The sequence below is a fragment of the Hyphomonas sp. TMED31 genome (assembly GCF_002172815.1).
In the GTDB taxonomy this organism is placed as follows: Bacteria; Pseudomonadota; Alphaproteobacteria; order Caulobacterales; family Hyphomonadaceae; genus Hyphomonas; species Hyphomonas atlantica.
Genome location: NZ_NHCK01000019.1, coordinates 1 through 98,893, shown reverse-complemented (window position 1 = coordinate 98,893; position 98,893 = coordinate 1). Strand labels below are relative to the sequence as shown.

The following is a 98,893-nucleotide window of genomic DNA, read 5'->3' as shown; positions in this document are numbered from 1 at the left end:
TTGCACAGCATGGCACGTCCAGCTCGAATTGGCTCCAGTACACCATTGGCGAGAGGGCCAGCCCCACATCCAGGACTTCACATCCGCCCTGCACCAGGCCGAGGATCAGCGCGTTCTTGATCGGTTGGCTGATAGAGCGGAAATCGTGGCCGGTTACCACTTTCGGTTCCACGCCCAGTTCATGGAAGAGCGTCGCCATGCCAAGGCCCAGCGCCTGCACGCCGGTCAGGTTCAGCTCAGGCGCTTTTTCCTTGCCAATGCCGTTGAACCACCACCGAGCATCATATTCACGAAAGCCGGTCGGCTTCACGAGCGGAAGAATTTCAAATTCCAGCGTGTTCGGCTGAATATCAGCCAATGGTTTGGGCATCATGAGTCTTGTGTCTCCAGGCTTAATGCGTCCCTACACGTCGAGTGTATCATTTCGATTAGGATATGCATGAGGTGCGCCATAGGCGTCAAAACATGACTCTTTATTAATCATCCGATCTTTCACTCGGTTCGTACTCCCTGATGACACCAACCCTGTCATTGAGGAACCCCCCATGAAACTCTCACACATATCGGTTACCATCTCCGTGGCGGCTTTGCTCGCCGTTCCCGCCATGGCCCAGGACTGGTACGCTGCCGGATCAGTCAGCTACCTGAATCAGTCAGACAGCGACAATTCTGGCACGACCGGCGCGTTCACCACCGGTGATCTTGGTGACGGAACGACACTCGATGTCGCCGCTGGCACGCCATATGGCTGGAACACGGAATTCGATAATGGCACAGGTTTCAGCGCTGAAGTCGGCGCACGCTATGGCAATGGTTTCCGCGGCGCAGTTGAACTCGCCTACTCCAGCGCCGATGTCGACACTCATACCGGCGTTACACTCGGCGGCGGCAGCATTGATGCCCTCGACGCCGCGTCCATCGCGGGCAGCCCGACGCCCCTCGGCGCAACCGTCGCGGATGTCGTCGCAGACGGTCGGGGTGACATTTCAAGCACCTCTGTCTTTGCGAACCTGTACTATGACTTCAACAGCGCCGGCACGGTCCAGCCCTATGCGGGCGCCGGCATCGGCTTTTCCGATGTGGACGTACAACACAACCCATCAGGCGTTGGCGTAATTGATGATGGCGAGACCAAATTTGCCTACCAGCTCAAGGCCGGTTTGACTTGGCTGGCGTCAGAAACCTGGGAAGTCTATGGCGAATATGCCTACCGGGCGACCGAAGACATTGAGGTCAACAATGACCTCTTCCCCGGCAATCTCGAAATCGAGAACCAACAGAACCTGTTCACGGTCGGCGTACGCTATCGTTTCGGCTAACGCACGGATGACAGAAAGTTTGCGATCCAGACGCCCAGCCGCTGATTGTCCAGAGGCGCGTTGAGGCTCTCGATTGCCCCATGAACGGCGGCCTCTGTCAGGGGCCGCCCTTTTCGACTGCGGTAGAGCGCGGCGGAATACTCGGCATTGAATTCAGGATGGCACTGAAACGAGACCGCTGGCGTCTTGCCGTAATCTATGGCTGCCATTGGGGTGAAGTCTGATCTCGCCAATACGCTTGCGCCCGGCGGCAACTCCACCACCTGGTCCTGATGGCTCACCGGCACCGATATAGTCGCCGGGCAATTGCCCTCCATCCAGTCCGGACAGGCTTTCATCTCGTAGGTGTGCAGGCCAATCCCCCACCCTTTTGGCGACTTGATCACCTTGCCGCCCAATGCCTCGGCCATGATCTGGTGGCCGAAACAGATGCCCACTTGCGGAACGCCAGCCTTCGCCGCCCCTCGGATGAAGTCCTCAAGCGGCGCGATCCATGGAAAGTCATCATAAACGCCCGCCGGCGAGCCTGTGATCAGGATACCTTCCAACGTCGACGGATCGGGCAGGGCCTCGCCCTTGATCACCGAAACTGTCTCGAACTCCATGTCAGGACTGGCCACCGAGATCAGGTCCCGGAACATCTCGGGATAGTCGACAAAGTCCGCCCGAATGGCCTCGGGCACGAGTCCGGTCTCGATAATGGTCAATTTCATTGGGGATCAGTCTGCAAGCGTATCGGTGTTTGAAGCGGTGGAATGTTGCGCGGCGATCCAGTCATCAATGCGCGCCTCCATTACATCGAGCGGCACAGCGCCTTCTGCAAGAAGCGCATCATGAAATTCCCGCACATCAAACGAGTCGCCCAATGAGGCGTCGGCGCGCGCGCGCAATTCGCGGATCTTGAGTTCCCCGACCTTGTAGGCCACGGCCTGCCCCGGCCAGCCTATATAGCGCGTCACTTCGGTCTGAATGTTGAGCGGCGCCAAGGCGGAATTCTCGATGAAACAGGCTTCAGCTGCGCTTCGGGTCCAGCCATACCAGTGCAGTCCCGTATCGGCCACGAGACGGCACGCGCGCCACATTTCATAGGACAGCGCCCCGAACCGCTCATAGGGCGTGCGATAGATGCCCGCTTCACCCGCAATCCGTTCTGCATACAGACCCCACCCTTCGCCAAAGGCGGTCGCGTAATAGTCCTGCCGGAATTTCGGCTGATCACTCATTTCCTGGGCAAGGGCGATCTGAAGGTGATGCCCTGGCACGGCCTCATGCGCTGACAAGGCGGGCAGCTCATAGAGCGGTCGCTGGTCGAGGGCGTAGGTATTCACAAGGTAAATGCCCAGCCGACCCTCCTCCGGATCGCCGGATACATAGCGGCCTGTTGTATAGCCCGGCGCAATCGCGTCCGGCACAGGCTGCACCTCAAACTCCAGCTCTGGCAGATTCCCGAAATAGTCTGGCAGACTGGCCCGCAGACGCGATGAAATCTCTTCTGCTGCCGCCATCAACTCGTCAGCGGATTGCGCATAGAATTTCGGATCTGTCCTCAGATGGGTCAGAAATTCCTCGAAACTCCCCTCAAAGCCGATTTCAGCAATGATCGCCTCCATTTCAGAACGGATCCGCGCAACTTCGCTGAGGCCAAGCTGGTGGATCTCAACCGGCGAATCCCCCGCGCCCGCCGTATGGTATTCAACCATCGCCGCATAAACGGATTGACCGTTNTCGAGGCCCGCAATGCCTGCGCCCTGTCTCAGATAGGGTTTGTACTCGATTTCGAGGAACCGCCAGGCNTCCAGATAGGCATCCATTGCGCGCCGCGTCGCAGTCAGGCCTTCAGCCTTCAGTCGCTCGGCAACCGCCGGGTCCATATTTTCAGGCAGGGACAGGAACGGCGCATAAAGGTCGCTTTCCGCCGGATCATCCACAACCTGCTCTCGAATTTGCGCGATCACCGTGTCCAGCGGATCCTTGTGCGCGGTCCAGCCTGTCTCGATCCCCCGGCGCATGTTTGCGATATTCTCATCAAAGTATCGCGGCACGTCATTCAGGCGCGCGATCCAGGCTTCAGCGGCCGCCTCGCTGTCGAGATTTACCCGCAGGGCTGCAAAAACCGGCTCTGCCTGAAACCCCCAATCCCCGACAAACGGTATGCGCGCCGAATCGGTCTCTGCCCATACGATATCCGAGTCGAGCAGCCGGATCAGGATGGCCTGATCTATCTCNCGCTCAGTTTCAGCTTTTTGCACTTCTTCCAACAAGGCTCTCGCCGCATCGGCCTGCTCAGCAATCGCTTCAGGCGTCACATCAGACCAGCGATCNGGNGCCAGACCTGCCGTGCGCGCAGCGCCTTCGGGGCTGTTGGCATCTACATAGGCCTCATATTCAGGCACGAGCGTGTCCAGTGGGTCCGCGACGGCAACGCTGGCCAGCCCACCGAAAGCCACTGCAAAAAGAAAAGGTTTCATATTGTCGCTCCCACGCCCTGTGCCGTTGACAGAAGCATAGAGAAACCTAGAACCCAAGCCAAAGCATTCATTGCAGGCAAGCAAGGTCATTCCCTCATGACAAGCACTACACGGGCAGATACGCGCCCATTGTCGCCTCATCTTCAGATTTGGCGGTTCCACATCACGATGGCTGCGTCCATCACACACCGGTTTACGGGCATGGCCCTGTATTTCGGAACATTCCTCATCACAGCATGGATCATTGCCCTCGCAACCAGCGCAGGCTGGTACAGCGTGATCGAAGACATCGTGTCCGCCTGGTATGGTCAGGTCATCCTGTTCCTCTGGGCTGTGGCGGTCATGTACCACTTCCTGAACGGCATTCGTCACCTGCTCTGGGACGGACCACATGTCGGATTTGACCCGAAGACCGCCAGCACGGTTTCGGTGTTCATCTACCTCTTCTCCATCATTGGTGCCGCGGCAATTTTTGCTGCTGCCACCTGGCTTTAAGGGGCGACTGACATGGCATCGAACAATTTCATCACGCCCGCCAAGGCGGCCCGCGGTCTCGGCTCTGCCAAGTCGGGCACCGAAACCCATATCCGCCAGCGCGTCTCCGCGATTGCGCTGATCTTCCTCGTCCCGTGGTTCGTCTTCTCCATCATCAATGCGATGGGCGGTGACCTCGCCTCTGCTCAGGCCTGGGCCGCAAAGCCGTGGAACGCCATCCTGCTGATACTGACCGCCGGCGCGGCGTTCTACCACATGCGTATCGGTATGCAGGTGGTCGTCGAGGACTATATCGCAAAAACGGGAACCAAGTCGGCCCTGCTGATCCTGAACAGCTTCGTGTGCATCGCGCTGTTCGTGACTGTGGCTCTTTCGGTTCTCAAACTCTGGATTGGCGCGGGCGCCTAGAGCCCGCGGGAGAAGCAACAAGATGAGCAATTACACCTGGATCGACCATACATATGATGTCGTGGTTGTGGGCGCTGGCGGCTCTGGCCTCCGTGCTGCCCTGGGCGCCGCACAGGCCGGCCTGAAAACCGCCTGTATCTCCAAAGTTTTCCCAACGCGCTCCCACACGGTTGCCGCACAGGGCGGCATCGCTGCCTCGCTNGGCAATATGGGTGAGGATGACTGGCGCTGGCACATGTACGACACCGTCAAAGGGTCTGACTGGCTGGGCGACCAGGACGCGATTGAATATCTCTGCCGTGAAGCGCCCGCCGCTGTTTACGAGCTGGAGCATTGGGGCATGCCCTTCTCCCGNACCGATGAAGGCAAGATCTACCAGCGTGCATTCGGCGGCATGACCCGCGAATTCGGCAAGGGCCCGGTACAACGTACCTGCGCTGCGGCTGACCGGACCGGCCACGCCATGCTGCACACGCTGTATGGCCAGTGCGTCAAGGAAGAGACCGAATTCTTCATCGANTATTTCGCGCTCGACCTGATCATGGATGAGGAAGGCGCCTGCCGCGGTGTNACGGCNTGGAAACTGGATGACGGCACGCTTCACCGGTTCCGCGCGCAAAANGTTGTCCTGGCAACTGGCGGATACGGACGTGCCTTCTTCTCGTGTACCTCTGCCCACACATGTACGGGCGACGGCAACGCCATGGTGCTGCGCGCCGGCCTGCCGCTGCAGGACATGGAATTCGTNCAGTTCCACCCAACCGGCATCTACGGGTCCGGCTGCCTGATCACCGAAGGCTCCCGCGGCGAAGGCGGATACCTGACCAATTCCGAAGGTGAGCGCTTCATGGAGCGTTATGCCCCATCCGCAAAAGACCTCGCCTCCCGCGATGTTGTCTCCCGCGCGATGACGATGGAAATCCGCGAAGGTCGCGGCGTTGGCGCAGAGAAAGACCACATCCACCTGCACCTTGAGCATCTCGGCGCAGATGTGCTGGCAGCGCGCCTGCCCGGCATCTCCGAGACCGCGAAAATCTTCGCAGGCGTCGACGTCACGAAAGAGCCGATCCCGGTNCTGCCAACCGTTCACTACAANATGGGCGGCATCCCGACCAATTATCACGGTGAAGTGCTGACCAAGAAGAATGGCGATCCGGACTCCGTGGTGCCAGGCCTGATGGCTGTTGGCGAAGCGGCCTGTGTGTCCGTGCATGGCGCCAACCGTCTCGGTTCCAACTCCCTGATCGACCTNGTTGTGTTCGGCCGCGCAGCCGGCCAGCGCTGCGGCGCGACCACCGAAGCCGGGGCNACCCAGCCGGAACTGCCAAAAGGCGCAACCGACAAGCATCTTGAGCGCCTGGACCGCCTGCGCAACGCAACCGGCGACCAGCCGGTCGCCAAGCTGCGCCTGGAAATGCAGAAGGGTATGCAGAACAATTGCGCGGTGTTCCGCACAGGCGACGTTCTGAAGGACGGTGTCGACGCCATTGAGGAAGTCTACAAGAAGGCTCCGGGCATCGANGTGAAAGACCGCGGCATGGTCTGGAATACCGATCTTCTCGAAGCCCTCGAATTCGACAACCTNATCGCTCAGGCCGCCGTCACCGTGAATTCGGCNGCCAANCGGGAAGAAAGCCGCGGTGCCCATGCCCGCGAAGACTATTCCGAGCGCGATGACGAGAAGTGGATGAAGCACACGCTCGCTTGGTGTGACGAGGCCGGCAAGGTCACGATCGACTATCGCGAAGTGCACAATTACACGCTCTCGAACGAAATCAGCTACATCGAGCCGAAGGCCCGGGTGTACTAAGGACAGCAAGGCACGCAAGACATGGTACAGCTTACCCTCCCCAAAGGCTCCGCGCCTAAAAAAGGCAAGACNTGGCCAAAGCCGCAAGGCGCGACCAATCTTCGCCAGTTCAAGATCTATCGCTACAGCCCCGAAGAGNGCGGCAATCCGCGCTGGGATGTCTACTGGGTAGACATGGACAAGGCCGGCACGATGATCCTGGACGTGCTGTTCTACATCAAGAACACCATTGACCCGACTTTGGCCTTCCGNCGCTCCTGCCGCGAAGGCGTGTGTGGGTCCTGCGCAATGAACATTGCCGGGCAGAACACGATTGCCTGCACCAANGGCTTTGACGAATTGCCGGGCGGCGTAATCTCGATCGCGCCCCTNCCCCACCAGCCGGTGGTGAAAGACCTGATCCCGGACCTGACCAATTTCTACGCGCAGCACGCCTATGTGCAGCCCTACCTGAAAACGGTGACGCCAGAGCCTGAAAAGGAATGGAAGCAATCCGAGGAAGACCGTGAAGAGCTGAACGGCCTTTACGAATGCATCCTCTGCGCATCCTGCACGACTTCCTGCCCGTCCTATTGGTGGAATGGCGACAAGTATCTCGGCCCGGCGGCCCTGCTTCAGGCCTATCGCTGGCTGATCGATAGCCGCGATGAAGCCACCGGCGAGCGTCTGGACGATCTGGAAGATCCGTTNAAACTGTATCGCTGCCACACAATCATGAACTGNGCGCAGGTCTGCCCGAAAGGCCTGAACCCGGCCAAGGCCATCGCCAAGATCAAGCACATGATGGTGGAGCGGGTATCCTAAGCGGTCCCGCCAGCATTCACGGCAAAGACTTTTCGCAAACCCTCCGGACGTTCCATCGTTCGGAGGGTTTCGATCAATTGGGCGACATCAAACTCCCAGAGTGTCGTTGGCGGCATGGGCCGGATCACTTTCCCGCCCAGCGCCTTGAACAGGCTATTTGCCTTGCGGTTTTCCGGCAGCGTTTCCGCCTCTAGCGTGATGATGCCGCGCGCCCGGCAGGACAGGGCAACAGACGCGATCAAAAGCCGTGAGAGGCCATGCGCCTGATACTGGTCCAGCACACCCAGCGCCAGTTCCGCCCGGTCGCTCCCCTCTTCACTGCGTATCGCATGGGCCGCAGCCATCAACGGCGNNCCATCCTCGCCCTCATCCAGAATGCCCCAGGCGATATGCTTGTGCCCGTCTGCATCAGCAAGGGACCGGACCACCGCATCCGGCACAGGGTTCGCCCCGCTGAAAAATCGCAGGTAGCGGGATTCCGGAGACATTGCCCGGAAGATTTGCTGGAACTTCGACTCATCCTCGATCCCGACGGGCCGCAGCAACACATCATGGCCAGTATCCAGAGAGACCTGAAGCGGAGCGTTACACATAAGGCCTGCCAGCCTCCGTCTAGAGTTCCCACCAGTCGGCTCACCTGTGCCGATGGCTCCAACGCATAAATCCCGAGCGGAATGTTCGTTCCGGATTCGCCTCACAACGGTAGTGCCCCTATCCTCAAAGGCAAGCACTTCCAGAAACGCAAAAAGCGCGACCGACCTGGCCGCGCTTTTCGAGTTTTGTCACTTGAGCTTAACCTGTCAGACCGGGTTCGGCTCCGGGTCTCCAAGACCGCCATCACCTTTCGGCTTGCGCCGCTTGCCGATCACGGGAACGGCAGAGCCCGGCGAGGAATCATCATCGCCAAGATCCGGCCGCGAAGGCGGATTGCCTTTCAACAGTTCGGCAATTTCTTCGCCCGTCAGCGTCTCATATTCAAGCAGGCCGGTCGCNATCGCTTCCCACTCGCCACGATAATCCGTCATGATGCGACGCGCATCNTCCATGCCNGTCTGGATCAGCGTACGAACTTCTTCCTCGATCTTGCGAGATGTTTCTTCGGACACGTGAGATGACTGCATGAGTTGCTGGCCAAGGAACACATCGCCCTGATCATCGCCATAGTCGACCGGGCCGACGGCATCTGCAAAGCCCCAGCGCGTAACCATGGCGCGAGCCAGACGTGTCGCCTGCTGGATATCCGATGCCGCACCGGCGGTGACATTGTCGTCACCGAATTTCAGTTCCTCCGCCACGCGGCCACCCATCATGATGGCCAGACGAGAGGTCATCTCGATCTTGGACATGGACAGCTTNTCGTCTTCCGGCAGCTGCATNACCATGCCGAGTGCGCGTCCGCGCGGGATGATCGTCGCCTTGTGNACCGGATCTGCCGCAGGCACTTTCAGCGCCACAATGGCGTGGCCCGCCTCGTGCCAGGCGGTGAGTTCCTTTTCCTTTTCGGACATGACCATGGAGCGGCGTTCCGGCCCCATCAGCACCTTGTCCTTGGCGTCTTCGAATTCCTGCATGGCGACCACGCGCTTGCCGCGACGGGCCGCAAGCAGGGCAGCCTCGTTCACGAGGTTCGCNAGGTCNGCNCCCGAGAAGCCNGGCGTNCCGCGCGNAATNGTCTTCGCGTCGACNTCTTTNGCCAGCGGNACATTNCGCATGTGAACGCGCAGGATNTTNTCGCGGCCCATNATGTCCGGATTGCCGACGGTCACCTGNCGGTCNAAACGNCCAGGACGNAACAGGGCCGGGTCCAGAACGTCCGGGCGGTTCGTCGCTGCGATCAGGATGATGCCTTCATTGGCTTCNAANCCGTCCATCTCGACCAGCAACTGGTTGAGCGTCTGTTCGCGTTCGTCATTNCCGCCGCCAAGACCGGCACCGCGCGAGCGGCCNACTGCGTCGATCTCATCGATGAAGATGATGCANGGCGCAGAGCGTTTTGCCTGCTCGAACATGTCGCGGACCCGGCTTGCGCCAACACCCACAAACATTTCGACAAAGTCCGAACCGGAGATTGTGAAGAAGGGCACGCCGGCTTCACCCGCAACAGCGCGAGCCAGCAGCGTCTTACCAGTTCCCGGAGGCCCCACCAGAAGCGCGCCTTTTGGAATCTTGCCGCCAAGACGCTGGAATTTCGACGGATCCTGAAGGAATTCGACAATCTCCTGCAATTCTTCCTTCGCTTCATCCACGCCGGCAACGTCATCAAATGTGACGCGGCCATGCTTTTCGGTCAGCAGGCGCGCGCGGCTCTTGCCAAAGCTCATTGCACCGCGACCGCCGCCAGACTGCATCTGGCGCATCATGAAGAAGACAAAGCCGACAATCAGCAGGATGGGAAGAATGGAGAAAATCAGCGATGCGAACGTGTTCTGGCCGCTGTCAGCATCCACCGTAAACGGCACCTGGTTTTCTTCCAGGAATTGCTGGGTCGTCATGTCGAGAGAGCGCAGCTCGCTGACCATGGTCCGGCCATCGGTCGTCGTAACAATTATGCGCTGATCTCCGAGCGTCGCATCGGCAATTTTGCCGTCCTCGACCAGCTCATAGATTACGGACAGTTTGGCCTTCTCGGCCCGGGCCGCCTGCGGGTTACCACCCATGGCCACGGCCATGCCGATGACCAGGAGGGCAATGGCGCCCCAGATAGCCAAATTCCTGACGTTCATATCGCGTCTCGCTCCAGATTCCGGTGTTCGTTCCGTAAGATAGGAAGCTTATGGCACGAAAACGACTCAAAAGCTCTTAAAATGGCTGTTTTGTCACGTACCGGCGCCATACAGGCTGCGAATTGCTGCGAACCGGGCACGAGCCAGCTTTTCCTCTGCAGCATCGCCTGAAACCTCTGGCTCGGGCGCAAGACTTACATCATCGCGATTGCGATAGATCATGACGCCGCCAAGCGTCGCGCCCGAGAAGGGCTCATCACTGGTCAGCCGCATGGCAAGCGGCTCCACCGCATCCTTTCGCGGCGGCGTCTCACGCCCTCCAACAATCTGTAGCATCACGCCCAAGGCGCGGATCAGGCGCTCCTCCGGCAGTCCCGACAAATCAAGCCGGAACACACCTTCGCCATCGATCGAAACCTGTTCGCGCATCCAGTGTGCAATCAGTCGTTCTTCGAGCCGCCGCAGATCCTGAAGCCGGGCCTGACAGGCAAGGATTCGGGTTTTCAGCCGGTCTTGCCCTGCCAGCAAGGTGCGAACCCGCACGCGTTCATAGGCCGGATTTCGATTGGAAGGGTCGTCGATCCAGTCGACGCCGCGCCGTTCCAGTTCCTCCCGCAAATCCGCGCGCGAGCGCTTCAGAACCGGACGGGCAATCCGCACGCCCTGCCCTTCCGGCCAGACGGGCGACAGCGCGATGGGCTGCATACCCGCCAATCCATACCAGGTGGACCCTTGCCGGGCGCGCATCAGGAAAGTCTCAACCTGATCATCGGCCGTGTGCCCCAGAAGAAGGTGCGTGCCGCCCTCGGCCCGCAGCGCCTCAGCCATCAGCGCGTGACGGGCCCGCCGGGCCGGTGCCTGCTTCCCTTTCGGGGTACGCCAGACCAGTGTCTGATGGGGCACATTGAGGCCTGCACAAATCTCTGCCACCGCGCGGGCTTCGTCAGCGGCTTCCGGGCGCAATCTGTGATCGACCGTGAACGCGACAAGCGCCCGACCGGACTGCTCCGCCCATTCATGCGCGAGGACAAGCAGTGCGAGGGAATCGCTGCCACCTGAGACCGCAACGCCAACCGGCCCTGTGGCCTTGCCGCAGAGCCGGTCAAACAGGTCCATCAGACGTCAGACGTGCAAATCAGTTGTCGCAACCGGACTTGGTGCGCTCCACCGCGGCCAGGTCACGTGTCACGCCGGAGGCATTGGGATACCGGCTCGGCAAGGTGCCGAGCGCCAGGCAGGCCTTTTCCTTGTCACCGATCAGGCGCATTGCGCGGGCGAGCTTCACAAGCGCATCAGGGGCACGCGGATCATCCGGATAAGAGCGGATCATGGTCGTATAGGCCGCGCCGCTATCAGCATAGGCCTTCTGCTGGTAAAGCGACTCTCCCAACCAGTAATGCGCTTCTCCCGCCTGCGGATCATCTCCGAACCGGTCAAGGAAAGCCCGGAACGCTTCTTCTGCGCCCGCATAGTCGAACTGGATCAGGCGAGACTTGGCGAGTGCGAACAATGGCCCCGCCTCCCCCGGCAACGCGCTGGCAGGAATGGTGCCGAGTGAGCCTTCCGGAAGCGCGTCATTNTCTGCAAGGGTGCTGGCAGGTGTCAGGCGCGTAGGTCCGGATTGGGATTCAGGTTCAGGCTCCGGCATTTCGCTCAGCCCGTTGAGGCGGCGCGGGCCGGATGCCGCAGAATCGCCGAGACCCGTCATCGCATCATCCGGGAACGCGCCCGTCATACCGTCCGGTGTCGGCTCGGTTTCCGGCATCAGGCCAGCTGACGCCATGAAGGATTTCAATGCGGCCATGTCCTCAGACTGCGCGTCCAGCTGGGTGCGCAGATCATCAATCTCGTCAATCAGGGCTTCATTGTCGCGTTGGAGGTTTTCGGTCTGCTCGCGCGATTGCTGAAGCTGGAACTCCAGGGTTTCAACGCGGCCCGTCAGCTGCATCACATCGCCGGTCAGGCCGTTTACCTCAACCTGCACCTGAGCGCTCTGTTGACGCGCCTGCGCCACCTGCTGGGAAAGATCTGAACTCGTCACGCCCTGAGTGATCGGCGCACTCCGCTGAGCGATGGCAGGGCTGGCCACGAGGCACAGGCTGGCGAGGACAAGAGCGGGCGCTTTGAACATGGATGAGCCTCCGGAGGATTTCTTGGATTCATACGAAAACAGCCGGGGCCAAATTAAGGCACCCGGCTGCATCTTGTGAAGCTATTCGCGACAGAAAGCTTAGCTTGTGGTCGCGCCGGAAACGATTTGCGTGAAGCCGTTCCGGTTCAGTGCCCATGCTTGCTCGTCAGAACCAGCAGCGATCGGGCGCTCTTTACCGTAGGAGATCGTGTCGATGCGGGACGGGTCGACGCCGAGGCTGACCAGATAGTCCTTCACGATGGATGCACGACGCTCGCCGAGGGCAAGGTTGTACTCACGCGTGCCGCGCTCGTCGCAGTTGCCTGCCACGATGATGCGAACAGCTGGGTAAGAAGACAGCCAGGCCGCCTGACGCTTCAGGACTTCCTGATCGTCGACGTCGAGGCGGTAGCCGTTGAGGTCAAAGTAAACGCGCTCGCCAACATTGACGCGGAAGTCTTCGAGAGACCCTGCGAGCGGGCCAGCCGGTGCGGCAGGCTCTTCAACGACGGGTGCCGGAGCAGGTGCCGGTTCGGCAACTTCTACCGGTGCCGGTTCTTCAACCTGTTCGACAGGCTCCGGCTGGGATGCACATGCGCTGATGGAAAGAACAACTGCTGCAGCAGCTGCAAGTTTGAAAGTGGTATTCATTGCTATTCAGACTCCCCTGGATGTCCTGAGTGCTAATTGACGCCGTACGGCTGGCGTTTGTCAACGTTGTGCCGGATGTAGCGGGTATCTGTCTCCATATTCTGACAGAATTCGGGCGACAATCGGGCGGAAGCAGAGCAGCAACCCCGATTTCGCGATATTTTGACGGTTTATCTCCAAAAAGCAACGCCCCCGGATAAAAACCNGGGACGAAGTGTATGAAATTATTGCAACAACGGCGACCAGGCCGGGTCAGACGCATCTGTTTGCGTCGGCAGACGGCGCTCATTCCGGCCAGACAGGTCCACCGACCAGAGCTGCGGTCCTGCGCCGGGGCGGCTCTCGCGGAAATACACGATCACGCGGCCATTCGGAGACCAGTCCGGACCTTCATCCAGATACGATTCGGTCAGAAGNCGCTCGCCTTTGCCGTCCGTGCCGATGACACCGATATAAAAGCGGCCACCAAGCTGCTTCGTGAAGGCGACCAGATCGCCNCGCGGGCTCCAGACCGGCGTGGAATACTGGCCTTTATTGAAGGTGATCCGGCATGCCACGTCACGACCACCTGACGGGCAGGTGCGCGGGCTGCCATCGGTATTCATGATGTAGAGCTGTGGGCTGCCACCCCGGTCGGACGTGAAGACAATGCCCCGCCCATCCGGCGACATGGACGGCGAGGTATCAATCGCCGGATGATCCGTCAGGCGGCGCGACTGGCGCGTCTGGAGGTTCATCAGATAGATGTCGGAATTACCGCCCTGCGCCTGGGTGAGCAGAACGCTTTCCCCATCCCGGGAGAAGCGCGGCGCGAACGTCATGCCGGGGAAGTTGCCGAGCAATTCCTGACGGCCTGTCTCGATATTGAAGAGATAGACGCGCGGGCGCCCGCCTTCATAGGACATGTAGGTGATTTCCTGCGCCGACGGGCTGAAGCGCGGCGTCAGCACGGTGTTCGTGCCACCGGTCAGATATTGCTGGTTCGCACCATCGGCATCCATGATCGCCAGGCGCTTCACGCGCTCGGTCTTCGGGCCGGTCTCCGCAATGTAAACGATGCGCGTATCGAAATACGGATCTTCGCCGGTCAGGCGCGTATAGATCGAGTCGGCAATCTTGTGCGCAATGCGGCGCCAATTGTCCGGCGTGGTCGTCAGGCGGCGGCCCGGCTGGCCATTGATGCGCATGACTTCACCGCCATAAACGTCCCAAAGGCGGAACGAGACCGCGATCTTGCCGTCCGGCAATTCCTCATACGCGCCCACCACAAGACCTTCGGTCTGGATGATGCGCCAGTCCGGGAAGCGTGGCTGAACATCAATCGACAGATCCTTCTGGATGAAGGAGGCCGGGTTCTGAATGTCGAACAGGCCGGTCGATTCCAGATCGGCGCGGACAACATCGGCGATGTCCTCTGCCATTTCAGCGTTCGTGCCGCGAACTTCAAAGTCCGGGATAGCCAGGGGTGTGGGCTGGAAATTGCCCTCATCGACGCGGACCTGCAGCTGCGCAGCGGCAGGCATGGCGAGGCCAAATGGCGTCAGGAGGACCAGCATTAGCGCTGTCAGGATGCGGGTCATTTGAAAGTCTCCTCAGAATCTCGGTTCAGGTCACTTGAGCGGGCCAATCGTGACCTCAATGTCTTTCCACTCGTCGTAATCGTCTTCAGGCAATTGATAGTTCGCACACTGGCGCACCGCTGTCAGGGCCCGTTGGACCACAACACCCCGGCGGCCAATCGGCATGGAGCGCGGGGTCACCAGATTCACATTGCCGTCCAGAGAGCCATCCACATTGAGTCTCACTCGGATCACAACGTCGAACTGGTCTTCCTTGGGCAGATCATCCACACCATTCCAGCAATAGCCGATCTGGCGGCGCATGGCGGCCTGAAGCGAAGCAGTATTGCCGCGGCGGTCCCCTGCCCCCTTGCGGGGTTGCTGTACGTCTTTCAGCACCGGCTTGTTGATCGGCGGTGGCGCCTGCTCCTGCGCGACCTTGCGCTGGGTTTGCGCCTTGTCCTTCAGGATGTCTTCAAAGTCGTTCAGGAAGTCGAGATCGTCAGACTCCGATTTCGGCTTCTGCTTCTCGATCAGCTTTGGCTCCTTTTTCGGAGGCTCTTCCTTCTTCGGCTCAGGTTCCTTTGGCTGTTCCTCGGGCTCGGCCTTCGTGTCTTCCACGACCGGTTCTTCCTCGGCCGTTTCGGTCTCGCGGGTCTCGTTCACCTCTTCCTGTTCTTCAGGCGGGTCCTCGACGATCTCGGCATCTTCTTCCACCGGATCGGGCTGTTCTTCCGGCTCGGGCTCTTCGACCTCTTCCTCTGGCGGCTCTTCCGCCTTCTGGATCGGCGCCACATCGGTCACGAGCCCAATGTCGACAATATCAATCGGCACGTCGATCGTGCTGGCACATTGCGGCAGGCGCATGAGGATATCGACCGGCGACAGGCCGGGCTCCTCGCGCTCCAGGCGCTCGATCTCTCGGTCGCATTTGCTTTTCTGCATCGGCCACGTCATCACCGCCGCGGCGAGCACGGTGGCGTGAAGCACAGTCGAGATGGTAAAGCCGCGAAGCATGTGGGGCGATGCGCTCCTACTTCTTCTGTTCAGTCACAAAGGATACGCGCGTATAGCCGGCAGCCCGGATTTCGGCGGTCACTTCCATGATCCGGCCATAGGGCGTGTTCTCGTCACCGCGCAGGTAAATTGGCTGCTCATAGCCCTCGCCGATGATGGCCTGAAGCTGCGGGCCCAGCGTCGAAACATCCTCCACCAGGGTCGTCTGGATAAACACATCCCCGTTCTCCCGGATGGAAATCGCCAGCGGATCGTCATTCGGTTCGGTCTTGATTGGCCCCGAACTCGTCTTGGGCAGGTTCACTTCCTCCCCGCGCACCAGCAGGGGCGCCGTGATCATGAACACGATGAGCAGAACCAGCATGACGTCCACAAAGGGTGTCACGTTGATTTCGGCGTTCAACGCGCGCCGTCCGCGCCGTCCGCCCTTCCCGCCTGAACCGAGGATCAATCCCATCGCCTAGTCCCTCGCGGATTCGGAGGCGCGGCGCGACAGGCGCACAAGCACGTCCTGAGAAAATGTGTCGAGCTGGTCGCCCAGCTTGGTCAGGTCGCCAGTGAACTTGTTGTAGAAAATAACCGCCGGGATAGCGGCCACGAGGCCGAGGCCGGTGGCGAACAGGGCTTCTGCAATCGGGCCGGCCACGGTGCCAAGGCTCGTATCCTGTTGTTCGGCAATGTTGAGGAAGGCATTCATGATGCCCCAGACGGTTCCGAACAGGCCGATGAAGGGAGAGGCTGAACCGATCGTCGCGAGCACGCCCAGACCACTGCCGGCCCGGCCAAGTTCACGATCGACAGCGGCGCGCATGGAGCGCTCCGCCCGGCTCACGATTGCGGCGGCTTCGGCAGGATTGTGGGACTGGCGGCGCGCATCGGACCATTCGCGCGCAGCCGCGGCAAACACGCGGCTGGCCGCATCATTGGTGGCCTGACCGGGGCGCATGTCGAAATCTTCGGTGCGGCCACTCCAGAAGGCCTCTTCAAACTGGCGCGATTTCTTGCGCAGNCCGCCAAGGGAGAACAGCTTCTCGCCAATCACCATCCACGACCAGATCGAGGCCAGCAGCAGGAACAGGAGGACCAGTTTGACAACCGGGTCAGCCGCCATGATGAGGCTGAACAGCGAGAAGTCGGCATGACTTGCGGCGGTGCCTATCGCTTCTGATTCCATGGGGGCTAATGCTCCTGTCTACGTATCATGGGTGATCAGCCGCATCCCACCCGGGACCGGCACACCCCTTCATCCACACCAAATCCGGCAGAAACACGGCAGAATTGCCAGTTTCCGCAGTGGGGTTAACGGCTAAGCGGGTTTTATTAACGAAACGTGGGCAAGCGGCCAGTAATCCAGAGGTCGCGCCACTCAATCAAACAGGTCGGGCAGGAACCAGCGTGTCCCGATGTAGAAATTGTAGGCGCGGTTGATGCCGTCGATCCCACCGAGATTCGAGGCAACGGCCTGATCTGAATAGGACACATATTCCGTGCCAAGCGACAGCCGGAACCGATCGCTCACATGATAGGTCGCCCCGGCAAAGAGGTTCCAGTACGCGCTGGAGTTTGTGTCTTCGCCGACCACAATGAAATCCGGGTTGATNTCGGCGGGGCCGGANAACGTGAAATCCAGCACACCTGCACCGCCCCCGGCACCCAGGAATGGCCGGATACGTTTGCCGTTCCGAAAGTCGTAGAAGGCGTGCATGCCCATGGACCGGCTCGTGAAGTCGCCGCTCGCCGTGCTTGCCCCGTTCAGGCCGGCAATATTGGCCCAGCGGAATCCATACTCGGCCTCCATCCGGATGGAATGATTGANCCGGTAGCCCACAGCGCCAGCGATCTCGCGGCTGTCTTCGAAAATCAGATTGTTCTGGTCTCCGATAGAGCCGTAACCGCGCGCGGCGACATAGAAGCCCCGTTCGGCATCGAACACATCATCGGCATTCGCGGAAAGCAAAAGGCTCGCGCTCGCAGCGGCGAATACGAGTATAGCAAGTTTCACCCCTCACCCTCCCAGCGATACGCTTCCAGATGCTTGACCAGTTCGCGGATCGGGCGGCGCGGGCGGCCATCGGCGTGGATCATCACAGCCGTGATTTCGCCATCGGCAATGATCTCCTCGCCCCGGAAACAGGTCTGCGAAAAGCGGATACGCGGCCCCTCAGTGCCGATATAGCGCGTGCGTATGTGCAGCAAATCGTCGACCTTGGCGGCTTTGCGATAGTCCACCTCAACGCGCGTCAGGGTGAAGGCAGCCGGGTCTTCCCGCTCCAGCAGGGACTGATGGGAAATACCCGCATCGCGCAGATGATCAGACCGGCCCCGCTCGAAAAAACGAAGATAATTGGCGTGATACACCATGCCGGTGAAGTCGGTATCCTCGTAATAGACACGCACACTGATCCAGTGCTGGCGGTCCGCATCGAAATTCTGGGCGTCAAGGTCTGGCAGGCTCATGATTTCCGCGTAGCAAAGCCCGCCCCCAGCGTCACCCCTGTTCCGCCTGAACCGTCATCTCCAAGGGCTCGGTTGCATATCCAAGCGCCTCGGCGCGCTGCTTCAGCCCATCCAGCACCACCGGGTCCAGCTGCGCGGTGCGGGACAGGATCCAGAGATACTTGCCATCCGGGCTGCCAACCAGCACGGCGGAATAGTCCGGCTCCAGCGCCAGCACCCAGTAATCGCCCGATGCAAACGGCACCCAGGCCGGCGCAAATTTCACTTTCAGCTTTGTGTTGTTGCTGCCTTCGACAATCCGGGCCGTGCCCTCTGCAACATCCTTCTCGCCATCGAGCGAACCCTTGTAACAGGTATTGGTCACGCTCACCGTGCCGTCGTCGTTCAGACCGTATTCGGCGGTCACGCCCGTGCAGTTTTTCTCAAAGGAATTGGGGTAGCGCGCAATCTCGTACCAAAGGCCCGAATAGCGCTCCAGATCCACCGAATCGACGGTCGGCGGCGGCGCTGTCTCCGCACGGTAATCAGGCTGGCTGGTACAGGCAGCAACCAGGGCGGCGGCAAGTGTCGACAGGGCAATGCGCATGAGAAATCTCCTTCTCCCCTCTTACGCATGACCCGCCTGTTCGGTTTCGCAAATACGTATCACCCCCCATTCTGAGGCGCGATGTCCAGCGGATCGACAATGTCTGACGGCGTCTCCTCAGCATGGAGGCCCGCAAGGAAGGCGCGCAGATCGGCGACAGACTCCGCCGCCTTCTCCTCCTGCGGGATGTGCCCCGTTTGCGGATAGATAATCAATTCAGCGCCCGGAATGGCGTCCGCGAATTTCTGCCCATGCGCAACCGGGATCAGATTGTCGCTGTCCCCATGCATGACCAGGGTCGGTGCGGTGATGTTTCCGAGCAGCTCCTCCGACGCCAAAATCCGCAGCGTCGCGCCGCTCATCAGGTTCAGCAATGCATCCCGGTGACACGGCGCGCGCGACATGGCCGAGTAGCGGTCCACCATTTCGTCAGTCACAAATGCCGGATCATAAAAACTGTCTTCGAGGCCGGATCGGATCAGCGCCGACATATCGAGATCCTTCATCACACTGCGCGCCACGCCATTGCGCAGCAGCTTGAATATGAAGGGGTCGGACTCCCCTTCCCCCGGCGCATCCAGCCAACCGGCAGCATCGACCAGGACGAGGCCGTCGAGTTTCTCGGGATGTTCCAGCGCATAGGCCCAGGCAGTGTGACCGCCCATGGAATTGCCGACCAGGGTAAACCGCTCAACGTCCAGCGTGCGCGCAACACGGTCCACGGTCTCGACGAATTGCTCGATACCGATGGAGTCATTATCAGGGCAGCGAGACAAGCCATGCCCCGGAAGGTCCAGACGGATGACCCGGTAATCCTTGCGAAGTTTCCGCGCCCAGGCATCCCAAGTCTGAAGCGAGGCGGAATAGCCGTGCACCAGAACAACAACCGGCGCATCGCGCGGGCCAGAATCCGTGAAATGAATCTCCACGTCCTTGCCGGATTTCAGGAAGCGACTGTTGGATTTCGAATAGACCGATTCGAGCGTCGTGTAGGATATGTCATCCCGGCGAAGCATCCACCATCCCGCCGTCAATATGATCGCAAGCGTCACCAGCACGACAAACAGTCGTTTCAACACAATCCCGAACTCCCTACATGCACACCAAAGGGTGACGCACTAAAGCCCTGCGTCTCGTGACAAGTCAAATTCTGCGATCAGTCCCACAGATCGGGCATGCAGCATCCCGCCGCAAAACAACCGACCGCTGACGGGTGGAAAGCCCGTCAACCAAAGCGAGCCGCCCGATCAATGGCTCCCCCGCACCGGTGATCAGCTTGATCACCTCCAGTGCCATCAGTGTAGAAATCATTCCTGTAACTGGCCCTACGACACCAACCTCATCACAGGCCTCGGCATCCGGTGGCGTCTCCGGCACCCAGCATTGATAACAGGGCGCGTCCGCAACGTATCCAGACGCGAACACGCTGGCCTGTCCGCTCCACCCCGCCGCGGCGCCATGCACCAGCGGACGCTCGCTCTGATGCGCGACCCTGTTCAACGCATAGCGCGCAGGGAAATTGTCCGTTGCATCGACCAGTATGTCGCCTGACAACGCATCGTCCTTCGACCAGCGCTTTCGTCGGCCCAGAACATGTGTGGACGGATGATCTGCTGTCAGGCGCGCGGCCATCACCTCCACTTTCGACTTTCCGAGACTGTTCTCTCCGAACTGGATCTGTCTTTGCAGGTTTGANCGCTCGACATGATCATCGTCCCAGAGCTCCAGCTGGCCGACACCCGCAGCCGCCAGATACATCGCGCACGGCCCGCCCAACGCCCCTGCCCCAACGATCGATACGCGCGCCGCGCGCAGCTTCTGCACGCCGGGCCCGCCAATCTCCCTCAGCATGATATGCCGCTTGTGGCGGGCAAGTTCTTCCGGGCTGAGGCTCATGACGCAGCCTTCATCTGACGAATGGCGGTAGAGGAAATCGGATCCAGCGGCGCGGTGAGATAGACCCAGGCGGGCGGCGCGAGACCTGGCAAGATCGTCGCCTCCGCTTCAGGAATACGACTATGAGCGAACCGCCGCGCAAAGGGCGAGTTTCGCGCGCCCGGCCCCACGCCGGGGCGTGCAACAATCGCAATCGGCATCATGCGCGCAATTTCCTGCCACTCACTCCACATATGGAAGTTCACCATNTTGTCCGCGCCCATCAGCCAGACAAAGTCCGCATCCGGCGCAATATGCGTGATCGCGGAAAGGGTTCGATAGGTATANGTCAGGCCAAGACGCGATTCGATATCNGTCACGCGCATGCGGGGATGATCGGCAACAGCCATCGCAGACCAGAAACGTTCCCCGAAGTCTCCGTGCCCGGTCTTGAGTGGATTTCCCCGCGCCACAATCCACCAGACCCAGTCCAGCTGCAGACGCTTCATTGCGGTCGTGGCCACATGGAGNTGCCCTGAATGGGCCGGATTGAAACTGCCCCCGAACAATCCGATGCGCAGGCCACGCGCTGGCCCTGGTAGAAGTGCTCTGCTCAAGGACGAACCTGCCCATTTCCGCGCACGACGTACTTGTAGGTCGTCAATTGGTCTGCGCCTACCGGGCCGCGTGCATGAATGCGGCCTGTGGCAATACCGATCTCCGCGCCCATGCCGAACTCGCCCCCATCAGCGAACTGGGTTGACGCATTGTGCAACAGGATCGCGCTATCGACCGTAGCAAAGAANCGCTCAGCAGCCGCCTCGTCCTCAGTGATGATGCATTCTGTATGCCCGGACGACCAGGTGCCGATATGGTCCAGCGCGGCAGTGAGATCATCCACGACAGCCACTGCCAGGATCGGCGCGAGATATTCCGTTGACCAGTCCGCCTCTGTCGCCTCGACCATATCCGGTACAATCGCCCGCGCGCGCGCATCGCCGCGCAGCTCACACCCCGCATCCGTCAGGGCCGCCGCCATCTTCGGCAGCAGGTCATCCGCCACTGCCGCATCCACCAGCAACGTCTCGGCAGACCCGCAAATTCCNGTGCGGCGCATCTTNGCATTGAGCACAATCGACACCGCCTTTTCCGGATCTGCTGCCTTGTCCACNATCACATGGCAAAGNCCTTCAAGNTGTCCGATCACCGGAACGCGGGCGTCTTTCTGGACCCGCTCAACCAGGCTGCGGCCCCCNCGNGGCACGATGACATCCACATTGCCCTCCAGCCCGGCCAGCATATGCCCGACGGCGGCGCGATCCNTGGTCATCACCAATTGCACNGCATCTTCCGGCAGGCCTTCCTGTTTGAGGGCGCTGCGCATGGCCGCAACAATCGCGCGGGACGACTGGGTACTTTCCGATCCGCAGCGCAGGATGGCCGCATTGCCAGAACGCAAACAGAGCGCGCCCGCATCCGCCGTCACGTTCGGGCGGCTCTCGTAAATAATGCCGATCACGCCCAGCGGCACGGCCACGCGCGCAATATCCAGCCCGTTCGGACGCTCCCACCGCGCAAGCTCGCGTCCGATGGGATCGCCCAGTTCAGCCACCGCCTCAACACTGGATGCAATGCCTTCCAGCCGCGCCGCATCCAGCGCCAGCCGGTCGAGCATGGCGGCGTCCAGCCCCTTCTCTCGCGCAGCGGTCATATCGGCTTCGTTCGCGCTGAGGATCTTGTCAGACGCCGCCCGGATCGCGCCGGCCACCGCCTTCAGGCCCCGCGTCCGGTCTGCCGGGCTCATCCGGCCCAGCTTGCGCGAAGCCTCACGGGCATTGCGCCCCATCCGAAGCATGGTTTCGCCGAGATCTGCGGTCTGGTCTGTCATCGTATCCATCATGNCGNTGGATGTGCCGGAAACCCGGCCTGTCTGCAAGATGCGCCAATGATGCATTCGGCTATGGCTGCAATGATTACAAGGCGCGGCGACGGGCTGACTCTTCGAAAATTTGCCCTAGTATGAAAGTCGAGGAAACAAAACACCATCCGGAGGAAGTACATGATCGACGTTAAGGCGATGCCGCATCTGGCGGATATTCCGCGTGTCCAGGCCGGCATCCGTCCGGACGCAACCGCGTTCTGGTTCGAAGGCGAAACCACCAGCTTTGCCCAGCTTGAGACCCGGTCTACTCAGGTTGCAAACGGCCTGATCGCGCTCGGCGTCCAGACAGATGACCGCGTCGGCTATCTCGCGAAGAACACATCTGTCTATTACGAGATGATGTTCGGCGCGGCCAAGGCGCGCGCGGCGATGACGGCGGTGAATACGCGCCTNGCCCCGCCTGAGGTCCAGTTCATCCTGTCGGACGCCCGTGTGAAGATCCTGTTCGTCGGCAAGGATTTCTACAGCATGATCGACCAGATCCGCGCTGACCTGCCCGATCTGGAACAGGTCATCGCGATTGATGGCGANCGCGATGACTGGCCATCCTACACAATCTGGCGCGACGGCCAGTCGACCGACGCCCCCGGCATCGAAACGCATGATACGGATGATGTGATCCAGCTCTATACGTCCGGCACGACCGGCATGCCGAAGGGCGTGCAGCTGACCAATGGCAACTACCGCGCCATCTTCGAACAGGCNGGCCAGCTCGACTGGGCCAGCTATGATGTGGGCGATGCCGTCATGAACGCGATGCCGCTATTCCATGTGGCGGGCGTGAACATTGGCATCCTGACCGCAGCGCAGGGNGCAAACGCNGTTGTCCTGCGGGAAATCGACCCGACNCTCATCCTGAAACTGATCCCGGAGCACAAGATCGCACATGCCTTCTGGGTGCCGGCGGTGATCCTGATGCTGACGCAGATGCCGAATGTACGCGACATTGACTGGACCCCGCTGAAACAGGTCTTCTATGGCGCCTCGCCGATCGCAGAAAGCCTGCTCCTCGACGCCAAGGAGATCATGGGCGCAAAATTCACGCANCTTTANGGCCTGACAGAAACGGGCGGNTGCGGAACATANCTTCCACCAGAGGCGCATGATCCGTCCTGGGGCAAGCTGCGNTCCTGCGGTGTCCCCTACCCGGCAACCATNGTCCGCTGCCTGGACGCGGAGGGCAATTCCGTGCCAACCGGCGAAGTTGGCGAGATCGCCATCAAATCGGCTTTTGTGATGAAAGGCTACTGGAACCGTCCCGACGCCACCGCCGAAGCGATTGACGAATACGGCTTCTTCCGCACNGGNGATGCAGGNTATTTCGACGAGGACGGATTTCTCTATATCCATGACCGCGTGAAAGACATGATCGTCTCTGGCGGAGAGAACATCTATCCGGCTGAAGTCGAGAATGCGATCTTTGGCCACCCCGGTGTGGCCGATGTCGCCGTGATCGGCGTGCCGGACGAGAAATGGGGCGAAGCCGTAAAGGCCATCATCGTGGTCAAGCCCGGCGAATCTCCGACACAGGAAGACATTATCGCCTATGCGCGCGAGCGTATCGCCGGATACAAATGTCCGAAGACGGTCGAATTTATCGAGGCCCTGCCCCGCAATCCATCCGGTAAGATCCTGCGCAAGGATCTGCGCGAGGTTTACTGGAAAGACCAGGAACGCCGCGTCAGCTGATCATAGGGCGGATGGCGCAGCGTCCCCTGCGCTGTCCGCCATGATCACNTCGCCTTAGTTGGCGAGGCTCAGCCAGTCGCGCGCTGCCGACAGCGCCACCTTGACTTCATCCGTGCTCAGCATGTCAGCCATTTCCTGACGCTGCAGCTTGGCCTCGTCATGGCCCTTGGAGGCTGCGAGGTTGAACCATTTGTGCGCGGAGATCAGGTCGATGTCAGATCCGACACCGGCTGCACAGGCGAGACCCGCCTGATAGAATTCATCCGCATTTGCCTCGGCACCCAGCAGGCCGCCTGGCTGTATTTCCATCTCTGAAAAGGGCATCTTGTTTCTCCTGTCACCCTGCCCGTGCCGCCACCCTTTTTGGGCATGTCAGCCTGAGCATCCATCCGCCACCGGATCGTTCCGGCGACAGGCAAAGAGTGCCTGCTCTCCTTTGCCGTATGGTTAACAGCGATCTGACGAAACCGCGGCTTTTTTAATGGAATTACGCCCAATCTTCACGAATGACGGGTTTTTCGGACCCAAACACGAAAANCCCCCGCCCGGTGTTCACCGGACGGGGGCCTTGCATGATCGAAAAGGAAAGAGGCCTTAGGCGGCGACTTTCTTCTTTGCGAGGGATTGAGCAAGTTTTTCCATGGCGTCGTCCTTGTCGATGTTTTCGACAGCGGCGAGTTCGCGGGCCATACGGTCCAGCGCATTNTCATAAAGCTGACGCTCGGAATAGGATTGTTCCGGCTGGTCTTCGCCGCGGTGCAGGTCGCGCACGACTTCCGCGATGGAGATCAGGTCNCCGGAATTGATCTTCGCTTCGTATTCCTGCGCACGGCGCGACCACATGGTGCGCTTGATGCGGGCGCGGCCGCCCAGCGTCTTCAGAGCGTCATCAACCAGCTTGGAGCCGGCCAGAGCGCGCATGCCGGAAGCTTCGGCGCGGTTGGTTGGAACGCGAAGGATCATCTTGTCCTGGTCAAAGGAGACCACGTAGACCTCCAGATCCATGCCGGCCACAGTCTGCTTCTCGACGCTCGTGATCTTGCCCACCCCGTGTGCGGGGTAAACGACGCTTTGACCCACTTCAAACGCCAGTTCCGCAGATGCTTTTTTAGCCATGTTGGATATCGCCCTTTTTTACGCAAATAGAGCCGATAAAGTCCTTCCCAGTCCGACGCAGTTGACGGTCTGAGTTGAAGATTCCGGCTCTTGTCAGTTATTACTCAAGTCTGAACACTAGCATAAATGTGCAGGTTTTTCAACAGACACGCCCAGATGCTAACCAAGAGTAAAGTTCTCAAGGCCTCTGATTTTGTTAACCTTTATTGAGAAACCCTGCAAAATCAGGGTTCGGACGGGCTGACTCAGACGTCGCCTTCACCCGGCTTGGGGCTGAAATATTTTTCCAATTTGCCGGTCTCTTGCGCAAATTGTTCGCGATCTGCAGGCGGTTCCTTCATCCGGGTGATGTTCGGCCAGACCTTCGCATATTCGCTGTTGAGTTTCAGCCATTTCCCGTCCGGGTCGTCCTCGGTNTCNGGNACGATCGCCTCTGCCGGGCATTCCGGCTCGCACACGCCGCAATCAATGCACTCATCCGGATGGATGACCAGCATGTTCTCGCCTTCATAGAAGCAATCAACCGGGCAAACCTCGACGCAATCCATGTATTTGCAACGGATACAGGCGTCGACGACGATATAGGTCATGGGCGGGAGGGCCTTCTGCAATTTGTGCACGGGCGAAATGGCGCGCGCAGGCGCTTATGTCAATGAGGCGAGCTGACAGGTCTCTTCAGGAAGCGTCAGTGATCCGCTGTTCCGCCGCCTGCCGGGCCTGGGCCCGNGAAATATCGTCGATATACAGCAGTGACGCCACATGGCGGATATAGGCGTCCTCGATATCGCTCTTTTCCCCATCCGCCAGCGCCACCCGGTACAGCCCCTCAATGATGGAGACCCGCTCTGCCACTGGCAGCTTCTTCACATGCTTGGTGAATTGGTGAGAGCCNACAGCCTCTTCGGCCAGCGCCTCCCCTTCCGCCAGCACGGCATCGGCCTTGTCGGCGTCAAACCCGAACGCCTCCAGAAGGATTTCGGCGATCATGTCGCTTTCGATGTTCACATAGACACCATCNGACAAGGCCGCNTCGACCAGCAGGGCCGCTGCCGCCACNTGCGGATCCATCGACCGNTCCGCAGGTGTTTTCTGCCGGAACAGGTTTTTCAGCGCGCTCATCATTCGTCCATCTCCAACGTTTGGTACAGCGCCGCTGCCTCGTCAGCGGGTCCACGCCGTGTGCCGAGGTCCAGCACTTCAACAGCCTTGATATGCCCCCCGAGGGCCATTGTGACAATATCCGCTACCGCAATGGTTGCGCCGGGCTTGTTAACGCGCCGCGTCTGGCCATTCCGGGTGAGACGGATACCGCGCTTGCGGATATGCGCGCCNGAGAGTGCGCGCGTCTTGAAAAACCGTGCCCGCCACAACCATACATCCAGGCGCAGCGTCGGCGTTTCCGTCATTGGAAGGGCGTATAGGTGAAGTCGCTGCCGGTTTCAGGCGCGCCGCTTTCNGCCTTGGGCTTTGGCTTGCGCTTCTTTTTCTTGGGCTTCGGCTTTTCCTCTGGCAACAGGGCCGCCAGCGCTGCGAACGGGCTGTCCGGGTCAGGCTTGCGAGACGCCGGCGCATTGCGCGAGGGGCCACGTCCGCCCCCCTGAGGCTTGCCGCCCCGCGGGCCCTTGCCGCCCTTGCCACCCGCATTCTGGTGCGNGGCNCCGCCCTGATTGCGGCCACGCTCCGGGCGACCTTCCGGCCGCGCCCGCGCCGCATAGCGCCATAGCAANACGGCGTCGGTTTCCTTGTCNTTCTCNGCCGGGGCNAGNCCAAAGCCTTTCAGCACGGCAGGCCAGTCATCGGCTGGACAGGACACAACCGAAGCCAGGTCAATCTCGATGGGGAAGGCATTCTTCCCGGCTTCCTTGCGGCGCTTGGCAATTTCCCAGCCCAGGCGCTCTGCCAGGTCCGCCCGCACGGCTCTCTTGCCGAAGCGCAAATAGCCATTCGCGGCCAGCGCCTCTTCCGGCCATGTGCCGTCAAGCGCGAAAGACCCCGCCCCTTCCGGCGCAAGCGGGAAAGGCTGGCCTTCAAACACTGCGCGCAGAATGGCGATCATGCGCTGGCCTGCGGGCTTTTGCGCATCCGGCACATGGGCCGCCACACGCCCGGCGCGAATGCCGATCCCCTTCAGGGCTTCGCGCTGTTCAGCGGTGAGCCGCAGGCCGGGATCATCCTGGCGCAGATCGACCGCCGCGCCGCTTTCCAGCACACGGAAGGCAATGCCGCGCGCCAATCCGTCCAGCGCGTCTCCCGCCTTTTCGACGGCCAGTTTTGTATGTGTGGGCAGGATGCGGGCGATTTCCTTTGTCGCCCATTGTTCCAGCCGTTGCCGCGCGGCTTCTCGCTCTGCCGGGTCAACTTCCGCCGCGCCGATGATTTCCACGCGCGGAGCCATCCAGCCAGAGCCCTTCACCAATTGGCCCACAGGCGAATTGATGTGCTCCACCTGGCCTTCATCATTCAGCTTGAACGCGTCATCCGGCGCCGCCACGATCAGGCTGAGCCGCTCCACGATCAGCGGGCGAACGGCGGCCTGCGCTGCGCCGCGCACGGCCTTGCCTTCCAGTGTCCGCGCATCCAGCACAGGCTCGAATGTCAGGCCTTTGAGGCGTCCAACAACATGGCCTTCCACACGGACATCTCCTTCCGGGGTCAATTCGGTCACGAGGGCGTCTTCCTTCTTCAGGCTGGCAAGCAAAGCGGTTGTGCGCCGGTCCACAAACCGGGCTGTAAGGGCTTCGTGTAGCGCGTCTGACAGGGAGTCTTCAATCTCCCTCGTACGATCTTGCCATTTTTCGGGGTTTTCCAGCCAGTCAGGCCGGTGGGCGGCATAGGTCCATGTCCGGATATTGGCAAGCCGTTGCTGCAGCTTTGCGATGTCTCCCTGCGTTGAGGAAAGATCATCCAGCCGCCGCTCAAGCCCCGTGTCAGACAGGCGCGCATCCGGGTCTGCCAGCGTTTCGGCAAGGCCGAGCACAAGCCGCGCATGCCCTTCCGGCCCGGCTTTGCGAAAGTCCGGCAANCGGGCCAGATCCCACAAACGCTTCACCCGGCGCGCCCCGGCCACATTCGGCCCGATGGCGCCATCCTCACTCATCCGGCGCAGCACCCATTCATCCAGCGCATGCGGATTGTGGATCAGGGCCGGATGACCGGANGGCTTTTCAAGGCTCAGGATCAGGCGACGCAGGCTNGAAAAGTCCAGCGCCGAATTGCGCCATTGCAGATGGTCCACCGGATCGAACCGGTGCGCCTCGATCGCTTTCCAGGTTTCTTCGTCAAAGTGCGGACAGGTCGCCGTCTCGCCAAACTCGCCATCGGTGCGAAAGCGCCCGGCCCGGCCCGCAATCTGCGCGCACTCGGCAGGTGTCAGCAGGCGATGNCGCCGCCCGTCGAATTTNGAGCGCGAGGCAAACACCACCCGGTCGACATCCAGGTTGAGCCCCATGCCAATGGCGTCCGTCGCAACAATGTAATCCACCTCGCCTGACTGATACATGGCGACCTGCGCATTGCGGGTACGCGGGCTCAGCGCGCCCATCACGATGGCNGCCCCGCCCTTCTGACGGCGGAGCAATTCACCAATCGCGTAGACTTCGTCGGTGCTGAAGGCGACAATGGCCGTCCGCTTCGGCAGNTTGGTGATCTTGCAATGNCCCGCATAGCGCAGCTCTGAAAANCGCTCGCGCGGCTCGGTCTCTGCGCCCAAATCCAGCGTGCGCAACACGCCGCGCATCGTATCNCTGCCCAGCAACAGGGTCTCGTGAGATCCACGCAAATTCAGGATGCGGTCTGNGAAGACATGGCCGCGATCCTGGTCTTCGGCCAGCTGGATCTCGTCAATCGCCACAAAGTCCACCCGCACATCGACCGGCATGGACTCCACGGTACAGACCCAATAGCGCGCCGTNGACGGAACAATCCGCTCCTCGCCGGTGACCAGCGCCACATGCGCCGCGCCCTTGCGCTCGACCACCCGGTCATACACCTCCCGCGCGAGCAGGCGCAGCGGCAAACCGATCATGCCGGTGCCATAGCCCGTCATCCGCTCAATGGCGTAATGCGTCTTGCCAGTATTGGTGGGGCCGAGAATGGCCTTCAGCGTGGAACTCATCGTCGCTGCGTGGCGGGCCGGTTCGCGGAAGTCAAGCGGGCGACGCCGGGCCCGACCGCAAAACGCCCGGAAATCATGCAGTTTCACGTCAACCTGATCGCGAGCTGTCACTTCCAAAAATTGTTTTTATTCCGGGATTTAAACCTTGCCGTTCATTTTCTGTTAACCTAAACATCCTCGCTCAGAAGTGGGGACAATATCGTGTCAGGAACCGCCGCAAACCCGGCTCTCTCATCCGTGCAGCGGTTTCATGCCCTGGACGGTATGCGCGGCATCGCAGCAATCGTTGTGATGCTGTATCACTATGTTGGCGCGTCCCAGTCCCGGCTGTTCATGAACAGCTATATCGCTGTGGACCTTTTCTTCATCCTGAGCGGCTTTGTCATCTATCACGCCTATGCCACGGCCATACTCGGCGGCATGCCGGCGGGCGTNTTTGCCAACAAGCGCATATCGCGCCTCGCTCCCACCGTGGCGGGGGGCGTGGTGCTGGGTGCCATTGCCGCGCTGATCGTGATGCTGGAAACAGGACGGGATTTCAGTCCGTTGGACTTTGCCCTTACGCATATGGGCCATTTCGCTTTCGTGCCGGCCCTGTCCGACTATCAGATACCCGCCAGCGATTCCCTGATCCTGTTTCCATCCAATCCGCCGCTCTGGTCCATTTTCTACGAACTTGTCGCCAGCCTGGCCTTCATCTGGATTGCGCGCATTCCACGCTGGCGGCTGGTCGGTGCGGCCCTTGCCGCCTTCTCCCTCTACCTGTTCTGCTGTCTCGCCTTGTCCCGCATGACCGGAACCGCGTTGACGGCCAATGTCGGCTGGAATCATGCGACGTTTTTCTTCGGCTTCCCCCGGGTGTTTTCCGGCTTCCTGATGGGCATCATCATCTATCGCCTGCTCAGGCGTCTGGATGACTGGATCGAGACGCACCTGCCGCGCCTNGCCGGACCACTGCCAACGCTTGGCCTGTTCGCGGCGACGCTCTGTGTCCTGATGTGCCCCTTNTANGCCAAGGGCGTCTATCAATTCGTGGCCATCGGAATGCTCTGCCCTCTGCTGATCCTGGTGGGAGCGCGNGTCACGCCGGGGCGCAGCTGGCTGACNGCAGTTTGTGACGGCCTCGGCACACTGTCNTTCCCACTCTACTGCGTGCACGAACCCGTGCGACACATGACGAATATCCTGCTGAAACGGATCGGCCTGCCGGACAGCGCATTGGGCCTGCGCGTCACCATTACAGTAATCCTNGCCTTCCTCGCCTCGGGCATGCTGCTCTGGCTACTCGGCCAGCTACGCGCCCGCCATCGCCTCAGCTCCGGACTGAAGCCGTTTCTGGGCTGAAACACAGACTGNCGGNTTNTCGGTCTGGTGATATGGACATNCTCATATCCTCCCCTGCTACACAGGGCAGGAAAGCCACCTATGCCACAACTGCGATACGGGCCTCGTTCACGCTCGGCACGTCATCCTTCACGGCGTGCGGCTGGAAGTGCAGCAATTCCCAGCGGCCGTCATGATGCTCGACAAGGGCGGTGCAGCTTTCCACCCAGTCGCCATCATTCATGTAGGTAATGCCGTCAATCTCGCGCATTTCNGCGACATGGATATGGCCACAGATCGCACCATCGAATTCCTTGCGGCGGCAATAGTCCGCCACATGCCCCTCGAAATTGTGGATATGGTTCAGCGCGCGCTTGGTCCGCTTCTTCAGCGCTTGCGAGAGAGACCAGTACGGCATGCCGAGCCGGCGGCGGATCGCGTTCAGCTTCGTGTTCGCCCAGAGCAGGAAATTGTAGGCATGATCGCCCAGATGCATGATCCATTTGCGGTCGGCCCGCATCATGCCGTCAAACATGTCGCCATGTACAACGAGGTAGCGCTTGCCATCCTCGCCCTCATGCACCGCGCGGTTCTTCACCTTGATCTCGCCAAAGGCCAGNCGAAACTGCAGGAAAGCCCGCAGGAACTCGTCATGATTGCCGATGATATAGGTCACATCCGTGCCNCGCTTGGCGGCCGTCAGGATACGGCGGATGACATTGGTATGCGATTGCGGCCAGTACCATTTCTTCCGCATGCGCCAGCCATCAATGATGTCGCCCACCAGATAGAGCTGCTCTGACGTATGCGTCTTCATGAAGGCGCACAGCGCATCGGCCTGACACCCGGCGCTGCCGAGGTGCACATCCGAAATGAAGATCGAGCGATAATCCGGGCGTTTGTCTGGACGGGTCATGGGAACGGCCCATAAGCCAGTTCGGTATGAGTTTTATGACAGCAATCCCCCTAATTTCGTCACAAAACCGCAATGAAAACAGCGATNAGNGATTAGTNTGTCCTCCCCCTCCGGGAACGGAGCTATACTGCGNGCATGGATCACCTGTTCGCCCCGCCCCAGAATCTGCCGCCGGAAATGGAACCCCGCCGGTTCTGGATCTGGCTGCAACTGATCCTCCTGCGCCTCCATGTGCGCATGGTGAAGGGCGCGGACGCGAATTTTCTCTATGGATTGACCCGCACCGGACAGGTCTTCCTCGTCGAGATCGGCGACACGAAGGCCGAGCATCAGGCGGCGCTTGCCCGCAAGAAACAGCAGGACATGCTGAACTGGACGCCGTCAAAGGCTTTCACAGCAGCGCTGGACGGCGCATCCCTCCTGTCCGCTCACCCCGTCGAAGGCGGGGCCCCGGAAGCGAACGCCTTCCTTGCGCCTGTCGCGCCCGCGGCCTGCGCCCCTATTGCGGGCTGCACTCTGCCACCCCCAGACACCTGACCGGTCTCCTTACAGAAGAAAACTCGATTTCCAGAAACGAAGCGCCTTCACGGGCGTCGCATGTGCAGCTGCCTATCCGGTTTTCACGCCGCCGCCACGCCGGGCGAGCCAGACCCCGCCAAGGATCAATGCGAAAGCGATCAGCGCATGCCAACTCTGGGTCTCCCGGAAAAAGATCCATCCGAGCACGGCGCTGACCACCGGAATGGCATAGCCGGTCAATGAGAGGAACGTCGCGCTGGTCCGCGCAATCAGGAACATATAGAGCGCCTGCGCAATCGCGGTCGGGATGACGCCAAGACCCACAACGCCCGCCCAATGGGTCCAGTCCGCATTCACGTCGGACGGGTCCACCGTGAAGACCAGAGGCCATGACACGATCGCCGCCAGCGTGACAAAGCCGGTGGCAAAGGGAATGGCCTCAATCTTCGGCGCGCCCCGCGCCATCAGGCTGGCCGCAGCATAATTCATCGTTGCCAGGATCAACAGAAGCTGCGCCACCACGCTCGCATTGCCCAGCCCCTTCATCGCGTCCGGCCCGAACAGCACTGCCACGCCCGCAAACCCGGCCAGCACGCCCACCGCCGTGCCACGCGTCATGCGTTCATCCGCAAACAGAAAGGTTGCGCCACTGACCACAAAGATCGGCACCGCCGCGGTATAGAGCGCCGCAAGGCTGGAATTCACCGTCTCTTGCGCCGTGGTGATCAGGAAGAAGGGAAAGACAGACCCGGCCAGCCCCATGCCAATGATGGCGATCCAGCGTGGCTTGTCCCGGAAGGATGGCAGTTTCTGCCCGCGCGCCAGCATGACGATCCACAGCAATGCCGCGCCGATGGTCAGGCGGCCCGGCAACACCCAGCCAACCGGCAGGCCTGCGTCCGGATTGCCCTTGTCGACCGCCACGCGCGTCAGGGCATAGGCCCCGGCCCAGAACAGGGTCAGCAGCGCAAACAGCGCCCAGTCGGATGCCGACCGGCCAGTGGGCAATTGCTGGCTCATGGCATGGGTTCGCCGCGAGAGGTTTCGAGGATGGAATACCATTGCTGGCGCGTCAGCGGGATGGCCAGCGCATTGCGCGCCGCCCGCAATCGCTCCGGGCGCTGCGTGCCCAACAGGACAATCGGCCTGGCAGGATGCTTCAGCAGGAAGGCCAGCGCGACGTCGCTGCGCTGCGCATCATACAGGGCGGCCAGCCGGTCCAGCGTCTCGTGCAATTCGGCCAGGCGGCCGGGGTCATCCGCCTGCGGCGTGTATCCCTCTCCCAGCCTGCCCCCGGCCAGCGGCGACCAGACAATCGGCGTTGCCCCGGTTTCCTGGCACCAGTCCAGCGTGCCATCTTCCAGCGGCTGCAGATGCAGGGCCGAGAATTCCGGCTGGGTGCTGACAATGCGCGCGCCCAGATGCGCCTGCAGCGCGCGGGTCTGCGCCACCGTGAAATTGGACACGCCGGCATAGCCGATCTTTCCGTCCGCAATCAGAGTGTCCAGCGCCCCGGCCACTTCCTCCCACGGGGTCAGCAGGTCCGGGCGGTGGATCTGGTACAGATCAATCTGCTCAACGCCCAACCGCATCAGCGAGGCTTCGCAGGCTTCGATCAGATAGGCCCGGCTGGAATTGTAGGGCACAGGCGGAATGATCCCGCCCTTGCTGGCCAGCACCATTCGGCCGCGCCGCGCAGGGTCTGCTGCCAGCACCTCGCCCAGCAGCGCCTCTGCCGCGCCGAACCCGGCATCGCCGAAACCGTAAATGTCCGCCGTATCAATCAGCGTCATGCCCAGATCGAGCGCGGTCTCGATCAGCGTCTCGGCATGGGACAGGTCATGTCCCAGAAAACGCCAGCACCCAAAGCCCAGACTGCCGGCCTCAAATCCGCTCGATCCGATCTGCGTTTGCCGCATGCGCTCACTCCCTGAAGCCTTCCGCAATACGGGCCCGGCGAGGGCAAGTCCACGCCCGATAACTGTTAGCGCAATCAGGGGTGAGCGGCGCGAGGCCGCATGGCGAGCGGGTGGACGAAATTGCGTAGTCGTCGTAAAGGGCCAGCAGATTTAAAGCCTGCCGCTCCAAAGGAGATTTTTCATGGCCATTCGTGTTGCAATCAATGGTTTTGGCCGCATTGGCCGTCTCGTCCTGCGTTCGATCATCGAGCATGATCGCAAGGATATCGAAGTCGTCGCGATCAACGATCTCGGCCCAGTGGCCACCAATGCCCACCTGCTTCAGTACGATTCCATTCATGGCCGGTTGAACCAGACGGTCGAAGTGGACGGTGACACGATCATCGTTGGCGACCGCAAATTCCTCTGCACCGCCGTGCGCGACCCCGCTGACCTGCCGCACGCCGAACTGGACATCGACATCGCGATGGAATGTACCGGCATCTTCGCAGACAAGGAAAAAGCCTCCGCCCACCTGAAGGCTGGCGCCAAGCGCGTGCTGGTTTCCGCCCCGGCCACCAATGCCGACAAGACCATCGTCTACGGCGTGAACCATTCCACGCTGACCAAGGATGACCTCGTTGTCTCCAACGCGTCCTGCACCACGAACTGCCTTTCACCTGTCGCCAAGGTCCTGAACGATACGGTCGGCATCAAGCGCGGCTACATGACCACGGTCCACTCCTACACAGGCGACCAGCCCACGCTGGACCGCATGCACAAGGATCTCTACCGCGGCCGCGCGGCTGCCATGTCCATGATCCCGACCTCGACCGGCGCTGCCAAGGCTGTCGGCCTCGTCCTGCCGGAACTGAAGGGCAAGCTCGACGGTTCCGCCGTTCGCGTCCCGACACCGAACGTTTCCATGATCGACCTCGTCTTTGACGCCGGCAAGCCAACCACGGTTGAAGAGATCAACACCGCAATCAAGGCCGCCGCCGATGGCGAGATGAAAGGCGTGCTCGGCTATACCGACAAGCCGCTGGTCTCTGCAGACTTCAACCACGATCCGCACTCCTCCACCTTCGCGCTCGACCAGACACAGGTGATCGAAGGCACGATGGTTCGCGTCCTGTCCTGGTATGACAATGAGTGGGGCTTTGCGACCCGGATGAGCGATACGGCGCTCGCCATGTCAAAGCTGATCTAGCACCCCTCTTCCAAGAGCGCTTCCTGGCCGGGAGGCGCTCTTTTTCCATCCCCACCGCATTGCGCCCGCATGGCCGGGCCTATTGGAGATATCCTCATGTCCAGCTTCAAACGCCTTGCCGATGCCGGTGACCTGACCGGCAAGACTGCCCTCGTCCGGGTCGACTTCAACGTGCCGATGGAAAACGGCCTCGTAACGGATGACACCCGCCTGCGCGCCGCGGTGGATACAGTCCAGACCCTGCGGACCCAGGGCGCGAAAGTGGCCCTGCTGGCGCATTTCGGGCGCCCGAAGGGTGAGCGCGTGGCAGAGATGAGCCTTGCCCCCGTGGCAGGCGCGTTCGGCAAGGTGCTCGGCTCCAATGTCAGCTTCATCGCCGACTGCAAGGGCGATCATGTAAAGGCCGCCATCGAGAAGCTCGAACCGGCTGGCGTGATCCTGCTGGAAAACACCCGCTATTATGCCGGTGAGGAAAAAGGCGATCCCGAACTGGCAAAAGAGATCGCTGAGCTGGGCGATATCTACGTCAACGACGCCTTTTCCGCCGCTCACCGCAAGCACGTCTCGACGGCCGTTCTGGCCTCGCTCCTGCCGGCCTATGCCGGCGTGAACATGGAAGCCGAGCTGGACGCGCTGGACAAGGCCCTCGGCACGCCGGAGCGCCCGGTCCTCGCCGTGGTTGGCGGCGCAAAGGTCTCCTCCAAGATCGACTTGCTGAAGAACCTCGTCACCAAGGTGGACTCGCTCGCCATCGGCGGCGGCATGGCCAACACCTTCCTGGCCGCGCAAGGCATCAGCGTCGGCAAGTCCCTGTGCGAGCATGACCTCGCCGACACCGCACGAGAGATCATGCAGGTGGCCGAGCAAAACAAATGCGAGATCCTCCTGCCGGTCGATGTCGTCGTGGCGAAGGACTTCAAGGCCCATGCCGAGAACCGCACCTGCGCCGTCGATGACGTTGCCGAGGACGAGATGATCCTCGACGCGGGCGTGAAAACCGTCGCCAAGCTGGTCGCCGCAATGGGCGCCTCGAAGACTCTGGTCTGGAACGGCCCGCTCGGCGCGTTCGAACTGACCCCGTTCGACAAGGCCACGGTAGCCGCCGCCCAGGCTGCAGGCATTCGCGCCAAGGACGGCAAGCTGGTTGCTGTTGCCGGGGGCGGAGACACCGTCGCCGCGCTCAACCATGCAGACGCCGCAAGCGACTTCACCTTCGTCTCCACAGCCGGTGGCGCCTTCCTCGAATGGATGGAAGGCAAGGCCCTGCCCGGCGTCGAAGCGCTCAAGGCCTGATCCTTTTTGAGACAGCCCTGCGGCATATCGCGCGGGGCCTTTCAAATGACAACGTTCCCAGAAAGTGCTGCAGGGCATCAGAAAAATTTTTATGCAGCCTGATTGCNCGGNCGAGCCCGTTAATCCTGCACGGATTTCGCCCTGATACTTCCCCAGATCGCCTGTAGTGATTACGATTCAGGCGATCTGCCGTGCGGGATTTTCCAGATAGGTAGCCCTGTTGACCCGTCTGACAGGCACGGTACTTGAATGCAAAGTTTGCAAACTTCACGCATGCAAGGGACGCCCCGTTATTCCTATGACCAATCCACAAATGGCCCGGCAGATTGCCGAGAAAAATGGCTTCATCGCAGCACTCGACCAATCCGGCGGTTCCACGCCNAAGGCGCTGCGNCTGTATGGTGTCAACGAAGACGCCTATTCCAATGATGAAGAGATGTTCTCGCTGATCCATGACATGCGCGCCCGCATCATCAAGGCGCCTGCTTTCAATGGAGAGAAAGTCATCGGCGCGATCCTCTTCGAACGCACGATGGATGGTGAAGTCGACGGAACGCCGACCGCTGAATATCTCTGGAACGANCANCAGGTNGTCCCCTTCCTGAAGGTCGACAAGGGCCTCGCCGACGAGGCNAATGGCGTTCAACTGATGAAGCCGATGCCAGACCTCGACAGCCTGCTGGAGCGCGCTGTCTCAAAGGGCATCTTCGGCACCAAGATGCGCTCCGTCATCCATGCAGCCAACCCGGAAGGCATTGCCGCCATCGTTGCGCAGCAATTTGACGTGGGCCGCCAGATCCTGGGCCACGGCCTGATGCCGATCATCGAGCCGGAAGTCACGATCACCATCTCTGACAAGGCTGAAGCCGAAGACATCCTTCTGGCAGAGATCACCAAACAGCTCGACGCGCTCGGTGAAGACAAGCAGGTGATGCTGAAACTGTCCCTGCCGACCAAGGCGAACCANTACAAATCACTGGTCGAGCATCCGCGNGTGATGCGCGTTGTTGCCCTGTCCGGTGGGTATTCCCGCACCGACGCATGTGACAAGCTTTCCCAGAACACCGGCATGATCGCCAGCTTCTCCCGCGCCCTGACCGAAGGCCTCTCGGCCCAGCAGAGCGACGAGGATTTCAACACGACGCTGGCCGCCACAATCGACAATATCTGCGCAGCCTCCGCAGCGGGCTGATCGCTGCAGACAGCTTGATGAGAAGGCGGCTCTGCGGGGCCGCCTTTTTCATTTGGCCGCCACATCACCGAGTCTGAGGACTTTCAGCAGATTGTCCGCTGCGCTATAGCGCGCGCCATGAGCACACCTGAAGACTATGTCCGCCCGCGTACGCGGCTTTACCTGATCACCCCTCCCCGCATTGAGGATGTGGATGGCTTTGCCGCCCTGCTGGAAACTGCCCTCTCGGCGGGCGATGTGGCCTGTCTTCAGCTTCGCCTGAAGACCGAGGCCGGAGAAATCGACGAAGCCGCGACCCGCGAGGTCAGCGCTGCCGTGACGGCTATGGCACAGGCCTATGGCGCTGCCGTACTGATCAATGACAGCCCTCAGCTCGCCGTGGAACTAGGCGCGGACGGCGTGCATGTCGGCCTGGACGATGTGCCGGTGCAAACGGCGCGGGAGATCGTCGGCAAGGATATGATCGTCGGCGCCACCGCCAAGAATTCCCGCCACGCGGCCATGCAGGCCAGCGAAGCCGGCGCGGACTATGTCGCGTTTGGCGCGTTCTTCGCCACCGGCACGAAAGATGACACGGTGGAGGCGTCGCCAGACCTGCTGGAGATCTGGCAGGAAAGCATGGAAGTGCCCTGCGTCGCGATTGGCGGAATTACCGTCGAGAACGCCGAGCCGCTTGTCATGGCCGGCGCAGACTTCCTCGCCGTGTCCTCCGGCGTGTGGAACCACCCGGCCGGTGCTCCGGCCGCGGTGGCAGAGTTCAATGCATTGCTGGATCGACTGGATCCATCCGCAAACTAGAAGTCTGACGAAGCCGGGCTTGCCGCAGGCGGCGTCGGGCCGGACTTCATTTCCTTGAGTTCGCGGACATCGTCGCTGATGCGGAAGAACAGCATGTAGAGCTCGCACATGAAGCGCCAGAACAGCAGGCTGATCGCGCCACCGATGATCGCCGCGATGACGATACCTATGCCGCCGAGGAAGCTCTGGCTGACCATGACACCGAGCCCCGTCAAAAGCATGATGATGGCGTAAAGCCCAATCCCCACGAGGCCGATATAGTAGAGTATCTTGATCAGCGTCGTGCCGATCAGCTTGTCAAAAGTAAGCAGGCGTTGAATCATTTTGTGTCCCCCATATTCCAGTGGAAATGGCATTCTGCTCACGATTGCAGCCATCTGTGAATAGAGGTCGGGGCAAGGAGGGCCGGATTTGTTGCCCAGCCNGCTTGGCAGGCGCATTAACACACCCCGGCTTGACCGTTTCCAGCCTAGGGCTTACGCCCCCGCCAAACCTTCAAAAGGACACGCCTCCCATGGTCAAGATCAATGGCAACGAAATCAAGCCGGGCAACGTCATCGAGCATGACGGCAGCGTCTGGCGCGCCCTGAAGACGGCTTCAGTCAAGCCAGGCAAGGGCGGCGCATTCAATCAGGTCGAGCTGCGCAACCTGTTGAACGGCTCCAAATCCAATGTTCGCTTCCGCTCATCCGAGACCGTCGAGAAGGTCCGCCTGGAGCAGAAAGACCACCAATTCCTGTTCGCAGACGATGACTCCTTCACCTTCATGGATCAGGAGAATTTCGAGCAGATCATGATCCCGCGGGATTTCATCGGTGATCAGGGCGCTTTCCTGCAGGACGGCATGGTTGTCGAGATCGAGTTCTATGGCGAGAAGCCGATTGGCGTGTCCCTGCCCGAGCAGGTCATCCTCGAAGTCGAGGAAACCGAGCCGGTCGTGAANGGCCAGACTGCTGCAAACAGCTTCAAGCCAGCCAGCTGCACCGGCGGTGTCCGCATCATGGTTCCGCCCTTTGTCGGCACCGGCGAGAAAATCGTCGTCCAGACCGCCGATTCCACTTATCTCCGCCGCGCAGACTAAGGTCAGACATGTCCAAGCCCTCCCCCGTCGGCACCGTAATGATCGCAGCCGCTCGCGCAGCGGGTCGCTCCCTCGCGCGTGATTTCGGCGAAGTCGAAAACCTGCAGGTCTCAAAGAAGGGCCCGGCTGATTTCGTCTCGAACGCAGATCATCGCGCCGAAGAGATCATCTACAATTCCCTCACCAAGGCGCGGCCAGGCTATGGCTTCGTCATGGAAGAACGGGGCATTGTCGAGGGCACGGACAAGTCCAACAAATTCATCGTTGACCCGCTCGACGGCACGCTGAACTTCCTGCACGGGCAACCGCACTATGCCGTTTCCATCGCGCTGGAACGTGAGGGCAAGCTGCTGACAGGCGTCGTCTATGATGTCGCCAAGAATGAGATCTTCTGGGCCGAAACCGGTCGCGGTGCCTGGCTGGAGAACCGCAAGCTGCGCGTTGCCGCTCGGACCAAGCTGCATGAAGCGGTCGTTGCCACCGGCACGCCCTGGCATGGCAAGGCCGAAGAGAAACACACGCATTTCGCCCGCGAGATGCTGGCCATGACCCCAGCCTGCGCCGGTATTCGTCGCTATGGGTCGGCGGCGCTGGACCTGGCCTATGTTGCCGCTGGCCGGTTCGATGGTTTCTGGGAACGCGGCCTGCAGCCCTGGGACATTGCAGCCGGAATCGTGCTGGTTCGGGAAGCTGGCGGCACGATCACAGAGATTGATGGCGGTGATGTGATGCAGACCGGATCCCTGCTCGCAGCGAATGAAGACCTGCACCCGCTGATCGAAAAGCAATTGCGCCACGCCGCTGCATTTGCCCGCAAGGCAGACTAGGCCCCTTCCGTAGGGTCGCCCCCCGCAAGGGTCAGAAACTCCGTGACACCTGCGTCATTTTTTGGCCTTATGGGCTGAAAAACGGGCAGGAAACAGTCATGACACACTCCGATACGGACGTTCTGATCATCGGGGCCGGTCTCTCCGGCATTGGCGCAGCGGTTCATCTGGGAAAGAAATGCCCCGGCCTGGGCTATCAGATCTTCGAGCAGCGCAACGCAATTGGCGGAACCTGGGACCTGTTCCGTTATCCGGGCATCCGTTCGGACAGTGACATGCACACGCTGGGGTACAATTTCAAACCCTGGACCGAAGCCAAGGCGATCGCAGACGGCCCGTCCATCCGGAAATATGTTGAAGACACGGCCGATGAATACGGCATCACACCCCACATTCGTTTCAATACGAAGATCGTGGCCGCGAACTGGTCGAGCGAAGAGCAACTCTGGCATGTGACGCATGAGGATGACCTTGGCGCGCGGGACGTCACGACCTGCCGGTTCCTGTTCATGTGCGGCGGCTATTATCGCTATGATGAGGGATATCGTCCGGACTTCCCGGGGGAAGCCACCTATGAAGGCCAGTTCATCCATCCCCAGCACTGGCCGGAGGATCTGGACTATTCCGGCAAGAAAGTCGTGATCATCGGCTCCGGCGCAACGGCGATGACGCTGGTGCCCGCGATGACCGACAAGGCAGCGCACGTCACCATGCTGCAGCGCTCGCCCACCTACGTCGTGTCGCGCCCGGCCGTGGACAAGTTCGCAAACTTCCTGCGCAAGATTCTGCCCGATAGCTGGGCTTATTCCTTCATCCGCTGGCGGAATGTCCTGTTGCAGCAATTCTTTTTCAGGCAGACNCGCGCAAATCCGGACAAGGCNCGGGACCGCCTGGTCGGCATGGTGAAGGAAGAACTTGGCCCCGATTATCCGGTCGAGACGCATTTCAATCCCGCCTACAATCCGTGGGAGCAGCGGCTTTGCCTTGTGCCGGATTCAGACCTGTTCAATGCGCTGAAATCCGGCAAGGCCAGCGTCGAAACTGACCATATCGAGACGTTCACCAAGACGGGAATCAAACTGAAATCCGGCAAGGAACTGGACGCGGACATCGTGGTGACCGCAACAGGGCTTCAGCTGCAATTCCTGAACGGGGTCGAAGTCTCCATCGATGGCGAAAAGCGCGATCCCGGTCGCATGCTGAACTATAAGGGCGTCATGCTGTCCAACATGCCGAACCTGGCGTGTACGTTCGGCTACACGAACGCCTCATGGACGCTGAAAGCCGATCTGACGTCTGAATATGTCTGTCGCCTGCTGAATTACATGGACCAGCACGGGTATGGCTCGGCGATGCCGAAGCTGGATCATTATCCAAACCAGACAGAGCCGTTCGTGGATTTCTCGTCAGGCTATTTCCAGCGCGTCATGGACCAGTTCCCTCGCCAGCATACGGAGAAGCCCTGGAAGTTGAATCAGAGCTACAGCGCTGACCTGATGAATCTGCGATTCGGGAAACTTGATGATGGCGTGCTGAGCTTTACCCCCGCAGAAGAAGCGGACGTTCCGCCAGCCTTGCAGGCCGCCGAATGAGGCAGGCCAATCAAACAGGCTTGAACAGGCTCAAGGCCACGATGATGGCGATGAATACCCATATCATGACGATCAGGAAGCTTGCCTGATTTTCCAGAGCGCGGACGCGCGCATTGCGCGCGTCGGTCACGCCATCCGTTTTCATTTCGCCCCAGACCCGGAAGAAACGGATAAGCTGTAGCCGCACCAGAACGCCAGTCGCGATCACACCGGCGAACGCCGCGAACTTGAATCGAAGCCAAAGTGGAATTGGCCAATCCCCTCCGATCACACCGATCGACATCAGCAGCAGAACGCCCATCAGCACATAGCGCGATCCACGGTCGAGTGCAGCGAGCCGGGCCCCTACTGCCGAGTGCCGCACGCGGTGAATGTATTCGACGAAGCCAAGCCAGAACACGCCAAGCACAGCGGCGACGATCATCAATGTCTGGCCGCCGGGGACCCAGCCATACGCGGCCAGAAGAATGGTTCCGAGGGAGGCCTGAAGCACCAGCGCAAACCGGACGTGCTGATCCGTATTCATCACATGCTGCAGCATCCGGTCTCGCGCCTCGAGCGGAGAAGCAACGTCTCGGGTGGCGAACCGGAAAGAGGAATTGATGACCAATTCTGAGCCCAGCCAATATCCCACCACGATAATGTGAGCCACGAGCAGCCAATGTATCATGCGGTTTCACCCCAAATCCCGTCCAGAGAAGCAGCAGCCAATGAGAGGCGCCCTCATTGATATACCTTTCGAGGGTGGCGCAGATTGCTCCATCTTTCAATGGACACGTCATGGCCAGCCGATATCATCCGCCGCGTAGGGGCTTGATGAAGGAACTGGAACTATGTGGCTTTGGCTATTGTGGTGGTGTGTAGACGATCATCTGGCAGAGGCATTGGAAACGCCGGGCCTCGGGGAGCTGCCGATCTGGGTGCCCCTTGTCCTGTCGCTTGCCTTTGCGTTCACGATTGACGGCAAGGTCAAGAAACTCCGCAAGAAATAAGCGGATCAGCCTTCTGCAAATTGCAACTCGGCGAGGCGGGCATAGAGCCCCCCTTTGGCGACGAGTTGGTCATGATTGCCCTCTTCCACGATGCGGCCATGCTCCATCACGATGATCCGGTCCGCCCGGCGCACGGTCGACAGGCGGTGCGCAATGACGAGCGTCGTCCGGCCCTCAGCGGCATTGGAGATCGCGCGGCGCACCGCTGCCTCACTTTCGGAATCGAGCGCGGAGGTCGCCTCGTCCAGCAACAGGACCGGCGCGTCACGCACGAGCGCGCGCGCGAGGGCAACCCGCTGGCGCTGACCACCAGACAGGCTCCGCCCCTTCTGGCCGAGATCTGTCGCGAGGCCATCCTTCTCGGCGAGGAACTCGAACGCTTCCGCCATGCGCGCGGCATTTTCCAGCAGCGCCTCGTCGGGATTATCGGTCCCGAAGCCGATATTCTGCGCCGCCGTACCTGTGAACAAGGCAGACTCCTGCGGGGCATAGGCAAATTGCTGTCGCCAGTCGCGCGGATCCGCCTGCATCGCGGACACGCCGTCCAGAACAATTCGGCCTGACTGAACATCGAACAGGCGAAGCGCGAGACGGAAGACGGTTGTCTTGCCCGCACCACTGGGGCCGACCAGGGCAACAAACTCGCCGGGTTTCACAGACAGCGAGAAATGCTCCAGCGCCGATACGGTCTCATCCCCATAGCGGAAGGTGACGTCATCAAACTCCAACGCGCCAGTCACCGTCGCAGGCAGGGCCACCGGATGCTCTGGCGCAGTGATCTCAGGCTCGGCGTTCAGAACCTCTGCCGCGCGGTCCGCCGCACCCGCAGCGCGCATCACCTCGCCATAGACTTCCGCCAGCATTCCGAAGCCTGAACCGGCATAAAGCGCGTACAACACCATGGAGGCGAGATCGCCAAAGCTCATCTCCCCCGTCGCAACGGCGCGCGCACCAAGCCACAACACACCTACAAAGCCGCCAAACAACAGCACCGACACCAGCACGATCATGATGGAGCGCGCCCCGATCCGCCGCATCGCGGCCTCGAACGTTGCTTCGACCGCTTCGGTGAAAGCGCCAAGGCGGCTCTCTTCCCGGTTATAGGCCTGCACCAATTCGATGGCATCAAGCGCTTCGGCGGCCTCTGCCCCTGCATCTGCCAGCCGCGACTGTGCCCGGTTGGACATGGTTCGAATGACGCGGCCAATCGCCATCACGGGCAGCACCGCAATCGGCAGCATGGCCAGAAGGGTCAGCCCCAGTTTCCAGTTCACGACCAGCATCATGGTCAGTGCGCCGATTGTCGTCAGCAGGGTGCGTGTCGCCAGAGAGGCCGATGACCCGAGAAATGTCTCTATCAGGGTAATGTCTGCCGTCAGGCGTGAGACCGCCTCCCCCGACCGCATCTGGGAATGATAGCGCGGGGACAGCTTCAGAAGGTGGGCGTAGAGATCCTTGCGCAGGTCAGCGGCGATCCGCTCGCCGAAACGCGAGACGAAATAAAACCGGACAGCGCCAAGCACGCCAGACAGGATTGCCGCCAGCGCCACCCAGAGAAATGCGCGGTCGACCAGCGACAGCAATTCNTCGGCATTTCCNTGCGCCGCACTACCGGCATCAGCAGCGCTGCCCAGAAGCAAGGGAATGGCAAGGCTGACAGCCGCAGCCGCGACCAGGAAGATCAGCGCAACCGTGACCGTCACCCAGTGACGCGCCACNTAGGGCAGCAGCAANGCGAGCGGCTTCAGGGACTTCGCCTTGGGACGATNGANGGCCTCGCCACCCTCCGGCTGCGTTGCACGACGATCGTCTACAAGAGAGCTGTCAGTATCGGCCATGGGGTGTCTATAGTTCCTTTCAGATTCCCTGCCAGCAACCACTTGCAGAGGCGTCCTGTTTCAGTTACACGCGCCACTTCGAAAACAGGCTGAGACAAGCCCGCGCACCCGAACACGGCAGAGCGCGGTTGTCATTAGAGTTCAAGAGAGGCGAAGGCCATGAAAAAAGAAGGTCATCCCGACTATCACTTCATCACCGTGGTGATGACCGATGGCACCGAATACCAGACACGCTCCACCTATGGCAGCGAAGGCGACCGCCTTGTTCTGGATATCGACTCCAAATCGCACCCGGCATGGACCGGCGGCGACGGCAAGATGCTGGACCGCGGTGGCCGCGTGTCGCGCTTCAAAGACAAGTTCAAAGGCTTCATGTAAGCGTCCTTCGCTTCGCATGATGCGTACAGTGGAAAGCCCCGGCCTTTTGGCCGGGGTTTTTCTGTTGATCCCACCATATCTGAATGTCGCGGCAGGACCGACGGATTAACCACCACTTAACCCGTCCAAGCGAGCGTGCCCTCCAATTCCAAGGAGGCACAAAGCATGCTGCGCGGCGGTCAGGTCAAATCCCTCTTGTATTCCGTGACGATTCTCGCCGGACTGGCCGGAGCGGTTGCCCTGGCAGCACAGGCCACGATTGATCAGGACGGCCTGGTCTATTGGTCAGATGGTGATTCCGGGCGCCTTCCGGACGGCACCAAATTCCGCCTGCATGGCGTGGACGCACCAGAAACCCGAAGCCTGAAACAGATTGGCGGCGCAGAGTGCGAGTCCGAGCGTGAACTTGGCTATATCGCCAAGGAGAAAGTGCTCGAACTGACGCGCGACGCGGATATCAAGGTGACGCGTGACTACGGGCCGGACCGGTACAAGCGGCAGGTGGTCGATCTCAGCATCAATGGCGAAGACCTCGCTGCACGCTTGGTGGCCGAAGGCACGCACCAGGTTTGGGATTATGATGGCGGTGCCCCAAAGCCGGACTGGTGTGCGCCCCGGCGTCCCGCATCCAATACCGCCCCGNTGAGCCCGTAAGNCTTCGCTCAGCTTGCCCCTNGAGTGAACACTGCCTAGGCTTGCCCAGGAAGCCATGAGGAATTGATGCCGATGTTCAATTTGCGCCTGGCGATTGCGCCGCTGATCCTGTCCGGACTTGCGGCGTGCGACGCGCTGGATCCCCCNCCCCCGCAGACCCAGAAAATGCCGAGTGCAGAGACGAAGGCGCCCGTCGTCACGGATCGCCCGCTTGGTCTGGATGAAATCAGGACGCCTGCCGGCATTCGTGTGTTGCCGGCGGAAAAGCGTGTTCTCGTCTTGTCAGGTCACGTTGCAGCCGGGGCCGCGCTATATCGTGCTGGCGACCGCGAAGCTGCCACATCGCATTTCGGCCGCCTGACGACTGATGGCTCGGCGACAGAACGCGCCGGTTTTGAAGCATTTGGGTTTGAACCCGCAGCGTTTGACGATTTTCCGACAGACCCCACAGGCGNAACTGAAACAAGCGCTGATCCGTCAGAAGCGGAAGCCCACATTCTGGACGTGATCGCTGAAACCGGCACAAGGCCGCTGGATCAGATCCTGTTCCTGCTGGAACAGTGCTCTGACTCCTACGCCGCTGGCGTGTTGGACGCCGCCATTGAGCGCCCCCTCGCCTATCAGGCGTCATATGGCTACGCGGTCATCGCCCGTGACATCGCCCGCCAGATCGAAGACGGAGATGATCTCCTGCTGGAACTGGAGATATTGGTGCGGATGTGGCCTGATGAAGGCCCGGTAGACGCCGACGCCGTTGCGCCGGAGCCTGCCATCGGCACGCAGGTCGCNCGCGCGCGCCTTGCGGCCTCAATCCTTTAGAAGGGCATCAATAAACCCGACCGCNTCTATCGAACTCCAGTCGGCATCGCCAGCCAGCCGGGCAATCTCGAGACCAGCTTCATCGTACAGGATCGTCGTNGGGAATCCCTGAGCGCCGCTATCATAGACNATTTCATACTGNTCCGGCGTCGCAATGTGGAAGGTGATGTTGCTCGCGCCCAGTTCCCCGAGCCTCTGCGCGGCATAGTCCCGGTCCTCCTCGGAATCGACACTGATCGCCACGACTTCAAACCGGTCGCCGCCACGCGCTGTCTGCAATGCGCCCAACGAGGGCATCTCCTTTTCGCAGGGTGCGCACCAGGTGGCCCAGAAATTCACCAGCACGACCTTGCCCTGATAGGCCTGCAGGGTTACCGGAGTGCCGTCTTGCCGGTAGAAGGGCGACGAGGCGGCGGGCGTTCCGGCCTTTGAGAAGTCCAGCTTCTCGATTTCCCCTCGCGCGAAGGCTTCCAGCCGGTTATCTGGAGCTTTTCCGCTCCCTGCGCTCATCAGCGCATAGACAATTGCGATCAGGCCCACCAAGAAGAGGGCGATATAGGCCAGACGGGTCATGGGGCACGGGTCTCCAATTCAAGTTCGAAGGATATGGCAGTGACGACAGGCAAAGGCCAGACAATGTGGGGCGGACGCTTTGCCGCGACCCCATCCGACATCATGGAAGACATCAACGCCTCCCTGGATATTGATCGGCGGATGGCATCCGAAGATATTGCAGGCAGCCGGGCACACGCTGACATGCTGGCCGAAATGGGCATTATTTCGGCTGAGGACAATGAAGCCATTCAGGGCGGGCTCGATGCGATCACTGAAGAGCTGAAAGCCGGAACCTTCCCCTTCCGCCGAGAGCTCGAAGANATCCACATGAACGTGGAAGCGCGCCTCAAGGAACTGATCGGGGAGCCAGCCGGTCGACTTCACACNGCGCGCTCGCGCAATGATCAGGTCGTCACGGACTTTCGCCTGTGGACACGCGGCGCGCTGGACGAAGCGAGTCTGCTCGTGGCTGGCCTGCAGGNTGCACTGGTGAAGCGTGCGGGTGAGCACACTGAAACGATCATGCCGGGCTTCACCCACCTTCAGACCGCGCAGCCTGTCACGCTGGGCCATCATTTGCTGGCCTATGTCGAAATGCTGGAACGTGACCGCTCCCGCCTGCTGGATTGTGCGGAGCGCCTGAATGAGTGCCCGCTTGGATCCGCNGCGCTCGCGGGTACAGGCTTCCCGATTGATCGTGACATGACCGCCGATGCGCTCGGCTTTGCACGCCCAATGGCAAATTCGCTGGACGCGGTTTCGGCCCGTGATTTCGCGCTGGANGCGCTCGCAGCCCTCTCCATCGCGGCGACCCACCTTTCGCGCCTGGCAGAAGAGATCGTGCTCTGGACGAGTGCGCAATTCGGCTTTGCCCAGCTGACGGACGCGTGGTCGACCGGCTCCTCCATCATGCCGCAGAAGCGCAACCCGGATGCCGCCGAACTGATCCGCGCGAAGGCCAGCCTGATCACCGGGCTCTACGCGGCGCTGCANGGCGCAGTGAAAGCGCTGCCGCTGGCCTATGCAAANGACCTTCAGGACGACAAGCGTCTGACCTTCGAAGCCTTTGACACCTACAATCTCTGCATTCAGGCGATGACCGGCATGATCGATACGATCGGCTTCAAGCCCGAGAATATGCGCGCCGCTGCCGCCAAGGGATTCTCCACAGCCACCGATCTGGCAGACTGGCTGGTGCGGGAGCTTGGCCTNCCCTTCCGGGATGCCCATCACGTCACCGGAACGCTCGTNGCGAAAGCAGAGGAAAAGGGCTGCGATCTGGCCGATTTGTCTCTGGCAGAGATGCAGGCCGTGCATGGTGGAATTACTGATGCCGTCTTCGGCGTGCTGACCGTTGAGGCGTCTGCCTCATCTCGGACATCTTATGGCGCTACAAGCCCTGTTCGCGTCGCCGAACAAGTGGCACAGTGGAAACAGAGACTTCGACTGGAGTAGTCATTGATGAAACGCCCTCTTCTATTTGNCGCCGCCGTTCTGGCGTCTGCCAATCTGGCCGCCTGTGGGCTGACCGGAGACCTGAAGCGTCCCGATCCGCTCTGGGGCGAGCCGAGCGGAGACCTGGAGCCTGCAGAATTGCCAAACCAGAACCANACCAATCTTCCTGACCTGCCAGACCGGGAAGACGAAGACGCAGCCCCGGACGCTGACGATGAATTGCTCGGCGGCGCGTAAGGAGTTTTCCATGACGTTTTCCAAACCTGTAAAGACCGCGCGCTGGGGCGCCGGTCTGGTNGCCATGTGCCTCGCCGCTGCCTGCCAGAGCCAACCGGAAACCCTGGTCGTGGAAGCTGTTGCCCCGGCTGAGCCTGTTGAACCNGTAACNGTGGCAACGGCCCTCGACACAGCAGAACCGGAAGGACCGGTCGTCAACCAATGGGGCGGTATCGTCCCGGATGCCAAACCCACAACGCCTATCGACAATGGCGCNCTCGGTGAGATCGAATAATTTATGCATCACTTTACCTATCAGGATGGCTGCCTTCACTGCGAAGGTGTGAACCTTGAGCAGATCGCCGANGAAGTCGGTACGCCCTGTTATGTCTATTCATCTGCAACCCTGGTCCGCCACGCACGCGTGATTGCCTCCGCCTTTGAAGGACAGGACTGCCTGATCGCCTATTCGGTAAAGTCGAACGGCAATCTGGGCGTCCTCTCGACTCTGGCGCAGGAAGGGTGCGGCGCGGATGTCGTCAGCGGCGGCGAGCTGCAGCGCGCGATGCGTGCTGGCATTCCGGCGGATCGGATCGTGTTTTCAGGTGTTGGCAAGACCGCCGAAGAGATGCGTCTGGCGCTACAAGCCGGGATTCACCAGTTCAATGTCGAAAGCGCCGCAGAACTGCGCCGCCTGTCNGAAGTTGCCACNATGNTGGGCACAGACGCGCCTGTTGCCATCCGGGTCAATCCAGACGTTGCCGCGGGAGGCCACCCTAATATTTCGACCGGCAAGAAGGGCGACAAGTTCGGTGTGCCNTGGAGCGACGCCGAAGACCTCTACGCCGAGGCGGCAACCTTGCCCGGTATCAAGGTAGTCGGTGTGGACGTGCATATCGGCAGCCAGATTGGTGANCTCGTCCCGATGCGCGCCGCATTCGAGAAAGTTGTCGGCCTGACCAAGCGTCTGCGAGACGCGGGGCACGAAATCAGCCGTATCGATCTGGGGGGTGGCCTTGGGATTCCTTACAAGGAAGACGACGCCCCGGCGCCCCCATCCGACTATGCCGCCATGATCGCGGACGTGACGCAGGACCTTGGCGTTCAGGTCATNCTGGAGCCGGGCCGTGTGATCACGGGCAATGCCGGGGTGATGCTGAGCACGGTTCTCTATGAGAANGCNGCACCTGAGACGGATTTCCTGATCATCGATGCCGGCATGAACGATCTGATGCGCCCGGCGCTGTACGATGCGCATCACGACATCCTGCCCATCAAGCAAGCTGGCGCGGGTGCAGAGCGCAAGACCTATGATGTGGTCGGGCCGATNTGCGAGTCGACGGACAAGTTTGCCAAGGCGCGTGAACTGACAGCGCTCCGCCCCGGCCAGCGGATCGCGTTCATGTCTGCAGGTGCCTATGGCGCTGTGCTGTCTTCGACCTACAATGCAAGGCCGCTGGTTCCGGAAGTTCTGGTGAACGGGTCATCCTTTGATGTGGTTCGCCGCCGTCCGGAATTTGAAGAAATGATCGCCCTTGAAAAGGTTCCCGATTGGCTGACGCAAAAGGCATGAAGGCACTCAATGCCAAGGTTTCCGCGACACGGCGGAAGCTGACGGTCTATGCCTTTTTCAAGGCCTTCTGGCCTTTCCTGACTTTTGCCGCGATTTTTCTGGCGATCGCGCTGGCGGGCCTCATCGACCGGATGACGGCCTCGCTTGCGGCGATCGCTACACTTATCTTCCTCGTCGGATCGGTATTCTTCATCCTGCAGGGCGGGCGCCGTTTCACACCGGTCAGCCGGGAAGATGCCGCGCGTGTTCTGGACCGGCAATCCGACCTGCGACCTGTCTCTTCGCTGACGGATCGACCCGCAGCGACGCATCGTGACTCCCAGGGGCTTTGGCAGAAACATCGCGCGAGACTGCTGGAAGAAGTATCCCGCCTGCGCTTGCCGTCACTGGCGCGTGAGTGGGGACGGCTCGATCCTTACTGGATGCGCGCCGCCCTGCCCGCAGCTCTGATCCTTCTGACAGTTCTGGCAGGCAATGATGCAGCATCCCGCCTGCAAAGGGCTCTCTTTCCGGACTATGGCGCCCTTGTTGGCGCGGACAATATGGTGGTCGAAGCGTGGATTACTCCGCCCGACCATACCGGGCGGGCCCCGATCTTCCTGACACCCGGCCTGCAGAATGTGCGTGTACCGGAGGGGTCTGAAGTCACCCTCCGCACGGATGCACACAGCGCGCCGAAACTCATCCTGAAGGGCGAGAAGACGCTCAAGCAGACATTCGCGCCCACACCGGATGGGGCGTTCGAAGCGCGTGCACGAATCATGGAAGATACCCGCCTGTCGGTCCGCTGGTGGGGGGAACGCGCGGCCTGGCGCCTGCTGACGTCACCAGATGACGCCCCGATTGCAACCTTTGTGAAGGCGCCCGAACGGGGACGGCTGGATCGAACGGAGATCGCCTGGTCGGTCACGGATGACTATGGCGTGGATTCCCTCGAACTCAAGATCAGCTTGCAAACACCGAATCCCGCTGCGCCTGACGAAGCAGATTACATGCCCGTTCCGCTGCCCGGAGTGGCACCGACTTCGGCAGAAGACATCACCCAACTGGACCTGACGCGGCATCGCTGGGCGGGGCTGCCTGTAGAGATGCAATTGGTCGCGACAGACGGCGCGGGCCAGACCGGGCTCAGCGAGCCGCTGGATTTCACGTTGCCTGAAAAACTGTTCCTCGATCCTATCGCCCGCGTGGCTCAGGAAGTCCGTGTCACGGTTCTGAGAGAACCGAGAGACTATGAAGAATTGTCACGAAACGAGACCGCGCTGCAGCAGGATGCGCTCAATGTGACCGCTGCAAACCGTCTGGACACGGCCCCGCCAGATATCCAGAAGGCTGCGCTGATGCTGGATGCGATGACCTACAAAGGCGAACGCTACATTCCAGACCAGGGTGTCTACCTCACATTCCGCACTGCGAAGGGTATTCTGCAGGCTGCGGGCACGAAGGAAGAAGCCGAGCAAGTTGACCCCCTGCTCTGGGCGCTAGCCCTCAAGTCAGAGTATGGCAGCGCCGCCGATGCCCTGCGCCGACTGGAAGCAGCGCGGCGCGCACTTGAGCAAGCCTTGCGAGACGGGGCGTCTGAGGATGAAATCAAGCAGCGCATGGAAGCCTTCCGGGATGCGGCGAACGAATACCTCGCTGCGAAGATGGCGGAAGCCATCGCCAATGGAGACGAGCAGCCGCAGATGCAATCCGATCAGGAAGCCATGGCCAGCGGGCCGAACCTTGGCGGTCAGGATTTCGAAGACATGCTGAATGCGCTTCAGGATTTGACAGAGACAGGCGCAACGGATCAGGCGCGCCAGCTTCTGTCTGACATCACAAACATGCTGCAGAATCTGGAATTCCAACGCGGTCAATCCGGCTCCGGAGGAATGCCCGGCATGCCGGGACAACAGGCAGATGGAGAAGAAGACGACCTGCCCCAGGAAGAGCAGGAGCTGACAGATGCCATGCGTCGCCTGTCCGAAATCCTGCGGGAGCAGCGCCAACTAAGCGACGATACACTCGCCCAGGAGCGCGGCGAACGACCCGGGCAATCCGGCCAGGAACAGGGCGGGCAACAGCCAGGCCAGCAGTCTGGATCCCAACAAGGTCAGGACACAGGACAAGCTGGTGGTGGCGAAGGTCAGAGCGGCCAGACGGAAGCCCCACAAGGCGGCGGGAATGAGAATGGCGAACGCCCGGGATCGGGTGGCGGCGAATTTGCCGAAGGCAATGAAGGCGAAGGGTCAGGCCCCGGACAATCCGAAACTCTTGCTGAGCGGCAAGCCCGCCTTGGTCGTATGGTTGAAGAATTCGCCCGCGAGCACGGCCTCGGGGAAACCGGCAGCGGCGAAGATGCCCTCGCCGGCCTCGTGGACCCCGAAGCGCTGGAAGACATTCGACGCGCCCAGAGATTGGCGGAAAACGCGCTTGAACGCGGCGATGAGCGCAGTGCCGCGCGCAANCAGGAAAGGGCCACTAACACGCTGTCGGAGATCGCGCGGGACATGGCNGCNAGTCTCGATGCGCTGGAACGGGAACGCCGCGGACAGGACTCTCAGCAAAGCGACCCGTTCGGCCGTGCGACCGGCGGACCCGGCAATAATGGCGAAGAAGTCAATGTTCCGGATGCGACCGAACGCCAACGCGCCAAGGACATTCTAGAAGAGCTGCGTGAGCGCTACAATCAGTCCGACGATCCCGAAGAGCGCGAATATCTGCGACGCTTGCTGGATCGGTTCTAGAGCGCCCGCGAGCTAGCGGTTCGCGCCCGGCACCCATTTGACATCGTTCGCACCATTATTATTGGCGACGCGCCCCGCAACAAAAATCCAGTCAGACAGCCGATTGATGTAAGCCAGAGCTTCAGCGCTGACGATCTCGTCTTCCATCGCGTGGAGTTCAGCAACCTCCCGCTCTGCGCGGCGGCAAAGGGTGCGGGCCACATGGAGGTAGGCGGCCAGTTCACTGCCCCCCGGCAGAATGAAACTGTCGAGCGGCGCGAGCGCTTCATTCATCGCGTCGATTTCTGTCTCCAGGCGCTGAACCTGGCTTTCGATGATGCGCAAGGGGGTCCATTCCAGAGGCTTGCCCCTGTCCGGTGTGGCAAGGTCTGCCCCGAGGTCAAACAGATCGTTCTGGATACGGCGGATGGCCGTCAGCATGTCGCCATCTGCTTTCAACGCCGCGACACCGAGCGCCGCATTGGTTTCGTCCACCGTTCCGTAGGCGACAACGCGGGGATGCCATTTGTCGACCGGCTCACCCGTGGACAAGCGGGTCTTACCCTTGTCGCCTGAGCGCGTGTAGATCTTGTCGAGCTTGACCATTGGCGCCTCTAGAAACCGATCTTGATCGCGCCGACAGTAACGCCCAGCGCCACGAGAATGACGATCACCACAGCCTGCACCAGAATACGCAAGCGCATCAATTTGTTGGATCGGCTCGCCTGCTTGTCGTCAGAACGGGCAATGTTCGCAATGCCAAGGCCCAGCACAACAAGGAGCGCCACCAGCGCAATATAAAATCCAGTCATCAAAACGGTTTGCATGGGCAGCCTTTCAAGCAGCGTAGAGACCAGAGCATAGGGCGCAGCAACTGGAAGGCCATGCGCAAAGCGTCGCGGCGATCATTTACCCGTTTCCATCCGCTCAGCGAGGGATGTGATGCGGCTGGCCGCCTTCACGAGCGCTTCGGCAGCCCGTGCCTCGCTGAATGCCGTGCCCGGCCCGGTTCGTTTCGCAGTGTCCAGTTCGTCCAGCAATGCCAGTGCCGTGATCAGCAGCAAGCGTTCTTCGCCGATATCGCCAACTGCGCCTTCAATCTGCTTGACCCGTGTGTCGAGCTGTTTCGAGAGCGCTTCAATACGGCTCTCCTGTCCGGGCGCGCAGGCGATTGAATACGACCGGCCGCGCAATTGAATGTCAGCTTTTGCCATCGCCCTGCCCCTGTTGCCCGATGGCAGATTTGACCTCTTCGATTGCAGCACCGAGCGCTGCGCTCGCCTCATCGGCGAGGGCCTGCAATTCCCGCTCTCTAGCCAAAGACGCATCCAGCTGTTCAGCAAGGTCGGACCGGTCGCGCGCAAGGGCCGCGAGTTCAGCCTTGATCACATCCGGATCACCCGCGCGCGCCAGCAAACTGTCGAGCGCCGACTCGAATCGTGTGAGCGCCTCATCCAATTGGCGAATAGCAGGGTCGATTTCACTCATATACACAATGAAGTAACGGTATTATCTCAATCAGCCAAGCGACTTGACGCAACGGGCTTAGTCTGGCCTAGGACTCCCGCAAACCAAAGGAGATCAGCAGAATGGCTGTCACGAACCGCGACATGGCCAATGCCATCCGCGCACTTTCCATGGATGCCGTTGAGGCGGCCAAATCCGGACATGTCGGCCTGCCGCTCGGCATGGCAGATGCCGCAACGGTCTTGTTCCGGAAATTCCTGAAATTCGACGCCTCCCAGCCAGACTGGCCGGACCGTGACCGGTTCATCCTGTCCGCCGGACACGGCTCAATGTTGGTCTACTCGCTGCTGCACCTCAGCGGCTACAAATCCGTCAGCCGCGACGACATTCGCAATTTCCGCCAGCTGGGCGCGAATACGCCGGGCCACCCGGAAAACTTCGTCACCAAAGGCGTTGAAACAACAACCGGTCCGCTTGGCCAGGGCATTGCGACAGCTGTTGGCATGGCGATGGCTGAGCGTCACCTGAATGCGCGCTTCGGCGACGAGTTGGTTGACCACAAAACCTATGTGATCGCCGGTGATGGCTGCTTGATGGAAGGCGTCAGCCAGGAAGCCATCACGCTTGCTGGCCACATGAAATTGAACCGCCTGATCGTTCTTTGGGACGACAACTCCGTCACCATCGACGGCAACATCGATGTGGCCGATTCGACAGATCAGTGCGCCCGCTTTGAAGCGTCCGGCTGGGTCACCCGCAAGGTTGACGGCCATGATGAGAAAGACATCGAAGCCGCATTGAAATGGGCTCAGAAACAGAAGCAGCCTGTCTTCCTCGCCGTGAAAACCATCATCGGCTATGGTGCCCCCAAGATTGCCGGCACCGGCAAGGCACATGGCGGCCCTTACGGCGCCGAAGAAATCGCTGGCATTCGCGAGAATATCGGCTGGCCGCATGAGCCGTTTGAAGTCCCCGCAGATATCGAGAAGGCCTGGAAAAAGGTCGGTGAACGCGGCGTCGACGCCCGCAAGGCATGGAAAGAGCGCCAGATGGCCTCGCCGCACAAGGGCGAGTTCAATGCGGCAATGGCCGGTCGCCTGCCGAAGAATCTCTCCAAAGCGATCAACAAGCACAAAAAGGCTGTTGTTGAAGGGGGCGAGAAGAAAGCTACCCGCCAATGGAGCGGCGCCGCGCTGGAAGTCATCACGCATCTGGTGCCCGAAACGGTTGGTGGGTCCGCGGACCTGACCGGCTCCAACAACACCAAGACGGCCGAAACCAAGCCGATGACCCCATCCGACTGGTCAGGCCGCTACGTGCACTATGGTGTGCGCGAGCATGGCATGGCCGCCGCAATGAACGGGATGTCACTGCACGGCGGCATCATCCCCTATTCTGGCACGTTCCTGGTCTTCGCAGACTATAGCCGCGCAGCCATTCGACTCGGCGCCTTGATGGGCACTCGCGTTATCCATGTGATGACGCACGATTCCATTGGCCTTGGCGAAGACGGTCCGACGCACCAGCCGGTGGAACAAGTCGCCTCGCTTCGCGCAATGCCAAACATGCTGGTCTTCCGCCCGGCAGACGGTGTCGAAACGGCCGAGTGCTGGGAAGTGGCTGTCGGCCACGCAGACGGCCCATCCACGATGGCGCTGACGCGTCAGGGCCTCAGCCCGGCACGCACGGAGCACACAGACGAAAACCTCAGCGCATTGGGCGGCTACGTCCTCTCTCCATCAAAGGTGAAGTCTCGCGAAGCAGCCGTCCTGATCGCGACAGGGTCTGAAGTCGAAATCGCGCTTCAGGCTCAAGCCGAGCTGGCGAAGGAAAAAATCCATGTGCGCGTCGTCTCCATGCCATGCATGGAATTGTTCGCGCAGCAGGACGAAAAGTACCAGCAAGAGACACTTGGCGGCGACCTGCCAAAAGTCGCCGTTGAAGCGGGCGTCCGCTTTGGCTGGGATCGCTGGATTGGCCCGAAGGGCGGCTTTGTCGGCATGGACAGTTTCGGTGCAAGCGCGCCTTACCAGAAACTGTACGAGCATTTCGGCATCACGGCCGAGAAGGTTGCCGAGACGGTAAAGGGCCTGATCTAGACGTTCTTGAACAGGTCCAACTGTCGGGGGTCAATGTAGCGCTTCCGGCGCGTCTTGGTCCGGCCAGACCGAAAATAGAGATCATCTGTATGATCTTCGACCGGCGGTTTCTCAGTCGCCGGTTTTTTCTTGCGTGTTTTCGGAAGCGGCATGATGTCTGCCTGATCAACCAGCTTCCACCAGGTCACAGCCAGAACCAGATTGCCCTCATTGTCTTCGTACTTCTGAAGATGACCATGTGGTCCAGACTCATCAGACTGCACTGCCAGATAGGCTGCGGCTTCTTCCTCNGTCACGTTCAGCCATTCGGTCTCNAGCGACTCGATCGTCTGGNCTGGGACCAGGGCTTCAGCAGCCNCNCGCGTNCGCGCCGCNTTNACGCCGGGCTTCAGGGCGTCTTCCAGTCGTACCGCAATGGGAAAAGCGTTGCTCATGCGCCTCAGGTAAGCAAGCCGGATGCCGCCGTCCAGCCAGTATCTGTCGTCTGCGTCAAACGCATCGCCGCGAGTCGCGCCAGGCGAAGGGTCATTGCCTTTCGCCGTGCCGCCGGCAGCTTGTCTTCCGGAGACTCGCGAATGATCGCCCCTCCGAAGGCATCTGCCACAATCAAGCCNGTCTCATCCGGGATCAATTCCTGCGGGAAATCANCCGCCACCGCGAAATAGAGCTGATCGCAATACGGCATGTATTCAGGCCACTTNGAATCTGATCGGAAGTCAGCAATCGAGGANTTCACCTCCACCATCCAGACCTCTCCGGACGGCCCCAGCGCTGCGATATCCGCGCGACGGTTGTTTGCCAGGCTCAGCTCCGTCACGCCGAAAAAGCCGAGCCCGGCCAACAGGCGCTGTGTCCCGCGNACAATTTCAGCCGCGCGCGTCATGGCCTCATCAACACTGTTCATATCCGTCATGAGCGACACCTCGTTCCCGTTTCGTTCGAACGTTACAAAAGCGCGGCGCACGCGGTCAAGCCTGACCAGCCCCCTNCTTTGCACCTCCACTCGCTAGAATGTGATCAATTTTGGGAACGAAGTTGATCCGGTCCGCGCTCTTGTCCGTAGAGACTGTGATAGTTTGGCAGCATGCCTTGTCGCAGAAGGAGATGACCCGTCATGGCGAACGCCTACAGCTCCAACGGACCTGCAGACCGGTCTTACGTCAAGAAAGCCATGAAAGCCCCCATGCTGGAGGCTGAACATGAGCTGGAACTTGCAAGACGCTGGCGCGAGGANGAAGATGAAAAGGCCTTGCACGAACTGACTCGCGCCTATCTTCGCCTTGTCATCGCGATGGCATCAAAATTCCGCCACTATGGCCTGCCCATGCCAGATCTCGTCTCGGAAGGGAATGTTGGCCTGATGATGGCGGCCGCCCGGTTTGAGCCTGACCGTAAAGTTCGCTTCTCGACCTATGCCAGTTGGTGGATTCGGTCTTCCATACAGGACTTCGTTCTTCGCAACTGGTCGATCGTCCGGACGGGGACAACCTCTTCCCAAAAATCCCTTTTCTTCAATTTGCGTCGTCTGCGTGCCCGGATCGATGACACGGGTGATGGCGTGATGACCAAGGAAAANCGCGCATGGATNGCGGAGCATCTGGGCGTGCCTGAACGAGATGTTGAGAATATGGCNTCTCGCCTCTCCGCATCAGACCGCTCACTNAACGCCCCGATGGCCGTAGATGGAGATGGAGAATGGCAGGACCTGCTGCCGGACGAGTCGGCAATTCCAGAACAGCAAGTGATGGAGTCACACGACTCCTCACGGCGCAAGGAATGGATCGCCAACGCCCTGAAAGCGCTNAATCCNCGCGAAACTCACATCATCATGCAACGACGACTATGTGAGGATTCCGTCACGCTTGAGACACTCGGCCACGAACTGGGCATCTCGAAAGAGCGTGTACGGCAAATTGANCATCAGGCATTGGGCAAGCTCCGCCGCGCGCTTGAGCGTATCGTCGGCGACCCGGACGAAGCGGGTCTGTTGCCTAGCACCTAGTCAGGTGGCGCCGACANAATTTGCAAGTTCAGTTTGTCCGATATCTCCATCACACNATCGCGCACNNAACCGCGGGCAAGTACATTTGCGCCCAGCGCGCTTTGACAATGCCCCGCGGCCGGCACCTGTATTTGCAAACGAAGATGCGAGCCCTCCAGAGACAGATCGCATACGGCGCCGAAACCGTCTGAACCCTGCATGTCAGCAACATTTCCATATATGAGCTGAAACCCTTCGAACGTGTCCGGCAAATCTGTGGCGNGGGGTATGCGATACTCGCGTGTGCTCCACATGCCGACAGAATTTTCGCGCGCGTCCCGCTCTAGATCAAATAGAGGAGCATTGGCAGCTGACGTGTCCGGATANACCCGAACCCGGGCACCGCCGCGCTTAACGATTTCAGCGTTAANCCAGAATCTGGGCCCCAAGGCATCAACCGTTTCTGCGTGCGCCAAGGCACGATCATACCTGTCCCGCGTCAGACCGCCATAATGAAGCTGGACCTGACGGCCAAGTACCATGTCTTCCATCATGCGTTTGGCTTCTGTGTGGAAGGGCTGCGGGTCGCGGTCTCCAAATCCACCNGATGGCGCCTCGATACCGACGAGTCGTACACTTTGGCCGGTATCCAGCACAATTGTGTCCCCATCCACCACGCGTACAACCCGGCCACGTTCCCCAGGCTCCAAATCTNCCAATGGACCGCGCGCGCCACATGCCGCAACAAGTAAAATCAACCAAATCGCCCCGATCGCGCGCACGCCACCCCTCACCTGATCTCGTGCGGGCTCCCCGCGATCGCCAATTTCCATTGCAGATTAAGACCAGAGATTGCTAACTTCAATCCAGGCAGCAATTGCCGTATAGCCACCTCAACCCTGCGGTCCCGTAGCTCAGCAGGATAGAGCAACAGATTCCTAATCTGTAGGTCGCGCGTTCGAATCGCGCCGGGATCGCCAGTATTTGTAAGGGTTNGCAAGTCAATTTAACTATATTTGAACATCACTCATGTAAGTTTCCATTCGATTGGCAGTAACCGATGGGGACGGTTCCAGAAAATGAGCGATAGTAAAACGCCTGTATTTCAATGCCCGGAACATCAGCAGGCATTTGCGAAGTCATATGCTCATGCAAATTCGGCCTGCGAGCTGATAACTGAATATGGCACACCGCCCCTGCCGAATACTTTTGCCCTGATGTACGCCTATGCTGCGCAATCTGACGAAAGCGTCGTCATCGCNGTCAATGAAATGCTGGAACGCGGTTCCTTCAGCCAGTACGAAATCGACCAAGTTTATAATATGCACCTCGGTGGCAGCGATGATGCCGAAAAACGCGAAGGCATCGGCCGTGAAGTCGAACAGCAATTATCCAGCGTNCTNGACCTGGTTGGGACCGGCGTAGAAAATAGCGACCAATTTGAACTCGCCCTGAAACAAATCCAGCAAGCGGTTTCGAACTCGGACTCTACTGCGCCTGTGTCCGCCGCAATCACGCGCCTGCTGTCCGAGAACCAGCGCATGAGTGAACAGAGCCATCATCTTATTGANGGGTTGCAGGAATCAAAACGACAGATCGANCGTCTTCAGAAAGAACTGGAAACCGTTCGGAATGAGAGCCTGCGCGACCCTCTGACAAAGATCTACAATCGCCGCGCCTTTGACATGCGCCTGTCCGCAGAGATCGACTCCGCGTCAAAACAACAATCCGAACTGTGCCTNGCGATTGCAGACCTCGATCACTTNAAACGTGTAAACGACACATTTGGCCATCGGGTCGGAGATGAGATCCTGAAGATCTTTGCCTCTGTCATCACGAGCAATATCAANGGGCAGGATCTGGTGGCCCGCTATGGCGGTGAAGAGTTCGCCATTATCCTGCCGGCGACGAACCTTACGGCGGCGACACAGCTGATTGATCGAATCCGGGTTCAGATGAGCGAACGCCGANTGGTTCTGAAAGGGACGAAGACACCAATTGGAGACATCACGGCCTCATTTGGCCTCGCCCGTTTCAGCCCGGGCACGTCGAGTGCGGACCTGATAGAACAGGCCGACAAGAAGCTCTACCTTGCCAAGAGCAATGGGCGGAATCGGGTGGAGTCCGGCTTGCTTGACTCGCATGCCGCGTAGAAGAGCTTTACGCTGAACGTCTCGCCACGTTTATTCGTGATAACTCGTCTTCCGACATCAAAATCTGCTTTAGCGCCTCTCTGGCGTCTTCCAGTCGGCCTTCAATGATAGCAATTTCGCCGCGCACTCGCTCCATGTCGTGAAGCATTCGTCGGATGTGACCGTTCTGGTTCGCGAGCTTCAACATTTCAAAGTCCAGCCCAATATCGTTCGCGCGGGCGAGCTCGGTTTCCAACTCCACCAGTTTCTCTCGTGATTGCCGAAGCGATGCCTGCATTAGAGCGAGGGATTGCTCCGCCTTCTGGCGTTTCAGGGCGACTATCCTGGAGAGTGTTTGATCGGCCTTCAACATCAAGANCCCCGCCCCTCTTTCCGGACCCGGTCAACAAAACTGATCGCAGCAGCCACGGCTGCAAAATGATCCGGGTGGATTTCTTCATCAATGTCCACAAGTCGATAGATTGAGCGGGTCGAAGGCGGATCCCGGTAGATNGGAACGTCATTGGCAATTGCCGTTTCTCGAATCTTGGCGGCGAGGTGATCAACACCCTTGGCCACGCAGACGGGAGCGCGGTCGCCTTCCGGATCCCATTTGAGTGCGACGGCATAGTGCTCTGGGTTCACCATGACGACGGTCGCAGTCTTCACATTCTGCATCATCTGGTTNCGNCTCATGCTGGATGCTTTTTCACGNCGCTTCTGCTTGAGCTGAGGGTCGCCTTCACTTTGCTTCTGCTCTTTCTTGATTTCTTCACGGCTCATTTTCAGCTTGTTCGCATGCAGCTGACGCTGCAGCGGAAGGTCAATCGCGGCCAAGGCGAACTGAAAGGCGCCGAAGATCAGGAACAGGGTAAGCACTTGGCTGAATGTGAAATTGAAGAACTGCCCAAGTTCTACCGCACTGCTGGCGTAGTAATGCTGAGCAAATCCATACAGGAATACCGCGGCCAAACCGCCCGCGAACAGCATCTTCGCCATGTCTTTGAGGAAATCGAGAATTCCTTTCGCACCATACTTCTTCTTCAAGTTCTCGGCGGGCGAAATCTTGTTGAACTCGGGTTTGATTTTCTTGAAGGAAAAAGCGACCGCTTGCTGAATAATCAATGTCCCNAGCACGAGCGCAACGAGAATGGCAAAGATGGGCGTCAGCGAGACTAGGATCCGCACAAGCCAGCTGCGCGTAGCGCTGCCGTCTGACGTGAAGACATCCGATGCGTAACTATCGGCATGGTACATGAGAGACGAGAACTCGTTGAANATTGCACCGGCAACAATCGCGCTGAAGACGATTGCGGAAATTACGATTCCTGCAAAGAGGGCGAACGTATTCGCTTCCTTGGACTGAGGAATATTGCCCTCACGGCGCGCTTCCCTGCGCCGCTGTTCAGTGGCTTCAAACTCCTTTTCTCCACCACCAGACTGATCTTCAGCCATGCNTCACCTCACCACCACCCTANNGAACCNGACACGCGATCCATCCAGACCATCAGTATTGTTGATATNGANANGGCCAACAAGACAAANCCCGCNCCGATCATGAAGGGNGCGCCCACAAACGCCACCATGAGGGACGGCAAGGCCTTGTTGATGAAGCCCAGTGAGATGTTGTAGAGCAAGTTGATCGCCACGAAAGGCCAAGCGATCAATACAGCGAACTTTACAGCATTCAGCATGCCGTCAATGACGAAACCTTGATCGAACTGAGCCAGTGCGCCAACGGGAATTTCGGAATACACTTCAGCCATGCGAACGAACACGCTGACATGGTAGTCAGCCGACAAGAGCAGGACAGCACCTGCCAAAGCGAGTAGGTTCGATGTGACTGTTTGCGCCTCTGTATCCAGAGCGATACCCAGCATCTGGGACAGGCCGATGGACTGCGCAATCAACGCACCCGCCATGTTGAGAATCCAGATTGTCGTTCTCAACAGGACGCCAAGGCCCAGGCCAATGATAATCTCCGCGCCCAACAACCCAACAAAATTTCCGATGGATAAATCGGTTGGTGGACTGACAAGTCCTGACATTGCAAACAGCATCGCCGCCCCCAAAAGAAGGGACAAGCGAACGCGCGCTGGAACAGTTTGATCGCCGATACCGGGCATGAGAAAGACGACGAAGGTCAACCTGCCTACGATCAACATGAACATGATGATCCAGGCGGAAAGCTGCGGCCCAAATGGCAGCTGCTCCAGCATCACACCACGCCGACGATGTACGGCTTGCTTTTGGACCCGATCTCTTCATAGGCCAGCACAGCGTTACGCACGCCCTTGCTGGCGAGCACGGTCTGCAAGAACCGCCGACGACGGGAAGAGGTCGCTACCGATGCAACAACCCCCTTCTGCGCCATCTCATTCAGCTTGGCCTGCACGGCTGCCGTCAGCTCGCCAAACATTTCCGGCGGCAATGCTATGTCAGACCCACCGTCTTCGCGAGATATCTCGTGCTCATTGAATTTCTGCTCCCAGTTTGTAGAGAGCTGCAGCAGGGGCAGGCGCCCTTGGCCATCCTGCAAACGATCAACGATCTGGAATCCAAGTCGTTGGCGCACAAGCTCCACAATGCGAGAAGGCGCACTGGATTGCGACTTCACTTCCGCGATGGTCTCCACGATCAGGAACAGATTCCGGATTGAAACGCGCTCTTCGAGTAGAAGGCGCAAGACCGAAAGGAGCAATTCCGGCGTAACCTTCCCTGGTATGTACTCGTCGAGGAACCGGCGGTTGGAGGCCGCGCGCTCCGTGTCGCTGATGTGTGTCAGCGCATCCAGCGTGTCGAGCATGACCATACGCGTAAAGACGAGGGTAAAGTTGGCCTGAATAACTTCGAGCATATGGGTCGCCAACACTTCCGTAGGCTCGATCGCCGGAATACCTGAAGCAGCAAGCTCCTGCTTCTTTGTGCTCGGCAGCCAGCGCGCGGCGGCCTTGTAAACCGGTTCCTTGACCTTTTCGCCTTGCAGATGCGGCAGTTGGGAATCTTCCATCAAAGCCAGCAGTGAGCCGGGGCGCACAAGTCCGCTATCAACACGCACACCTTGAATTCGAATTCGGTACTCGTTCTTGCTCAAGGTCGGATTGTCCGTCATGCGGATCGACGGAAGGACGAAGCCGTATTCCTCCGCAATGTAACGGCGAATCTTGTCGATGCGGCTTTCGAAGCCCCCTGCCCCTTGAAGCACCATGCCGACAAGGTCCGGAGCGACTTCCAGATGAATTTCATCAGAGTGGATGGAGTCTCCTATCACGAGGCTGGTTTGTGGGGCCTCAACTTCTTCCGCTTCAGCTTGCGCGGCCTTTTCGCGTTCGCGACTGCGAATGTAGAAGGAGGCCGTGGCGAAGGCAGCGGCAGCCAGCATGAACGGGATGAATGGAAGGCCGGGGAAGAGCGCAAACGCGCCGAGAATGCCGGCAACAATCATCAGGGACGTGGCGTTGCCGCCCAATTGCGCGCCAAGCGCAAGATCAATGGCGCCGTCTTCACGCCCCTTGGCGAGAAGCAACGCAGCGGAAACCGAAACGATCACGGCCGGAATCTGGGAGACAAGACCGTCACCAACGGTGAGAATGGAATAGTTGCTGAGCGCCTGGGTGAAGCTGAGTCCATGGGCGACAATTCCGAAGCCAATACCGGCCACCAGATTCAGCGCCGTAATCAACAGCCCTGCTATTGCGTCGCCCTTCACGAACTTGGACGCACCATCGAGAGATCCGAGGAAGGACGCTTCTTCCTGTTCCTTTTGGCGGCGATTGCGCGCTTCTTCATGGCTGATGGCGCCCACGGCAAGATCGGAATCGATCGCCATTTGCTTGCCTGGCATAGCATCCAAGGCAAAGCGCGCCCCGACTTCCGCCATGCGACCAGCACCTTTTGTGATGACCATGAAGTTCACAATTACCAGAACCGCAAACACAACCAATCCGACGAACAGATTCCCGCCCATGATGAACATGGCGAACCCTTCGATGACCCCTCCCGCCGCATTCGTACCGGTATGCCCTTCACTGATGATCAGTTTGGTGGAGGAGACGTTGAGCGCCAGACGGAGTACGAGACTGGCCAGCAAGACACTGGGGAATGATGAAAAGTCCAGCGGCTTCTCGATGAAGATACTCGTCGTGAAGATCAAGATCGCAAAGGCGAATGATGCGGTCAGGCCAATGTCCATTACCCAGGCCGGAACCGGTAACACCATCACCAAAATCACCATCATCAGGCCGATGGCGATGACGGCGGTCGGTTTCGAAAGGTCGAAAAAGCGTGAAGTCGGCATGGTGCCCCTATCGGGAGATCATCGGAAGGACAGTATTATTGAAAAAATCGAGGCAAATACGGGTCATGTAGCCAAGCGTCAGGAAGAACACGACGACCACAGCCAGAATCTTGGGAACGAAGGTCAGTGTCATTTCCTGAATGGAGGTAAGCGCCTGAAGCAAGCCAATCACGAAACCCAATACCAATGTAACAGCGAGGATTGGCAGAGCCATCATCGCCGCCGCCCACAGCGCTCCGCGCAAGACTTCAAAGATGGCAAGTTCGGTCATCTCTGCCTGTCCTGATCAGACCGGCATCCGGAGCAATTCCTGATAGGCTTCAACGACCTTGTCGCGCACCGTCACGGCTGCATCCAGAACAAGTTCCGCCTGCGCCAGCGCTTCCACCATCGCATGGGGATCAGCGCCAGACACGGCCGTCTGCATCGCGGCCTGCTCGGCATCCTGTAGCGCAGCCTTGAACGTAGAGAACCCCTCGGCGAGCCCCGACGACTTTCCCTCTTCAGCTTGCGCCGGCTTTTCCGGTGTCTTCGTAGGCTGAACCGAGCCAAGCGCTGCATATGCGCTGAAACTTACATTGGACATTCTGCCCTCCCCTTAGCGCCTGAGAACATCAAGAAGTGATTGGTACATGCTTCGCGCCTGACGGAACGAATTGAGGTTCGCCTCATAGCTGCGATTTGCTTCACGCATGTCAGCCATTTCGGTCACAAGCGATACGTTCGACGACGTGACATAACCCTCGGCATCAGACATCGGACTGGCTGGATCGTATCGGCGCTCGCCTTCGCTCTCATCCAGATCGATGCGTGTCTGCATGAACGCGCTACCGGATGATGGGGCCTGCTCAATGGTCAGCACCTTCCGGCGATACCCGGGCGTATCAGCGTTCGAGACGTTCTGCGACGTGATGTCGATACGTTTCGACTGCAGCTGCATGCCAGACACAGCCTGCAGCATCGTGGCTTTCAACGAGTCCATGATTTACCCCTTCCTGCCAATTGCGGTCCGCAACAGGTCCAGCGACTTTGTGTAAACAGACAAAGCCATCTCGTGCTGCCCCTGCGCTTCGGCNGCCTTGAACATTTCAACTTCGAGATTGACCGAATTNCCGTTCGGTGANTTCGCGATCTCTTTCTGGAACGTCCGAAATACGGGATCCGTTTCGTCTGCTGTTCCTGCAGCAGCACGCGCCAGAAAGTCCTGNAAGGATTCTACCTGNGTGGCCTTNAAGCCCGGGTCATNGGCGTGCGCAATATTGGTTGCAGACACCTTTTGGCTTTCCGCCGCGTGGCGGGCCATAGCGCTGTAGACACTCAGAACGTCCAGATTAAGAATCGACACGGAATCACCCTTAATTAACTGTTTAGAAAATTAGCCGTTCTAACTTGAAGAAATGGTTAACGAATGAGCGGGATCTGTTTACTTGTTGCGAGANANACCCAATTTTCCGGATCGATTGTACCGAATCTGGGGCACGGTAACGGAGGTGACTCCGGGTCTCGTCCAACTTGCGGGCATCAGTGAATTCGCCAGGCTCGGCAATGAGATCCGCGTTCAAACCCGCCAGGGGGAAGTTTTTGGCGAAGTCCTCTCGGTAACGGGAGAGCACGTCAAAGCCATGCTCTACGGTGAGTCCGACGCCATCCGCATCGGAGACCGGACATTTCTGGAGCAGGAAGCCTATGTCGACCCCGGCGATCATTGGCTTGGCAAGATCATCGACTATCGGGGCGTATCACCCGGACTGGAGAGTGTGCCTCCTGCCCCCAACACGGCACGCCGGACGCTGCGCGCGCCGCCTCCGCCCAACACCAATCGGAAAAGCCTCGGCAACCGATTGTCCACCGGATGGATGATCACTGATACCCTCCTGCCAATCTGCCAAGGCCAACGCCTCGGCCTGTTCGCAGGATCTGGCGTAGGAAAATCAACCTTTCTCGGCTCGCTGGCTGCGGGCGTGAAAGCTGACCGCGTGGTGATCGCACTCATTGGCGAGCGCAGCCGCGAAGTGAACGAATTCGTGCAGAAAACCCTGCCTGCATCCATCCTGTCCCGAACGGTCATTGTGGCTGCGACAGCGAATGATCCGCCCGGCGCCAAGAAACGGGCTGCCTTGTGCGCAATCGCCACAGCTGAGCATTTCCGTGACGAGGGGCATCAGGTCCTGTTCCTGTTCGACTCGATTACGCGCTTCGCCGAAGCACACCGGGAAGTCTCTCTGGCGGCAGGTGAAACACCGGCGCTCAACGCCTTCCCACCGTCAACAGTGCGCGCGATTGCAGAAATCGCGGAGCGCACCGGACCCGGCCCGCACGGGTGTGGTGACATCACGGCAATTTTCTCAGTGCTCGTAGCGGGGTCCGACATGGAAGAACCGGTTGCAGATATGGTTCGCGGCGTGTTGGACGGGCATATCATTCTATCGCGAAAAATATCAGAACGTGGTCGCTATCCCGCGATAGACGTCTTGCGCAGCGTCTCTCGGTGCCTGCCAGACGCCGCCACGCCCGAGGAAAACCTGACGCTGAAAGACTACCGGCGCACCGTCGCACTATTTGAGGAGATTGCTCCGATGCTGCGCGCCAATCTTTATGAAAAGGGTCATGACGCTGCAGGCGATCGAGCGATCCGACTCTATCCGGATCTGGACGCTTTCGTTTCAGAGAAAAATCCGGCGGATATTCCGGACGCATTCTTGAGGCTCAGCTCTCTTCTGGGCGAGTCCCCTCAGCCTGAAAGCAAGTCAGACTAACCGCTCGATACGATGCTGAGAAACAAGTTCTGACTGGCAGACGAACCAAAGCCGGCAGCATTGTTCAACAGCGTTAGCGCGACAGAGCCGGAAGACAGAGATTCCTGACCAGTCAGGATCGAGTCCATAGTGTGGAACCGCTGTATCGCCTTTTCCACAACGTCCTCATTTGTAATGTCCGTAACCCTGCTTATCGAGAAAACACTCAGCATCCGTTCTTTAAGGATCTCGGCTTGGCGGTCGACGTCTAGCTCTTGCCAGGACGTGGGCAGGTTTAGTGCAGTTTCCAACATGGTGCGAACGGGAACATCGCCGAGAATCCGGTAGAGATTGGCCGAGTCGCTGGACCCTTCACGAACCAATTCACCAATCTTTGCCTGATAGTTCAGGCTGAGCTTCATGTTNTTGTCGACCTCGCCTACGGCTGAGCGAAAGCCCGCAAGCTCAAAATCGTCCGCCAATGTCGAAATCGTNTCGGCCGACANNGAGATCATCCCATCGTTCAATCCGAACGTTGTCGCAAAGNTTGTATAGGACTGATTGTTCAANCGCTTGAGGAAGGTGCTNTCNGGATCAGCATTCTCTTCCATGACGTGGCGAATGAAACCAACTTTCCACTCTTCTCCACCAAGATCGAACGCGGTGAGCGNAATTCTCAATAGCCGNTTATCCGAAAGAAAATCTTCCATCGAAATCGGCGAAGACATCTTATCTTCGAAGTAGGCGCGGTCGTTTTTTACACCGGCTGAATCCGTATAGCCCTCGAGCTGCTTGTCAAAGGTGGATTCCAAGAATTTCCATCCGCCATAGCCTGCCAGGGGAATGACCGGCTGATACACCATGTCAGGCGACCCGGGCGTGGGGTTCAGCCGACTGGCGGCTGNTCGCATGTTTCANCAGCTCCGCCTCAATGGCAATGACATTTCGCAAATGGCAAAGAGCCGAATAGAAATTACCTCGGCCAAGCATCGAGCGCAGAACAGCAATCAGTTTTTTNTCGATTGTTTCGAACACGTCTTCCAATCGACCGCACTCTTCAATGATCGCAGGCAGAACTTCCTCTTCCTGAAGATCACCGGTAATGATCAGCTGGATGGCGTAGTATATGCGCTTGGTTGGCGTATCAACATCCGCAGGTCGCAACGCATCGCGACAACGGAGAATACGAGCATCATCGTCGACCACCCGCACCGTCGAGGGCTTATCGCCATTTTCGAGCGTAGCTCCGTTTACGACGAAACGTTCACCCGCTGCGAGTTTCAATACGAGTCCAGACATTATTCTGCCGCCACGCTTGCTGTTGCTGATCCCTGACCAGACAGCCCCTGCATGATGATTTCGTTAATCTCGATGAGTTCGGACAACTCTGCTTTGCGAGAAAGAACGTGATAACTGATGCGGCGAACAGATTCCGCCAGGGCAATCAGATTGCGCTTGAGCGTCGGGTCCAGCTGATTCTCGTCACTCACGATATCCGTGGAAAGAATTTGCCAGAGCTTCATATTGCGATCAATGGCGTCTGCCCAGATGGTCGGCTGGGGGTGGCCTTCGGCATCAACCGCTTTGAGGGCCTGAGTGATCTCCTCAAACAAGGTGTATTCAATCTGTCCGGTGTTGGCGGTACGGCTCGTTACTTCGCCGTATGCCTTGTAAGCCAGTTGTTGCATACACCCTCTCTATGCTTGGTACTGGGTGAACCCGGGCACTGGTGTGCGCCCGGGTCCGGTTAGAATTATCTGAACAGCGACAGGAGTGTCTGCGGGTTCGAGTTCGCAATCGACAGCGCCTGGACGCCGAGCTGCTGCTGAACCTGCAGGGCCTGAAGCTTGGCGGAAGCCGCCTCGATGTCTGCGTCAACCATGGCGCCGATGCCGGATGTCATGGAGTCGATCAGTGTCTGAACAAATTCGCCCTGACCTTCGATCTGCGTCTGCGCAGAACCGAATGATGTCGCAGCGTTGATCGCCGTATCAAGCAGGTCTTCGATCGTATTCAGAGCCGTCGTGGCATCTTCAGCCGTTGCAACGCTGAGGTCAGCAATCGCGCCAAGACCGCCTGCCGCAACAGCTGCGTTCTGAGACCCAAGACCAGCCAGGCTGACGTTTACGTCGCCACCGTCGGCCTCAAGCGAGATCGTCGCAGCATCGGAAGTTGGGTCCCCTGCATCAGTCACAGTAACGACAAGATCAGAGATGCTGCCAGCATCAATCAGGGTTTTAAGACCAGCGGCAACGTCATTGTTGGTGTCACCGTCGACGGCAGTGTAGGTATACTCTGCATCACCCACATTGATCGTGAACGTATCACCAGCGGTGATTGTGCCACCAGCGAGTGTAACATCGATCGTATCACCATCGGAGATGACGCCTTGAGTCGTCTCAGATGCCAGACCAGTTTCGTCAAAGGTCACGTTTCCGCCAGCAGCGGCCAGATTAATGGTCGCATCATCAGAGGCAGGATCTGCGCCTGGGGTGACCGTGACGGTGAGGTTGGCAATGCTACCTGCGTCGATCAGCGTTTTGAGGCCTGCAGCAACATCATTGGCTGTGTCACCTTCCAGCGCGGTGTAGGTGTAATCAGAGCCACCAACATTGATGGTGAACTCATCACCCGTCGTAACTGTACCGGCGTCGAGCGTAATGTCTGCATCGTTACCATCGGTGATATTGCCAGACTGAGCCGTGGACATGAAACCTGCATCCCCGCTAGACAGATCTACAGTGGAGTCTGTAGCTGAGTCTGCAGTCGAAACATAACCTGCATCAGTTGCTTCCTTCGCAGCCGCATCGACTGCTGCCGTTGTCTGCAGATCCTGGCGAGCAACAGTGATAGAGGTTGCAGAGACAGAGCCATCAGATCCACGGTCAAGCGATGCGAGGATAGAGATGCTCTCGGTGCCTTGCAGGAGGTTTTGACCGTTGAATTGAGCGGCGTTCACGATGTTGCTGATTGCGGTCCGCTTCGCATCAATATCCGTCTGGATCTTTGCGCGGTCGTCAGCATTCAGATCTTCCTGAGCGGACACGATCAGGTTCTTCATGTCCTGGAGAAGCTCGGTGACCTGTTCGGAAGCAGCACGGGCCACGCCTACGGTGGAAGAACCCTTGTTCAGAGAGTCCGTGATCTGGTTGAAGCTCTCAACGTCGGTCGACATGACCGTCGAGATAGCCCAGATGGCGGCGTTGTCTTTGGCGGTAGCAACTTTCTTACCGGTCGAAATCTCGGATTGAACGGTTTCAAGGTTGCTGTTGATGTTGCGCAGAGTCTGCAGCGCAACCATCGCACTATTGTTAGTCAGAATACTGGACATTTGAATGTACCCCATTTGCGTCAGGCGAGCGGCTTAGCGCTGCCTAGGTTCGATCTTACGTCGTCCTGACGTCGGGATTCCCCGCAACCCATCTTGGTTCGCTGTACTTGAGTATACAGGAGCCGTGTACAATCAGTTAATCATCATGCCTTCTTTAGATAATTTCCTGTCGCCTTGGTAAACGGCGTCTGCAAACCATTGGAGGAGTAGGCTCCAACGTAAGAATCCTGCGCCATATTTCCGATGCGNGCGGCAAGGCTGCGGAGTCCATTCTGCGCCGCTTTGAAATGCTGAGCGTTCTCAATTGCAGCCGCGCTGATACCTTTCAAGCGGGTCCTGATGCGCTCCCGACCGAGCGCAGGATGCTCACTTGAAATCAGTGCGTCGACGGCCTGAGTTGCCTCCATCTTTTCAGACATCAGATCGGCTACTTGGTGAATTTGACCAGACATCAAAGCTACGCGCTCTGTGGCCAGGACCGTCTCCAGACGAGACAAAGCGGCTTCGGCGGNTACTNNTTCACTCATCCCCATTCCCCATANTNGACGAAAGTTGCGCNACTCCGGTCGCGTTCAACCCCAGNGGATGAGACTCAGCCAGATCTTCAGCGATGGATTCGACGATCATGCGAGAAAATGCCGACGCCGCCTCCCCACCTGATTGCGTGAAGGCTTTCTCCAAGCCAGTGTGGCTCAGCATTTCTGCCCACAGCAGCTGTTCGAACCGCTTTCCTACATCGATCAGCTCGTCCGCGCTGGATGTTGGCGCGCCGGATTGACTGGCTGCAACAGGCAAAGGAATGCCACCCTGCCCCTGAATCGTCGTCATGAACCGGCTCCCCTTCTGGCTGGAACAATCGCGCGGAATCCCCCGCAACTTAAATCTTAATTTACCACTGGTGAGGCAATTAGGGTTAAAAGATAGCTAATCTGGATTAACGAATGACGCCTTTCCTTAGCTTGGAACGTTTGTCTGCGGCCGAAAAAAGTGGCCATGACGAGACGAGGCCCGCTCCGGTCGAAGGCGGATTTGCGAAGGAATTCCTGGAGGCGCTCTCAACACTCTCATACGAAGATGTTGATGAAGAAACTTCAGACAATCTCCAGGTTGTGGCTCAACCTTTTGGGCCCTTGAGTGATCAGACATCACACCAGTTTCTTGATTTAGACCCGACGGAACCAACGACCGGCGCGACTGGCGATGCAGAGATAGATCTGCCAGCTTCTGCGGATTCAGAAGCTGTTGAGTTGACTGAGCTANGCGCCTTGAACAATGCGCTCGGAGTAGAGAAGACGGCGGCAAGTCCAACCGAGCCAGAGCATCCCACCTCCACGATATCCAGCCGTGAAACTGCAGTCGTGGAAATTGACGCTGAGTCGAATCAGCCCTTGTTGATTTCACCCAACTCCTCGTCCGGCGAAGTAACAACTGCAGACCAAGTTGGTGAGGCAGCTCAATCCGAAGCATCGGAAGCCGCTGTCACTTCTCGTAGCGGACATATGCTCGAAGTCGATCAAGACAACGCAACGCTCGTTCGTTCCACCAATTCAAGTTTGGAACAGCAAACCAAACCTGAAATCGCCAGCGTGGAGATAGAGAACGTCGCTAGCACGTCAGAGGCTGGATCAACGGAAAAGCAGGCCGCACCGCCAGTCGAAGATCCCGCTTCTGTGGACCAACCAGAACGCACATCGAAGTCTGAAACGTCCGGAGCAGCCACACAAATCACGGCGGCGAAGGCTCAACCAGATGCGCTTATTGAAACCCAGCCAAGACCAAGCGACGTGTCCGCTATGTCGTCCCTAGGGGCGACTGCCGGCGCGACTTCAAGCCCAACTTTGGTGGCTACCCCGCCAATACAGACCGCCGTTCAGACGCCACCTGCTATGACGAACTACGTCGCGGTTCCTGACGATATTGCGAGCATCATCTCTCAGGAACTCTCATCAGACACACAAAATTCTCGAATCCGAATTCAGCTGGATCCGCCCGAACTCGGTAGGGTATCGCTGGAGTTCAAGTTTGACTCTCAAGGTCTGCAGCATGTGGTAATTACGGCCGATTCCGCTGAAGCCATTCGCCGGATACGGGCATTCCATCCAGACCTGGTCGCGACATTGGAACAACATGGCTTGTCTGGAAGCGATATGACGTTCCAAGAGAAAACGCCGCAACAACAGAACGCCCGAAACTGGGAGTCGTCAAATCTGACTACGCCAGAGGAAGAGATGGAACGCTCGGACGCACCTCTTCTAAACCGCGAACCAGCAACGCGGGCAGACACGTCAGCCACAACTAGCCTGGACATACGGGTTTAAGAGACAAAGATCATGAGCACCGTCACCAACACGACTTCTACCCAATCTGCCCAGCAGACAACGAACAGCTCAGCCGCCACTCAGCAATTTGGCGAAGAGTTCACAAACTTCATCAAACTGCTCACGGCACANGTGCAGAATCAGGACCCGCTGTCTCCCATGGATTCGACCCAGTTCGTCGATCAGTTGGCCACCTTCTCGTCTCTCGAACAGCAAGTTCAAACGAACTCCAGCCTGGGCAGCATCTCATCATTGATCGGCGACTTGCACACGATGTTTGCAAGTGAATGGCTGGGAGAAACAGTCACGATCGAGTCATCTTGGGTGCCTTACTCAGGCACTGAAATTAGGTATCTGACAAATGCGCCTGAAAGTGCCGACAGTGCATATCTGACTGTCCGAAATTCCGATGGTGAACTGATATGGTCCGAACAACTCGACACTGAAGACAGCGTGCATACTTGGAATGGACAAACAAATACTGGCGAATCGATCACTGAAGATGAGCTGTTCGAGTTCTCCATAGATTACTACAGCGGCAGCGAGTACATCAGCCTTGGTGCGCCTCAGCTGATCACGACAATCACTGAAGTTGGAAGCGAGAATGGGACGCTCCGGTTCGGAACCTCTTCCCACCTATCGGCCGATCTATACAGTGTGACGAAGTACCGGGACGAAGGCTAACGACCTCTCGAACCTTTAAAGATCCTGCCGAGCCATATCCAGTATCAGTACGTTTCGTATTCCCTCCGGAACCTCATTCTGTAGGTTCGTGAGAATCATGGCTCGAAGCGTTTCATAATTGTCGACGTCAGTAATCGAATTGAGCGTGCGACCACCACTGCTCAACTTGACCAGTGTCGTCATGATGTTGTCCCGCAAGACCGGCTCTTTCGAGAACAGTTCCTGAGAGATCGACGTATCGACTTCGAGATTGAGGTTCAGGATTACGAGACTCTGCACACGATCATTTTCGATCATTGGCACGACAAACTCACGCGAAAACTTGTAATAAGTGACTTCCGAACCGTCGGATTTCCCGTGCTTGTCTGCTTTGCCGTGAGCCTTCTTTTCCTTCTTCGGCTCCGCATGCTTATCGTCTTTATGGGCAGCCGCAGCCGGCTTTGCATCTGAACCTGATGTCAGGAAATGCGCCGTTCCCCCACCCGCAACAATGGCCAGCAACGCAACGATGGACGGAACTATCTGTTTCATGGCGTCTTCCTAGAACGGGATAACCCGGTCGAGCACTTTCTGCCCTACCCTTTGTTGCGGAACGGATGTTGCGTCACCTGTATTCAGATAGGAAATCTGGGCTTCCGCGATTTTCTCGTAGGACACCGTATTTGTCCGTGTAATGTCCTGTGCGCGAATTACACCGCTGACGGTCAGCATNCTCAACTCATTGCTGACCCGGGTTTGCTGGTAGCCCTGAATGACCAGGTTTCCATTAGGCTCCATTGCAACAACGCGTGCCGCCAATGTGAAAGCAATACTCTCGGCCCGGTTCATCGCCCCGCTGCCATCGAGAGATGAACCACGGCTATAGTCTACACCAGGAGACAGGGAAGCCCCGCCGGGCAGCACACCATTTGCCCACTCTGGCAGGCCGAACAGGGCATCGACATTCATATCCGCACTGCTATTCCGATTTCTCGATAGCGAACTTTGGAGACTTGCCCGGTCATCCATTTCTACAACAACNGTCANAAGATCGCCGACAGCCTTTGCCCGACGCATGCTCAGCAAGGCATTTGGAGACGTCGTCCAGAGNGATGCATCATCCGTACCTACCGGTTCAGCGACGGGCTGATGCACCATCGNCACAACCGTGGGTGTCGTCATGTCGAACTCCGCGTCTGCGGAAGGGATCGAAGCACAGGCGGTAACGCTGAGGGCCGCCGCAGTCAGAGTGAATGTCATCTTCATTGNACAAGTACCCATCCGTCTGATTGCACGATTCCGCTTACGATCTTCTTCGAGTTGAGGTTCAGAATGGAAACGCTGTCTCCTTCTGTCGCCTCGCTCATGGCTCGTCCCGTGGTAGTGATCTCCAGCGCACCGCTGACGAACTTTACCGTCACGACCTGATTACGCCGCACCAATCGCGCGGGCTGGGTATCGTCCAGGCTGAGCTCTTGTCCGACATAGACAGTACGCCGAACTTCGCGGCCAATAAGTGGATTATCCGATGACACCATACTGCCGGTTTCAGTAGAGATGTTCGCAGCAGTGACGGTGTCCCCTGCCCGTATCACTTCAGTCGCGACAGAAGCTGACGCCCCAATCATGTGCGCAGCAAGCCCGAGGCCCAATGCTATTGCTGGTATCATTCTGTTACCTCAACCTTGTTGTCGCCGCGAGCATTTCGTCGGCGGCTGTGATCACTTTGGAGTTCAGCTCATATCCGCGCTGAGCCTCGATGAGCTCAGAAATTTCCTGAACCACATCTACACCAGATTCCTCCAGGTAGCCTTGTCGAATCAGGCCCATACCCTCCGTACCCGCGACCAATTGGTTTGGTGGACCCGATGCCTCTGTCTGTCGAAACATGTTGTCACCCATCGCCTCAAGACCTTTTTCGTTGATGAAACGAACCAACGAAATATTGCCTATAGGCTGACCATCAGACTCACCATCAAAGTATGCGACCACTTCCCCATCGCGACTGATGGATATGCTGCGCGCCTCTTCCGGAATGACAATTCCATCTGCGAGCGGGAATCCATCCATCGTTACGATCTCCCCGTCCGGACTGCGGTTCAGCTTACCATCGCGTGTATAGGCGGACTCGCCAGACGGCAGCGTAACCTCAAAGAATCCTGTACCGTCGATCGCAAGGTCCAGCTCTGAGCTGGTTTCCCGAAGGCCNCCTTGNGTNATNTCCATTGACACTGAGGATGGCTTCACGCCTGTGCCGAGCTGAATACCTGCGGGCACGACCGTTCCCACTTGGGATGTGATTGTCCCCGGGGTCAAATGCTGTTGATACATGAGATCCGAAAATTCAGCCGTACGCGGTCGATAAGCAGCCGTGCTCATATTGGCAATGTTGTTGGAGATCACCTCCACTCGCAATTGCTGAGCGGCCATCCCTGTCGCGGCGATTTGCAATGATTTCATCTCATTCCCCTCAATTTGCGAAAGCTCTAGAGCTGNCGCATTGTCTTGATCAGTTGATTGATCCGCTCGTCTTCTTTTTCGATCAGGCTTTGCCCCGCCTCGTAAGCGCGCTGGACTTCAATCAGTCTCGAAATCTCGAGAATCGAAGACACATTGGATTGTTCCAATGCACCTTGAATTACATTTGGCTCTTCGACCTGCTCATAGCCCTCAGCGGCCACAAACATGGTACCGCCCTCTTGAGCGATCTGTCCGTTCGCAGTTACCACACCGATCTGACCCAAAATTTCCTGGCCTGACGAAATAGTTCCGTCTGGCGCAACGGAGATGCGTGTAACCTCTTCGGGAATAGCAATGGCTCCGCCGCCAGCGCCCATGACCTGATTACCAAAAGCATCGACGAGATTTCCGTCCGCGGAAAGTTGGAACGCCCCTGCACGCGTAAGCCGCTCACCTGCTGGAGTTTCCAGGACAAAGAACCCCTCGCCATGAATCGCTAGATCGAACTGTCCGCCGGTATGCTTCATCGCTCCTTGTGACAGATCGTGCGAATGGCCCGACAAGCTACCCATGGAGACGCTGTCGCCTTCTCCATTTACCGCAGCAATATGCTCGGCAAAGATGGCGTGATTTGATTTGTAACCAGTTGTGCTGGAGTTTGCGACATTGTTCGCGATAACCTGCATTTCTCGAAGCAGACCGTCTTGGCGCGTCAAGGTGGCATAAATTGCATTGGACACTAGAGAGCACCTCCAATTGTCGAATCAAGGAGCTGACTGATCAGCTGAAGATTCTCCGGAATTTCGTTCAGATGGATCTTTCGTGAACCCGTGGCTGAACCTCGCGCCCGCAGAGCAAGCACAGCTTGAGCGCGTGCTATGTACTGTTCGTCCGCGATCTGTTCAGCAGCGACATAGAAGTTCTCTGGCAGAACCCAGTCGCCATACACCGCATCGCATTCGATGAGATCCACAAGAGTCGCTGCGTCGAGAGAAACTTTGGAAACCAGAGTCTGAAGCCACATCGTATCCCGCGCCATGATTGCGCTCATCGCGGCTAGTCGGGTCACGTCAGTATTATTCGGGTCTGTTCCGGAAAGATTCCGAAGTGCTGTCACGTCAAACATCCGGAATGCCATTTCCGCGCGTTTCGAGGCCAGATCATCATCCTGTTTGATATCGTTGGCGAACTCATTCACCACATTCACCAGACCGAGATCCGCAGCGACGACAGTGGCGGACTTCAGCACTTCTGCTGCCTCTTCGCTCTCTCCCAACAGATCACGATTCAGGAACGTCGCACTCATTGCGGCAACCTTGAAAAAATGGTCGTCCTTTGAAAAGTCCGCGTCCAGCCTTCTCACCAATTGCGCGCTGAGAAGTTGTCTCGTCTCCGGTTCCTGAAGCGTCGGCAGGGACGCCAGTCGTGAGATCGTTTCGTAATCCGTGATTTCAGCAGGACGATCCAGCATAGCCCGCAAATTCGTACGGATGTTCTGGCCATCCGGCATGCGCTGCACATTCTCGACAATGTTGCCGACCACTTCATTCTGGACTTCGGTTTCGATGGGAAATCCATGCTTCAACAAAGCAGCCGCCGCAACCGACCTCAGATCAGAGTTTCTCAGGAATGGTCGTAAGCCCTCATCCGCAACCAGTCCGCCCTTGTACATGTCAAGAATGGCCTGGTTCAGCGACAAGCGCGGCGAGCGCGCAATCTGTTCCGCAGTGAAATCCGCCATCATTTTCTCGGCCAGCAAGGGCTCCCCCATCTGGTCCAGAGCGGGCACAGCCATCGCAGCGAAGCGTATCTTAAGATACCAAGGTAGTTTTCTGTAGAGAGTCAGACTGGCATTCAGCTGTGAGACCCCGTCCGGATCGAGCATCGTGACCTTCGCCAAAGATTGCCAGATTGCCGCCGAAGGGCTGCACTCCGCGGCCTGATTGAGTGCGTCGATCCGAGTGACCCGCCCCTCTTCCAGAAAATAAGAGAAGTCTCGGAGCAGTTCAGCATTCTGTCCTTCAAGATCAGCGAGTTGAAGCCGGGCTTCAGCAAACAACCCAATCGTGATGTAGGCCATCGCCATCTCGATTGGGCGTATAGACTCCTGATCCGAAAGCTTCTGCGCTCGCCAATGCAAGAAGTCCTCATAGCTGCTCAGGCTTATGTACGGCGCGAAATCCAGNTCAGTTTCAGCAGTACATCCTGTCGACATGGGAACGGGGCGGCTGGGCTCTGCGCTATCCAGGCGCCCCCGGAACACCGGCGTCGCCTGCGGGTTGGAGCCGGCCGGCGCGAGCAATCCTTCATCAATCGCGTCGTCAACGAACTGGCGAAAATACTCTGACAGTTGATCTGCTTCCGCCACAGGCACGCCAGTTTCACCTGAAATCTCCCCAAGTGCGGGCATGCTCATCACGACGGATAAGCCGACAACAAGAGGGAGACGAGAACGGGTCACGCGGCTTGTTTCAACCCCCGGATCGCTTCTTCGACTTCATTGAAAGAAGGGCGCACACGGGTGGGTGCATGGCGTCGCGCCACCTCAACACAAATGTTCACCGGATTTTTGTGAAGGTTTGACACCAGAACTTCGCCGATCATCGAATAGAAATTGTGCTCNTCAAGCCGGATATGTTTCACCCGGGTCGCGAAAGGGCCAACAATTCCATAGGCGAGAAACACGCCAAGGAACGTACCAACAAGCGCGCCGCCGATCATGCCGCCAAGAACTTCAGGGGGTTTGTCAATCGATGCCATTGTCTTGATCACACCCAGAACAGCCGCAACAATGCCGAGTGCAGGCAGTGCATCCGCCATGTTCTGCAATGCGTGGGATCCGTGAAGTTTTTCCTCAATCAGGCTTTCAAGCTGCTTTTCGAGAAGCTCCTCAACCTGATGAACGTTGTCGAAATTCATGATCATTGAGCGAATGGTATCGCAGATCATTTCAATCGCCCGCTTGTCCTTCAGGATTTTCGGGTAACGCGCAAAGATATCTGAATCTTGAGGAGCTTCGATATGAGCTTCGATGTCGACCGGGTTCTTTTTGAGAACATTCAATAGCTCGTGCATCAGGCAGAGGAGATCCTGATAGTCGGATTTTTTCCATTTTGGGCCTGAGAACGCAGCGACAATATCGCCNCCTGCNTGTTTGATCGTAGTCAAATCATTNCCGGCGAGGAATGCGCCCGTNGCGGCGCCACCAATCATCATCATCTCGAAGGGGAGAGAATGCATGATAATATCGAGGTGCCCCCCAGCCAGCATGTAGCCGCCGAAGACCATCACGACTGTGACGACAAGTCCTGCTATTGCGTTCACTTACTAACTCCTTGCATTCCTCCGCCATCNGCGGGGACAAACTCAAATTTCGGCAATTTCTCGAANGACATCCTCNGGCACGGGTGCCTTCAGCTTCAAGGCTCTCTGCCCTTTCCAGGCGCCAAGTTCCCCTTGGCTGATCGGCAGTGATCCGCTCACCGTACCGGCGCTCAGATCAAGTTTGTCCATCTTCGCGCCCGGCAGTGAGATGACTTGCCCGACCTTTATCTCGGCGCACTCACCAATGGTCATGCGCATGGAATCCAGCACTGCATCCAGCACGACTGTCGTATGCCGAACGCGCTCCCGCAGAACACCTCGTCCCGTATCATCCTGCGACTTGGGCCTGGCCGCATTCTCTTGAAAGGCCTTGGCAAGCGACTTGATTGCGGACAACCGAACTATGACTCCAATTTCCGGAGCGGCAGTTTCGCCTTCAATAAGCCAACTGTCCTCGCCGTCTCCATCTCCCAATTTGTAGGTCAGGTTGATGTAAGTTGTATCGGCGTCGAATGGCTCTGCTGCACGGGCAATATCGATCAATTGCGCCGGAGCATTGGCATCACTATCGCTGGAGATAGAACAGGCCATTCTTTTCCAAAGGGCGCGCGCAGCGCTCTCCGCCATCAGACGAAGAAACAATTCAGGGGCATTGTTCAGGCTAGACGCGCCCTGTCGCAAACGCTGAGCAGAATATCTCTGGGCACCCGCGAAGTTGATTGTCACCGCAGCAACAGGTCCAACATTATGCTCAGGGCTTACATAAGTGAACACGTCATGGGCCGCGCTCGGCAGATCGGCCCCTGCGAAAACCTTGCGAGAAATAAGGTCCGGCGTGGAAACCTGACCGTAAACTTCTTGTGTCCATTGACCAATGGAAGACGCCAAGGCGAGCCAAAGGGGTTCGCATTGGCGAATCGTTGGAGGGAGTCCTCCCCCTGCCCCGATCTTCTTTCGCAGCACAGACGACACAACAAGCCTACATATTTACCCAGTTCCGTCTGGTAGGAATTAAGTAATTTGGTTGCTGAATGGTTACTACGACCGTCTGAAACCCTGCGCCCAGATTAGCCATGAGTTGATTCAAGCCTGTTAGGAGTAGTGTTCCAAAGCACCGGGGCAGGACTGATTATGGTCGATAAAGCATCGACAGACGCGCAACCAATCATCATCAAGCGCAAGAAAGTGGTTCAGGGCGACGGCCATCATGGCGGCGCCTGGAAAGTTGCTTATGCTGACTTCGTGACTGCGATGATGGCGTTCTTCCTGCTCATGTGGTTGCTCAATGCAACCACGGAGGAACAACGCAAGGGCATCGCCGACTATTTCAACCCGACCATTCCGGTGAGCCGGATTTCTGGCGGTGGGTCTGATGGCCTGAATGGCTCTTCAATGTTTACCGAGGACACCTACGCCAAAATGGGAACGGGCGGCACGCGCGATGTAACGATTGACACGCCAAAGAAGGAAGCCAGCGCCACTGCGGCAGATGCTAGTGCCGAGGAAGTCGCCGAAAACCTTCAAAATCTGCGGGCCGAATTGAATGAGGATGCCAAACAGCTTTCTGAGCACCTCATGATAAAAATGTCTCCCGAAGGGATGGTTCTCGAAATCATCGATTCCGACAGTTCACCCCTGTTTATGGTTGGCAGTAGCAATCCGACCCCTCTCCTCCAGGATTTGCTGACATCGATATCAGGATCTCTCGATGCATTTCGAAACGACATCAAGATTGTCGGGCATACTGATAGCCTCCAATATCGACTGGATGCCAATTACGACAACTGGAACTTGTCGACTGATCGCGCCAACATGATCCGTAAGCTCCTGCTGGAAAAGGGCATGAGGCCTTCTCGCCTCAAGGAAGTTTCCGGTCGCGCTGACACAGACCCACTGGCTCCAGACGATCCGTCTGCATCCCAGAACCGTCGAATCTCAATCGTGATCCTGACAAATCAGCCGAACAAAGATGAACTCAGATTGTAGGGTTGTTAAGAACTAAGGTTATCGGCTTATTAAGGAATGCGCTCCACTGATAGAAATACATCTGTCGTAGGAGTCGACCATGAGCATTTCTTCATCCCTGAATGCGGGCGTGATGGGGCTGAACTCGAATTCGAGTCGTCTTTCCGCCATTTCCGATAACATCGCCAACTCATCCACCTACGGCTACAAGCGTAGCCAGGTCGATTTTTCGAGCATGGTGCTGCAACAACAATCATCGGCATACGCTGCTGGCGGTGTTCGCGTAACTGCCTTCAAGGATATCGCAGCGACGGGGTCCCTGATTTCAACCGGAAACGCGACTGACCTTGCGGTTTCCGGCCGAGGCCTCGTTCCGGTAACTGATAATACAGGCGTGAACTCTCTGTCGTCCGAACGCAGCCTGATGCTGCTCCCTACCGGATCTTTCTATGCTGACGAAAGCGGAAATCTTCGCACTCAAAGCGGCCTGTTCCTGCTTGGATGGCCAGCCAACTCCGATGGCGAGATCGGTAATGTAAGCCGGAACAGCGGTACTGACCTGGAGCCGGTCAACATCGCCGCGTCCCAATACACCGCCTCACCGACGTCCCGTATCGAACTGGGCATTAATTTGCCCGCTGACGCCACCACAGCTGGCGGCACGGGAGAAGCCTACACACTACCTATCGAGTACTTCGATAATCTGGGCCGTGCACAGACGCTTTCCATTGAATTCACCCCGTCGGTTCCTGCTACCGGATCCAGCAATGACTGGACTGTCCAAATTTTTGACAGCGCCAATGGTAATCCGCTGACGTCCATCGGCGACTTGGCAATCAGCTTTGCTGATAGTGCTGCCAATGGCGGTCGTATCGACACAGGCGGTGTAACTGCTTCCAATGGCGCGACATATGACGACGCGACCGGCACAGTGACCTTGAGCCTGCCACACGGAAACGTCGAAGTTTTCATCGGGCGTCCAAATGACAGCGCCGGCATCACCCAGCTTTCTGCCAACTTCTCTCCGACTTCGGTTAGCAAGGATGGCGCGCCCATCGGTGACCTTCAATCCGTCGAGATAGACGAGAATGGTTATCTGCAAGCCATTTACAACACCGGCTTCCGCCGCACTCTCTATCAGATCCCAGTCGGTGACGTTCCGAACATGAACGGTCTCAAGGCGCTGGATGGCCAGGCGTTCCGCGTATCCGCAGAAAGTGGAAACCTCTACTTGTGGGATGCAGGTACGGGACCGGTTGGCAGCATCGAAGGCTATGCACTGATGGAGTCCACTACGGACATTGCAGCGGAATTGACTGACCTGATCGAAACTCAACGCGCCTACTCTTCAAGCGCCAAGATCGTTCAAACCGTCGACGAGATGCTTCAGGAAACGACCAATCTGAAGCGCTAAGCCCGCCTTAGCTGAAATGCGAGCCCTGCCGTGAGTATATCCCACGCCATCAATGCGGCCCAAACCGGCCTGAAGGTCTCAGGCCTGCGGGCCGACGTTGTCGCTACCAATGTCGCAAACGCATCAACGCCGGGCTATGTCCGGCGTTCGATCATATTAAGCGAAACATTGGTCGGTGGACGCACAAGCGGGGTCAGCTCTACCGGTGTCGTCCGCGCGACAGATTCAGGCCTCACGTCTGAGCGTATGACATTGTCGAGCAACGTCGCACAATCCAGTCTGATGGCCAGCACTTGGCAAGTACTCTCATCGCGAATTGGAGACGATGCGGAAGGCACTGGCTTGTTCAGCAAGCTATCAAATTTTGAGTCCGCCTTATCTGCTGCGGTCGTGTCACCAGAATCTGGAACGCAGCTGTCAGCGTTGCTCGACGCTGCAAACTCGGTCGTGAACGAGCTGAATNGCCTTTCTCAACTNGTTACCCAGCAACGCACAGAAGCGGATCGTGAAATTGCCGATGGTGTGAACGTCGTGAATGCCGCCCTGAAGCAAGTTGAAGAACTCAATGGCTTATTGGCCGGTATGGATCGCACGACGGCNCAAGCTGCAGCATTGATGGACGACCGCCAGCGCGCACTCGACACGATTTCGGAATACCTTCCTATTGAAGCAGTGCCTCGCGACGGCGGCACAATAGATGTCGTCACGAGTGAAGGTGTCTACNTGGTCGCCGGCACCGCAAAGCANCTTGAATTCACTCCTGGAAACGCGTTCGGACCAAACATGACNGTCGACAACGGTGCTTTGTCCAANCTGATGGTCGGCGATTTGGANCTTACCCCTGGGGCTTCAAGCTACGCGGCNGTATCNAGTGGTATGTTTGGCGCTCTGTTCACTCTTCGTGATGCCGACCTTCCTGCATTCGGTGCCCAGCTTGATACGATTGCGAACGATTTGGTTAGTCGCCTGTCCAACGACGCGATCGATCCGACGAAAGTTGCTGGTGAATTTGGACTGTTTGTAGACACTGGCACTCCCGGCGATCCGGGATTGGCAGGGCGTATCGACATCAACGCTCAGATCGACCCCACTCAGGGTGGTAGCATCTGGCGGCTTCGCGATGGGATCGGGGCAGCGAGCGAAGGTCCTCCTGGCAACAATTCCATCCTGTCCGCGATGTCGGACGCCTTCACGGCTATCCAGTCGATGAACGCCAATGGCATTCAGGGCAGCTTCTCAGCCACTGACCTCGTTGCACATGTCGCCTCCATGACAGGGCAGACGCGCATTTCACATGAAACCGCCCTCTCTGCTGCATCGACCCAGCACGATTTGATGATGGAGGCGGAACTATCCGAGACAGGTGTCGATATCGACAGCCAGATGCAAGATCTTCTGGCGATTGAACAGGCTTACGCAGCCAATGCCCGCGTAATCGAGATCGCCAACCAGATGCTGCAAAGATTGATGGAGATCTAGCATGGATCGTTTTGCCATATCTTCGGGTCTCATGACCTCCACGCTGAGCCAGCACATCTCAGAACTCAGATCACAGATCGGAAAGACGTCCACTGAGGCAACGACAGGACGATATGAAGATTTGACGCTGCATCTCTCCGGTCGAATCGGCAAGGCTATGCTGAGCCAGAAAGCACTAACCGACCTNACATCCGAGAAGGAGGTTCTGGACCTGCGAAGCGCCAGGCTCTCGCTCGTCCAGTCCAGCCTCACAACCGTACAAGAAAGTTCCACGGGTATTGCGGCCAGCATGCTCAGTGCAGTTGTTGGGAGCCATGAAACGGAAATCGCAACTGCCTCCCGAGACGCAAAAGCTGCTCTTTCAACGACAATGTCGGCGCTGAACGCGCGTTATGGCGAGAGATTCCTGTTTGCTGGGGATGCAACATCTTCCATCCCGTTTGCTGGCTCAGATCAACTGCTAGCTGACATCGAAGCGATCGCTCAAATGGCNACTGATGCCAACGACTTNGAAACCCAGCTCGATGACTATTTCAGTTCTCCGACCGGCGGCTGGCAGCAGAACATCTATCAAGGCAATACCACGACTTCTGATCCCGACGGGGTGAATGCGGACCATGAAGCTATTCGCTCGCAGATCCGCAATTTGGCTATTCTGTCTCTCTCAGGTCCGGATGGAAGCATCGCAAACCTCGATGGGTACTCCGGCCTAATCGAATCGACATCGCTCAAACTCTCCGCGAGTGAAACAGCGATCACGAATCTTCGTGCGGATCTTGGTGTATTCGAACAGAGAATTGCAGATGANCTTGAAAGCCTTGCTGCAGAAGAAACGATCCTGACGGCCTCCTTCAACAATCTGACTGCCCGCGATCAGTATGAAGCGGCNAGTGAACTNCAGTCTCTGGAGACCACGCTCGAAGCCTCGTACATGATAACCGCACGGCTGTCGCAACTCTCACTCCTGAACTATCTAGGCTAATCACGATGTTTTGGAAAACGCTCGCTCTCTCCTGTCTCGTTGCATTGACCNCAGCAACAAATNTCACAGCACAAACGCGCATACGNGACGTCGTGGATGTCGAAGGCGTTCGCCAAAACGATCTCATCGGATACGGTATCGTCGTTGGTCTGAATGGCACTGGGGACTCGGTCCGAAATTCTCCATTTACCGAAGATTCCCTCACCTACATGCTTGAGCGCCTTGGCGTGAATGTGCAGGGCGAGGACATCAAGCCGAATAATGCCGCAGCTGTTCTTGTCACAGCCACCCTTCCCTCGTTCGCACGGAGTGGATCGACGATCGACATTTCCGTGTCATCAATTGGAGACGCAAAAAGCCTGGAAGGCGGCACCTTGATCCTCACCCCGCTCAAAGGCGCGGACAACGAAGTCTACGCTGTCGCCCAAGGGAGCATCATCGTTTCTGGTATTGATGTTCAAGCTCAGGCGGCGCGGGAAACGCGTGGCACGCCGACGGCTGGTGCGATCCCGAATGGTGCCCGTGTTGAACGCGAGATCGGCTATGATTTCAATCAACGAGACAGCCTGACCCTGGCCCTCCGCGATCCCGACTTCACAACGGCTGCGCGCGTGGAAGATGTGATCAACACCGCATACGGCACTCAAGTTGCTTACACTCGCGATCCCGGCACTGTTGATCTTGACCTTCGCGGTCTTCAGGGCTCACCCTCCCGCATTCTGGCAGACATCGAAAACCTTCCAGTCAGCGTTTCCGTTCCCGCCCGTATCGTGATCGANGAAAAGTCTGGAACGATTGTGCTCGGAGAAGACGTCACGATCTCAAAAGTCGCGATTGCTCAGGGCAACATCTCGATCAAGGTCGTCGAAAGCCCTGTCGTGTCGCAGCCAAACCCATTTGCAAGAGGGGAGTCGATTGCGCTGCCGCGGTCACAAATCACGATCGGTCAGACTGGCAGCAAAAACATCGCCATGNTGGAGCCAAATGTCTCGCTTTCCGANCTGATCGCCGGNCTCAATGCACTCGGCGTGACACCCCAGGAAATTGCAGACATCATCCGGACGATGAAGACAGCCGGCGCACTACACGCCGACCTGATCATTCGCTGAATCNGANCAANTCGCTCTCGCTTGAGCGTAAGCCGAGACANCGATACGCGGCCTAGTCCTCTTCNGGNTTGCCGATCTTGATCGTGCCATCCCGCTTGAGCGACATCAGCGANAGAAGAAACTCTCGCTGGACCTTTTCGACCTTTTCAGGCGACATTTCCGGGACATCTTCAAGCTGCAGGCGGTATTGNTCTGCCAATCGCGATGAAATGTTGCTCAGAAGATANTCTGTGACNTCTCCACCGCTCGTCCGAAGACTCGCGAGCAACCGCGTCATCGACTCGTCACCCAGTTCACGGAAGACAACAGAGACAACCTCTCTTGGNAGAATCTCCGGCAAGCTGTCGATCGTGAACATGACCCGTTCAATACTTTTGAGTTTGCTCTCATGCGTGCTGCTCAGGAATGCCAAAATCCGGTCGCGGCGATCACTTGGCACGAGGCTGAGCATTTCACCGATCACGTCCAGATGACTGTCGTCTCCCTCGCTCGCGCCCTCGGCTTTGTTGAGCAATTCTATTTCCAGCATGTGCGCGAGCACGGTGTAAATTTCGGCGTCTGGCGCNTCATCTTCCACGAGATGACCAACAACCGGGTCGAGNTGGTTCTCCTCGAGAAACCCGACGATTTCGGACGCGGCGGCTACGTCGATCCGGCGCAGAATGAGCGCAATGATATTCGGCGTGAGACTGCTGAAATAATCGGCCACTTTCTGTGGATCGTGGCGCTCCAGCTTTTGCCAGGTATCTGTGGCAACTTCCTCTGCACCAGATTCGACAGATTCCTCTGATCCGTAGATCTGCTGATAGCGGTTCTGGTCCAGCAAGTTCGCAATGATCTCACGCGCCTTGTCCTGCCCGCCCGAGAAGGAGCCACTTGCTGCGCGCAGCTCTCTCAGAAAGTCGACAGCAATCTCGATCAAATCTTCGCGTGCGAGTGTGGAGATTGTTTCCAGCGCCGTTGCGACTTGCGCCATGGTGCGGTCATCCAACCGTTCGACAATCGGCCGCGCCTCAGCCTCACCAAGCATTGCGATCACGACCGCAGCCTTCTGAGCGCGAGTAAGCTTGAGCGCCGAGGCCGGCAGCGGAGGGGTCGCGCGTGCAACCGCTTGTGGCGTGGAACCCTGTTTCATTTCAACAACCGAACTCATCCGGCATACCCTCGCAGAAGTGCTTCTGTGATCTTCAACCAGCCATCCGCCAGAACAATGAACCCAACCTTAAAGGGAAGCGAAACAACGGTCGGAGGCACCATCATCATACCAACCGCCATCAGAACAGACGACACGACCAGATCGATGATCAGGAAGGGCAAGAANATAACGAACCCGATCTGAAACGCATGTTTGATCTCTGACAACATGAAGCTCGTCGACAAGAGCGCAAAGGAAGGTTCTTCGCCCTCTTCCAGCGGACGATTCACAGCATCGGCCAGCACCGGAATGGTCTCAGGGTCTACGCGGGCCGTCATGAATGCGCGAAACGGCTCTGTTGCGGCGGTCCAGGCCTGCCCTTCGTCAATGGCACCATCCATGTAAGGTGAGATGCCGTTGTTCCACGCCTCCATGAAGGTCGGCTCCATAACGAAGAATGTGAGAAACATTGCGAGCGCCATGATCAACATGTTGGGCGGCGCCTGTTGAACGCCAATCGCCTGCCTCAGGAATGAGAAGACGATGATCATGAATGGCAGACAGGTCGCCATCATGGCGATACCGGGCGCCAGACTCAGAACTGTAACCAGGACAAGGAGCAGGATGACTGACCCGCTCAGCCCCCCTTCCCCACCATTGGTTAGAAGCCCCTCAGGCACCTGTATCTGCGATGGGTCTATTTCTTGCGCAAAAGCGGCCCCTGAGACCGCGTAAAGAAACAAGAATACAATGACCCCGCCAAGAAAGCGCGGAACGAAATCAGGTCCCTTTATCATCGGGATCCTCCGCGATCTCCGTGATCTTCACTCCGATCCCGCCTTCTTCAGTCTCGATGAGTTCGCCACGTGCGATCAGTTTGTTGTCAACCGAAAGCGACACCGGGTCTTCTATCTTCGCGGAAAGCGCGATGACGGAATCGGGTTTGAGGTCTAGAATTTCTGCCACCGTCAGGCGCTTCTGACCGATGGACACGATCACGTTCACTGGGACGTTGTAGATTGATCGATAGGCCTTACCACCAGGAAGGACGTCTTCCTGCTGTTCAATCGCAATTTCATCCGAAGGCGTCATTTCGGGAATAGCCATCTCTAAAAGTCCTTTTGAGGCGTTTTGTAGGATTGCAGGCGTTCGAGGCAGGCGGCCAGAAGCTCATCAAACTCTAATGACAGTCCTCCAGTCTCCCAAGAGACCTGAACGTCATGGAGCTCCGCATCCTCTGAGACCTGGACAATGCATGAGTTGGACAATCGGGGGTTGCTCTCGATGATCTCAGTGAGCTGCTCCGCGAGTGGCGCTGGCGCAGATAACACCGCATGGTTTGGCGTGTCAGGAAGCAGGTTTGGAATCTGGCGCACGATCTCTTCGGCGAGGAATGCTTTGGATAGTTCCGGAAACAATCGCTCAATGATCGCCGACACCCAATCTGCTGTTTGAGCCACGACCCGTTTGTTCGCCTGTTCAATTTCCTGCGCCAGACGGTTCAGCAACACTTCTACATTTGGATCTATCTGAGCCGCTGGCTCCGGCGTATCTTCAAGTTCGTCCACCTGAACAAGTTCTGGCTCCGCGACAACTGGATCAGGCGCTTCCGCAAGCACAGCTGGAAGGTCTCCACTGTCGAACCGCGGAAGATTCGCGAAAAGGGACTCACTCATTGACGAGCGCCTTTCGGTCTTCGTTCAGCCATTCTTCCAACAGACTGGCTGTCTCATCCTGACGCTCTCGTGTATAGCTCTTGAGATAGTCCAGCGCGTCGACGGATTCAGTCGTCAGCACACCCGATCCATCGACCGCCGGGTCCGCCGTCGTATCNAGGACTGAAGCCGACCTTTGGGACAGGAGAGGACGCACCACACCGAATCCAAGCACGATAACCACAATTCCGAGCAGTATGGCCTGAAGTCCNGACCAGAAATAGCGCTCGGTCAAAGTCTCGACGAGACTCGGCGCGGGTGTGAGTTCCTCAACTTCGATTTCCTGAAACGGCATCAACTCTACCGTCAGGGAATCTCCGCGATCTGCGCTTAGGCCNGCTCCCGACAAGATCAGTTGTTCGAAATCAGACACCAGACTGCGCATGAGCGGCGCAGAGTCCTCCGCATTCGCATCAAAGCCGAGGACCTGTTCGTTCAAAAGAACAGCCACAGAGATGCGCTCGATCTCGCCGGGCAGTGTTTCAGTTTCCCGGCGGGTCTCATTCACATCGTATACGACACTCTCGGTCGAGTTCTTGAGAGTGCTTGAGCCTCCAGCCTGCCCACCTGCGCCCTGCGGCAGATTACTGGCAACGGTAACNCCAGCCGATCCGCCTCCGCTCGCTTCNCTGACATCATTCGTAGTCCGATTCCGGATCACNCGTGAGCTTGGATCATAGACAATTTCGGACACGCGCTGGCGCTGGCGATTGACATCGACAGATACCGAGACTCGCGCATTACCAGGCCCGACGCGCGCCTCAAGAAGGCGAAGAATCTTTTGTTCGAGACGGGTAGACTGGGATTCTGCAACAATCGCCGGTTCTTCCATCCGGTCTACATTGGGGCCCGCAAGAAGGCCTCGCTTGGGATCAATGATGGCAACATCTGCGGGGTCCAGACCAGACACAGCCAGCGCCACAAGGTATTGGATGGCTTCAGCCTGGCTGGCGCTGACCTTGCTGTTAGAGACAAGCGTTACAGATGCTGTTTGCGGCGGCCCAGAACGTGAGAAACCTGAGCGCAAACTGGCGCCGATGTGTACCCGCGCGGATGAAACGCCGGGAATGGCAAGAATGGTTCGCGTGAGCTCACCTTCCTTGGCCCGCCAATAGGCGGCGTTATACATTTCCGATGTGATCGAAAACCCATTCACATCGTCTAACAATTCGTATCCCTGCACCGATTGTTGTGGCAGGCCATCCTTTGCAAGCGAGAAGCGAACAGAGTCGCGTTCCGACTGCGGAATNAAGATCGCCTCACCCCGAAGCTCATAATCNACGCCGCGCTTTTCGAGCTCTGCAATCACTTCGCCCGTGTGCATCGGATCAAGGCCGGAATACAATAATGCCTTCGGCTGTTGGACTGCACCCTGCACCATCATTGTCATGGCGATGACAACGCCAGCCACCGAACCGGCAAGCGCCAGTTTCTGCGCGACCGATAGCGCCTTGAGTGTTTCCAGCAATTTCATGGATGCGTACTTCCCGTTTACGACATCGACTCTCGATTTGGTTAATATTTTCCGTGAAATTGTTAACGCTTCCTTTACCCGACCCTTAATATGCGTGAACCAGCGGCAAATAGTTTGATCGGGGGCGTTGGTGGCTTCGAATCCGGAAAAGGAACCTGGCGACGCCCCGAAGAGCGGCGGCGGACTCGTACCTCTTATTGTGCTCGCAGTCGTCTGCGCGCTTGGCGCATTTGGCACGGTCTTCATTTTGTCGGGCGGCGACGAGCCTACTGTGCTCGCCTGCGCTGATCACGAGNAAGGCAGCCCCGCACACGCGCCGTTGGCGATGGACGATTATGTATATGTCGACCTGCAGGAAATTCTCGTGACAATCGGCAACGAACCAGCGACCCGCTATGTCAAAATCAACATGTCTGTGATTTCCGATAGTGAACACATGGGNGCCGTCAAAAAGGCCGAACCGATGCTGGTCGACGCCTTTGTTGGTTATTTGCGCGCCCTGACGCTGTCGGACTTTGAATCCGCTGACTTTTATCCCCGAATGCGCGAACAGCTCGCGGTGAGATCTGAAGTTGTCCTTGGCCCGGAGGCGTCGCACGGCGTCCTCATCACTGAATTCCTGCTGAGGTAAGCCGATGCCCTTCGAGATCTCCGACATCGCCCTGTTTCTGGTTTCCTTNGCNGCATGCCTTTACTGCGCGCTGCTCAGCCGTCGGCTGAAAGCGCTTCAGAACACCAAGAACGGCCTTGGCGCCACGATCCGGGCAATGTCGGATTCTGTCGCCGCTGTCTCATCTGCGCGGCACGAAACGCAAGCTCAGGCCGGTGACCTGGCCAACCGGCTCGCCGCGACAATGAAAGAGGCTCAGGAAACTGCGGAAAAGCTGAAAGAGCTAAAGACGGCGATGGAAGTGAAAGATCGCGAACTGTCACGTCGCATCCAAGCGGCCGATGCCGACATTCGCAGCACATTGCGAGAAACACTTGAAGCGTCATCTGGCAAGATCACTGAAATCACACGGCTGACGAAACGGCTCGAAGCTATCGCTGATCGCACGTCGGCACGCTTCGACAGCGCAGACTACCTTTTCGATGAAGAACAAATGAGCAAGTCCAAACGGGTTTACGAGGGTTGAAGGAATGAACAGCAAAGGCCGCACTCACGTCCTTCTCACCATTGGCGTCCTGTTCACGATTGCAGGTGGCACACGCTGGCTGCCGCAGGCTTTCGCGACGACGGACCGCGCCTCGACCGTGAACGACCCGCTCAAGGCGCTCCCGCAGGCCATGACTGTTGATGAATCTGATCGCGTCCAGAATGTCTGCCTGACGGGCGANCTTGCCGCCGCGATGGAGCAGGATCAGAAGGACATAGAGCAACGCATCTCCGATTTGAGACAAGACGAGATTGAACTGCGTAATCGCAAGCTCGAACTTGCCCAGCAGGCCGAGGATCTCAAGCAGATTCAGGAGCAGCTGGACACCCGTTGGCAGAAAATGTCTGATACCGCCAATCAGGACTTGCACCATCTGGCCCAGATGTATGCAGCCATGAAACCTGATCAGGCTGCCGGTATCTTCGATCAGATGGANGCTGGCTTTGCGGCTGGCTTTCTGCGCCTCATACCAAGCGATCAGGCGGGTCTGATCCTGGCCAATATGGATAATGAAAAGGCCTACATCGTCAGCGTNAANATCGCTGCGAAGAATAGCGATCTACGATCGGATTCGATCGCCCCCTAGCACCTTGGTTTGGGAGGCGAACCAGAGCGNNAACTCACTAACCGGCCTGCTGGTGGGCCGTCGCACGGCCCAAAGCCCCGTCAATCGCTTCGCGAACACGCCAGATATCGAACGGCTTCGAGATCAGACCATCCGCCTGCGCGGCCTCTTCTGGTGAGACACGCTCTGGATGCGCAGTGATGTAAACCGTCGGAATGCGCCAGCCCACCAAAGAGCAGATCTTCTGGACGGCGTCTTTGCCGCTTTCGCTATGATGCAGCTGAATATCTGAGAGGATCAATTCAAACTGTTTTGAGCGCGCAAGCTCTACAGCTTCGTCCAGCGTGTGAGCGATGCCAGCCACGTGGTGTCCGGACTGCTCAACCAATACCCCCAACAACTCTGCCATGTGCGGCTCATCTTCGATGATCAGCACGCCTGTGCACCGCGCGGCGGAAACTATGGGCCGAACACGGTTGAGAACATACTCGACGGTTCCGAGGCTTATCCCGGTAATTCGCGCGACCTGGCACGGTTCAAACCGGCCAATCGCCGTAAGCAACAGGCATCTTCGCTCATAAAGGGTCAGCCCCCGCAACGTTTCCAATGCCGCTCCGCCATCGCTCATCGCCTGCAGGTGGTTCAGCAATCTCGCATCGACCGATTGGAACAAATCCTCTCGGCTTACTTCCTGGCACTCGGACGTCTCGTCATCGTAAACGAGGTCCTTCAACACATGACCGACGATTTCGTCCCCAGCGACTGTGTCCTCAATGAGCAAGTGCGCATACGAGCGTAGCGATGGGAGCGCCTCGGATACAGCTTTGAAAATCAAGAACGGTCCCCTCTTCTTGATATCGGGCCAAGGTTTGCTCGCGAGCACTCAGTGCTTGCTTGGCAATTATTTCCGTTAGGAACAATACGCCTCTCGGCAGCTTGCTTCTACTTGAAAGCGCAGCAAAACTGTCAATTATCCCTCTTTTTGGCGCATTATATTGCCGAATCTGCCACGCTATCTGGATGTTAACTCTATCAAACAACAATCGATTTCATTCATATTGGTCGCAACGGACGGTTGGCGAGTCGCGAAGGTATTTCAGACCGGAAATGGTTTGAGCACTTGCTTCGAAAGCACGCGAATCTGAAACTATCCAACAAGANCATACACNCTACCTGACTTGGGACACTTTGCTTATGTTTCGTCTATGCCAGTCTGGCCGCTCATTTCGTGAGGGGACATTCGGTCAGGCGCAGTCGCCGAGACCACTGAAATGATGGAACAGCCTCATTCCAGAAACCTGGTCCTGAAGAACGTGACAGGTNCCGGCGCGATTNGATCGCTGACCGTTAGAGCGCTCGCTGTTAGTATNCTCGCATATGTGATCGCAGTCGCTGCAATCGAATTCACAAGAGGCGCAGGTCAGATCGCCACAATCTGGCCGATCAATGCCATCTTGATCGCCCTTCTACTGAAAAGCCATCGCTCCAACTGGCTGTCGCTCCTTGTCGCCACCGGCATGGGCCTGTTCGCCGCGAACTTGACTTCAGGCAATGACATTCCGCGATCCGCCATTCTCACTCTCGCGAATCTCGCTGAGATCTGCTGCGTCCTTTACGTTTTTGAGCGCGTGCCTTCCGTTCGCTTCTTCAGTCTGCCGGGAATTTCAGTTCTTGTGGCAGGGTCGACCATCGGATGCGCGATTTCTGCTGGATTGGCTGCCATTGGTCTACTGGTAACAGGCGAGGCATTCGTCCTGCGCGAGGCATTGAATTGGTTTTCTGCGGACTTCCTTGGCATTTTGCTATTCGCGCCAATCACCTGGTCTCTTCTGGAGCGCTCTTCGAAGTACGGCACCAATGCGCCAGACTTTCAGTACGTTGCAAAGCTCGGTTTGCTTTGCGCGACGACTTTCTTCGTATTCGCGCAAAGCGCCTATCCATTCCTGTTCCTGGTGCCGCCCGCGCTGGTATTCCTGGCCTTCAGCCGCGGAGTGAAAGCCGCAGCAGTTGGCCTTCTCATGATCACGGCCATCGCGCTGCCCTTTACACTTGCCGGGTCCGGGCCGCTCGCGCTGATGACAGGGGACACGATTGCGCAAATTCTCGCGCTCCAATTGTTCCTGGCGACCAATTCCGTTTTGGGGTTGGCAATCGGCGCAGCAGCATCGGATCGGCGGCGGTTGATGCGACAAATCCGGAAATCCCGGGCTCGACTAAGAGACAAGTCGCGGGAACAACAGGAAATGCTGGCCAAAGCCCATCTCGCAGAACGCATGGCCGGCGTTGGGCACTGGACGTTGAATCCCGTCACTCAGGAAGTCGTCTGGTCTCCGGAAGTGTACGCTATTCACGGCGTTACGCCGGAAGAGTTCAATCCGATGTATGGCGACGCCATTCTATTTTACGCGAAAGAAGATCGTGATCGGATTCGCGACCTCGTCCAACATGCAATTACGGATGCCCAAGGCTGGGAATTCGAAGCCACACTCATCCGAAAGTCCGATGGTCAGAAGCGGCGTGTGCGGTCTATCGGTGAAATACTGACCGACAGGGAAGGGAACGTTGAGCGCATCTTCGGTGTATTCAAGGACATCACAGATGAGCAACGGGTGATCGAAGCGCTTGCAAGCAGTGAGGCAAATTATCGGACCATTGCTGACAACTCTACCGACATCATTGTTCGCTTCGGTCTGGATGGCATCATTACCTATGCGTCGCCATCATGCGAAATTCTCGGCGTGACTTCTGAAACCGCTATCGGACTGTCAACCATCGACTTCACTATCCCGGAAGACAAGGATTTCGCGTCCTCAGTTACGAGGGACTTATTCGAGAACAACTCGGTTGATCCGCTCGTGCTCAGGGAATTCCGTGTTCGAGACAAGGACGGAAACATCATCTGGCTTGAGGGCAATCCGAAGATAATTCGCAGCTCCGATGGGAAGCCAGTAGAAATTATCTCGACCTTCCGCGACATTACGGACCGCAAGGAGCGAGAAACAGCACTCGCCGAAGCCAGGGCCGAGGCTGAAGCCGCCGAGAAGGCAAAGGCAGAATTCCTGTCGAATATGAGCCACGAGATACGAACGCCTCTGAACGGCATACTGGGATTCACACAACTGCTCAGCCAGACAGATCTGAATGCTGAGCAAAAACTGTTCGCTCAACGCGCGTTGTCGGCAGGGGGGATGCTCCGTGATATCGTCAACGATATATTGGACTATTCGAAGATTGAAGCCGGGCGGGTCGTTCTCGAAGATCGCCCAGTCGATGTTGCAAACACGATACAGGAAACCATCGAGATTGTTCTCGCGGGGCGGGAAGGAAAAACCGTTCCCATAACGACTTCGGCCGGTACGATTGCCCTGTATACTGATGAGGTTCGACTCAAGCAGATTTTGACCAACCTACTGAGCAATGCTGCGAAATTTACAGAATCGGGAAGCATCCACATCAGCGCCCACGTGCTTGANGATGCNCTGAATCTGACTGTCACCGATACGGNGCCGGGTATACCTGCAGAAAANCTTGAAAGCGTTTTCGAAGGCTTCCGCCAAGCGGACAACAGTATAACGCGCGTCTATGGTGGCACTGGACTCGGCTTGTCGATCAGCCGGTCGTTGGCACGCCTGATGGGCGGTGAACTCACTCTGGATAGCACGGTGGGCGAAGGAACCTCCGCGACATTGATCCTGCCATACAGACCAGCGTCCCAAGACGAAGTATCGGGACGCGCCACACGGGCGTCACCCGGTCAGACAAAACAGATGCGGATCATGGCCGTCGACGACGTGCCGATGAACCTCGAACTGGTGAAACTGGGTCTGAAAAAATTTGGTCACACCGTGGAAGTCTTCCAGTCCGCCCAAGAAGCAATTGAGGATCTGCGCGCCGGGGGCAATTATGACGTCATTCTCATGGATGTTCAGATGCCGGAACTGGATGGTATGACAGCAACCCGCATGATCCGCGAATTGGACGAACCGGCCAGAAACATACCCATCATTGCCCTGACCGCGAATGTGATGCCCGAGCAGATATCCAATTGCCTGGCGGCGGGCATGAACGCTCACGTCGCTAAGCCAATCGACATCACCGAACTGAATAGCCGGATCGCGGAACTTTGTGATGCGACAGCGCNCGCATCGGCGCCAGAACCCGAGACAGACCCCATAGGTGCGCTCACGGACCGATACCGAGAGTATCTCTCAACTGTCCCGGATGAAGTTTCGAAGATCTTCGACATTGAAAATTCAGAGGATGTGCTACGCGAAATCCGCCAACTGGCCCATTCGATTGCCGGCAGCGCNGGAAGCTTCGGATTCAAGGAAGTCTCNGACGCGGCCTTCTCGCTGGANTCCGTTGCTTCAAAGCTGGCNGAAGACGGGAAACCCACGCAAGAACTGGCGGCAGGGCTGAAAAGCTTTCTGCAAGCCACAGAACGGGCTGCCTCGTGATTACAATCCTGATGTAGCACAAGCGATTTGGGCCGACGCTAACCATACGCCCTCGTCAAACATCCGCGAACCTCTAAACGACAGGTTTAATTTTGCCTTGTTCAATCTCGGGTCGGGCTTGAACATAAGCAGGAAATGCAGTAANCCATTTCTGACACCGGTGTCATTCCGGTGATAAAAATACCTATCGGGAGGAAAATTCAATATGCGGGTATCCACTAGAGTCAGAGTCCTTGCGGGCGCGTCCCTGGCCAGCCTTCTGCTGTCCGGGTCGATAGCTTATGCACAGGAAACACCTGAAGAAACAGCCGTCGACGAGACGGATCGTCGGCTTGATAGCGTTGTGGTAACCGGTTTCCGGGACTCCCTCGCTGAAGCACTGGACCTCAAGAAAGAGTCGACTGGGGTCGTCGACGCAATCGTTGCAGAAGACATTGCTGCATTCCCTGACCTGAACCTTGCAGAATCCCTGCAACGTATTCCGGGCATCGCAATTGATCGTCAGGCCGGCGAGGGTCGTCGCATCACTGTGCGCGGCCTTTCCGGCGATTTCACACGCGTACGCATCAACGGCATGGATGCCNTGGCGACTGGCGGTGGCTCCGATGCGTCAGGCGGGACAAACAGAAGCCGNTCTTTTGANTTCAACACNTTNGCNTCCGAACTGTTTAGCCAGCTCGTTGTGCGCAAATCGCAATCTGCTTCGATCGAAGAAGGATCGCTCGGTGCTGTGGTGGAACTGCAGACCGCCCGTCCGCTCGATTATGATGCTGGCTGGACCTTCTCACTATCCGGGCAGGCACTCTACAATGACCTCGTGGAGGACACCTCGCCTCGCCTNGCTGGACTTGCGTCCTACAAGAGCGACAATGGCANGTTCGGCGCATTNCTGTCTGCGGCGTTCCAGGATCGCACAATCCGCGAAGAGGGCTTCTCATCAGTTCGCTTTGACGATCTCGGCACATTCCGCTCNGTCGANGGCGTTGACTGTNTCGGAGCTGACCCGCTNTCTGCNGGATGNGATGANGTGCGGAACTCCTATTATGCNCGGATNCCTCGCTACGGCCGCCTNACATATGATCAGGAACGNACAGGTCTGACGGGNGCGGTTCAATTCCGACCGACCGACAANACAACTGTGACCATNGAGGGNCTGTACTCAGAACTCGACGCTCAGCGTGATGAGGAGTTCTTGCAAGTCTTCGTTCGCTCGAACACCGATAATATCGCCGTCACGGACTACAATGTGAACAGCGATGGCGTGCTTGATTATCTGCAAGGGGACGTGCTTGCCGACGCCAGCAATGGCATCATTCCAATGCGCAGCGAACATCGCCGTGACTATTACACGACAGAGTTCAATCAGTTCACGATTGAAGTAGAGCATGACTTCTCTGATCAGCTGAGAGGGTCGTTCTTTGCAGGTCAGTCGTCATCGAATTTTGACAATCCGGTTCAGGCCACTGTGTTCTTCGATGCCGCCAATCCTGTCGAAGGCTACAGCTATGACTTCCGGAACAATCTTGAGCTTCCGGCGATTAGCTACGGCAATACTGATGTAACCGACCCGTCGGAGTTCCTGTTCACTCAATTCCGGAACCGCCCTCAAGGTTCGGAAAATGACTTTGAGACC

General features: G+C 58.2%; 95 protein-coding genes, 1 tRNA gene and 1 pseudogene. 36 read left to right on the top strand and 61 right to left on the bottom strand.

What is annotated here, in order from left to right; genetic code table 11:
* A pseudogene (locus CBB91_RS03625) lies at positions 1–370 on the bottom strand (phosphomannomutase/phosphoglucomutase); the annotation flags it as partial.
* Between the two features lie 175 nt (positions 371–545).
* Here CBB91_RS03625 and CBB91_RS03620 point away from each other — a divergent pair.
* A complete protein-coding gene (locus tag CBB91_RS03620; protein ID WP_273012105.1) occupies positions 546–1,319 on the top strand; it encodes an outer membrane beta-barrel protein in 774 nt (257 codons plus the stop codon).
* On the opposite strand, the gene CBB91_RS03615 is transcribed toward CBB91_RS03620, so the two are convergent.
* Positions 1,316–2,032 (bottom strand): type 1 glutamine amidotransferase, encoded by a 717-nt coding sequence (locus tag CBB91_RS03615; RefSeq protein ID WP_273012104.1) that lies wholly within the window; start codon positions 2,030–2,032, stop codon positions 1,316–1,318. The two genes, CBB91_RS03620 and CBB91_RS03615, sit on opposite strands and share 4 nt — an antisense overlap.
* A gap of 6 nt (positions 2,033–2,038) precedes the next feature.
* Positions 2,039–3,787: a DUF885 domain-containing protein gene (locus CBB91_RS03610; RefSeq protein ID WP_273012102.1), complete on the bottom strand. Its 1,749-nt coding sequence runs from the start codon at positions 3,785–3,787 to the stop codon at positions 2,039–2,041.
* Positions 3,788–3,883: 96 nt separating this feature from the next.
* Between CBB91_RS03610 and sdhC the strand changes: the two genes are divergently transcribed.
* From sdhC to CBB91_RS03590, 4 genes are all read left to right on the top strand, one after another.
* Complete coding sequence (gene sdhC / locus CBB91_RS03605) at positions 3,884–4,282, top strand: succinate dehydrogenase, cytochrome b556 subunit (RefSeq protein ID WP_035547636.1); 399 nt, start codon at positions 3,884–3,886, stop codon at positions 4,280–4,282.
* A 12-nt stretch (positions 4,283–4,294) separates the two neighbouring features.
* Positions 4,295–4,690, top strand: coding sequence for a succinate dehydrogenase, hydrophobic membrane anchor protein (gene sdhD / locus CBB91_RS03600; RefSeq protein WP_035547638.1), 396 nt, complete (start codon positions 4,295–4,297; stop codon positions 4,688–4,690).
* Positions 4,691–4,712: 22 nt separating this feature from the next.
* Positions 4,713–6,500: a succinate dehydrogenase flavoprotein subunit gene (sdhA, locus tag CBB91_RS03595; RefSeq protein ID WP_273012100.1), complete on the top strand. Its 1,788-nt coding sequence runs from the start codon at positions 4,713–4,715 to the stop codon at positions 6,498–6,500.
* 21 nt (positions 6,501–6,521) lie between these two features.
* Positions 6,522–7,304, top strand: coding sequence for a succinate dehydrogenase iron-sulfur subunit (locus CBB91_RS03590; RefSeq protein ID WP_273012098.1), 783 nt, complete (start codon positions 6,522–6,524; stop codon positions 7,302–7,304).
* On the opposite strand, the gene CBB91_RS03585 is transcribed toward CBB91_RS03590, so the two are convergent.
* The 16 genes from CBB91_RS03585 to CBB91_RS03510 form a co-directional block, all read right to left on the bottom strand.
* Positions 7,301–7,897, bottom strand: a complete 597-nt coding sequence (locus tag CBB91_RS03585) for a GNAT family N-acetyltransferase (protein WP_345906719.1) — start codon at positions 7,895–7,897, stop codon at positions 7,301–7,303. The genes CBB91_RS03590 and CBB91_RS03585 overlap by 4 nt on opposite strands.
* Before the next feature lie 207 nt (positions 7,898–8,104).
* Entirely contained in the window at positions 8,105–10,027 is a 1,923-nt protein-coding gene (gene ftsH / locus CBB91_RS03580) for an ATP-dependent zinc metalloprotease FtsH (RefSeq protein WP_273012096.1), read from the bottom strand.
* A 93-nt stretch (positions 10,028–10,120) separates the two neighbouring features.
* A complete protein-coding gene (gene tilS / locus CBB91_RS03575) occupies positions 10,121–11,143 on the bottom strand; it encodes a tRNA lysidine(34) synthetase TilS (protein WP_273012095.1) in 1,023 nt (340 codons plus the stop codon).
* Positions 11,144–11,162: 19 nt separating this feature from the next.
* Positions 11,163–12,158 (bottom strand): tol-pal system protein YbgF, encoded by a 996-nt coding sequence (ybgF, locus tag CBB91_RS03570; protein ID WP_273012093.1) that lies wholly within the window; start codon positions 12,156–12,158, stop codon positions 11,163–11,165.
* 99 nt (positions 12,159–12,257) lie between these two features.
* Positions 12,258–12,809, bottom strand: a complete 552-nt coding sequence (gene pal, locus CBB91_RS03565; protein ID WP_035547650.1) for a peptidoglycan-associated lipoprotein Pal — start codon at positions 12,807–12,809, stop codon at positions 12,258–12,260.
* Positions 12,810–13,033: 224 nt separating this feature from the next.
* Positions 13,034–14,389 carry a Tol-Pal system beta propeller repeat protein TolB gene (gene tolB / locus CBB91_RS03560; RefSeq protein ID WP_035547653.1) on the bottom strand — a complete coding sequence of 452 codons (1,356 nt, stop codon included), beginning with the start codon at positions 14,387–14,389 and terminating at the stop codon, positions 13,034–13,036.
* Positions 14,390–14,419: 30 nt separating this feature from the next.
* Positions 14,420–15,385 carry a hypothetical protein gene (locus CBB91_RS03555; RefSeq protein WP_035547656.1) on the bottom strand — a complete coding sequence of 322 codons (966 nt, stop codon included), beginning with the start codon at positions 15,383–15,385 and terminating at the stop codon, positions 14,420–14,422.
* Positions 15,386–15,401: 16 nt separating this feature from the next.
* Positions 15,402–15,842 carry a biopolymer transporter ExbD gene (locus CBB91_RS03550; RefSeq protein ID WP_035547659.1) on the bottom strand — a complete coding sequence of 147 codons (441 nt, stop codon included), beginning with the start codon at positions 15,840–15,842 and terminating at the stop codon, positions 15,402–15,404.
* A gap of 3 nt (positions 15,843–15,845) precedes the next feature.
* Positions 15,846–16,559 carry a protein TolQ gene (gene tolQ, locus CBB91_RS03545; protein WP_035547662.1) on the bottom strand — a complete coding sequence of 238 codons (714 nt, stop codon included), beginning with the start codon at positions 16,557–16,559 and terminating at the stop codon, positions 15,846–15,848.
* 192 nt (positions 16,560–16,751) lie between these two features.
* Positions 16,752–17,387, bottom strand: a complete 636-nt coding sequence (locus CBB91_RS03540; protein WP_273012091.1) for an outer membrane beta-barrel protein — start codon at positions 17,385–17,387, stop codon at positions 16,752–16,754.
* Positions 17,384–17,842, bottom strand: coding sequence for a YbgC/FadM family acyl-CoA thioesterase (locus CBB91_RS03535; RefSeq protein WP_273012089.1), 459 nt, complete (start codon positions 17,840–17,842; stop codon positions 17,384–17,386). The genes CBB91_RS03540 and CBB91_RS03535 overlap by 4 nt, the downstream gene beginning before the upstream one ends.
* Before the next feature lie 31 nt (positions 17,843–17,873).
* On the bottom strand, positions 17,874–18,428 hold the full coding sequence (locus CBB91_RS03530; RefSeq protein ID WP_035547669.1) for a lipocalin family protein: 555 nt from the start codon (positions 18,426–18,428) through the stop codon (positions 17,874–17,876).
* A 59-nt stretch (positions 18,429–18,487) separates the two neighbouring features.
* Entirely contained in the window at positions 18,488–19,507 is a 1,020-nt protein-coding gene (locus CBB91_RS03525) for an alpha/beta hydrolase (RefSeq protein ID WP_206741137.1), read from the bottom strand.
* A gap of 64 nt (positions 19,508–19,571) precedes the next feature.
* On the bottom strand, positions 19,572–20,324 hold the full coding sequence (locus CBB91_RS03520; protein WP_273012087.1) for a ThiF family adenylyltransferase: 753 nt from the start codon (positions 20,322–20,324) through the stop codon (positions 19,572–19,574).
* Positions 20,321–20,872 carry a nicotinate-nucleotide adenylyltransferase gene (locus CBB91_RS03515; RefSeq protein WP_273012109.1) on the bottom strand — a complete coding sequence of 184 codons (552 nt, stop codon included), beginning with the start codon at positions 20,870–20,872 and terminating at the stop codon, positions 20,321–20,323. Before CBB91_RS03515 ends, CBB91_RS03520 begins: the two co-directional genes overlap by 4 nt.
* A 44-nt stretch (positions 20,873–20,916) precedes the next feature.
* Entirely contained in the window at positions 20,917–22,191 is a 1,275-nt protein-coding gene (locus tag CBB91_RS03510) for a glutamate-5-semialdehyde dehydrogenase (protein WP_345906720.1), read from the bottom strand.
* 171 nt (positions 22,192–22,362) lie between these two features.
* Here CBB91_RS03510 and CBB91_RS03505 point away from each other — a divergent pair, with 171 nt between their 5' ends.
* Positions 22,363–23,934: a long-chain-fatty-acid--CoA ligase gene (locus tag CBB91_RS03505; RefSeq protein ID WP_273012084.1), complete on the top strand. Its 1,572-nt coding sequence runs from the start codon at positions 22,363–22,365 to the stop codon at positions 23,932–23,934.
* Between the two features lie 54 nt (positions 23,935–23,988).
* On the opposite strand, the gene CBB91_RS03500 is transcribed toward CBB91_RS03505, so the two are convergent.
* From CBB91_RS03500 to CBB91_RS03475, 6 genes are all read right to left on the bottom strand, one after another.
* A complete protein-coding gene (locus tag CBB91_RS03500; protein WP_035547680.1) occupies positions 23,989–24,258 on the bottom strand; it encodes a hypothetical protein in 270 nt (89 codons plus the stop codon).
* 270 nt (positions 24,259–24,528) lie between these two features.
* Positions 24,529–25,050: a CarD family transcriptional regulator gene (locus CBB91_RS03495; protein ID WP_273012082.1), complete on the bottom strand. Its 522-nt coding sequence runs from the start codon at positions 25,048–25,050 to the stop codon at positions 24,529–24,531.
* A 245-nt stretch (positions 25,051–25,295) separates the two neighbouring features.
* Complete coding sequence (fdxA, locus tag CBB91_RS03490; RefSeq protein WP_273012081.1) at positions 25,296–25,640, bottom strand: ferredoxin FdxA; 345 nt, start codon at positions 25,638–25,640, stop codon at positions 25,296–25,298.
* A gap of 85 nt (positions 25,641–25,725) precedes the next feature.
* Positions 25,726–26,169, bottom strand: a complete 444-nt coding sequence (locus tag CBB91_RS03485; RefSeq protein ID WP_273012080.1) for a TerB family tellurite resistance protein — start codon at positions 26,167–26,169, stop codon at positions 25,726–25,728.
* Complete coding sequence (locus tag CBB91_RS03480; protein ID WP_035547692.1) at positions 26,169–26,456, bottom strand: RNA-binding protein; 288 nt, start codon at positions 26,454–26,456, stop codon at positions 26,169–26,171. Before CBB91_RS03480 ends, CBB91_RS03485 begins: the two co-directional genes overlap by 1 nt.
* Entirely contained in the window at positions 26,453–29,164 is a 2,712-nt protein-coding gene (locus tag CBB91_RS03475; RefSeq protein ID WP_273012078.1) for a helicase-related protein, read from the bottom strand. Before CBB91_RS03475 ends, CBB91_RS03480 begins: the two co-directional genes overlap by 4 nt.
* 201 nt (positions 29,165–29,365) lie before the next feature.
* Between CBB91_RS03475 and CBB91_RS03470 the strand changes: the two genes are divergently transcribed.
* Entirely contained in the window at positions 29,366–30,508 is a 1,143-nt protein-coding gene (locus CBB91_RS03470) for an acyltransferase (protein ID WP_273012077.1), read from the top strand.
* 79 nt (positions 30,509–30,587) lie between these two features.
* Here CBB91_RS03470 and CBB91_RS03465 read toward each other — a convergent pair whose 3' ends face one another.
* Positions 30,588–31,403, bottom strand: a complete 816-nt coding sequence (locus CBB91_RS03465; RefSeq protein WP_051602412.1) for a UDP-2,3-diacylglucosamine diphosphatase — start codon at positions 31,401–31,403, stop codon at positions 30,588–30,590.
* Between the two features lie 135 nt (positions 31,404–31,538).
* Here CBB91_RS03465 and CBB91_RS03460 point away from each other — a divergent pair, with 135 nt between their 5' ends.
* The gene (locus tag CBB91_RS03460) at positions 31,539–31,940 is read left to right on the top strand and encodes a hypothetical protein (protein ID WP_273012075.1); all 402 of its coding nucleotides are present in this window, start codon (positions 31,539–31,541) and stop codon (positions 31,938–31,940) included.
* 72 nt (positions 31,941–32,012) lie between these two features.
* Here CBB91_RS03460 and CBB91_RS03455 read toward each other — a convergent pair whose 3' ends face one another.
* Positions 32,013–32,942, bottom strand: coding sequence for a DMT family transporter (locus tag CBB91_RS03455; protein WP_035547699.1), 930 nt, complete (start codon positions 32,940–32,942; stop codon positions 32,013–32,015).
* Positions 32,939–33,841 (bottom strand): aldo/keto reductase, encoded by a 903-nt coding sequence (locus tag CBB91_RS03450; protein WP_273012073.1) that lies wholly within the window; start codon positions 33,839–33,841, stop codon positions 32,939–32,941. The genes CBB91_RS03455 and CBB91_RS03450 overlap by 4 nt, the downstream gene beginning before the upstream one ends.
* Positions 33,842–34,022: 181 nt before the next feature.
* On the opposite strand from CBB91_RS03450, the gene gap reads away from it, so the two are divergent.
* The 4 genes from gap (at position 34,023) to thiE (ending at position 38,313) form a co-directional block, all read left to right on the top strand.
* Complete coding sequence (gene gap, locus CBB91_RS03445; protein ID WP_035547704.1) at positions 34,023–35,030, top strand: type I glyceraldehyde-3-phosphate dehydrogenase; 1,008 nt, start codon at positions 34,023–34,025, stop codon at positions 35,028–35,030.
* A gap of 96 nt (positions 35,031–35,126) precedes the next feature.
* Positions 35,127–36,323: a phosphoglycerate kinase gene (locus tag CBB91_RS03440; RefSeq protein WP_273012072.1), complete on the top strand. Its 1,197-nt coding sequence runs from the start codon at positions 35,127–35,129 to the stop codon at positions 36,321–36,323.
* 298 nt (positions 36,324–36,621) lie between these two features.
* The gene (locus CBB91_RS03435; RefSeq protein ID WP_273012070.1) at positions 36,622–37,515 is read left to right on the top strand and encodes a fructose bisphosphate aldolase; all 894 of its coding nucleotides are present in this window, start codon (positions 36,622–36,624) and stop codon (positions 37,513–37,515) included.
* Positions 37,516–37,632: 117 nt separating this feature from the next.
* A complete protein-coding gene (gene thiE, locus CBB91_RS03430) occupies positions 37,633–38,313 on the top strand; it encodes a thiamine phosphate synthase (protein WP_035547713.1) in 681 nt (226 codons plus the stop codon).
* Here thiE and CBB91_RS03425 read toward each other — a convergent pair.
* Entirely contained in the window at positions 38,310–38,636 is a 327-nt protein-coding gene (locus tag CBB91_RS03425) for a DUF4282 domain-containing protein (protein WP_162175933.1), read from the bottom strand. The genes thiE and CBB91_RS03425 overlap by 4 nt on opposite strands.
* A 191-nt stretch (positions 38,637–38,827) precedes the next feature.
* Here CBB91_RS03425 and efp point away from each other — a divergent pair, with 191 nt between their 5' ends.
* The 3 genes from efp to CBB91_RS03410 all read left to right on the top strand — a co-directional run bounded on the left by efp (position 38,828) and on the right by CBB91_RS03410 (position 41,813).
* On the top strand, positions 38,828–39,394 hold the full coding sequence (gene efp / locus CBB91_RS03420) for an elongation factor P (protein WP_272983425.1): 567 nt from the start codon (positions 38,828–38,830) through the stop codon (positions 39,392–39,394).
* A gap of 8 nt (positions 39,395–39,402) precedes the next feature.
* Entirely contained in the window at positions 39,403–40,221 is an 819-nt protein-coding gene (locus CBB91_RS03415) for an inositol monophosphatase family protein (RefSeq protein ID WP_035547722.1), read from the top strand.
* 98 nt (positions 40,222–40,319) lie between these two features.
* A complete protein-coding gene (locus tag CBB91_RS03410; RefSeq protein ID WP_273012067.1) occupies positions 40,320–41,813 on the top strand; it encodes an NAD(P)/FAD-dependent oxidoreductase in 1,494 nt (497 codons plus the stop codon).
* A gap of 10 nt (positions 41,814–41,823) precedes the next feature.
* On the opposite strand, the gene CBB91_RS03405 is transcribed toward CBB91_RS03410, so the two are convergent.
* Positions 41,824–42,483: a hypothetical protein gene (locus CBB91_RS03405; RefSeq protein WP_273012065.1), complete on the bottom strand. Its 660-nt coding sequence runs from the start codon at positions 42,481–42,483 to the stop codon at positions 41,824–41,826.
* A gap of 163 nt (positions 42,484–42,646) precedes the next feature.
* Here CBB91_RS03405 and CBB91_RS03400 point away from each other — a divergent pair, with 163 nt between their 5' ends.
* Positions 42,647–42,805 (top strand): hypothetical protein, encoded by a 159-nt coding sequence (locus CBB91_RS03400; protein ID WP_164473909.1) that lies wholly within the window; start codon positions 42,647–42,649, stop codon positions 42,803–42,805.
* Positions 42,806–42,810: 5 nt separating this feature from the next.
* Here the strand turns inward: CBB91_RS03400 and CBB91_RS03395 are convergent, their stop codons facing one another.
* Complete coding sequence (locus tag CBB91_RS03395; RefSeq protein WP_273012063.1) at positions 42,811–44,643, bottom strand: ABC transporter transmembrane domain-containing protein; 1,833 nt, start codon at positions 44,641–44,643, stop codon at positions 42,811–42,813.
* A gap of 159 nt (positions 44,644–44,802) precedes the next feature.
* Between CBB91_RS03395 and rpmE the strand changes: the two genes are divergently transcribed.
* Complete coding sequence (gene rpmE, locus CBB91_RS03390; protein ID WP_027838126.1) at positions 44,803–45,021, top strand: 50S ribosomal protein L31; 219 nt, start codon at positions 44,803–44,805, stop codon at positions 45,019–45,021.
* Positions 45,022–45,186: 165 nt separating this feature from the next.
* Positions 45,187–45,675 (top strand): thermonuclease family protein, encoded by a 489-nt coding sequence (locus CBB91_RS03385; protein ID WP_273012060.1) that lies wholly within the window; start codon positions 45,187–45,189, stop codon positions 45,673–45,675.
* Between the two features lie 807 nt (positions 45,676–46,482).
* On the opposite strand, the gene CBB91_RS03380 is transcribed toward CBB91_RS03385, so the two are convergent.
* Positions 46,483–47,067 carry a TlpA disulfide reductase family protein gene (locus CBB91_RS03380; RefSeq protein ID WP_273012058.1) on the bottom strand — a complete coding sequence of 195 codons (585 nt, stop codon included), beginning with the start codon at positions 47,065–47,067 and terminating at the stop codon, positions 46,483–46,485.
* Positions 47,068–47,100: 33 nt separating this feature from the next.
* Here CBB91_RS03380 and argH point away from each other — a divergent pair, with 33 nt between their 5' ends.
* The 3 genes from argH (at position 47,101) to CBB91_RS03365 (ending at position 53,022) form a co-directional block, all read left to right on the top strand.
* The gene (gene argH, locus CBB91_RS03375) at positions 47,101–48,504 is read left to right on the top strand and encodes an argininosuccinate lyase (RefSeq protein ID WP_345906718.1); all 1,404 of its coding nucleotides are present in this window, start codon (positions 47,101–47,103) and stop codon (positions 48,502–48,504) included.
* Positions 48,505–49,018: 514 nt separating this feature from the next.
* Entirely contained in the window at positions 49,019–50,293 is a 1,275-nt protein-coding gene (gene lysA / locus CBB91_RS03370; RefSeq protein WP_273012054.1) for a diaminopimelate decarboxylase, read from the top strand.
* Positions 50,272–53,022, top strand: a complete 2,751-nt coding sequence (locus CBB91_RS03365; protein WP_273012051.1) for a DUF4175 family protein — start codon at positions 50,272–50,274, stop codon at positions 53,020–53,022. The genes lysA and CBB91_RS03365 overlap by 22 nt, the downstream gene beginning before the upstream one ends.
* A gap of 12 nt (positions 53,023–53,034) precedes the next feature.
* On the opposite strand, the gene CBB91_RS03360 is transcribed toward CBB91_RS03365, so the two are convergent.
* From CBB91_RS03360 to CBB91_RS03345, 4 genes are all read right to left on the bottom strand, one after another.
* Positions 53,035–53,607, bottom strand: a complete 573-nt coding sequence (locus CBB91_RS03360) for a cob(I)yrinic acid a,c-diamide adenosyltransferase (protein ID WP_035547755.1) — start codon at positions 53,605–53,607, stop codon at positions 53,035–53,037.
* Between the two features lie 8 nt (positions 53,608–53,615).
* The gene (locus CBB91_RS03355; RefSeq protein ID WP_241764125.1) at positions 53,616–53,813 is read right to left on the bottom strand and encodes an HIG1 domain-containing protein; all 198 of its coding nucleotides are present in this window, start codon (positions 53,811–53,813) and stop codon (positions 53,616–53,618) included.
* A gap of 93 nt (positions 53,814–53,906) precedes the next feature.
* Entirely contained in the window at positions 53,907–54,215 is a 309-nt protein-coding gene (gene zapA / locus CBB91_RS03350; RefSeq protein WP_035547761.1) for a cell division protein ZapA, read from the bottom strand.
* Positions 54,202–54,489: a DUF4164 family protein gene (locus CBB91_RS03345; protein ID WP_272982560.1), complete on the bottom strand. Its 288-nt coding sequence runs from the start codon at positions 54,487–54,489 to the stop codon at positions 54,202–54,204. The genes zapA and CBB91_RS03345 overlap by 14 nt, the downstream gene beginning before the upstream one ends.
* A gap of 92 nt (positions 54,490–54,581) precedes the next feature.
* On the opposite strand from CBB91_RS03345, the gene tkt reads away from it, so the two are divergent.
* Complete coding sequence (tkt, locus tag CBB91_RS03340; protein ID WP_273012108.1) at positions 54,582–56,567, top strand: transketolase; 1,986 nt, start codon at positions 54,582–54,584, stop codon at positions 56,565–56,567.
* A gap of 439 nt (positions 56,568–57,006) precedes the next feature.
* Here tkt and CBB91_RS03335 read toward each other — a convergent pair whose 3' ends face one another.
* Positions 57,007–57,480: an MmcB family DNA repair protein gene (locus tag CBB91_RS03335; RefSeq protein ID WP_273012047.1), complete on the bottom strand. Its 474-nt coding sequence runs from the start codon at positions 57,478–57,480 to the stop codon at positions 57,007–57,009.
* A gap of 201 nt (positions 57,481–57,681) precedes the next feature.
* Here CBB91_RS03335 and CBB91_RS03330 point away from each other — a divergent pair, with 201 nt between their 5' ends.
* From CBB91_RS03330 to CBB91_RS03320, 3 genes are all read left to right on the top strand, one after another.
* Entirely contained in the window at positions 57,682–58,569 is an 888-nt protein-coding gene (locus CBB91_RS03330; protein ID WP_273012044.1) for an RNA polymerase factor sigma-32, read from the top strand.
* Positions 58,570–59,451: 882 nt separating this feature from the next.
* Positions 59,452–59,528: transfer RNA gene (locus CBB91_RS03325), tRNA-Arg, on the top strand.
* 99 nt (positions 59,529–59,627) lie between these two features.
* A complete protein-coding gene (locus CBB91_RS03320) occupies positions 59,628–60,701 on the top strand; it encodes a GGDEF domain-containing protein (protein ID WP_273012042.1) in 1,074 nt (357 codons plus the stop codon).
* Between the two features lie 7 nt (positions 60,702–60,708).
* Here CBB91_RS03320 and CBB91_RS03315 read toward each other — a convergent pair whose 3' ends face one another.
* The 7 genes from CBB91_RS03315 to CBB91_RS03285 all read right to left on the bottom strand — a co-directional run bounded on the left by CBB91_RS03315 (position 60,709) and on the right by CBB91_RS03285 (position 65,959).
* On the bottom strand, positions 60,709–61,053 hold the full coding sequence (locus CBB91_RS03315) for a hypothetical protein (protein WP_035547779.1): 345 nt from the start codon (positions 61,051–61,053) through the stop codon (positions 60,709–60,711).
* Entirely contained in the window at positions 61,053–62,135 is a 1,083-nt protein-coding gene (locus CBB91_RS03310) for an EscU/YscU/HrcU family type III secretion system export apparatus switch protein (protein ID WP_273012039.1), read from the bottom strand. Before CBB91_RS03310 ends, CBB91_RS03315 begins: the two co-directional genes overlap by 1 nt.
* An 8-nt stretch (positions 62,136–62,143) precedes the next feature.
* A complete protein-coding gene (locus CBB91_RS03305; protein WP_273012037.1) occupies positions 62,144–62,899 on the bottom strand; it encodes a flagellar biosynthetic protein FliR in 756 nt (251 codons plus the stop codon).
* Complete coding sequence (locus CBB91_RS03300; RefSeq protein ID WP_035547784.1) at positions 62,899–64,977, bottom strand: flagellar biosynthesis protein FlhA; 2,079 nt, start codon at positions 64,975–64,977, stop codon at positions 62,899–62,901. Before CBB91_RS03300 ends, CBB91_RS03305 begins: the two co-directional genes overlap by 1 nt.
* 7 nt (positions 64,978–64,984) lie before the next feature.
* Positions 64,985–65,248, bottom strand: coding sequence for a flagellar biosynthetic protein FliQ (locus tag CBB91_RS03295; RefSeq protein ID WP_035547787.1), 264 nt, complete (start codon positions 65,246–65,248; stop codon positions 64,985–64,987).
* 15 nt (positions 65,249–65,263) lie between these two features.
* The gene (locus tag CBB91_RS03290; protein ID WP_035547790.1) at positions 65,264–65,563 is read right to left on the bottom strand and encodes a flagellar hook-basal body complex protein FliE; all 300 of its coding nucleotides are present in this window, start codon (positions 65,561–65,563) and stop codon (positions 65,264–65,266) included.
* A gap of 12 nt (positions 65,564–65,575) precedes the next feature.
* Entirely contained in the window at positions 65,576–65,959 is a 384-nt protein-coding gene (locus CBB91_RS03285; RefSeq protein WP_035547793.1) for a flagellar basal body rod C-terminal domain-containing protein, read from the bottom strand.
* A 445-nt stretch (positions 65,960–66,404) separates the two neighbouring features.
* Between CBB91_RS03285 and CBB91_RS03280 the strand changes: the two genes are divergently transcribed.
* Positions 66,405–67,733, top strand: coding sequence for a FliI/YscN family ATPase (locus CBB91_RS03280; RefSeq protein ID WP_273012036.1), 1,329 nt, complete (start codon positions 66,405–66,407; stop codon positions 67,731–67,733).
* Here the strand turns inward: CBB91_RS03280 and CBB91_RS03275 are convergent.
* From CBB91_RS03275 to CBB91_RS03260, 4 genes are all read right to left on the bottom strand, one after another.
* A complete protein-coding gene (locus CBB91_RS03275) occupies positions 67,730–68,422 on the bottom strand; it encodes a DUF1217 domain-containing protein (RefSeq protein WP_273012107.1) in 693 nt (230 codons plus the stop codon). The two genes, CBB91_RS03280 and CBB91_RS03275, sit on opposite strands and share 4 nt — an antisense overlap.
* Before the next feature lie 154 nt (positions 68,423–68,576).
* Positions 68,577–69,011 (bottom strand): flagellar biosynthesis repressor FlbT, encoded by a 435-nt coding sequence (locus CBB91_RS03270; RefSeq protein ID WP_273012035.1) that lies wholly within the window; start codon positions 69,009–69,011, stop codon positions 68,577–68,579.
* Positions 69,011–69,400 (bottom strand): flagellar biosynthesis regulator FlaF, encoded by a 390-nt coding sequence (locus tag CBB91_RS03265; RefSeq protein WP_273012034.1) that lies wholly within the window; start codon positions 69,398–69,400, stop codon positions 69,011–69,013. Before CBB91_RS03265 ends, CBB91_RS03270 begins: the two co-directional genes overlap by 1 nt.
* 65 nt (positions 69,401–69,465) lie before the next feature.
* Positions 69,466–71,043, bottom strand: coding sequence for a flagellin (locus CBB91_RS03260; RefSeq protein ID WP_035547805.1), 1,578 nt, complete (start codon positions 71,041–71,043; stop codon positions 69,466–69,468).
* Between the two features lie 941 nt (positions 71,044–71,984).
* Between CBB91_RS03260 and CBB91_RS03255 the strand changes: the two genes are divergently transcribed.
* Positions 71,985–73,361: a flagellar hook-length control protein FliK gene (locus tag CBB91_RS03255; RefSeq protein WP_273012033.1), complete on the top strand. Its 1,377-nt coding sequence runs from the start codon at positions 71,985–71,987 to the stop codon at positions 73,359–73,361.
* A 12-nt stretch (positions 73,362–73,373) separates the two neighbouring features.
* The gene (locus CBB91_RS03250; RefSeq protein ID WP_273012032.1) at positions 73,374–74,045 is read left to right on the top strand and encodes a flagellar hook capping FlgD N-terminal domain-containing protein; all 672 of its coding nucleotides are present in this window, start codon (positions 73,374–73,376) and stop codon (positions 74,043–74,045) included.
* 15 nt (positions 74,046–74,060) lie between these two features.
* Here the strand turns inward: CBB91_RS03250 and CBB91_RS03245 are convergent, their stop codons facing one another.
* From CBB91_RS03245 to CBB91_RS03215, 7 genes are all read right to left on the bottom strand, one after another.
* Entirely contained in the window at positions 74,061–74,576 is a 516-nt protein-coding gene (locus CBB91_RS03245) for a flagellar basal body-associated FliL family protein (protein ID WP_035547817.1), read from the bottom strand.
* A 9-nt stretch (positions 74,577–74,585) separates the two neighbouring features.
* The gene (locus CBB91_RS03240) at positions 74,586–75,284 is read right to left on the bottom strand and encodes a flagellar basal body L-ring protein FlgH (protein WP_345906717.1); all 699 of its coding nucleotides are present in this window, start codon (positions 75,282–75,284) and stop codon (positions 74,586–74,588) included.
* A 2-nt stretch (positions 75,285–75,286) separates the two neighbouring features.
* Positions 75,287–75,694: a flagellar basal body P-ring formation chaperone FlgA gene (gene flgA / locus CBB91_RS03235; RefSeq protein ID WP_273012030.1), complete on the bottom strand. Its 408-nt coding sequence runs from the start codon at positions 75,692–75,694 to the stop codon at positions 75,287–75,289.
* A gap of 4 nt (positions 75,695–75,698) precedes the next feature.
* On the bottom strand, positions 75,699–76,484 hold the full coding sequence (gene flgG / locus CBB91_RS03230; RefSeq protein ID WP_273012029.1) for a flagellar basal-body rod protein FlgG: 786 nt from the start codon (positions 76,482–76,484) through the stop codon (positions 75,699–75,701).
* Between the two features lie 26 nt (positions 76,485–76,510).
* A complete protein-coding gene (locus tag CBB91_RS03225) occupies positions 76,511–77,224 on the bottom strand; it encodes a flagellar hook-basal body complex protein (protein WP_273012028.1) in 714 nt (237 codons plus the stop codon).
* Positions 77,225–78,941: 1,717 nt separating this feature from the next.
* On the bottom strand, positions 78,942–79,808 hold the full coding sequence (gene motA / locus CBB91_RS03220) for a flagellar motor stator protein MotA (RefSeq protein WP_273012027.1): 867 nt from the start codon (positions 79,806–79,808) through the stop codon (positions 78,942–78,944).
* 42 nt (positions 79,809–79,850) lie between these two features.
* Positions 79,851–80,399 (bottom strand): FliM/FliN family flagellar motor switch protein, encoded by a 549-nt coding sequence (locus CBB91_RS03215; protein ID WP_273012024.1) that lies wholly within the window; start codon positions 80,397–80,399, stop codon positions 79,851–79,853.
* A 540-nt stretch (positions 80,400–80,939) separates the two neighbouring features.
* Here CBB91_RS03215 and CBB91_RS03210 point away from each other — a divergent pair.
* The 5 genes from CBB91_RS03210 (at position 80,940) to CBB91_RS03190 (ending at position 86,757) form a co-directional block, all read left to right on the top strand.
* Positions 80,940–81,794, top strand: a complete 855-nt coding sequence (locus tag CBB91_RS03210; protein ID WP_272982527.1) for a flagellar motor protein MotB — start codon at positions 80,940–80,942, stop codon at positions 81,792–81,794.
* 79 nt (positions 81,795–81,873) lie between these two features.
* Complete coding sequence (locus CBB91_RS03205; RefSeq protein WP_035547843.1) at positions 81,874–83,187, top strand: flagellar hook-basal body complex protein; 1,314 nt, start codon at positions 81,874–81,876, stop codon at positions 83,185–83,187.
* 30 nt (positions 83,188–83,217) lie between these two features.
* Positions 83,218–84,666, top strand: coding sequence for a flagellar hook-associated protein FlgK (flgK, locus tag CBB91_RS03200; RefSeq protein WP_273012021.1), 1,449 nt, complete (start codon positions 83,218–83,220; stop codon positions 84,664–84,666).
* 1 nt (position 84,667) lies between these two features.
* Entirely contained in the window at positions 84,668–85,648 is a 981-nt protein-coding gene (locus tag CBB91_RS03195; RefSeq protein WP_273012019.1) for a flagellin, read from the top strand.
* 5 nt (positions 85,649–85,653) lie between these two features.
* Entirely contained in the window at positions 85,654–86,757 is a 1,104-nt protein-coding gene (locus CBB91_RS03190; protein ID WP_273012017.1) for a flagellar basal body P-ring protein FlgI, read from the top strand.
* Positions 86,758–86,809: 52 nt separating this feature from the next.
* Here CBB91_RS03190 and CBB91_RS03185 read toward each other — a convergent pair whose 3' ends face one another.
* The 5 genes from CBB91_RS03185 to fliF form a co-directional block, all read right to left on the bottom strand.
* Positions 86,810–87,892 (bottom strand): FliG C-terminal domain-containing protein, encoded by a 1,083-nt coding sequence (locus tag CBB91_RS03185; protein ID WP_273012014.1) that lies wholly within the window; start codon positions 87,890–87,892, stop codon positions 86,810–86,812.
* 14 nt (positions 87,893–87,906) lie between these two features.
* The gene (fliP, locus tag CBB91_RS03180; protein WP_273012012.1) at positions 87,907–88,689 is read right to left on the bottom strand and encodes a flagellar type III secretion system pore protein FliP; all 783 of its coding nucleotides are present in this window, start codon (positions 88,687–88,689) and stop codon (positions 87,907–87,909) included.
* Positions 88,673–88,999 (bottom strand): FliM/FliN family flagellar motor switch protein, encoded by a 327-nt coding sequence (locus CBB91_RS03175; protein ID WP_035547854.1) that lies wholly within the window; start codon positions 88,997–88,999, stop codon positions 88,673–88,675. Before CBB91_RS03175 ends, fliP begins: the two co-directional genes overlap by 17 nt.
* A gap of 2 nt (positions 89,000–89,001) precedes the next feature.
* A complete protein-coding gene (locus CBB91_RS03170; RefSeq protein ID WP_273012009.1) occupies positions 89,002–89,568 on the bottom strand; it encodes a hypothetical protein in 567 nt (188 codons plus the stop codon).
* Positions 89,561–91,081 (bottom strand): flagellar basal-body MS-ring/collar protein FliF, encoded by a 1,521-nt coding sequence (gene fliF / locus CBB91_RS03165; protein ID WP_273012006.1) that lies wholly within the window; start codon positions 91,079–91,081, stop codon positions 89,561–89,563. Before fliF ends, CBB91_RS03170 begins: the two co-directional genes overlap by 8 nt.
* A gap of 130 nt (positions 91,082–91,211) precedes the next feature.
* Here fliF and CBB91_RS03160 point away from each other — a divergent pair, with 130 nt between their 5' ends.
* Positions 91,212–91,712 carry a flagellar basal body-associated FliL family protein gene (locus CBB91_RS03160; RefSeq protein ID WP_273012003.1) on the top strand — a complete coding sequence of 167 codons (501 nt, stop codon included), beginning with the start codon at positions 91,212–91,214 and terminating at the stop codon, positions 91,710–91,712.
* A gap of 1,149 nt (positions 91,713–92,861) precedes the next feature.
* Here CBB91_RS03160 and CBB91_RS03155 read toward each other — a convergent pair.
* Complete coding sequence (locus CBB91_RS03155) at positions 92,862–93,638, bottom strand: response regulator (RefSeq protein WP_273012001.1); 777 nt, start codon at positions 93,636–93,638, stop codon at positions 92,862–92,864.
* 436 nt (positions 93,639–94,074) lie between these two features.
* Here CBB91_RS03155 and CBB91_RS03150 point away from each other — a divergent pair, with 436 nt between their 5' ends.
* Together CBB91_RS03150 and CBB91_RS03145 are read left to right on the top strand one after the other, a co-directional pair.
* Positions 94,075–97,260: a PAS domain S-box protein gene (locus CBB91_RS03150; protein ID WP_345906716.1), complete on the top strand. Its 3,186-nt coding sequence runs from the start codon at positions 94,075–94,077 to the stop codon at positions 97,258–97,260.
* Between the two features lie 205 nt (positions 97,261–97,465).
* A partial coding sequence (locus tag CBB91_RS03145) for a TonB-dependent receptor (protein WP_273011995.1) occupies positions 97,466–98,893 on the top strand: 1,428 nt, incomplete at its 3' end.

What these genes read in the sequence shown, in the direction of transcription:
- CBB91_RS03400 (WP_164473909.1), top strand. Translation starts at nt 42,647, where the DNA reads ATGTGGCTTTGGCTATTGTGGTGGTGTGTAGACGATCATCTGGCAGAG.
- CBB91_RS03170 (WP_273012009.1), bottom strand. Translation starts at nt 89,568, where the DNA reads ATGAGTGAGTCCCTTTTCGCGAATCTTCCGCGGTTCGACAGTGGAGAC.
- CBB91_RS03500 (WP_035547680.1), bottom strand. Translation starts at nt 24,258, where the DNA reads ATGCCCTTTTCAGAGATGGAAATACAGCCAGGCGGCCTGCTGGGTGCC.
- thiE (WP_035547713.1), top strand. Translation starts at nt 37,633, where the DNA reads ATGAGCACACCTGAAGACTATGTCCGCCCGCGTACGCGGCTTTACCTG.
- CBB91_RS03315 (WP_035547779.1), bottom strand. Translation starts at nt 61,053, where the DNA reads ATGTTGAAGGCCGATCAAACACTCTCCAGGATAGTCGCCCTGAAACGC.
- CBB91_RS03555 (WP_035547656.1), bottom strand. Translation starts at nt 15,385, where the DNA reads ATGCTTCGCGGCTTTACCATCTCGACTGTGCTTCACGCCACCGTGCTC.
- CBB91_RS03205 (WP_035547843.1), top strand. Translation starts at nt 81,874, where the DNA reads ATGAGCATTTCTTCATCCCTGAATGCGGGCGTGATGGGGCTGAACTCG.
- pal (WP_035547650.1), bottom strand. Translation starts at nt 12,809, where the DNA reads ATGAATACCACTTTCAAACTTGCAGCTGCTGCAGCAGTTGTTCTTTCC.
- sdhC (WP_035547636.1), top strand. Translation starts at nt 3,884, where the DNA reads ATGACAAGCACTACACGGGCAGATACGCGCCCATTGTCGCCTCATCTT.
- CBB91_RS03620 (WP_273012105.1), top strand. Translation starts at nt 546, where the DNA reads ATGAAACTCTCACACATATCGGTTACCATCTCCGTGGCGGCTTTGCTC.
- CBB91_RS03260 (WP_035547805.1), bottom strand. Translation starts at nt 71,043, where the DNA reads ATGTCCAGTATTCTGACTAACAATAGTGCGATGGTTGCGCTGCAGACT.
- sdhD (WP_035547638.1), top strand. Translation starts at nt 4,295, where the DNA reads ATGGCATCGAACAATTTCATCACGCCCGCCAAGGCGGCCCGCGGTCTC.
- CBB91_RS03550 (WP_035547659.1), bottom strand. Translation starts at nt 15,842, where the DNA reads ATGGGATTGATCCTCGGTTCAGGCGGGAAGGGCGGACGGCGCGGACGG.
- CBB91_RS03295 (WP_035547787.1), bottom strand. Translation starts at nt 65,248, where the DNA reads ATGACCGAACTTGCCATCTTTGAAGTCTTGCGCGGAGCGCTGTGGGCG.
- CBB91_RS03175 (WP_035547854.1), bottom strand. Translation starts at nt 88,999, where the DNA reads ATGGCTATTCCCGAAATGACGCCTTCGGATGAAATTGCGATTGAACAG.
- CBB91_RS03405 (WP_273012065.1), bottom strand. Translation starts at nt 42,483, where the DNA reads ATGATACATTGGCTGCTCGTGGCTCACATTATCGTGGTGGGATATTGG.
- CBB91_RS03440 (WP_273012072.1), top strand. Translation starts at nt 35,127, where the DNA reads ATGTCCAGCTTCAAACGCCTTGCCGATGCCGGTGACCTGACCGGCAAG.
- CBB91_RS03290 (WP_035547790.1), bottom strand. Translation starts at nt 65,563, where the DNA reads ATGTCCAATGTAAGTTTCAGCGCATATGCAGCGCTTGGCTCGGTTCAG.
- rpmE (WP_027838126.1), top strand. Translation starts at nt 44,803, where the DNA reads ATGAAAAAAGAAGGTCATCCCGACTATCACTTCATCACCGTGGTGATG.
- CBB91_RS03425 (WP_162175933.1), bottom strand. Translation starts at nt 38,636, where the DNA reads ATGATTCAACGCCTGCTTACTTTTGACAAGCTGATCGGCACGACGCTG.
- CBB91_RS03615 (WP_273012104.1), bottom strand. Translation starts at nt 2,032, where the DNA reads ATGAAATTGACCATTATCGAGACCGGACTCGTGCCCGAGGCCATTCGG.
- CBB91_RS03535 (WP_273012089.1), bottom strand. Translation starts at nt 17,842, where the DNA reads ATGAGCCTGCCAGACCTTGACGCCCAGAATTTCGATGCGGACCGCCAG.
- CBB91_RS03455 (WP_035547699.1), bottom strand. Translation starts at nt 32,942, where the DNA reads ATGAGCCAGCAATTGCCCACTGGCCGGTCGGCATCCGACTGGGCGCTG.
- CBB91_RS03265 (WP_273012034.1), bottom strand. Translation starts at nt 69,400, where the DNA reads ATGCAACAACTGGCTTACAAGGCATACGGCGAAGTAACGAGCCGTACC.
- CBB91_RS03210 (WP_272982527.1), top strand. Translation starts at nt 80,940, where the DNA reads ATGGTCGATAAAGCATCGACAGACGCGCAACCAATCATCATCAAGCGC.
- CBB91_RS03300 (WP_035547784.1), bottom strand. Translation starts at nt 64,977, where the DNA reads ATGCCGACTTCACGCTTTTTCGACCTTTCGAAACCGACCGCCGTCATC.
- zapA (WP_035547761.1), bottom strand. Translation starts at nt 54,215, where the DNA reads ATGGCAAAAGCTGACATTCAATTGCGCGGCCGGTCGTATTCAATCGCC.
- CBB91_RS03360 (WP_035547755.1), bottom strand. Translation starts at nt 53,607, where the DNA reads ATGGTCAAGCTCGACAAGATCTACACGCGCTCAGGCGACAAGGGTAAG.
- CBB91_RS03245 (WP_035547817.1), bottom strand. Translation starts at nt 74,576, where the DNA reads ATGAAACAGATAGTTCCGTCCATCGTTGCGTTGCTGGCCATTGTTGCG.
- CBB91_RS03460 (WP_273012075.1), top strand. Translation starts at nt 31,539, where the DNA reads ATGGATCACCTGTTCGCCCCGCCCCAGAATCTGCCGCCGGAAATGGAA.
- CBB91_RS03285 (WP_035547793.1), bottom strand. Translation starts at nt 65,959, where the DNA reads ATGGACTCGTTGAAAGCCACGATGCTGCAGGCTGTGTCTGGCATGCAG.
- CBB91_RS03450 (WP_273012073.1), bottom strand. Translation starts at nt 33,841, where the DNA reads ATGCGGCAAACGCAGATCGGATCGAGCGGATTTGAGGCCGGCAGTCTG.
- CBB91_RS03355 (WP_241764125.1), bottom strand. Translation starts at nt 53,813, where the DNA reads ATGACTGGATTTTATATTGCGCTGGTGGCGCTCCTTGTTGTGCTGGGC.
- tilS (WP_273012095.1), bottom strand. Translation starts at nt 11,143, where the DNA reads ATGGACCTGTTTGACCGGCTCTGCGGCAAGGCCACAGGGCCGGTTGGC.
- CBB91_RS03530 (WP_035547669.1), bottom strand. Translation starts at nt 18,428, where the DNA reads ATGCGCATTGCCCTGTCGACACTTGCCGCCGCCCTGGTTGCTGCCTGT.
- gap (WP_035547704.1), top strand. Translation starts at nt 34,023, where the DNA reads ATGGCCATTCGTGTTGCAATCAATGGTTTTGGCCGCATTGGCCGTCTC.
- CBB91_RS03415 (WP_035547722.1), top strand. Translation starts at nt 39,403, where the DNA reads ATGTCCAAGCCCTCCCCCGTCGGCACCGTAATGATCGCAGCCGCTCGC.
- CBB91_RS03345 (WP_272982560.1), bottom strand. Translation starts at nt 54,489, where the DNA reads ATGAGTGAAATCGACCCTGCTATTCGCCAATTGGATGAGGCGCTCACA.